The sequence below is a fragment of the Microbacterium sp. HM-570 genome, from assembly GCF_054165885.1.
The window spans coordinates 1,941,256-2,056,598 of record NZ_CM135111.1 but is presented as its reverse complement, the minus strand read 5'-3'; the positions used below and the strand labels follow the sequence as shown (position 1 = coordinate 2,056,598).

The 115,343-nt window shown below is 66.9% G+C and carries 94 protein-coding genes and 2 pseudogenes (1 of these 96 running past the window's edge); 40 read left to right on the top strand and 56 right to left on the bottom strand.

All coding sequences use genetic code 11. The features are described from left to right. Positions 1–94 precede the first annotated feature (94 nt). Genes ACT9TC_RS09705 through ACT9TC_RS09695 form a run of 3 tightly spaced genes read left to right on the top strand, consistent with a single transcriptional unit; the run spans position 95 to position 3,776 of the window. Positions 95–1,657 (top strand): lipopolysaccharide biosynthesis protein, encoded by a 1,563-nt coding sequence (locus ACT9TC_RS09705; RefSeq protein ID WP_458040320.1) that lies wholly within the window; start codon positions 95–97, stop codon positions 1,655–1,657. Positions 1,658–1,679: 22 nt separating this feature from the next. After that, complete coding sequence (locus tag ACT9TC_RS09700; protein ID WP_458040319.1) at positions 1,680–2,990, top strand: UDP-glucose dehydrogenase family protein; 1,311 nt, start codon at positions 1,680–1,682, stop codon at positions 2,988–2,990. Between the two features lie 39 nt (positions 2,991–3,029). After that, positions 3,030–3,776: a hypothetical protein gene (locus ACT9TC_RS09695; protein ID WP_458040318.1), complete on the top strand. Its 747-nt coding sequence runs from the start codon at positions 3,030–3,032 to the stop codon at positions 3,774–3,776. On the opposite strand, the gene ACT9TC_RS09690 is transcribed toward ACT9TC_RS09695, so the two are convergent. The 12 genes from ACT9TC_RS09690 to ACT9TC_RS09635 all read right to left on the bottom strand — a co-directional run bounded on the left by ACT9TC_RS09690 (position 3,739) and on the right by ACT9TC_RS09635 (position 21,845). Continuing rightward, on the bottom strand, positions 3,739–4,674 hold the full coding sequence (locus ACT9TC_RS09690; protein WP_458040317.1) for a glycosyltransferase: 936 nt from the start codon (positions 4,672–4,674) through the stop codon (positions 3,739–3,741). The genes ACT9TC_RS09695 and ACT9TC_RS09690 overlap by 38 nt on opposite strands. Next, complete coding sequence (locus tag ACT9TC_RS09685; protein WP_458040316.1) at positions 4,671–5,576, bottom strand: glycosyltransferase family 2 protein; 906 nt, start codon at positions 5,574–5,576, stop codon at positions 4,671–4,673. Before ACT9TC_RS09685 ends, ACT9TC_RS09690 begins: the two co-directional genes overlap by 4 nt. A 5-nt stretch (positions 5,577–5,581) precedes the next feature. Beyond that, positions 5,582–6,433 (bottom strand): hypothetical protein, encoded by an 852-nt coding sequence (locus tag ACT9TC_RS09680; protein WP_458040315.1) that lies wholly within the window; start codon positions 6,431–6,433, stop codon positions 5,582–5,584. A 92-nt stretch (positions 6,434–6,525) separates the two neighbouring features. Continuing rightward, positions 6,526–8,940 carry a hypothetical protein gene (locus ACT9TC_RS09675; protein ID WP_458040314.1) on the bottom strand — a complete coding sequence of 805 codons (2,415 nt, stop codon included), beginning with the start codon at positions 8,938–8,940 and terminating at the stop codon, positions 6,526–6,528. Positions 8,941–8,949: 9 nt separating this feature from the next. After that, positions 8,950–9,795 carry a sulfotransferase domain-containing protein gene (locus tag ACT9TC_RS09670; RefSeq protein ID WP_458040313.1) on the bottom strand — a complete coding sequence of 282 codons (846 nt, stop codon included), beginning with the start codon at positions 9,793–9,795 and terminating at the stop codon, positions 8,950–8,952. A 79-nt stretch (positions 9,796–9,874) separates the two neighbouring features. Beyond that, positions 9,875–10,726 (bottom strand): hypothetical protein, encoded by an 852-nt coding sequence (locus ACT9TC_RS09665; RefSeq protein ID WP_458040312.1) that lies wholly within the window; start codon positions 10,724–10,726, stop codon positions 9,875–9,877. Between the two features lie 280 nt (positions 10,727–11,006). After that, the gene (locus tag ACT9TC_RS09660) at positions 11,007–12,863 is read right to left on the bottom strand and encodes a Wzz/FepE/Etk N-terminal domain-containing protein (RefSeq protein ID WP_458040311.1); all 1,857 of its coding nucleotides are present in this window, start codon (positions 12,861–12,863) and stop codon (positions 11,007–11,009) included. A 101-nt stretch (positions 12,864–12,964) separates the two neighbouring features. Continuing rightward, positions 12,965–13,489 carry a hypothetical protein gene (locus tag ACT9TC_RS09655; protein WP_458040310.1) on the bottom strand — a complete coding sequence of 175 codons (525 nt, stop codon included), beginning with the start codon at positions 13,487–13,489 and terminating at the stop codon, positions 12,965–12,967. A gap of 32 nt (positions 13,490–13,521) precedes the next feature. After that, entirely contained in the window at positions 13,522–18,135 is a 4,614-nt protein-coding gene (locus tag ACT9TC_RS09650) for a PKD domain-containing protein (protein ID WP_458040309.1), read from the bottom strand. Between the two features lie 471 nt (positions 18,136–18,606). Next, on the bottom strand, positions 18,607–19,368 hold the full coding sequence (locus ACT9TC_RS09645; protein WP_458040308.1) for a hypothetical protein: 762 nt from the start codon (positions 19,366–19,368) through the stop codon (positions 18,607–18,609). 252 nt (positions 19,369–19,620) lie between these two features. After that, the gene (cysC, locus tag ACT9TC_RS09640) at positions 19,621–20,805 is read right to left on the bottom strand and encodes an adenylyl-sulfate kinase (protein ID WP_458040307.1); all 1,185 of its coding nucleotides are present in this window, start codon (positions 20,803–20,805) and stop codon (positions 19,621–19,623) included. Beyond that, the gene (locus ACT9TC_RS09635; protein WP_458040306.1) at positions 20,802–21,845 is read right to left on the bottom strand and encodes a sulfite exporter TauE/SafE family protein; all 1,044 of its coding nucleotides are present in this window, start codon (positions 21,843–21,845) and stop codon (positions 20,802–20,804) included. The genes cysC and ACT9TC_RS09635 overlap by 4 nt, the downstream gene beginning before the upstream one ends. A 131-nt stretch (positions 21,846–21,976) precedes the next feature. Between ACT9TC_RS09635 and ACT9TC_RS09630 the strand changes: the two genes are divergently transcribed. Genes ACT9TC_RS09630 through ACT9TC_RS09610 form a run of 5 tightly spaced genes read left to right on the top strand, consistent with a single transcriptional unit; the run spans position 21,977 to position 26,931 of the window. Further along, a complete protein-coding gene (locus tag ACT9TC_RS09630; RefSeq protein ID WP_458040305.1) occupies positions 21,977–22,732 on the top strand; it encodes a 3'(2'),5'-bisphosphate nucleotidase CysQ in 756 nt (251 codons plus the stop codon). After that, positions 22,729–23,649, top strand: coding sequence for a sulfate adenylyltransferase subunit CysD (cysD, locus tag ACT9TC_RS09625; RefSeq protein WP_458040304.1), 921 nt, complete (start codon positions 22,729–22,731; stop codon positions 23,647–23,649). Before ACT9TC_RS09630 ends, cysD begins: the two co-directional genes overlap by 4 nt. After that, positions 23,649–24,893, top strand: a complete 1,245-nt coding sequence (gene cysN / locus ACT9TC_RS09620; protein WP_458040303.1) for a sulfate adenylyltransferase subunit CysN — start codon at positions 23,649–23,651, stop codon at positions 24,891–24,893. Before cysD ends, cysN begins: the two co-directional genes overlap by 1 nt. 60 nt (positions 24,894–24,953) lie before the next feature. Beyond that, positions 24,954–25,220 (top strand): glutaredoxin domain-containing protein, encoded by a 267-nt coding sequence (locus ACT9TC_RS09615; protein WP_458040302.1) that lies wholly within the window; start codon positions 24,954–24,956, stop codon positions 25,218–25,220. After that, a complete protein-coding gene (locus ACT9TC_RS09610; protein ID WP_458040301.1) occupies positions 25,201–26,931 on the top strand; it encodes an aldehyde dehydrogenase family protein in 1,731 nt (576 codons plus the stop codon). The genes ACT9TC_RS09615 and ACT9TC_RS09610 overlap by 20 nt, the downstream gene beginning before the upstream one ends. 54 nt (positions 26,932–26,985) lie before the next feature. Here the strand turns inward: ACT9TC_RS09610 and ACT9TC_RS09605 are convergent, their stop codons facing one another. Together ACT9TC_RS09605 and pip are read right to left on the bottom strand one after the other, a co-directional pair. Continuing rightward, positions 26,986–28,356, bottom strand: coding sequence for a glutamate decarboxylase (locus tag ACT9TC_RS09605; protein WP_458040300.1), 1,371 nt, complete (start codon positions 28,354–28,356; stop codon positions 26,986–26,988). Positions 28,357–28,400: 44 nt separating this feature from the next. Then, positions 28,401–29,399, bottom strand: a complete 999-nt coding sequence (gene pip / locus ACT9TC_RS09600) for a prolyl aminopeptidase (RefSeq protein ID WP_458040299.1) — start codon at positions 29,397–29,399, stop codon at positions 28,401–28,403. Between the two features lie 148 nt (positions 29,400–29,547). Here pip and ACT9TC_RS09595 point away from each other — a divergent pair, with 148 nt between their 5' ends. Then, positions 29,548–31,305: a cation:proton antiporter gene (locus tag ACT9TC_RS09595; protein ID WP_458040298.1), complete on the top strand. Its 1,758-nt coding sequence runs from the start codon at positions 29,548–29,550 to the stop codon at positions 31,303–31,305. Positions 31,306–31,423: 118 nt separating this feature from the next. Then, entirely contained in the window at positions 31,424–31,873 is a 450-nt protein-coding gene (locus tag ACT9TC_RS09590) for a recombinase family protein (RefSeq protein WP_458042910.1), read from the top strand. A gap of 62 nt (positions 31,874–31,935) precedes the next feature. On the opposite strand, the pseudogene ACT9TC_RS09585 reads toward ACT9TC_RS09590, so the two are convergent. From ACT9TC_RS09585 to ACT9TC_RS09565, 5 genes and pseudogenes are all read right to left on the bottom strand, one after another. Beyond that, positions 31,936–32,729: pseudogene (locus ACT9TC_RS09585) on the bottom strand (ATP-binding cassette domain-containing protein); the annotation flags it as partial. A 296-nt stretch (positions 32,730–33,025) separates the two neighbouring features. After that, the gene (locus ACT9TC_RS09580; RefSeq protein WP_458040297.1) at positions 33,026–33,286 is read right to left on the bottom strand and encodes a DUF6458 family protein; all 261 of its coding nucleotides are present in this window, start codon (positions 33,284–33,286) and stop codon (positions 33,026–33,028) included. Positions 33,287–33,404: 118 nt separating this feature from the next. Further along, positions 33,405–35,519 carry an acyl-CoA dehydrogenase family protein gene (locus ACT9TC_RS09575; RefSeq protein ID WP_458040296.1) on the bottom strand — a complete coding sequence of 705 codons (2,115 nt, stop codon included), beginning with the start codon at positions 35,517–35,519 and terminating at the stop codon, positions 33,405–33,407. 167 nt (positions 35,520–35,686) lie between these two features. Next, the gene (recQ, locus tag ACT9TC_RS09570) at positions 35,687–37,729 is read right to left on the bottom strand and encodes a DNA helicase RecQ (protein WP_458040295.1); all 2,043 of its coding nucleotides are present in this window, start codon (positions 37,727–37,729) and stop codon (positions 35,687–35,689) included. Between the two features lie 181 nt (positions 37,730–37,910). Then, complete coding sequence (locus ACT9TC_RS09565; protein WP_458040294.1) at positions 37,911–40,439, bottom strand: DEAD/DEAH box helicase; 2,529 nt, start codon at positions 40,437–40,439, stop codon at positions 37,911–37,913. Between the two features lie 264 nt (positions 40,440–40,703). Between ACT9TC_RS09565 and ACT9TC_RS09560 the strand changes: the two genes are divergently transcribed. The 5 genes from ACT9TC_RS09560 (at position 40,704) to ACT9TC_RS09540 (ending at position 45,674) form a co-directional block, all read left to right on the top strand. Next, on the top strand, positions 40,704–41,075 hold the full coding sequence (locus ACT9TC_RS09560; RefSeq protein WP_458040293.1) for a GNAT family N-acetyltransferase: 372 nt from the start codon (positions 40,704–40,706) through the stop codon (positions 41,073–41,075). Beyond that, entirely contained in the window at positions 41,072–42,106 is a 1,035-nt protein-coding gene (locus tag ACT9TC_RS09555) for a pirin family protein (protein ID WP_458040292.1), read from the top strand. Before ACT9TC_RS09560 ends, ACT9TC_RS09555 begins: the two co-directional genes overlap by 4 nt. 68 nt (positions 42,107–42,174) lie before the next feature. After that, positions 42,175–42,741, top strand: coding sequence for an ECF transporter S component (locus ACT9TC_RS09550; protein ID WP_458040291.1), 567 nt, complete (start codon positions 42,175–42,177; stop codon positions 42,739–42,741). Between the two features lie 258 nt (positions 42,742–42,999). Further along, entirely contained in the window at positions 43,000–44,865 is a 1,866-nt protein-coding gene (locus ACT9TC_RS09545; RefSeq protein ID WP_458040290.1) for an ABC transporter ATP-binding protein, read from the top strand. Continuing rightward, entirely contained in the window at positions 44,862–45,674 is an 813-nt protein-coding gene (locus ACT9TC_RS09540; protein ID WP_458040289.1) for an energy-coupling factor transporter transmembrane component T, read from the top strand. Before ACT9TC_RS09545 ends, ACT9TC_RS09540 begins: the two co-directional genes overlap by 4 nt. Positions 45,675–45,708: 34 nt before the next feature. Here ACT9TC_RS09540 and ACT9TC_RS09535 read toward each other — a convergent pair whose 3' ends face one another. Together ACT9TC_RS09535 and ACT9TC_RS09530 are read right to left on the bottom strand one after the other, a co-directional pair. Beyond that, positions 45,709–46,128 (bottom strand): hypothetical protein, encoded by a 420-nt coding sequence (locus ACT9TC_RS09535; RefSeq protein WP_458040288.1) that lies wholly within the window; start codon positions 46,126–46,128, stop codon positions 45,709–45,711. 228 nt (positions 46,129–46,356) lie between these two features. Beyond that, positions 46,357–47,340: a M15 family metallopeptidase gene (locus ACT9TC_RS09530; protein WP_458040287.1), complete on the bottom strand. Its 984-nt coding sequence runs from the start codon at positions 47,338–47,340 to the stop codon at positions 46,357–46,359. Positions 47,341–47,425: 85 nt separating this feature from the next. On the opposite strand from ACT9TC_RS09530, the gene ACT9TC_RS09525 reads away from it, so the two are divergent. Beyond that, entirely contained in the window at positions 47,426–48,523 is a 1,098-nt protein-coding gene (locus ACT9TC_RS09525; protein WP_458042909.1) for an Rv2578c family radical SAM protein, read from the top strand. 84 nt (positions 48,524–48,607) lie between these two features. Here ACT9TC_RS09525 and ACT9TC_RS09520 read toward each other — a convergent pair whose 3' ends face one another. Then, on the bottom strand, positions 48,608–50,743 hold the full coding sequence (locus ACT9TC_RS09520; protein WP_458040286.1) for a DEAD/DEAH box helicase: 2,136 nt from the start codon (positions 50,741–50,743) through the stop codon (positions 48,608–48,610). 349 nt (positions 50,744–51,092) lie between these two features. On the opposite strand from ACT9TC_RS09520, the gene ACT9TC_RS09515 reads away from it, so the two are divergent. Continuing rightward, entirely contained in the window at positions 51,093–52,034 is a 942-nt protein-coding gene (locus tag ACT9TC_RS09515; RefSeq protein ID WP_458040285.1) for an aldose 1-epimerase family protein, read from the top strand. A 291-nt stretch (positions 52,035–52,325) separates the two neighbouring features. Further along, a pseudogene (locus ACT9TC_RS09510) lies at positions 52,326–53,126 on the top strand (DUF998 domain-containing protein); the annotation flags it as partial. A gap of 193 nt (positions 53,127–53,319) precedes the next feature. On the opposite strand, the gene ACT9TC_RS09505 reads toward ACT9TC_RS09510, so the two are convergent. Both ACT9TC_RS09505 and ACT9TC_RS09500 read right to left on the bottom strand, forming a co-directional pair. Further along, the gene (locus ACT9TC_RS09505) at positions 53,320–56,568 is read right to left on the bottom strand and encodes an efflux RND transporter permease subunit (protein WP_458040284.1); all 3,249 of its coding nucleotides are present in this window, start codon (positions 56,566–56,568) and stop codon (positions 53,320–53,322) included. A gap of 97 nt (positions 56,569–56,665) precedes the next feature. After that, on the bottom strand, positions 56,666–57,658 hold the full coding sequence (locus ACT9TC_RS09500; protein ID WP_458040283.1) for a DNA topoisomerase IB: 993 nt from the start codon (positions 57,656–57,658) through the stop codon (positions 56,666–56,668). A 302-nt stretch (positions 57,659–57,960) separates the two neighbouring features. Here ACT9TC_RS09500 and ACT9TC_RS09495 point away from each other — a divergent pair, with 302 nt between their 5' ends. The 3 genes from ACT9TC_RS09495 (at position 57,961) to ACT9TC_RS09485 (ending at position 59,821) form a co-directional block, all read left to right on the top strand. After that, positions 57,961–58,125, top strand: a complete 165-nt coding sequence (locus ACT9TC_RS09495; protein WP_181003470.1) for a hypothetical protein — start codon at positions 57,961–57,963, stop codon at positions 58,123–58,125. A 215-nt stretch (positions 58,126–58,340) separates the two neighbouring features. After that, positions 58,341–59,216 (top strand): DUF4097 family beta strand repeat-containing protein, encoded by an 876-nt coding sequence (locus ACT9TC_RS09490; RefSeq protein WP_458040282.1) that lies wholly within the window; start codon positions 58,341–58,343, stop codon positions 59,214–59,216. Further along, the gene (locus ACT9TC_RS09485; RefSeq protein WP_458040281.1) at positions 59,213–59,821 is read left to right on the top strand and encodes a PadR family transcriptional regulator; all 609 of its coding nucleotides are present in this window, start codon (positions 59,213–59,215) and stop codon (positions 59,819–59,821) included. Before ACT9TC_RS09490 ends, ACT9TC_RS09485 begins: the two co-directional genes overlap by 4 nt. A 71-nt stretch (positions 59,822–59,892) precedes the next feature. Here ACT9TC_RS09485 and ACT9TC_RS09480 read toward each other — a convergent pair whose 3' ends face one another. After that, on the bottom strand, positions 59,893–60,444 hold the full coding sequence (locus ACT9TC_RS09480) for a universal stress protein (RefSeq protein ID WP_458040280.1): 552 nt from the start codon (positions 60,442–60,444) through the stop codon (positions 59,893–59,895). A gap of 148 nt (positions 60,445–60,592) precedes the next feature. Between ACT9TC_RS09480 and ACT9TC_RS09475 the strand changes: the two genes are divergently transcribed. Next, positions 60,593–60,757, top strand: coding sequence for a DUF3073 domain-containing protein (locus ACT9TC_RS09475; protein WP_081766276.1), 165 nt, complete (start codon positions 60,593–60,595; stop codon positions 60,755–60,757). 117 nt (positions 60,758–60,874) lie between these two features. Here the strand turns inward: ACT9TC_RS09475 and ACT9TC_RS09470 are convergent, their stop codons facing one another. Genes ACT9TC_RS09470 through purM form a run of 4 tightly spaced genes read right to left on the bottom strand, consistent with a single transcriptional unit; the run spans position 60,875 to position 65,384 of the window. Beyond that, on the bottom strand, positions 60,875–61,741 hold the full coding sequence (locus tag ACT9TC_RS09470; RefSeq protein WP_458040279.1) for an ABC transporter permease: 867 nt from the start codon (positions 61,739–61,741) through the stop codon (positions 60,875–60,877). Further along, positions 61,738–62,715 carry an ATP-binding cassette domain-containing protein gene (locus tag ACT9TC_RS09465; protein WP_458040278.1) on the bottom strand — a complete coding sequence of 326 codons (978 nt, stop codon included), beginning with the start codon at positions 62,713–62,715 and terminating at the stop codon, positions 61,738–61,740. The genes ACT9TC_RS09470 and ACT9TC_RS09465 overlap by 4 nt, the downstream gene beginning before the upstream one ends. Positions 62,716–62,775: 60 nt before the next feature. Beyond that, positions 62,776–64,236: an amidophosphoribosyltransferase gene (gene purF / locus ACT9TC_RS09460; protein WP_458040277.1), complete on the bottom strand. Its 1,461-nt coding sequence runs from the start codon at positions 64,234–64,236 to the stop codon at positions 62,776–62,778. 5 nt (positions 64,237–64,241) lie between these two features. After that, a complete protein-coding gene (gene purM, locus ACT9TC_RS09455; protein WP_458040276.1) occupies positions 64,242–65,384 on the bottom strand; it encodes a phosphoribosylformylglycinamidine cyclo-ligase in 1,143 nt (380 codons plus the stop codon). A 98-nt stretch (positions 65,385–65,482) separates the two neighbouring features. Between purM and ACT9TC_RS09450 the strand changes: the two genes are divergently transcribed. Then, the gene (locus ACT9TC_RS09450) at positions 65,483–66,091 is read left to right on the top strand and encodes a zinc-binding alcohol dehydrogenase (RefSeq protein ID WP_458040275.1); all 609 of its coding nucleotides are present in this window, start codon (positions 65,483–65,485) and stop codon (positions 66,089–66,091) included. 8 nt (positions 66,092–66,099) lie between these two features. Here the strand turns inward: ACT9TC_RS09450 and ACT9TC_RS09445 are convergent, their stop codons facing one another. The 3 genes from ACT9TC_RS09445 to ACT9TC_RS09435 all read right to left on the bottom strand — a co-directional run bounded on the left by ACT9TC_RS09445 (position 66,100) and on the right by ACT9TC_RS09435 (position 71,361). Continuing rightward, positions 66,100–67,371, bottom strand: coding sequence for a DUF222 domain-containing protein (locus ACT9TC_RS09445; protein ID WP_458040274.1), 1,272 nt, complete (start codon positions 67,369–67,371; stop codon positions 66,100–66,102). Positions 67,372–67,508: 137 nt separating this feature from the next. Beyond that, positions 67,509–67,808 carry a potassium transporter Trk gene (locus ACT9TC_RS09440; protein ID WP_458040273.1) on the bottom strand — a complete coding sequence of 100 codons (300 nt, stop codon included), beginning with the start codon at positions 67,806–67,808 and terminating at the stop codon, positions 67,509–67,511. 16 nt (positions 67,809–67,824) lie between these two features. Next, a complete protein-coding gene (locus ACT9TC_RS09435; RefSeq protein WP_458040272.1) occupies positions 67,825–71,361 on the bottom strand; it encodes an HtaA domain-containing protein in 3,537 nt (1,178 codons plus the stop codon). A gap of 171 nt (positions 71,362–71,532) precedes the next feature. On the opposite strand from ACT9TC_RS09435, the gene ACT9TC_RS09430 reads away from it, so the two are divergent. The 3 genes from ACT9TC_RS09430 (at position 71,533) to ACT9TC_RS09420 (ending at position 74,590) form a co-directional block, all read left to right on the top strand. Next, a complete protein-coding gene (locus ACT9TC_RS09430; RefSeq protein ID WP_458040271.1) occupies positions 71,533–72,651 on the top strand; it encodes a heme/hemin ABC transporter substrate-binding protein in 1,119 nt (372 codons plus the stop codon). 116 nt (positions 72,652–72,767) lie between these two features. Next, positions 72,768–73,784 (top strand): FecCD family ABC transporter permease, encoded by a 1,017-nt coding sequence (locus ACT9TC_RS09425; protein WP_458042908.1) that lies wholly within the window; start codon positions 72,768–72,770, stop codon positions 73,782–73,784. Further along, the gene (locus ACT9TC_RS09420) at positions 73,781–74,590 is read left to right on the top strand and encodes a heme ABC transporter ATP-binding protein (protein ID WP_458040270.1); all 810 of its coding nucleotides are present in this window, start codon (positions 73,781–73,783) and stop codon (positions 74,588–74,590) included. The genes ACT9TC_RS09425 and ACT9TC_RS09420 overlap by 4 nt, the downstream gene beginning before the upstream one ends. 30 nt (positions 74,591–74,620) lie before the next feature. On the opposite strand, the gene ACT9TC_RS09415 is transcribed toward ACT9TC_RS09420, so the two are convergent. After that, entirely contained in the window at positions 74,621–74,977 is a 357-nt protein-coding gene (locus ACT9TC_RS09415) for a sterol carrier family protein (protein WP_458040269.1), read from the bottom strand. A gap of 188 nt (positions 74,978–75,165) precedes the next feature. Between ACT9TC_RS09415 and purD the strand changes: the two genes are divergently transcribed. Together purD and ACT9TC_RS09405 are read left to right on the top strand one after the other, a co-directional pair. After that, on the top strand, positions 75,166–76,452 hold the full coding sequence (gene purD / locus ACT9TC_RS09410) for a phosphoribosylamine--glycine ligase (protein WP_458040268.1): 1,287 nt from the start codon (positions 75,166–75,168) through the stop codon (positions 76,450–76,452). A gap of 37 nt (positions 76,453–76,489) precedes the next feature. Continuing rightward, the gene (locus tag ACT9TC_RS09405; protein WP_458040267.1) at positions 76,490–77,416 is read left to right on the top strand and encodes a phosphoribosylaminoimidazolesuccinocarboxamide synthase; all 927 of its coding nucleotides are present in this window, start codon (positions 76,490–76,492) and stop codon (positions 77,414–77,416) included. A 42-nt stretch (positions 77,417–77,458) separates the two neighbouring features. On the opposite strand, the gene ACT9TC_RS09400 is transcribed toward ACT9TC_RS09405, so the two are convergent. The 5 genes from ACT9TC_RS09400 to ACT9TC_RS09380 all read right to left on the bottom strand — a co-directional run bounded on the left by ACT9TC_RS09400 (position 77,459) and on the right by ACT9TC_RS09380 (position 83,347). Further along, complete coding sequence (locus ACT9TC_RS09400) at positions 77,459–78,502, bottom strand: LacI family DNA-binding transcriptional regulator (protein WP_458040266.1); 1,044 nt, start codon at positions 78,500–78,502, stop codon at positions 77,459–77,461. A 22-nt stretch (positions 78,503–78,524) separates the two neighbouring features. Continuing rightward, the gene (locus ACT9TC_RS09395) at positions 78,525–79,982 is read right to left on the bottom strand and encodes a GH1 family beta-glucosidase (RefSeq protein WP_458042907.1); all 1,458 of its coding nucleotides are present in this window, start codon (positions 79,980–79,982) and stop codon (positions 78,525–78,527) included. 34 nt (positions 79,983–80,016) lie between these two features. After that, positions 80,017–80,934: a carbohydrate ABC transporter permease gene (locus ACT9TC_RS09390; protein ID WP_458040265.1), complete on the bottom strand. Its 918-nt coding sequence runs from the start codon at positions 80,932–80,934 to the stop codon at positions 80,017–80,019. After that, positions 80,931–81,971 (bottom strand): carbohydrate ABC transporter permease, encoded by a 1,041-nt coding sequence (locus tag ACT9TC_RS09385; RefSeq protein ID WP_458040264.1) that lies wholly within the window; start codon positions 81,969–81,971, stop codon positions 80,931–80,933. Before ACT9TC_RS09385 ends, ACT9TC_RS09390 begins: the two co-directional genes overlap by 4 nt. Positions 81,972–82,072: 101 nt before the next feature. Continuing rightward, a complete protein-coding gene (locus ACT9TC_RS09380; protein WP_458040263.1) occupies positions 82,073–83,347 on the bottom strand; it encodes an ABC transporter substrate-binding protein in 1,275 nt (424 codons plus the stop codon). A 253-nt stretch (positions 83,348–83,600) separates the two neighbouring features. On the opposite strand from ACT9TC_RS09380, the gene purS reads away from it, so the two are divergent. Genes purS through ACT9TC_RS09365 form a run of 3 tightly spaced genes read left to right on the top strand, consistent with a single transcriptional unit; the run spans position 83,601 to position 85,574 of the window. Beyond that, a complete protein-coding gene (purS, locus tag ACT9TC_RS09375) occupies positions 83,601–83,909 on the top strand; it encodes a phosphoribosylformylglycinamidine synthase subunit PurS (RefSeq protein WP_458040262.1) in 309 nt (102 codons plus the stop codon). Next, positions 83,906–84,613 (top strand): phosphoribosylformylglycinamidine synthase subunit PurQ, encoded by a 708-nt coding sequence (gene purQ / locus ACT9TC_RS09370; protein ID WP_458040261.1) that lies wholly within the window; start codon positions 83,906–83,908, stop codon positions 84,611–84,613. The genes purS and purQ overlap by 4 nt, the downstream gene beginning before the upstream one ends. A 28-nt stretch (positions 84,614–84,641) precedes the next feature. After that, the gene (locus ACT9TC_RS09365) at positions 84,642–85,574 is read left to right on the top strand and encodes a 2-hydroxyacid dehydrogenase (RefSeq protein WP_458040260.1); all 933 of its coding nucleotides are present in this window, start codon (positions 84,642–84,644) and stop codon (positions 85,572–85,574) included. Between the two features lie 18 nt (positions 85,575–85,592). On the opposite strand, the gene ACT9TC_RS09360 is transcribed toward ACT9TC_RS09365, so the two are convergent. Continuing rightward, positions 85,593–86,207: a nucleotidyltransferase family protein gene (locus ACT9TC_RS09360; protein ID WP_458040259.1), complete on the bottom strand. Its 615-nt coding sequence runs from the start codon at positions 86,205–86,207 to the stop codon at positions 85,593–85,595. A 50-nt stretch (positions 86,208–86,257) separates the two neighbouring features. On the opposite strand from ACT9TC_RS09360, the gene ACT9TC_RS09355 reads away from it, so the two are divergent. From ACT9TC_RS09355 to ACT9TC_RS09340, 4 genes are all read left to right on the top strand, one after another. After that, positions 86,258–87,355, top strand: a complete 1,098-nt coding sequence (locus ACT9TC_RS09355; protein ID WP_458040258.1) for an XdhC family protein — start codon at positions 86,258–86,260, stop codon at positions 87,353–87,355. A gap of 280 nt (positions 87,356–87,635) precedes the next feature. After that, positions 87,636–88,427, top strand: coding sequence for a nucleoside phosphorylase (locus ACT9TC_RS09350; protein ID WP_458040257.1), 792 nt, complete (start codon positions 87,636–87,638; stop codon positions 88,425–88,427). Between the two features lie 175 nt (positions 88,428–88,602). Next, positions 88,603–89,454 (top strand): FAD binding domain-containing protein, encoded by an 852-nt coding sequence (locus tag ACT9TC_RS09345; RefSeq protein WP_458040256.1) that lies wholly within the window; start codon positions 88,603–88,605, stop codon positions 89,452–89,454. Beyond that, positions 89,451–92,315: a molybdopterin-dependent oxidoreductase gene (locus ACT9TC_RS09340; RefSeq protein WP_458040255.1), complete on the top strand. Its 2,865-nt coding sequence runs from the start codon at positions 89,451–89,453 to the stop codon at positions 92,313–92,315. The genes ACT9TC_RS09345 and ACT9TC_RS09340 overlap by 4 nt, the downstream gene beginning before the upstream one ends. A 1-nt stretch (position 92,316) precedes the next feature. On the opposite strand, the gene ACT9TC_RS09335 is transcribed toward ACT9TC_RS09340, so the two are convergent. Beyond that, the gene (locus ACT9TC_RS09335; RefSeq protein WP_458040254.1) at positions 92,317–93,693 is read right to left on the bottom strand and encodes a LuxR C-terminal-related transcriptional regulator; all 1,377 of its coding nucleotides are present in this window, start codon (positions 93,691–93,693) and stop codon (positions 92,317–92,319) included. Between the two features lie 161 nt (positions 93,694–93,854). Between ACT9TC_RS09335 and fdhA the strand changes: the two genes are divergently transcribed. After that, positions 93,855–95,075, top strand: a complete 1,221-nt coding sequence (gene fdhA / locus ACT9TC_RS09330; protein ID WP_458040253.1) for a formaldehyde dehydrogenase, glutathione-independent — start codon at positions 93,855–93,857, stop codon at positions 95,073–95,075. Between the two features lie 64 nt (positions 95,076–95,139). Next, positions 95,140–95,541, top strand: coding sequence for a GlcG/HbpS family heme-binding protein (locus tag ACT9TC_RS09325; protein ID WP_036297211.1), 402 nt, complete (start codon positions 95,140–95,142; stop codon positions 95,539–95,541). Between the two features lie 51 nt (positions 95,542–95,592). Here the strand turns inward: ACT9TC_RS09325 and ACT9TC_RS09320 are convergent, their stop codons facing one another. The 16 genes from ACT9TC_RS09320 to ACT9TC_RS09245 form a co-directional block, all read right to left on the bottom strand. Then, positions 95,593–96,216 carry a helix-turn-helix domain-containing protein gene (locus tag ACT9TC_RS09320; protein ID WP_458040252.1) on the bottom strand — a complete coding sequence of 208 codons (624 nt, stop codon included), beginning with the start codon at positions 96,214–96,216 and terminating at the stop codon, positions 95,593–95,595. Positions 96,217–96,229: 13 nt separating this feature from the next. Then, positions 96,230–97,270 carry an adenosine deaminase gene (gene add / locus ACT9TC_RS09315; protein ID WP_458040251.1) on the bottom strand — a complete coding sequence of 347 codons (1,041 nt, stop codon included), beginning with the start codon at positions 97,268–97,270 and terminating at the stop codon, positions 96,230–96,232. A gap of 92 nt (positions 97,271–97,362) precedes the next feature. Further along, complete coding sequence (locus ACT9TC_RS09310) at positions 97,363–98,241, bottom strand: ABC transporter permease (protein ID WP_458040250.1); 879 nt, start codon at positions 98,239–98,241, stop codon at positions 97,363–97,365. Further along, a complete protein-coding gene (locus tag ACT9TC_RS09305) occupies positions 98,238–99,104 on the bottom strand; it encodes an ABC transporter permease (RefSeq protein ID WP_458040249.1) in 867 nt (288 codons plus the stop codon). Before ACT9TC_RS09305 ends, ACT9TC_RS09310 begins: the two co-directional genes overlap by 4 nt. After that, entirely contained in the window at positions 99,094–99,918 is an 825-nt protein-coding gene (locus ACT9TC_RS09300; RefSeq protein WP_458040248.1) for an ABC transporter ATP-binding protein, read from the bottom strand. Before ACT9TC_RS09300 ends, ACT9TC_RS09305 begins: the two co-directional genes overlap by 11 nt. Before the next feature lie 30 nt (positions 99,919–99,948). Continuing rightward, complete coding sequence (locus ACT9TC_RS09295; protein ID WP_458040247.1) at positions 99,949–101,025, bottom strand: ABC transporter substrate-binding protein; 1,077 nt, start codon at positions 101,023–101,025, stop codon at positions 99,949–99,951. A gap of 336 nt (positions 101,026–101,361) precedes the next feature. Continuing rightward, positions 101,362–101,658: a GIY-YIG nuclease family protein gene (locus tag ACT9TC_RS09290; protein ID WP_458040246.1), complete on the bottom strand. Its 297-nt coding sequence runs from the start codon at positions 101,656–101,658 to the stop codon at positions 101,362–101,364. A gap of 250 nt (positions 101,659–101,908) precedes the next feature. Then, positions 101,909–103,282 carry an amidohydrolase family protein gene (locus ACT9TC_RS09285; protein WP_458040245.1) on the bottom strand — a complete coding sequence of 458 codons (1,374 nt, stop codon included), beginning with the start codon at positions 103,280–103,282 and terminating at the stop codon, positions 101,909–101,911. Between the two features lie 90 nt (positions 103,283–103,372). Continuing rightward, the gene (locus ACT9TC_RS09280) at positions 103,373–104,590 is read right to left on the bottom strand and encodes an ATP-binding protein (protein WP_458040244.1); all 1,218 of its coding nucleotides are present in this window, start codon (positions 104,588–104,590) and stop codon (positions 103,373–103,375) included. Positions 104,591–104,655: 65 nt separating this feature from the next. Continuing rightward, positions 104,656–105,963, bottom strand: coding sequence for an allantoate amidohydrolase (locus ACT9TC_RS09275; protein WP_458040243.1), 1,308 nt, complete (start codon positions 105,961–105,963; stop codon positions 104,656–104,658). Continuing rightward, positions 105,963–107,186, bottom strand: coding sequence for a pyridoxal-phosphate-dependent aminotransferase family protein (locus ACT9TC_RS09270; protein ID WP_458040242.1), 1,224 nt, complete (start codon positions 107,184–107,186; stop codon positions 105,963–105,965). Before ACT9TC_RS09270 ends, ACT9TC_RS09275 begins: the two co-directional genes overlap by 1 nt. Before the next feature lie 139 nt (positions 107,187–107,325). Continuing rightward, the gene (locus tag ACT9TC_RS09265) at positions 107,326–108,930 is read right to left on the bottom strand and encodes an AtzH-like domain-containing protein (protein ID WP_458040241.1); all 1,605 of its coding nucleotides are present in this window, start codon (positions 108,928–108,930) and stop codon (positions 107,326–107,328) included. After that, positions 108,927–110,159, bottom strand: coding sequence for an acetamidase/formamidase family protein (locus tag ACT9TC_RS09260; RefSeq protein ID WP_458040240.1), 1,233 nt, complete (start codon positions 110,157–110,159; stop codon positions 108,927–108,929). Before ACT9TC_RS09260 ends, ACT9TC_RS09265 begins: the two co-directional genes overlap by 4 nt. Next, on the bottom strand, positions 110,156–111,613 hold the full coding sequence (gene allB, locus ACT9TC_RS09255; protein ID WP_458040239.1) for an allantoinase AllB: 1,458 nt from the start codon (positions 111,611–111,613) through the stop codon (positions 110,156–110,158). Before allB ends, ACT9TC_RS09260 begins: the two co-directional genes overlap by 4 nt. An 81-nt stretch (positions 111,614–111,694) precedes the next feature. Next, the gene (locus ACT9TC_RS09250; protein WP_458040238.1) at positions 111,695–113,227 is read right to left on the bottom strand and encodes an NCS1 family nucleobase:cation symporter-1; all 1,533 of its coding nucleotides are present in this window, start codon (positions 113,225–113,227) and stop codon (positions 111,695–111,697) included. A gap of 159 nt (positions 113,228–113,386) precedes the next feature. Further along, positions 113,387–114,037, bottom strand: coding sequence for a helix-turn-helix domain-containing protein (locus ACT9TC_RS09245; protein ID WP_458040237.1), 651 nt, complete (start codon positions 114,035–114,037; stop codon positions 113,387–113,389). Positions 114,038–114,181: 144 nt separating this feature from the next. Between ACT9TC_RS09245 and uraD the strand changes: the two genes are divergently transcribed. The 3 genes in view from uraD to hpxO are tightly spaced (at most 23 nt apart) and all read left to right on the top strand, a layout consistent with a single transcriptional unit that may run on beyond the window. Then, the gene (gene uraD / locus ACT9TC_RS09240) at positions 114,182–114,694 is read left to right on the top strand and encodes a 2-oxo-4-hydroxy-4-carboxy-5-ureidoimidazoline decarboxylase (protein ID WP_458040236.1); all 513 of its coding nucleotides are present in this window, start codon (positions 114,182–114,184) and stop codon (positions 114,692–114,694) included. Beyond that, positions 114,691–115,041, top strand: a complete 351-nt coding sequence (gene uraH / locus ACT9TC_RS09235) for a hydroxyisourate hydrolase (RefSeq protein WP_458040235.1) — start codon at positions 114,691–114,693, stop codon at positions 115,039–115,041. Before uraD ends, uraH begins: the two co-directional genes overlap by 4 nt. A 23-nt stretch (positions 115,042–115,064) precedes the next feature. Next, a protein-coding gene (gene hpxO / locus ACT9TC_RS09230) for an FAD-dependent urate hydroxylase HpxO (protein ID WP_458040234.1) crosses the window boundary here: on the top strand, positions 115,065–115,343 show its beginning. Its footprint extends 915 nt past the window's final position; 279 of the gene's 1,194 nt are visible here — the first part of the coding sequence; its start codon is at positions 115,065–115,067; the stop codon falls past the right edge of the window.

Sequence of the window (115,343 nt, the reverse complement as noted above, 5' to 3'; positions counted from 1 at the left end):
GGGAAGCTACTGGGAGACCGCGGAGATGGGTAGGACGCATGGGTACGTTGAATACCGTCCAGGCGGTGGTCCCGACGAAGGGGAATCCCTGGCTGTGAACGCCGAGTCCGCCCGAGACGACGCCGCGGGCACGCGTCGCGTTGCACGGGGCGGCCTCGCAAACCTCGTCGGCGCGGGCTATGCGGGCCTCGCTTCCTTCGCCATCACGGTGCTCGTTACCCGCATCTCCTCCATCGCAGACGCCGGTGTCTACTTTTCCGCGGTGTCCGTTCTGCTCATAGCTGTCGCCCTCTGCCAACTGGGCACCCCTGTCGGCTACGTCTACTTCCTGGCCCGCTACCGCGCTTTGGGTGAAGTCGGCGGTCTTCGAAAGATTCTGATCGCGGGTGCCATACCTGTCGCCGCCCTCGGAATCGTGCTCAGCGTGGTCGCTCTCGTCTTCCATGCGCCGTTCGGAACGCTATTGTTCGGATCCAACATCGTTGGTCGCGGCACAATCGTCGCAGTTCTGGCCTCCTGCCTTCTCATCGCCATCGCCGCGGATAGTGTTCTCGGTGCAACGCGGGGCATGGGGGTCATGCGACCGACTGTCGTCGCCGACAAGTTCGTGAGTCCCACTATCCAATTGCTGGCGCTCGTGCTGCTCGCGCTGGCCGGATGGACCGGCGGAGACGAACTGATCTGGACGAGAATTGTCGGATTTGTGGCCGTCGTCGTCATTGGCGTGCCCTGGCTCGCGAAACTCCTCCGCAAATACCCCCGGGAGACGCGCTCGAAGCGCAAGGCTTGGATCCCGAATCGGGCGATCATGGCTGAGTTCTGGCGGTTCACCGCGCCGCGCGCCGTCGGCCAGATCGCGCAGACCGGGATTCAGCGGGTCGACATCATCTTGGTCGCGTTGTGGGCGGGCCCGGCAGAGGCCGCCGTTTATGCGGCAGCGACTCGTTTTCTTGTCTTCGGACAACTGGCGGGCCACGCCATCGGCATGGCGGTGCAACCCCGTTTCAGCACTCTTGCGGCGCGCAACGACTTCAGCGCACTTCAGCGCCTCTACCGAACGTCCACCGCGTGGATAATCCTCGCCACCTGGCCGTTCTACCTCACCTTTTTCATCCACGCCGATCTCCTGATGCTCGTTTTCGGCGACCAGTACGAGGGGGGAGCGGTAGTGCTGCAGATCCTGGCCGCAGCCATGCTCGTAGCCACCGGGTGCGGCGTCGTAGACGCAGTGCTGCTCATGGCAGGTCGCTCCGTCCTGACGATGATCAATTCTTGGGTAGCGCTGTCACTCAACATCGGGCTTAACATCTGGCTCATCCCCCAGATCGGAATCGTCGGCGCAGCGGTGGCATGGGTTGCCGCCATCCTCGCCACCAACGTCGTCCCGCTCGTCCAGGTTCGCGTGACTCTGGGCGTGCATCCGTTCGGACGCGTCACCCTCCTCGCGGCCGCCGTAGCCGCCTTCCTTTTCGGCGTTATTCCCGGTGTAGCTAAGCTCATCGACGGCAGCATCATCACTGGAGCCGTGTGCTTCGCGGCGGCTGCGCTGGTGTACGCGGCGTTGCTGTGGCGCTGGCGTCGCCGACTTGGCGTGACTGACCTGCTCGGCCGGGGAGCGCGCAAGAGCCTCCGCGACACGTCACGTTCCTCCCTCTAGTTTTCAGCACGCAAGGAGTGCCATGCGTCTCTCAGTAATCGGTTGTGGATACCTCGGGGCCGTCCATGCAGCAGCGATGGCGTCGACCGGCCACGATGTCATCGGGATTGATGTCGACACAGACAAGATCGCCGCACTCTCGAGGGGCGACGCGCCCTTCTTCGAACCCGGCCTCCAGCAGATCCTGGCCGAAGGGCTCGCGACGGGTCGCCTGCGATTCACAACGGACATCGCAAAGGTTCGCGGCGCCAAGGTCCACTTCATCGCGGTGGGCACACCACAACAGCGAGACAGCTACGCCGCAGACCTGACCTACGTGCACGCCGCTTTCGACGCACTTATCCCCAATCTCACCACTGGCGACATCGTCGCGGGCAAGTCGACCGTGCCGGTCGGCACCGCCGCTGACATGGGTAAGAAGGTCAAGGCCGCAGGCGCAACCCTCGTGTGGAACCCGGAGTTCCTTCGCGAAGGGTTCGCCGTTCGCGACACGGTGGACCCCGACCGCATCGTCGTCGGTGTTCCCCCGGAAGCCGAGGGAGAGTCCGCTGCCAACGTCCTGCGCGAGGTTTATCACCCGGCAGTCGAGAAGGGGACGCCGTTCCTCGTAACCGACCTGGCGACCGCCGAACTTGTCAAAGTCGCGGCGAACGCGTTCCTCGCGACAAAGATCAGCTTCATCAACGCGATGGCCGAGATAGCGGAAGTGGTCGGCGCTGACGTCACGCAACTGGCGGATGCGATCGGCCACGACGCGCGCATCGGCCGGCGATTCCTCGGAGCTGGAATCGGCTTCGGCGGCGGCTGCCTCCCTAAAGACATCCGTGCTTTCGCTGCACGCGCCGAGGAACTCGGACGCGGCGAGTCGGTGACATTCTTGCGGGCGGTCGACGAGATCAATCTGAGGCGTCGAGAACGGGCCGTGCAACTTGTGATCGAGTCGGTCGGTGGCTCCGTATTCAGAAAGAACGTGACAGTCCTCGGAGCCGCGTTTAAGCCCCATAGCGACGACATTCGCGACTCTCCCGCGCTGGATGTCGCGATTCGGTTGCACGGCCTTGGTGCGCACGTCACCGTCACCGATCCGGAGGCACTGGCCAACGCCCGAATCAAGCATCCGCAGCTCAACTACGTTGACGACCGCGACGACGCTCTGCGGGACGCGGACGTCGTCGTCGTCGTCACGGAATGGGATGAATATCGTCGCGAGCTGACGCCGGAACACGCGGCTTCTCTGACTGCCGGGACAATCATCGTCGATGGGCGCAATTGCCTCAACCCAGGCGAATGGCGCGCGGCGGGATGGACCTACTACGGTCTCGGACGTCCATAGCGCCCGACACCCAAAACCGACTCCAACGAAGGACAAGAATTGAGCAAGACGAGCAAACGGGTCGTTCTCTGGCTCTTCTACGGGGGACTCGCGCTATTGCTGCTGCTGGTTGTATCGGGCGCGCTCGACTTGCTAGCCCCATCGATCGCCCGTCGCGTGGCGTACAACAGCGAGGCCTACTTGTTCGCACTCATTCTCGGAGCGTGGATACAGTTTGGCCTTCCCCGCTTGCGACCGCAGCGTCTTCTTCGCTGGGCTCTGGCATTGGCTTCCGTGTGGGCATTGATCGGCGTGACTTTAGCTATCACCGACCTGCCCTCGCGCATCAAGACGCTCAACGAGCCGGCACTCGCCCTCGCCCTGTTGATCCCCTACGTCGCCCTCCACCGGTCGACACGTCGGTGGATGCTCGCAGCTGCGCCCGCACTGATCGCGCTGACGATCTGGGCGGTGATCTGGTCTCCGGATTCGTGGATCATCGATCAGGCAGAAACGATCGGCTTCGTGGTACTCGCCATGCTCACGTTCGATGTCTTTGACCGGCGTCTCTTGGACCCGGGAGCCCCGTCCCCTCGGGCCATCCGATGGGCATGGTACGTCTTCATGATTCTGGAACCCATCGTCGTCTCAGCCCTCGGCACAGACATCCGCTCCGAAGACGGCCCCTTTGGCCTGACGCTCACCTACCTCGGACGCATTCATGAGTCGTTCGTCGGTGTGCTCCTGGTCGCCTTGATACTGCACCTCGTCAACGACTACCGGCGTCGCCTGGCTCAGCCTTCGTAATTTGTCTCGCAGCGGCACGCCGCACACAGTCGAGAAGGTCATCCTCAGGGCGCGCGACAACCACCAGATCGCGGGACTCCAACACGGTTGCGAGTTCCATTTGGTGATTGTCGATGTGCTCGCCCAGCTCCTGCAGACGGGGGATCACCACCGGACATGATCCGGTGCGCAGCACCATAAGAATCGAACCGACGCCTGCATGAGTGATCACGATATCCGCGTCCCTCGCGCGCGACGCCAGCTCGTCGCCCGGCCACCATGCACGCGAATGCCCTGAGAGGTCCAGGGACTCAGCCGGTGTCGTCCCCGTTTGCCAGCTGACGGTAAGGCCCGCAGTGGCATCACGGGCCGACTCAAGCGCCCGGGAAAATGGGAACTGTTCGCTTCCGATGGTAACCAAAGCACTCTTCACGGGTGCCGGAGTCGACGGAAGCGCGCTGTAGCCGTCGAAGATGCTCCCGAAGTACGCCCAGCGCGGCCGTTCCCAGCGTCCCTGACAGAAGAGCTCGATGCCGGGCACTCTTTCGACGATTCGCCCGGTTACCGATGGCCCCAGCAAACGTGTGGCGCTCTCCACGTAGGTGACGGCGACCCCCGATGATCGTGCCGCGAGCATGTACGGGACGGCGAGAGCGCTTCCGGTCGAGACGACACGATCGGGACGATTCTCTCGCATGATCCGACGCGCCAGCCCAAACGTGCGGGCCGCTCGTAGACCCTGGCGGGAGCGCACCTGCGGAACCCACTCGACCCGCTCCCCCGCAAGAAGTGCCTCGGTCTGTGGGGTGCGCGCCGTAATCCAGAAGCGGTTGTCCCGCGAGGCAAACCGGTCTGCGATCTCGAAGGCCTGGTCGATGTGCCCGCCCGGCGAAGCGACCATCGCGACGAGCGCGCTCATACGCCCCGCCCCCACCTGTGCAGAGTTCCGAGTACAAGTTCGCTGGAGCGCGGCACCACCGCGACGCCGAGAGACACCCACGCTCGCCACTGCATTGGGTTGCCCCGGATAGATCGTCGCGCCCAACGCCATGCCTCGGGCCGATTGCCGGAACTGGCATAGGCGAAAGCTACTTGACCCCTGAGCCGTGAAGCTCCCGATCGGTGCCGTGCCATGTCGGGGTAGTTCTCAAACATCCAGATCGAACTGTCGATTTTGGTATCCCAACGCCGCGAAAAATACGATGCCTGTCCCCACTGAACTCTCACCAGAGGTTCGTCCAGGTGAACGACCGGATGAATAGCTGCACTTCTGAGCAGAATGTCCCAGTCCTCTTTCTGGCTTCCCGGTATCTCTTCGTTGATCAGCCCGAGGGATCCCTCCAGTGCCTCACGGCGGAAGAGGAAAGTGGATGAGTGGAGCATGGACATACGAGACCCCAGCAACATGTCACGGGTCACCTCGGTGGTGCCAGCCAATCGCACGGTCGAGCGATCCCCGTAGTCGACAACGATGGAAGTGGTGACAAGAGGCGTGGCGCCGTTCTGGTTCATCAGCTCGACCTGCCGGGAGAGCTTGTCGGGCAGCCACACGTCGTCGTCGTCACAGAATGCCACCAGCGCTCCGGAGCTCGCCATGATGCCCGTGTTTCGAGCACCCGAGAGCCCGGGCGTTCGTTCATTGCGCATCACCCGAACGGGGCGTTTGTCGTCGATGGCCAGAGATTCGTCCGGCTCTGCTCGGTCGTATACGACGACGATGTCGACAGGACCGGGGTAATCCTGGTCCCTGATCGCCGCGATAGCCCGCCGCAACTCGACCGGACGCTTGTGGGCTGGAATGACGACGCTGACTGTTGACATCATTTTCACTTTCCCTTTTTCAGATAGCCGTAGGCCAACAGCCCTGGGGCGGTGAGACCTGAGACCACTCGTCGGCTCGAGGCAGGCAACGCGCTACGCCACTTCTCGTCCGGGCGGATATCAACCCGGCCCTGCGTGAACCGCATCGGATTGCCGCTGCACGTGTGCGTCACAGGCAGATCCACCCACCGATCATCGAGGTGTCGGTTTTCTTCTCGTTCGAGTCCTGCGAACGCCAATGCAGACTGCACGGTTTCGACCGGCGCTGCCGCCCAATCTTCATAGCGCACCCGCTGGATGGGCACGTTTTTCATCCGCAGCATCTCGATGACCGCGTTGTGCTGCATCCACTTCAGAGCAAGCACCGGAGGACGATACTGGGTCATGAGACGGCCCTCGCTGTTCTGCGATTCGGGTCGCGCCACCTTCCGCGTCCACGAGTAGGCGACAGCACGGCTGTCCCGCACACAGTGCAACACGCGAAGGTCCAGCCCCTCAGCATGTGCCAGCACATACGGAAGCGATGCCTGCTTGCTCGAATCCACGATCACGCGACGGCCAGAGATCTGCGCCGCCGCCTTGTACAGCCGTGCGTAGTAGTCCGCATATTCCCGCACGTCGGCGTCCCAGGCCGCGCCACCCCAACCCAACGCCAGCTGGGGCGTACGCACCGTCCGATCGATCCGCCGCTTCAACCCGATGACCCGATCGGGATCGATCTGACTCCAGCCGCCGAACGCAAGCTCACCCACCGGACCCCAAAACGGACACTCGGTCAAGGGCACCCCACACCCGCAGGATTCGCGGTCCACGAGGCTCCGCTGCCAGAGATGAATCACCTCGCCGAGGGCGACCACGCGCGGGTCGGTTCCCAGGCTCAACTCGAACACCGTGGTTCCACTGCGTCCGATCCCGCCGAGGAACAGAACAGGAAGGTCTCCCCTTTGGCTCATCGCGCCCTCTCCTTGGAACTCTCCAGCCACCACGGCAGGGCGAGCGGCGGATTCCCGCACAGAACGAGACCAACAGGGTTCAGCCCCGCACTCTCGATCTCGTGAATCAGTCTCCGTAGGTCATCAGCACGCGAACGAGAGTCGACGACGACAATGGTTCGCGCCCCGGCATGGTCATCGAGCTCTAGCGAACGTTCCAGCCGTGCTGCAAGATCGCGTGCACGCGCACTTGCAGCGTCGGCGATCACGCCTGCGATCGGCGCATAAGCTTCGATGGTCTGGATCGTGGCCGTGCCATCGCCTGAGTATCCGGCGATGACGGGAACCCCGATCTCAGCGCGGCGGGAGGGGCGATCGCCGATCCTGAGAAATTTGCGGTCGTAGATCCAGATGAGTGCCAGTCCGACGAGTAAACCGAGGGCCATTCCGCTCGCCACTCGGACCGTCGTCGTGCTTTCCGCCTGAACAATGACGGCACCGGAGATCGCTCGCGCCTCCTCCGCTTCGTTCAGCTGCGCGAGGACGTCTGCGATTTCGTTCCGCTGCCTGGTGATCTCGCCGAGGGTGTCCCAGAGGTGACCGCGCTGGGCCTCTAGTGCAATGGGACGAGTCTCGCCATAGATGACGTCGAGTTGCTCCTGAAGGGATCTATAGCGCTCAGCGACATCCGCCGCCGCGTCCTCGAGAAGCGCCGCTCGCTCATCGAGAAACACACCCACTGCCGTCTCGGCGCCGAGCTGCGCTTGCGCCTGGGTGGTTGCCTCGTACGTTATGAGCAGAACGCGGGTGTTGGGTTCCGCGCTGATGCGTAGCCCGCGTTGCGCTTCATCGAACGGCACCCCGAGGGTGTCCGCGACCGCACCGACGACCCGAGATGACCCTGCCAGCACTGCTTCCGAATCGAGCGTAGATGTGCGTACGCCTGGCACCGGAACGAGCTCACTCGCGGGAACGAGCACCCGTTGCGTCGCGACGACCGGAACGCCCGCGACAAGGTTGTAGCCCATACCCGCCAAGCCGCCCAAGAGGACGCAGAGCAGCAGTACCGGACTCCGACGAATGAATGGCCGAATGCTCTCTTGCAGCGACGGCAACGGTCTGGGCGATTCCCTCGCCAGGATGCCGATCCCGATGAGCCCGATGTACAGAGGTATGCCGACGGCGTTGTAAAGCGGGAGCGTCACGAGCAGCAAAAGAAGCCCCGTGGCAGCTGCCATGGAGTAAGCCGACGTCGCTCGGACATGCCGCAGGAACTGGCTCGCAATGAAGCCCACGTAGAGTGCGGCTCCAATGAACCCGGCGCCGAATATGACGAGCCACAACTGGCCGTGGGTACCGAGTGGAGGCGGTTCGCAGGAGGGACAAGCGTCCGTGGCACCCCCCGCGATGGAGCTGAAGGTTCCCAAGACGTAGCGGGTGGTCCCGAACCCCAAGAGCGGTGACCCCTGGGCCGTAGTCTCGACCGCCGTACCCGCCAAATCGCCTCGAACATCGTCACTGCGGGGATTGGCGAGGCGTCCCAGCACCATATCTCCCAACGGAGAGAAGAGTATGAGGGCTGAAGCACCGACGGCAATGACACCCGCGACAGCAATAGCTTTCAGTCGGCCCTGGAGCGCGGCTTGCACGATTGCGAGCGCGACGCCCGCGAGGATGGCGATCCACACCCCGCGATTGAGGGACGCGATGATCGTGAAGGCCGCAACGGCGAGCACGAAAGACATCGCGATGCGCCACGCTCGTCCCCGCACCCACCATGCAGCGACGAAAAAGGGCATGCTGATTGCTGTGGCGAAACCCCATTCATTGGTGTAGATGAACGGGGCGCTCGGCCGGGCGGATGGCTCGCCGAGGAGATCCTGGATCTGCGCCGTCTGGACCCGCGTGAGTTCGTTGACGAATGGATTGCTGGCGATGCTGTCCGGAAGGACAGCCTGCAAAGCGGACGGAAAGTCGATGCCGGGGGCGACCAGCCCCAGCACCCCGCCGCCGACGAGCGCAACGAAAAACCAGGCCAGAGCCTGCATGATCTTGTCCGAGCTCAGGACACGACGCGTGTTCACCACATAGAGCACGGCGATCGTTGCCACAAGGTACCAACCGAACCGAAACCCGAAGCTGAGGTATCGGTTCGTATTCACTCCGGATACCGTTCCCGGCGCATCGACCTGCATAACGAGAAGACCAGTGAGAAGCCACAGAATCCATAGGAGCCAGATACCGAATCCGCGCGGCATCAGAATTCTGCGCTGCTTCAGGAGATACACGGCCATCGGAACGGCCATGGCGAAGAACATGAGCTGCCAGATACCGAGAAGCCACCAGATGGGCAAGCCAACGAGCGGCACCGTGAACGGCCACGCCGGGTTGAAAGCGGCACCGGTCCGCGGTGCCTTGAGCTGCGCGCGCATCCTGGCGCGCTAGCTCTCAGACTCGGAGGAAAGTGATCCCCAGGGAGGCCGGCGTCCAGTGAGCGATGTGAGCTGTTCGGCCTGCCCACGGTAAACCTCGGACAGCACCTCGCGAGTGGTTCCGGGCATGGGGCCGCTTGGCCGCGCATTGTGTTGATCGAACTGGATGTCCTTCGCGCGCGCAACCCCGAGGAAGTCCGTCAAACGCGCGAACTCCGCCTCGGGATCGCTGAAGAAGGTCTCGCTGTAGACAACATGGATGTTCTTCGCGGGGAAGAGTCGGTAGTACTCCTCGAGTTGGGAGGAGTAGTCCCCGCGGGCAGTGTAGGAGTGGTGCCGATAGTTGAAGCTCTGGTAGCGCGGGTCCGCGATCATGCGCTCCCGTTCACCCCGGGTGCGTTCCGCTTCTTCTGCGATCGCCCGCTCGAACGACCAGTCATCGAATCCCCGAGCCGACTCATGCTTCCAGGCCGAATATGCGCGTTCCACCGGGTCGCGCAGCATCGCGACGATCTTGATGCCGGGAAAGTCACGCGCGATCCTCTCCGGGGCGAGAGGATGGAACATGTAATAGCCGCTTGCTTCAAACGTTGCGACAGTGGTTCCTTCGGGGCGAGTCCGCCGAATTCCTCGCGCGAGGGGAAAGTGCCCCCGGTACCAACGGGTGCCCCGGTGATAGTTCATGTCGAAGTAGTTGACCCCTTTGTTCAGGGTCGGCCGCACGATATCCGGGTGCTGCTCAAACGCCCGGAAGATCGACGTCGTGCCGCATCGTTGACCTCCGATGACGAGGAAGTCCGGCGCCAGGCGCGAGTCTGCCGAGAGTGCCCCCCATCCGACGTAGGCGCTGCGCACAACGCTCCGGACAGGCGCCGGCAATGACGATTTCAGACCCAAGATCCACTCCCCCCGCGCACGATCGATCGTTCTGCGCTCATTGTTTCGTGTCCCTATCAACGACTTGCTCGAGCGCCGGTAGCAACCAGGCGCCGAGCGCGCCGGTGCGAGCACCTGCCTCGAACTGGCGATCCGATAGGTAGGCGGCACCGCGCTGCACTAGGTACGTCCCTAGCAGCACCCACGCGTAATCTCGCGGGACCTCGGGGAGGGCCTCGCGCAGCAGCAGATCCGGATCCGCGAGCGCCGCGGCCACGCCTTGAGGATGAGACCCGATCACGAAGTGCAACTCATCCCATCCTGCAGGCACGTCGGTCGCGAAGCGCTCCCAATCCCACACAACAAGCGCGGCATCATCGGCGCTCATGTTCCACCGCGACCAATCGCCGTGACCCGCGCCCAGTTCCATCTCGAGCGCGCCATAGCGGTCACGCAATCGATGTGCAGCGTGACTCAATCGCCGCGCCTCCGCCGAATCATCACTTTCCTCTAGTGCCGCATGGACACGCGTCCACCACGACGCATGTCCAAGCACGGTCGTGGTGGTCGGGAACGCGGACCGCAGTTCCCGGGTTCCCTGCAGGCGTTGGGTTCTCGCCGGCGTCCGCGTGGAGTCGTTCCCCACCGGCCTCATGATGAGATAGTCCAGCCCGTTCCACACCCCGACGTCGATGAGGGACGGGGTTACGAGCGGCGAAGGCTGGATCGACTCGAGCGCGCTCAGAGCAGCGGACTCATGGCGGATACGGGCGCAGGTGAGGTCGTTGATGCCCAGCTTGGCGAAAGCAATCGGCTGCCCGCGAACGTCCATCATCCGGAGCACGGGCTTACGGTTGGCGCGCGGCGGTCCCAGATGCACCGCTGCAACGATGTCGTCACGGTCAAGCACGCTGTGGAGGTGAGCGATAAACGTGCCCTCGCCTCCGAGCGTCACACCTCCGGGCGCAAACCGAACTACCCCCGCGCGCGCGAACGCGCCGACGACGGCAAGCGCCCACCTAGTGCGAGCCGAGTCGGGCACCGTGTACTCCCGCAGGCTCGCTGCCGCCGCTTTCCTTGATCTCCGAGGAACCAGCAGGCGCGGCTTCGACCGTGACGGAAATGACACGTGAGTGTGCTTCGTCCCCGCCTGCGAGACAAGCGCGAACGCTGAGCGCCCCAGCCCGAGGTCAACCGGCCGACTTGGCATGCACCCGACCGTCGTTCTGGTCGGCGTCAGCGTCGTCCGGTACCGCGTCCGCCTCGCCCGGTTCGAACTCGTCGTCGGGGTCGCTCTCAGCACCGACGAACTCGTCCGATTCGTCGTCGAAATCCTCTGAGTCCGACTCGAACTCGTCGGAATCCGAATCGGCAAGCTCGACGTCGTCCAACTCGGACTCGGCGACGCTGTCTAGCTCCTCATCGTCCAGTCCGGCATCGTCCAGTCCGATTTCATCCAACTCGGCGTCACGGTTCTCGCGCTCGAACTCGCCGTCGAGGGCCTCAACGCTATTGGTGCTAACAGCCACCTCGGACTGAGGCTGGGCCCCACTTACACCGACGGTAGCGGGCAGACCGGCACTCGCGCTCATTTCCGGGCGAGTGATATTGACGGCACCGATCGTTTTGACGCCCAAGCGTTCTAGTCGGTCGAGGGTCGCGCCCAGCAAAGTACGGGTGGTTGCGCCCGGGGCGAGTACCAGGAGCGCAGAGTCTGCCGCGAGCAGCGCTGCGTCGCCATCGGCGGATCCCGCCACGGCCGCGGCGATGATGACGTAGTCGAAATCTCGATGCAGTTCCTTGACCGTTGCCCGGAACGCTGTGGTCGCGGTGAGGTCATCGGAGCTGCCGACCCCATGTCCGGCCGTGAGGACGGAAATCCCTCTGTTGGTGACGAGAAGATCCTTCGCCGGTAGGCCGCTCAGAACCACCTCAGCCAGGCCTTCTCCCCCCCGTAGCCCGAGGAGCCCTTCGACAGATCGCTCCTGAGAATCCGTCGTGATGAGCAGCACACTGAATCGTGCCTCTGCAAGCACGAGCGCGAGATTGGTCGCGACCTGCGCGGAAAGATCGGTGTTGACTCCGGTGACGGCAAGGACATACGGGCGCGGTCCGTTCGCGATAAGCGCTGTCCGAAGTCGCCGATAGGACTCGTGAATTGCTGAGCCAGCGTCGACGGCAAGCTCTGTCCCACTCATGGGCCGGATTGCGGCCAACACAGGCACACCGAGTTCCGTCGCGTCATCCGACTCCCTCAGGAGGTCGCGACGCCACTCGCGCAAGAGCCCGATGCCCAGTCCTGCAATTGCGCCCAATACAAAGCCGACAGCCAGGTACAACCACGCTGGCAGTTGATTCGAGTCTTCGGGCAACGGAGCTGCGTTCACCACCGCGCCCGGATCGGTGCCGATCGACTCTTCCGTGCTTCGCGAGTTGCTCAACTGTGCGAGCCTGTCGGCCAGCAATTGCACCTGTTGCGATTCATACACTGACCCGCCGGATGCCGATTCTGCCCCGATCGCAGCTCTCAGGCTTGCGTCCGTCTCACCAATCTGCTCGTCTAGGCGCGCAATCCGTGATTCTTGGACGGCCCTTGAGCGCTCAGCGCGGAAACTCAGGTATCCGTCCGCAAACGCTTGGGCGCCCGCCATTGCCCGTTCTGGAGTCCCGGCAGTGAAGGAGATCTCAAGGATCTGAGTGTTCGACGGCACCGTGACCTCGAGGCTTTCGCCAGTGTCCGGAGTCAAACGTCCGAGCGCGTCGGACACGACGTCCGCCACGGCCGGAGTGCGAACAATTTGCGCTTCCGTCTCAAGCGCAACGGTCATCTGCACGACGCCCGCCGAGGAAGCTTCCGCTGTCAGGGGATTGCCGGGCCCGGGGCTAAGGAGCACGGCGGACGTCGACGTGTACGTCGACGGCATGGTGACGACATAAAGCGACGCAAGTCCGAGCGCGATCGCGATTGATGCCAGTATCACCTTGCGCTGATGCCGAACAAGACTGCCGATAGACGGAAGTCGCCGCGCGTTTTCCGATTGATCCACTGAACCCCCCCAGAGGTCATACGAAGCACGAGCCTACTGCATCCGCAGCGTAGCCACCGACCGAACCGATGGGCCCCTGGCCCGCAGCGATGCTGCCGGCGTTACGGCTCGCAGGTCACCGCGTCGCGCGACGGAAGCTCTTCCACGAGATCTTCTGCGTCCGCCATGGCTGCGCGAGCAGCGGATGCATCTCCGTTATCGAGACCCAAGATGGCAGCGTCCCACTTGTCGAAGATCGCCTGGGCGAGATCGATCGACGCACCCGAATCGGGATACTGCCGCTTGAGCGACTCGGTTTCGCCGAGCAGATCCGACAGGCCGACCAGGTTCGTCCTCAGGTTGTCGTCCGCGACAGCGACCCCGGCTTCGACGCTACGCAGTCCCTCGAAGTACTCCTGGTTCAGGTTGCACAGAATCCCGACGACGGTCGGAGGAGCCGCAGGCTCGTCCTCGTACTCGTACTCGGGCATGTTGTTGCCCGAGTCGACTGAATAGTCCGTGTCGTCGGCGGGAACATCATTCGGGTCCGTCGAGGTCGTCGGCGGAGGCTGCGTCGCGACAGCTTGCGGCGCCTCGGCGGCCGTGCAACCTGTGAGCGCGACCGCTGCAACCAGAGCGATGGCCACGGCCACCGCCTGCACTCGGCGTCGGATGATCATCAAGGCCCCACCACGGTGGGTGCGAGGAGGAGTGTCATCGACACGCCTCGTGCGCTGGCGGCATCGGTGGTAGCCACGAGACCGCCGTAGGGGCCCGCGCCGACGGTCTGAGAGGTGACGAGCGTGGTCACCCGACCACCACCCGTCCCGATCTGCGTCGACACGACGTCGACCCCACCCGGAGCGGTCCACCCCGTCGTGCTCGACGAACGGTCCGCCCAGAACGTCACGGCCACCCGCTCCGCACCGGCAGACGTAACCTGCGGAGAGGTATGCGTCGCCGTGTTCGCGGAAACCGCGGACTCCAACGCCTCGATCCCACCATCCAAGACACCCCGATACGCAACAAGCGTCACATCGGAACGCACCCCCGAAGGCACAGCGACCGCAACCTGCGAACCAGCCTCGGACCCATCAGCAACACGCGTGAACAGCGAGACCGCCAACGGACCAGACACCGTTTGCTCTTCCAAAACCCAACCAGCAGGAGCCGGGACTGAACCCGCCTGGTTCGCAGAGACGAACATCAGCAACAGATCACCGGCCTGAACCTCATCCGGAACATCCACCGCCGGGCTCGCAAGCGACCACACGGCAGACGTGCCCACCAACTCCGCAGCAGCCTCGACCGGTCCGGAACCATCCCCGACCTCCACCACATGCGTCACCGAACCCGTCAAACCGGACTCGTCAGTGACGGTCAACGTCACCGTGTACGAACCAGCGCCAGCGTACGTGTGCGAAGGCGCAACACCCGTTACCGCCCCCGATCCATCACCGAAGTCCCACGAATACGAGACAACCGAATCCCCACCATCCGGATCCGACGACCCCGACCCATCGAACGAGCACACCAACAACTCACACACCGGCGCCTCAATAACAGCAACAGGCGCCTGATTCGCCGGAGGCGCAACATCGCCCACGGTGGGTGCGAGGAGGAGTGTCATCGACACGCCTCGTGCGCTGGCGGCATCGGTGGTAGCCACGAGACCGCCGTAGGGGCCCGCGCCGACGGTCTGAGAGGTGACGAGCGTGGTCACCCGACCACCACCCGTCCCGATCTGCGTCGACACGACGTCGACCCCACCCGGAGCGGTCCACCCCGTCGTGCTCGACGAACGGTCCGCCCAGAACGTCACGGCCACCCGCTCCGCACCGGCAGACGTAACCTGCGGAGAGGTATGCGTCGCCGTGTTCGCGGAAACCGCGGACTCCAACGCCTCGATCCCACCATCCAAGACACCCCGATACGCAACAAGCGTCACATCGGAACGCACCCCCGAAGGCACAGCGACCGCAACCTGCGAACCAGCCTCGGACCCATCAGCAACACGCGTGAACAGCGAGACCGCCAACGGACCAGACACCGTTTGCTCTTCCAAAACCCAACCAGCAGGAGCCGGGACTGAACCCGCCTGGTTCGCAGAGACGAACATCAGCAACAGATCACCGGCCTGAACCTCATCCGGAACATCCACCGCCGGGCTCGCAAGCGACCACACGGCAGACGTGCCCACCAACTCCGCAGCAGCCTCGACCGGTCCGGAACCATCCCCGACCTCCACCACATGCGTCACCGAACCCGTCAAACCGGACTCGTCAGTGACGGTCAACGTCACCGTGTACGAACCAGCGCCAGCGTACGTGTGCGAAGGCGCAACACCCGTTACCGCCCCCGATCCATCACCGAAGTCCCACGAATACGAGACAACCGAATCCCCACCATCCGGATCCGACGACCCCGACCCATCGAACGAGCACACCAACAACTCACACACCGGCGCCTCAATAACAGCAACAGGCGCCTGATTCGCGAGGATCTCGACGTCGACACTTGTCGAGCCAGTAGTTCCGAACTCGTCGGTCACCGTCAAAGTGACTGTGTACGAGCCCTCCGCGAAAGTGTGCGAAGCGGTTGCGCCCGATACAGGGGCGGAGCCGTCTCCGAAGTCCCACGAGTAGGACTCGATTGCGTCATCGGGATCCGCAGACCCCGAGCCGTCGAACACGCATTCCAAACGGTCGCACACGGGATCAGCAATCAGTGCCACGGGCGCCATATTCTCGACCACGACGAGCTCGGAGGAGACGGATCCGGAAGCGCCGCGGTTGTCGATTACGGTAAGCGTGACGTCGTATGTTCCCTCCTCGAACGTGTGAGAGACATTCGCTCCCGAGACAGCCTCAGAACCGTCGCCAAAGTTCCAGGCGTATGACGTGACAGTGCCGTCGGGGTCCGAGGACCCGGATCCATTGAAGGAGCAATCAAGGCGGTCACAATCGACGTTGATGACAGCTTCCGGAGCCACATTCGCTACGGGCTCGGGACCGGCTCCGAGGAACAGGGCGCGACCGCGCCAGTCCACCCCGTCTATCGCCGGCCCACTCACGACGACAGGGGATCCGACTGTCGCTGCGCCATCCCAAGCAACACGCGAGAGCGAGCCGTTGGATGCGGTTACGAAATACAGATTCTCTGCGGTCTCGTCGAAGAACACGCCCGCCAACGCGCCGGAGCTGAACACTGGTGCCTCTCGAACAGCTTGAGAGAGCACGCCGCTGTCGGGCGAGAATGCCCGCGAGAAGAGCCGGTTCGACCCGGATCGCGTGTAGTAGAGCCGTCCACTCTCGTAGGCCATCCCCGAGACAGTAGCGATGTCGTTATAGAACGACGGTCTCGTGCCTCGGTATGTCTGGCCGGATCCCGTGGCCACCTCGCTCCAGTACGGGTCGTTGTATGGGTCGATCGCTGACGCCGGACCGTAAGTCTCGCCGTTGAAGGTGCGCTTGAGCAGCTGCCGGTCAGCCGTTCCGTAGAACAACTGGCCGTCGATGACAACCGCACCCCGAACACTCGCCCAGTCGATGTCGCCCGCGGGAGCAGCCGCGACCGGCTCGACGACAGGAGAACCCGTGAACCAGACCCTCGACAGACCCGTGATCTGTGCCTCCGGCCCGGTGGAGGGCACACTCTCGAGGATCTCGATTCCGTTGACCAGCGGGTTCTCAACCGCGTGGAGCCACTCGAGGTTGATCGTGCCATCCGAGGTGACAGTGAACGATCGCATCGTCCCCACCTGGTTGCCGACATCCCCGGCGATGTCGTAATTGTCCAGGACGGTCTGGCCTTCGAGTCGCACATCGAATGCTCGCTGTCCAGCAAGACTGGTGCAATCGCAGCGGTTCGCAAGGTAGAGGCGGACGACTACCTCTTTTCCGCTCACCACGGGGAAGGACCATGCCATCTCATTGGCGTCGTTGGGATCCCAACGCTCAGTGTTGAAAAGCTCAAGAGGCGTCGTCGTCGGAACGGTGGCATCAACTGTCAATGAGCCGGTCGCATACCCCGCGGAGTTACTGCCTGAATTGCGGTAGGGGCTGGTTCCCCCGTCGTCGCCTGTCCAGGCTGGGCCCGAGTCGCCCGATTGCAGCGTCGGGCCTCCGGCGTTGACGCGGTAGAGCGGTGCTCCGGCGCCGGCAACCGGCGGGGCCGCGATCTTGTAAACGTTAGAGGGAAGATCGCCGGTGTTGCCCGCGCCGAGCTGCACGCCGCCCGTAAGGGGGAAGTAGGCGATCCGCGGACGCTTGTACGTGTAGTGACCGATCTGCTCGGTGTCGCTACCGACCCACAGCCCGGTGTCGCTGACGAGGAACGATTCCGCGCCCGCGCCTCGAGGGCTTCGGCCCGGGTTCCACGCGATTGGCACGCCAGACTGAACGTCGACTGCGCCGAGGCCCGGCCGCGGGACCGCGCCCGGAGCGGGGTTGTCCCGCCCGCCTGCATTGTTCATCCAACGCTGGTGACCGCCCGCGTAGACAGCCGAGCCGCTCGACGCGACACTCAGGATTGTGTCGCCGCCCGTATCGTCAATCCACTCGGGTTGCACGGACTGGCCAGTATTCGCCACGTTCCAGCGGCTGACCGTATCGCAGAGCGATCCCGGCGTAGGCCCACCAGTCGAACCGACAAGGAAGTAGTTACCATCCGGCGACGTAGCGACATCTCGCACGTATGTATCGAATGCGTTGCTGAAACACGCCGGCGCAAACCTGTCCGTCTTCCAGTCCGCACGAACCTGCGCGGTCCCGCCGGTCAGGTCGATCAGGACCATCTGCCGACGCTCGAGCCCGTCCGCCTTGCGAAAGTTACCTATCACAGCCATCTGGTCACCTTGCGGGGTGACGGCGATCTTCTTCGCACCCACGCCTGCCTGCGCCTGACCGGGCTGTCCTGTGTAGTTCTGGTTCTCCGTCAGATTCACGGAGAGGAAGCTCTCGCGGGCGCCGGTCGTAGCGTTCAGCGCGACCAGACCTCCGTGAGGCTGATTGCCAACGGAGGTGAAAAGTCCGCCGACATACAGACGATTCTCGATCAGTTGGAGATCGTTCACTGCGCCATTCATCGAGGGAGCGGTGAACCCGGGAACTAGCTGTCCTGTGGTGAGATTGAGAAGCACGACCTTGCGCGTCACCCCGTTGACACCCTGGAAGGAACCGCCGAGAAATACCGTGTTGGCGGTGGGACCCTGCTCGACCGCTCGCACGTCGCCGTTGGCGACGCTGGGAGCGAAGTTCGTGTTGATTGCGCCGTTCGTGGCACTGAAGGCCACGACCCCGGCCCGGTTCAACACTGGCGTGCCGCTCGCCGGACTCACTTGCGAGAAGCTGCCACCGACAACGACAGTGTTGCCGATCTGGGCGATATCGAAAACTCGCCCGTCGCGAATCTGCGGCGTCCATGCGACAGGGACAGTGCTAACGACTCGATCGTGTGCAGCCCTTGGCGACACGATAGCGGCCTGCACGATCGATGACGCATCGGCGGTCAAAGCTGACGCGCTACCTGGCGCTGCAACAACACCTGTCGCCACCACGCCCAGAACGGCCACCACAGATATGGCCCACGCCAAGGGCGAACGGCTCCCAAAAAAAAGCTTCACTAGGTTCCCCAACCACCTCGAACGCCTCCCCCCAGCGGAGAGTCGAGTGAAGCTAAGTGTGCCCTATGAGCCGCATCTCAGGCAACCGTCAGTTTTCTGACGCATTGTTCGCGTGCGCGCTACGACGGTGAGAGGACCGTCTCAGCCCTTCACCAATGCCGCCCACGCCTCGATCGACGCCTCGTCCTCGAGGGTGAAGTCGCCGTTGATCCCGACCCCGTGAAAGTAGGTCACGAACAGCGCGCCGTTCCGCTCCGAGTACTCGCCGATGGCGCGCAGCCACGCGGCGCGCCCCGCGCCCGAGCTGTCTCCCTCCATCAGGCGACTTCCCATCTCTGCAATAGCCCAAGGCCTACCATCGACCGCCATCTTCGCCACGATGTGTGCTAACAGAGCTTCGGGGCCATCGTAGGTCGTGCGCTCCAGGTCGAACAGAGCATTGTAGGGATCGAACGCGAGGACATCCACGTAGTCCGGTCCCGGATCGTACGCGCGATAGTCCCGTTGCGAACCAGGATTCATCGTCCACTCCGTGAGAATCAGCGTGGAGTGCATATTCGGCTTGCACGACTCGTCCGCAATCGCCGCGAGGCGTTCCCACGCGGCGCGATACTGCTCGGTCGTGAAGTCCCCCGCGGCAATATCGTTCTCAGGCTCATGGAAATACGACCAGTAGATCGTCTGATCATCTGGCGCGGACGCGAACCACTCACGGAAGTACGCGTCATGATCACCAGCGACGATCTCGCTCGGTGGTGCTTTGAAGGACAGAACAAGGGTGCGATCCTTCAGGAGTTCAGCTTTCGCGCTTGACCAGCTGAAGGGAAGCCCGGGCGAAAAATGTCGTACGGCCCCGACCGAGCCGACGGGAACCCCCAGGGCGAAGCCGCGGACCACCGTCACGGAACCGAAAGTGCGATCGATGTCCCGGAGCGCCTGCTCCAACGTCTGCCCGACCGGATAGACCGTCGTCCCAAACTCGGTCCCGGTGGGTGGTGGTGCGTCGCATCCCGAGGAATCTCTGCGCGAGCTGTCCGCATCACTACCGGAGATGGGTGGCGAGCACCCCACGGCGCCCACCGCGACGAAGAACACAAGGAGCGTCGCAAGCGACTGCCGAAACCGCGAAGAGGTGAGACTCAATCGAGACCGCTCTCACTCCACATGGATGACTCCGCGCTGCGTGAGCAGAGACACGACCGCACCCACACACTGCTCGACAGAGAGCGCTGACGTGTCTATCGAGAGGTCGGCGTCCTCGGGAATCTCGTACGGTGAATCGATTCCGGTGAAGTCGGTGATCAAGCCCGCGCGGGCCTTCGCGTACAGACCCTTTCTATCCCGTCCTTCCGCCACCGCGAGCGGAGTCGAAACGTAGACGAGCAAGCAGGGTGATGCCGGTTCGATCTTCGCGCGCATCGCGGCGCGTGAAGAAGCGAATGGCGCGATCGGGGCGCATATCGCCAGGCCGCCCGCCTCTGCGACTCGCGCCCCCACCCAGGCTTGTCGCTGAAGGTTGCGGTCACGGTCCTCGGGGCTGAATCCCAGTTCGGATGCCAACTCGGCTCGCACGTGGTCGCCGTCAAGGAGCACGACTCGACGGGTTGTGCTCCTCGCGATCTCCTCGGCGACCGCGCGAGCGATGGTCGACTTTCCTGCGCCGGACAAGCCGGTGAAGAGCACAACCGCGCCGCGCACGTCCTCCTCGACCACGCGACGGAAATCGAGGATCTCCGTCGCACCTCGTGCGAGGATCACTTCTCGCGTGACGTCCTCGCTGACATCCCCCAACTCCACGCGGGGAACAAAGAAGACGCGGGTGTCCGGCCGCAACAGTGCACATTCCTCCAGCGCGCTGACGAGGCGCGCGGAAGCGCCGCTGTCCAGCGATCCCTCGGCGACCAGGTCTAGCTGCCCGGCCTCCGCCGCGGCGACGGCTCGCAGTACGTCGGCGGGATGAATCACCCCACCGAACAGCGCGACGGTGTGGCCGGAGAGGTCGGAGTCCGCGGACAGTCGGAGGGTTCGAGCGGGACCGTGCTCAGGGCGCTTCAGGGGATGGAGAGTCCCCGAGACCCACGTCCGCCCGGCGGCCTCCGTCGTTGTCTCCGAGATGGAGAGAATCGCTAGGGGCGTGTTCTCCTGATCGGAGAGGATGACCTCGGCGGCACTCTTCCGAAGCTGTTCGGTCAGGACTAAGTGCGGGACCACCGGCCAGCCTTCCGGGACGTCTCCGGGCAGGCGGTAGCCGTCCACCTGGGGAAGGAGCCTCGCTAGAAGGATCTCGAGGCCCTCGAGTCTCGAGCCATCGAGTGCCACTCTCACGGTCGTCTCACTCACTGTGCACCTCCCGACGGCGGTTTCGATGATGGGTCATCAGCGGGTCTGGGCACGCGGTCCACCCCGCCGCGAGGCGGTCCGGCGCCCCGGTCTTCCGCGGCGACCGCCTCACGCCCTTGTCGTTTCCTGCGCATCTCCACACTCGCGAGCGCCGGGAAGCCCAGGCGATGCCGGATGAGCATCCAGACGAGCGGCCCCCCGATAAATGCAATGAGCAAGATGATGCCGATCTCGATGTTTCCCACACCCAAGAGCGCCAGCCCGGACGCCAAGAGGACGAACGCCAGCGCCCGGCGCACGAGCCCGCCGGGGAGTCTTGCCGACAGCTGCGCTCCGATGAACGCACCCGGGACGCTCCCGATGATGAGGGGAATCGAGATGGCCAGGTCCAGGTCGCCGAACAGCGCATGGCCGAGCGCGGCTGACGCAACGAGCGGGACGGCTTGAACCAGGTCGGTGCCGACGAGCTGGCTCGCCTTCAGCCCGGGGTACAGCATCATCAGACCGATGATGATCAGCGACCCGGAGCCCACCGAGGTCATCCCGACGATCAATCCACCAACGATCCCGAGGATGACTGTCGGGAGGATCTTCACCTGGACTTCGGGACGCTCTTGCGGCAGCGGGGCTCCCCTGCCGTTCCGGCTTCGCGCGCGCTCAACCAGGCGCATATACGCGCGCACCATCAGCATCGCGGCGGTGAAGAGAATCGCACATCCCAATGCGATTTTGACGACGTTCTGCACATCCTCGCCGTCGCCGAGCGCCTTCAGGATGAGCACGCCCACAAACGCCGACGGCACAGAACCGAGGCAGAGCCAACCAACGAGTTTCAAATTCACGGTGCCTCGGCGCAGATGGACCGCCGACCCGACAGGTTTCATCACTGCGCTCGCGACGAGATCGCTGGACACCGCAGTCAGCGGCGAAACCCCGAAGAACAGCACGAGCATCGGGGTCATCAACGCTCCGCCGCCCATGCCCGTCAGGCCAACCACAATTCCGACGGCAAACGCGCCGATGAGAAGCCCCAGGTCCATGGTTGGCATTGTTACACAGGCCGACGCTGAGATCCGCGGCGTCGCGGGAACGCGGAATCCACTACAGTGTCAAATTCACGAGTGGTGCGTTTCCGGGGGAGCGCACCCTTCGATTCCAGCCTGGGGGGGCCATGGACGATCACGCACTTGCCGCGCACCTTGCGCGCGAGGCCGGATCTCTTCTGCGAGAGCTGCAGAAGGGCGCGCCGGCCGAACTCATCGGCACGGCCGAGCTGAAGGACCAGGGCGACGCTGAGAGTCAGGCATTTCTTGCCGCCGCGCTAGATGCCAACCGTCCCGACGACGCCGTTCTGTCGGAGGAGGCCGCCGAAGATTCACGTCGGGCTGCGGCTGATCGGGTGTGGATAATCGACCCACTCGACGGCACACGCGAATTCTCCGAAGGACGCGACGACTGGGCCGTACACGTCGCGCTCTGGCAGGAGGGCGCGCTCGTCGCCGGGGCAGTCGCCCTTCCCGGCATAGACACCGTCCTGACCACGGATGTCCCGGCGCGGACGTGGGAAGCCCCGCCACGCATCCGACTCGCCGTCTCGCGCAGCCGCGCCACCGCACTCGTGGCGGCACTCGCCGAAGACGTCGACGCCGAGCTGGTGCCGATGGGGTCCGCCGGCTTCAAGGTCGGGGCTGTCGTGCGCGGCGAGGTCGACGCCTACGTCCACACCGGCGGGCAGTACGAATGGGACTCGGCCGCGCCGGTCGCGGTGGCACGCGCCACCGGACTGCACACCTCGCGGGTCGATGGCTCGGAGTTGCGCTACAACGCCGAGAATCCGTACCTACCCGACTTGATAGTCTGCAATCCCCTGCTCGCAGAGGATTTGTTGCGCCGACTGAATGCACTCTTGGAGAGGGATGCCCAATGATCGAAACGGATGATGTCCCGCAGTACGGACTCACCCAGCTGGACTATCTGGAGGCGGAAGCGATCTTTATCATCCGCGAGATCGTCGCGGAGAACGAAAGTCCCGCCATGCTCTTCTCCGGCGGCAAGGACTCGATCGTCATGCTGCACCTCGCTGCCAAGGCGTTCGCACCAGGCCCCGTTCCCTTCCCCGTCGTTCATGTTGATACGGGACACAACTTCGATGAGGTCATCGAGTTCCGCGACCGGCGAGTCAGCGAACTGGGCGTACGCCTCATCATCGGGTCGGTACCGGAAGCAATCGCCGCTGGTCACGTCCGCGAGGAGCCGAACGGTTCACGCAACCGTATCCAGACCCCGGTTCTCCTGCAGACGGCAGAGCAACACCGTTTGTCTGCTCTGATGGGGGGCGCGCGACGCGATGAAGAGAAGGCACGCGCGAAAGAGCGTGTGTTCTCCTTCCGTGACGAGTTCGGCCAATGGGACCCGAAGAACCAGCGACCCGAACTCTGGTCTCTTTACAACGGACGAATCCACCCGGGAGAGAGCATCCGGTGCTTCCCGATCTCCAACTGGACCGAACTTGATATCTGGGACTACATCGCCCGCGAAAAGATTGAGGTTCCTTCCATCTACTACGCGCACCAACGTGACGTGTTCCTTCGCGACGGAATGTACTTCGCTGTCAACCAGCATTGCCAACCGAAGGCCGGCGAAGAGGTCTTCCAGGAGACGGTCCGCTACCGCACTGTTGGGGACGCGACGCTCACCGCAGCCGTGCTCTCCACCGCGGCAACCCCGGAGGAAGTCGCGGAAGAGGTCGCGGCGAGCAGAATCACCGAGCGCGGGGCGACCCGAGGCGACGACAAGGTAAGCGAAGCGGCGATGGAAGACCGCAAGAAGGAAGGCTATTTCTGATGGACATCCTTCGATTCGCAACGGCGGGATCCGTCGATGACGGCAAAAGCACGCTGATCGGTCGTCTGCTCTACGACTCCAAGGCTATCTTCAGCGATCAGCTCGAAGCAGTCGAACGCACGAGCGTGCAGCGCGGCGATGAATATACCGACCTCGCTCTCCTAACCGACGGCCTGCGCGCTGAACGTGAGCAGGGCATCACTATCGACGTCGCCTACCGCTACTTCGCCACGCCGAAGCGGAAGTTCATCATCGCGGACACCCCGGGGCACATCCAGTACACCCGGAACATGGTGACCGGTGCATCGACGGCCGACTTGGCGATCATCCTGGTCGACGCCCGCAAGGGACTTCTCGAGCAGAGCCGGCGCCATGCCACGATCGTCTCCCTGCTACGAGTGCCGCACGTCGTCCTCGCGATCAACAAGATGGATCTGGTCGGATGGTCTCAGGAAATTTTCGACCAGATCAGCGCCGACTTTGTGGACTTCGCCGCGAAGCTTGACTTCACTGACGTCACGACAATCCCCCTGTCCGCGCTGACAGGGGACAACGTCGTCAACCGCTCGGACAAGATGGACTGGTACGCGGGTACGTCCCTGCTTCACCACCTCGAGAACGTGTACATCGCGAGCGACCGCAACTTCGTCGACGTCCGCTACCCGGTTCAATACGTGATTCGTCCGCAGAACGGCCGCGGGGACTATCGGGGGCTCGCGGGGCAGGTCGCCGGTGGTGTGTTGCGCCCGGGCGATGATGTCATCGTTCTTCCCAGTGGTCTGCCCTCACGCATCAAGGCGATTGATACCGCCGACGGCGAGGTCACCGAAGCGTACCCACCGATGTCGGTGACGGTGCGGCTCGAGGACGAAGTCGATGTTTCGCGAGGTGACATGATCAGCCGGCCCAACAATCAGCCGCAGTCGACGCAAGATATCGACGCAATGATCTGTTGGATGGACACAACTCCCCTCGTACCGGGCGCGAAGTACGCCATCAAGCACACGACACGTACCGCGCGAGCACTCGTCAAGGAGTTGAAGTACGAGTTGGACATCAACTCGTTGCACCGCTCGATGACGCCAGGCTCTCTCGAACTCAACGCAATTGGTCGAGTCGTGCTCCGAACTACCCAACCGCTCCTCGTGGACCCGTATCGGCGCAACCGCCAGACGGGATCATTCATCCTGATCGACGAAAGCTCAAACCGAACTGTCGGAGCAGGGTTCATCACCGAGAACTGAGGGACTGGTCGGAGCGCCGTAAACGACGCTCCGACCTCCCAGCGGTTCTAGGCTGGACAGATGACGACCGAGACTCCCGCCGAAACCATCACGATGTTCGGAGCCGATTGGTGCCGTGACTGCATCCGCACCAAGAAGCAGCTTGACGAACTCGGTGTCGCGTACACGTATGTCGATCTCGTCGCGGACCCGTCCGCCGCGGATGTGGCGCGCGACATCTCGGGACGCACCAACATTCCGGTCGTTCTGTATCCGGATGCCTCGTTCCAGGTGGAGCCGTCGAACGCCGACGTCGAGTCGAAACTCCGTGAGCTCGATCTCGTCTGACCCGGTCGCTGTCGCCCTCGACGACGACATAGCAGCCCTGCAGACCGGGCTCCCCTCCTGGATTCACCTCACGCTCGCGCAGCGCGCTCGTCTTCTCGAGCGCGTGCGCGCGAGCGTTGTCGCCTGCGCGCAGGAGTGGGCCGAGCAGGCCGCGCTCATCAAGGGGCTCGATAACCGGCATCCGCTCCGTGGCGAGGAGTGGCTGAGTGGTCCGTACGCGGTGATCGTGGCGCTGGACGCATATGTTCGCACCCTCTCGGAGCTGAGCGCTGGACGGAGTCCGATCGACGCGCTCACACTCGGGTCCGCGCCGGGTGGACGCGTGACGGTGCCCGCGTTCCCGGCGACCCGAGCGGACGCCCTCTTGCTGTCCGGATTCACGGCAGAGGTCTGGCTGCAACCCGGCGTGACAGAGCAGGACGCACGGAAGAAGGCAGGGCTCGGCCAGCGGCATCCGTCCGACGCGGGTGGCGTCGGCCTGGTTCTCGGCGCCGGCAACGTGACGGCGATCCCGGTGCTCGATGTGCTGTACGAACTCGTCGCCGGCAACCGCGTCGCCATCCTCAAGCTCAACCCGACGATGGATTCTCTCGCGCCGATCTTCCGGCGAGCGCTCGCACCTCTGATCGCGGCGGGGTTCCTGCGCATCGTCACGGGCGACGGCTCGGTCGGCGCGGCCCTGACCAGTCACGCGGGCATCGACCATGTGCACATCACCGGATCCGAGGCGACGTTCGACGTCATCGTCTGGGGCACCGGTGAAGAAGCCCAACGTCGCCGACGCGACGATGACCCGGCGATGCCCAAACCGATCACCGCCGAGCTCGGCGGGGTCTCGCCCGTCATCGTCGTCCCCGGCGAGTGGACGACGGCAGACCTGCGCTTTCAGGCCGAGCACGTCGTGACGATGCGCCTGCAGAACGCTGGACACAACTGCATCGCGGGCCAGATCGTCGTCATCTCACGGGACTGGGCGCAGCGCGGGGCGTTCCTTTCGGAGCTTCGCGCCGCGTACCTGCGCGCACCGCACCGCCCGACCTGGTACCCGCACGCGCCCGAGCGCGTCGCGCAGGCTGCCACGGATTCCCCGGTCGCGGAAACGTACGACGGTGGCGGCGAGCGCGTCCTCATGGTGATCGACGCGGAAGAGGATGCCTCGGCGCTCGAAACCACGGAGTACTTCGCCCCGATCCTCGGCGTCATCGATCTGCCCGGCACGGGTCAGGCCTTCCTCGACGCGGCAGTCGCCTACGCGAACGACCGTCTGACGGGAACGCTCGGCGCAAACCTCCTCATCGACCCCGACACCCGAGTCTCGCTCGGCTCGGGCTTCGACGAGGCGATCGCCGAACTGCGCTACGGCGCGATCGCGATCAACGCCTGGACGGGCTTCAACTTCCTGCTCGCGAACGGGACGTGGGGCGCGTACCCGGGCGGAACGCTCGAGGACGTCGGCAGTGGGATCGGGATCGTCCACAACGCCCTGTTGCTCGAAGATGTCGAGCGAACGGTCGTCCAGGGTCCGTTCCGACCGTTCCCCCGCTCGGTCGGCACGATCACCGACCCCGCGGAGCGCACCGTGCTACCGAAACCACCCTGGTTCGTCACCGCGCGGACCGGCGCCGAGGTGAGCGAGGGGTTCACGCGCTACCAGATGACGGGCAACGCTGCGGGGCTCGCGCGTACCCTGGCGCTGGCGCTGCGCGCATAGCTCGTCGCTTCGACAGGCTCAGCGACCGCCGTGCTCCATTCGCGAGAGACGAGCTCAGTGGTGGAACCCCGCTCGGCGTCCCATGTCGGGCATCGGCGACTTCAGGGCCTCGAGGTACGCGACCTCGGTCGCGAGGTCGGCGAGAAACTTGTCGGCGAGGTCGAGGCTCAGGTCCTTGCGTACGACGACCCGCTGCACCGTGATGTGCGTCAGGTGCACCGGCATCGGGTACGCGGGCACGAGCCATCCGTGCATCCGCAGCCGATCGCTCAGGTCGTACAGCGACCACTTGTCGGTGTACCCCTCTTTCAGCATCCACGCGAAGACGGGGATGTCGGTGCCATCGCTCCAGAGTTCGAACGGCCCCATCGCGGCGATCGCGGATGAGAGGTGCACGGCGACATCCTGCGACGACTGCTGCATCTCGGTGTAGCCCGCGTAGCCGAGGCGCAGGAACAGGTAGTACTGCAGCAGCACCTGCGCGCCGGGGCGCGAGAAGTTGAGCGCGAAGGTCGGCATATGCCCACCGAGGTATGAGACGTCGAGCACGAGGTCGTCGGGCAGCCACTGCCGCTCGCGCCACACGATCCACCCCAGTCCCGGGTAGACGCCGCCGTACTTGTGGCCGGACGTATTGATCGAGTGCACGCGCTCGAGGCGGAAGTCCCACTCCAGATCCGGCTGCAGGAACGGCGCCACCATGGCACCGGATGCTCCGTCCACATGGATCGGGATGTCGAGCCCTGTCTTCTGCTGAATGGCGTCGAGCGCCGCGGCGATCTCGCGCACGGGCTCGTACATGCCCGTATAGGTCACGCCCATGATCGCGACGACACCGATCGTGTTCTCGTCGACGTACTTCTCGAGGTCATGGCCGTCGAAGATCTTGTGTGCCGCAGTCATGGGCACGAAGCGCGGCTCGACCTCGAAGTAGTTGCAGAACTTCTCCCAGCACACCTGCACGGCACTCGACATGACGAGGTTCGGCTTCTCGGTCGACTTACCCTCGGCACGACGGCGCTGCTGCCACCAACGCTTGAAGGCCAGACCCCCGAGCATGCAGGCCTCGGACGATCCGGTCGTGGACGTGCCGATCGCATCCGGTACCGAGGGTGCGTGCCACAGGTCGGCGAGGATGCGCCAGCAGTGGCTTTCGACGGCCGCCGTCGAGGGGTACTCGTCCTTATCGATGATGTTCTTGTCGACCGTCTCGGCATACAGGCGGTCGGCGTGCTCATCCATCCACGTCGTCACGAAGGTGGCGAGGTTCAGGCGCGCGTTGCCGTCGAGGAGGGCCTCGTCGTGCACGATCTGGTACGCCGTGTCGGGCAGCAGGGCTTCGGCGCCGAGTCGGTCGCGACCGACCGACGAACTGCGGGTCGTGCGTGAGAAGACAGGGATCAGTTCGGAATCGGTCACATGCACTCCTGGTTCGGGGACGGAGGAGAGGAGGATCGGATGCTACAGCGTCAGCGTGAGGCAAAGCGGTCTGTCGCCGCGACAAGCGCGGACTGGATGGCGGGTTCCGTCGCCGAATGTCCGGCATCGGCCACGAGCACGAAGTGCGCCTCGGGCCACGCACGACGCAGGTCCCAGGCCGTCATGGGCGGGGTGCAGATGTCGTAGCGGCCCTGCACGATAACGGCGGGGATATCGCGGAGGATCCCGACATCCTCGATCAACTGTCCCTCGCGGAACCAACCGCCGTGCACGAAGTAGTGGTTCTCGATGCGCGCGAATGCTGTCGCGGCCGCGGTTTCGGTCATCTGCTCGACGAGCGCCGCGTCAGGGCGAAGGGTCAGCGTCGAGGCCTCCCACCGGCTCCATGCGACGGCGGCCGGCACGTGCACGTTCGGGTCGGGGTCGGTCAGGCGCCGGTGGTACGCATCGATCATGCGCGAGCGCTCGAGCACGGGTATGGGGGCGATGAAGTCTTCCCACAGATCCGGGAAGATCGCCGAGGCCCCGCCCTCGTAGAACCACTCCAGCTCGTGTCGACGGAGGGTGAATACCCCGCGCAGGATGATCTCGGTCACGACATCCGGATGCGTCTGTGCGTACGCCAGCGCGAGGGCACTCCCCCACGATCCCCCGAAGACCTGCCAGTGCGCGATGCCGAGGTTCTTGCGCAGCAGCTCGATGTCGGCGACCAGGTGCCACGTCGTGTTGTAGCGCAGGTCTTCGCCGGGGTCACTCGCGTGGGGCGTGCTACGTCCACACCCGCGCTGGTCGAAAAGGACGATGCGGTACTTCTCGGGATCGAACAAGCGTCGGTGCCAGGGCGACGTGCCCGCGCCCGGTCCGCCGTGCAGGAACACGACCGGCTTGCCCTCGGGGTTGCCGCTGCACTCCCAATAGATCCGCTGGCCATCCCCCACGAACAACTCGCCGGACTCGTAGGGTTCGATCGGTGGATACAGGGGCGACGAGGTGCGCGCCGCGGAGCTCTCGTCGGGGGTGGACACCATCCGGCCACGTTATCGCGTCCCCCACCGATCATCGGGATGCCCTCCCGAGGTCGGCCGAGACCGACCCCTAGGCTCTACGCATGGCTCGAGTGACGATCGTCACGGTCACCAGCGCCGGTCGACAGCCTCGGGGTTCGGAAGGACGGACGTGGACCTGATTCTGCTGGTGGTGATGGGCGTCGTCGCGATCGCCCTCGTCACCGCCCTCGCGCCCCGCGTCGGAGTCGCCGGCCCCCTCGCGCTGGTCGCGCTCGGCGTCGCCGTGAGCTTCCTGCCGTTCGTCCCCGCCGTCGAGGTGAATCCGGAGTGGATCCTGGCGGGCATCCTTCCGCCGCTGCTGTATTCGGCGGCGGTGTCGCTGCCCGCCGTCGAGTTCCGTCGCGATTTCGGGCTGATCGGGGCGCTATCCGTCGGCCTGGTGCTGATCTCGTCCCTCGTCCTCGGGGGTGTTTTCGCCGTGCTGGTACCCGGTCTCGGCATCGCACTCGCGATCGGTCTGGGCGCGATTCTGAGCCCCACGGATGCCGTCGCGACATCCATCGTGCGAAAGCTCGGGATATCCCCCCGTATCGTGACGGTTCTCGAGGGCGAGAGTCTGCTCAACGATGCCACGGCGCTCGTGTTGCTGAGCTCGGCGCTCGCGGCCGTGACGGGTTCGTTCTCGGTCTTGGACAGCGTCTGGGACTTCGGCTGGGCGGTGCTGTTGGCGGTCGTCGTCGGCGCGGTCATCGGCTTCGTGAATCTGCGGGTGCGGGCCTGGGTCGCCAGTCCCACTGCCAATACCGCGCTCAGCTTCACGATCCCCTTCATCGCCTACGTTCCCACCGAGTACTTCGGCGGTTCGGGACTCGTTGCCGCGGTCGTCGCCGGGATCGTCACGGGACAGGGCTCGGCCCGCTGGTTCACGGCAGAACAGCGGATGTCGGACACCCTCAATTGGCGGACGATCGAACTGGTTCTCGAGGGCGGCGTCTTCCTCATCATGGGGCTCGAGCTGTACGGCCTCATCGTCGAGAGTGAAGAGAAGCACGAGGGCGTCTGGCATGCCGCGACCCTCGCCGCCGTGGCGATCCTGATCGTGCTCGCGGTGCGCATCCTGTACGTCGCCCCCCTCGTCTGGGCGCAGAGTCGCCGAGCACGAAGGATCACGTCGTTGCGTGACCGTTTCGACGATTGGGACAAGAGGATCACGGATGCCTCGGGCTCCGAGACCATGGCGAGCAGGCCACGCCGCGGGCCGGTCCGCGCGCCCGAGAAGGGGCCGGAGAATCCGCGACGCCTGTTCAATTTCCGTCTGCGGATGACTCGCGCACGTGCTGACCTGGACTACTACGAGGCGTCACCCCTGGGTTGGCGGCATGGCTCCCTGATCGTGTGGGCCGGCATGCGCGGAGCCGTGACCGTGGCGGCGGCACAGACCCTGCCGCGCGACACGGACAGTCGCGCGACGCTGCTGCTCGTGGCGTTCTTCGTCGCTGCGGGGACCCTCCTGATCCAGGGCGGAACTCTCGGCTGGGTCGCGCGCCGATTGGGACTGGCCGGATCGGGCGGCGGCGCATCCCCGGAGGAACGCGACACCCTGCGGGATGAGCTGCAGACCGCGGCCGCGACCGCCCTGGCCTCCCCGGATCTGCGTCGAAGCGACGGGACATCCTTCGACACGAACACCGTGGCGCGGGTGCGGGCACGCGTGCTGCAGCCCCCCGAAGACGACTCCAATGCGCGAGCACTGGAGATGAGCGAACTGCGCCTGGCGATGATCCACGCCATGCGCGACCGCCTGCTGGAACTGCGGCGCGACGGCACCTACAGCACGGCCGCACTCCGGCGCTCGCTCGACGAACTGGACGCCGACGAGCTCAGCATCCAGGTGCGTCTCAGTGGTTCCGACGACGAGGGCGAGTAAGTCACGAAGCGCGCGTGCACCGACTCATGCACAATGGTTCGTACGGGTCTGTGAGCAGGGAGCACCCATGAACGAGACGATCGACGCTGTCGCCGACGGTCACACCCATGCGCCCGCCATGAACGGACAGGATGGCGTCGCCACAGATGCCACGGCTCCCCTCCACCTGCCTCACCTGGCCGCGGAATGCCCGAAGTGTTTCACCGAGCTGCAGCGCGATCGTGATTGGTGGCTCGCGCGGCCCGCGGGTGCCCGACTCGTCGGTCTCGTGGTCGCGCGTGAGGGGATGCCCTCGGTCACCGAACAGCGAGACGAACTGACCCGTTTCGGTGTTCCCATCGCGGGATTCCGGCACCCCTCGCCCGAGATCCTCGAGGGATGGTCCGACCGACTCGGCCGGTTCTTCGCGACCCTCCAGCACGGCGACGTGCTCGTGGTTGCGAACGTGCACGCCCTCGGGCGGGACATCGACGAAGAGACACGCGCCGTCGCCGAGCTGCACGCACGCGGTGTCGTGGTGAAGGTGCTGAGCCACGGCGGCCGGCACCTGTTCGACACCGGACGCTGACGCGGGCAGCATCGCGGGCCGGTCATTGAGCGAGGCGCGCAGCGCCGAGTCGAAATGCCCGGTGTCGTCGGTTCGTCGAGCACGTACACCGCGCCCTTCTTGGCCATGCTGATGGCGAGCTTCAGACGCTGCCGCTCGCCGCCCGAGAGGGTGTTGAGTCGCTGTCCGAGCGTGATGTACGCGAGCCCCACATCGACCATCCGCGCAAGCGTCGTGTGCGCGGGACCCGTCGCGAAGAACTCCGCTGCCTCGGCCGCGGACATCGACATGACCTCGTGGATGTTCTTGCCGTTCAGGCGGTACTCGAGCACCTCGTCCGAGAATCCCTTGCCTTCGCATACCTCGCAGACGGTCTTGACCGTCGAGGCGAATCCGAGCTCGGTGATGATGATGCCGAGGCCCTTGCACACCGGGCATGCACCCGCCGAGTTGGCGCTGAAGAGGGCGGGTTTGACGCCGTTCGCCTTCGCGAAGACGGTCCGTATTCCATCCAGCACACCCGTGTACGTCGCCGGGTTGCTGCGCCGAGAGCCCCGGATCGGCGCCTGGTCCACGATCACCACGTCCTCGAACGAGGGAGGTTTCCGTGGATGAGCGAGGACTTGCCCGATCCCGCGACTCCGATCACAACGGTGAGGACGCCGAGCGGGATGTCTACGTCGACGTCCTGCAGGTTGTGCCGGCTCGCCCCGCGGATCCGCAGGGAGCCCTTCGACGCGCGAACGGACGACTTGAGGCGCGCTCGATGGTCGAGATGCCGGCCTGTCAGGGTGTCGGAAGCGCGCAGACCCGAGACATCCCCCGCGTAGGTGATGTCGCCGCCGCTACGCCCCGCTCCCGGGCCGAGATCGACGAGGATCGCGGGCGAGAGGTTCTCGAGGGCGTCGACATCCGGACGGTCCGGCGCCGCCCCGATCCGCTCACCCCGGTGAAGACCGTCAGGCGCCGCTTCGGAATCTCGAGCGAGATGTTCTTCAGATTGTTTTCGCGCGCACCGACGACTCGGATGACCTCGTGCGCGTCCGCGACGTGCCCTATGGACCCATCAACCATGAGTGGCCCCTCTTCGGGGACCAGTGTGCCCCACACCGCGGACGTTCGGTGTCCGCAGTGCGGGGCAGCCTCCGGCTCGGCTGTCGCAGATCGGCCGCTTTAGACGCGCGGGTCCTCGGGGGCACTGGTCTCGCTGCGCGTGACACGCTCACCCGAGACGGGATCGACGCCACTGCGGGTCGTGGAGGCGACGCTGCGGCGGCGCGCCAGTAGGGCAATCCCGATGATCGTGATGACGACGCCGGCGCCCATCAGGATGTAGCCGACGGTCTTGATGTCGATCCAACCCAGGTCGACGTTGAGCGCGAAGGCGCAGATCGCGCCGACCGCGAAAAGAAAAATGCCGAATCCGATGCTCATGAGGGTGCCTGCTTTCGATGTGTGCGGCGTCACCGGGTCGGCGCGCCGCGGAAGACCCTACGCATGCCGAAGGCCGGGCGCGATGGGTTGCGTCCGGCCTTCGACATGCGGTAAAGACTCAGGGTCGAGTCGGCGTCTTCGCCTTTTTCTCGGGAACGGGGGCCGAGCCGGATGCCTCGAGGTCGGCGTAATACGCCCGCGCCTCGTCCTGGCGCACCCTCTCCGCACCCGAAGCGATGGGCGCGCGCACGTGCTCGGGGGCGAAGCCGAAGGCCTCGACGAGGTCGAGCGAATGCGGCCGCAGCCGCACGCATAGACGGTCGATGTAGCGCGACACAGCCCCGGCGCGCTGAGCGGAAAGGCGCCCGTTGACCAGGTACCAGGCCAGGTGCCTCTCGATCATGCTGAGGCCGAACAGGTCGCGCAGCCACGTCAGCACCTGACGGCTGCCGTCATCGTTCACCCGGGCGAGGGCATCGGTGAACGCCTCCCACTGCAGCAGCTCGCCGTGCGCACGGGCCGCCTCGATCAGCTCGGACTGATTGGCGTTGAACAGTGCTGCGGCCTCCTTCGGGGAGAGCTTCGCGGCGGGGCGCAGACGCCCCGCGATATCGGCGACCATCTGCTGCACGCGTCCGGCGAGCAGATCGTGCTGCTGGTCGGCGCGCAGCCCTCGTTCAACCGAACGCGCGGTCGAACCGAGGTCGCCGACCGCCTGGCCGAGCTGGCGGAGCCCAGCGCCATGGAAGAGCTTGCCCGCCGTCTGCCCGACAGCGAAAGCCGCGAGTGCCTTCGCGTCTTTGCCCGTGAACTGGCGCCCGTAGTCGGTGAGCAGGCGCTTGCCCACCAGCTGCAGCAGCACGTTGTTGTCGCCCTCGAAGGTGGCGAAGATGTCGAGGTCGGCGCGCAGCCCCACGAGCCGGTTCTCGAACAGGAACCCCTGCCCACCGCACGCCTCGCGCGCCTCCTGCAGCGCGTCGAGAGCGTGCCAGGTCGAAAGCGGCTTGAGAGCGGCGGCGAGGGTTTCGAGGTCTTCACGGTCGGCGTCGGTATCGGCCGCGCCGCTGAACACCGCGTCGAACTTCTGCAGGAACTCATCGTGCGCGAAGAGGCCCGCATAGGTCGTCGCAAGCCGCGGAAGCAGGCGGCGCTGGTGCCGACCGTAATCCATCAGCACGACCTCGTCGGTGCCGGCACCGGAATCGAACTGGCGGCGCTGCGTACCGTACGTGATCGCGATGTTCAGGCCGAGTGCCGACGCCCACATCGCGGCGCCGTCGAGCGAAACGCGTCCCTGGACGAGGGTGCCGAGCATCGTGAAGAAGCGGCGACCGGGGCTTCCGATCGGGCTCGAGTAGGTGCCGTCGGGGGCGACATCGCCGTACTTGTTGAGCAGGTTCGTCCGCGGAATCCGAACGTGGTCGAAGTGCAGTCGCCCGTTGTCGATGCCGTTCAGGCCACCCTTGAGCCCATCGTCCTCGCCACCGATACCGGGCAGGAAGTCGCCGTTCTCGTCGCGGAGAGGCACGTAGAAGCAGTGCACCCCGTGGTTGACGCCGTTCGTGATCAGCTGCGCAAAGACCGTGGCAGCGATGCCGTGCAGGGCTGCGTTACCGAGGTAGTCCTTCCACGCGGCGCGGAAGGGCGTGTGAATGACGAACTCTTCCGTTGCCGGATCGTAGGTCGCCGTGGTGCCAGCAGCCGCGACATCCGAACCGTGACCTGTCTCCGTCATCGCGAAAGCGCCGGGGATTTCGAGGCTCATGATGCCCGGCAACCACTTGTCGTGGTGCTCTTTCGTGCCGAGCTGAAGCACCGCAGAACCGAACAGGCCCCACTGCACGCCGGCCTTGATCTGGAGGCTCGGGTCGGCGGTGACGAGCTCTTCGAAACCGGTGATGTTCGACCCGTTGTTGTTCTCGCCGCCGTACTCGACCGGGAAAGCGCGGTGTACGCCGCCCTGCTCGACGAGCAGGTGCATCTGGCGCAGCACGCGCTCGCGGTGCTCGTCCTTGCCGAGGGAGTCATCGCGCCACAGGTCGGGGTTCTTCGTCATCTCACGGGCGACACGGCGAGTGTCGGCCCAGGTGCCGAGCAGCAGATCCGTGACGTGCTCGATGTCGATACGCGGATCGGATGCCTCGGCGGCACTGTTCGGTTCGGGGGTCGCACCCCCCGCGGGGGTGCGCTTGTCACTCGAGGGTTTGCGGGAGCGAACGACGGTGTCGACCATGACTGTCCTTTCGACAGAGAAAACGGAAGTCTGCCGTCATCGTAGGACTGCGACAACGATGATCGAAGTCACCTGTTTGGTTGCTCCAAACGCGATGCACCACGTGCCCCGGCCGTATTGTCGCCTCCCCACACACCGCCGATGCGCCATTCAGGCGCGCGCCCGTACTACGCCGCGGCGATCACCGCGAGCACGGCCTCGCCGTACGCCTCGCGCTTCTTCGCGCCGATGCCCGTGATGCCGTCCAGCTCGGCCGCCGACGAGGGGCGGTGCTCGGCCAACGCGCGCAGGGTCGCATCGCCGAACACGATGTACGCCGGCATACCCAGCTCGCGCGCCGTTTCGGCCCGCCAGGCGCGGAGTGCTTCGAACAGCGGCTGGTCGGCCGCATCCACGTCCGCTGATGCGGCCGTTCGCCGCGAACGGGAGCCGCCGCCCCCGCCGGTGCGCCCAAGCACATCGCGCCGCAAGGGCACGGGCGCCTCTCCGCGCAGTACGGAGCCGGCCGGTTCGCCGAGCGCCAGGGTGCCGTATTCACCCTGCGCCACAAGGATGCCGCGAGCGAGCAGCTGACGGATGACGCTCCGCCAGTCCTGGTCGCTCAACTCGGCGCCCAGGCCATAGGTCGAGAGCTTGTCGTGGCCCTGTTGCCGGATGCGGTCGGTGGACGCCCCGCGCAGGATGTCGACGAGATGGCCCGCACCGAACGCCTGGCCGCGCTCGCGTTGCAGACGCACGATGGTCGAGAGGAGCTTCTGCGCCGGGACGAGGCCGTCCCAGGTCTCGGGCGGGGTGAGGCAGGTATCGCAGTTGCCGCACGGACCGGACGCCTCGCCGAAGTAACCGAGCAGGTTCTGCCGCCGACATCCGACCGTCTCGCAGAGCGCGAGCATCGCATCGAGGTGCTGACCGAGTCGCGTCTTGTACGACCGGTCGCCCGGGCTCTGATCGATCATGCGGCGCTGCTGCACCACGTCGCCGAGCCCGTAGACCATCCAGGCGACGGATGGCTCGCCGTCACGGCCCGCACGGCCCGTCTCCTGGTAGTAGCCCTCGACCGACTTCGGCAGGTCGACGTGCGCGACGAAACGGACATCCGGCTTGTCGATCCCCATACCGAAGGCGATGGTGGCGACCATCACCACGCCGTCCTCGCGCAGGAACCGGGACTGGTGTGTCGAGCGCGTCGAGGCATCGAGGCCCGCGTGATACGGCAGCGCGTCGATCCCCTGCGTGCGCAGGTAGGCGGCGGTCTGGTCGACGCTCTTGCGGCTGAGTGCGTAGACGATCCCGGCCGATCCCTCGGGCTGGGTGCGGATGAAGGACAGCAACTGCTTACGCGGCTCGACCTTCGGTTCGACGCGGTACTGGATGTTCGGGCGATCAAAGCTCGCGACGAAGTGCCGGGCCTCGGGAAGCCGAAGCCGCTCGCCGATCTCGGCGTGCGTCGCGGGCGTCGCGGTCGCGGTTAAGGCGAGGCGCGGCACCCCCGGAAACCGCTCGGCCAGGTCGCCGAGCCCGAGATAATCGGGCCGGAAGTCGTGACCCCATTGCGACACGCAGTGCGCTTCGTCGATCGCGATGACGCTGAGCTTGCCGCCCTCGAGCAGGCGCGCGGTGGACGACGTGTTGAGACGCTCCGGCGCGACGTAGAGCAGGTCGAGTTCACCCGCCAGGTAGGCGCGCTCCACCTGGGCTCGTTCATCGGGCGCCTGCGTCGAGTTGAGGTAGGCCGCGCGCACGCCGTTCGCGCGCAGCGCATCGACCTGGTCGTGCATCAGGGCGATGAGGGGCGAGACGACCAGGCCCGTGCCCTCCCGGACGAGAGCCGGGACTTGGTAGCAGACGCTCTTGCCCGCGCCCGTGGGCATCAGGACGATGGCATCGCCGCCCGCGACGACGTGTTCGATGACATCGGCCTGATCGCCGCGGAACGCGTCGTACCCGTAGACGGTGCGCAGAGCATCAAGCGGGGTGGCGTATCCGGATGACGCGGCGCGGCGTTCGCGCGGAGTTGCGGCCGGGCGCCCGGGGCCCGGGGCGAGTGGCGCCGCGGCAGCCCAGTCGGGCGGGGGCGCGCCGGTGTCGGGCGGTGGGACCCAGTCGTCGGGCTCGGGCGCCCAGTCGTCCGGCGGCGGTTCGTCCCATGCCCCGGTCCACTGCTCGGCCGCGGCGGATGCGGCGGACGGGTCGGAGGGGGCTGGAGGCACCTGTCGAGTGTAACGACCGCCCCCGACGCTCGGCCCGGGCCGCGGTTGAGCCCGACACGCGGCGGACATCTCAGAGGTTCCGCGGGACGGGAGTGAACCCAGGACAGACTTCGAGCGGCCCGAGGACCGATCGCACCTCTCGGATGTTCACGTAGCTCGCGCCGCCGCAGGTCGGGATGGACTAGAGCCGCAGAACCTCGCCGATGTGCAAAACCGCGGCGCCCTCCTCGTCGGAGGCTTCGAGGTCGACCGTCCCGCGGATGCGCCAGTCGTGATTGCCATCGGGGTCGTCGACCGTCTGCTCTACCCGCCATATGCCGTTGGTGGCATCGGATTCGTCGATCGTGACGAGCGCGGGTGATCGCGCCGGTCCGCCGGTCATGATCTCGTCGTGTTCGTCGAAGTAGGCGTCGAGCGCGTCGGGCCATCCGGCATCCGGATCGAGTTCAACGAGCTCGTCGTCCCGCTGAAGAGCTGCGAGACGGATACGCCGGAACAGCTCGTTGCGCACCAGCACCAGGAACGCCCGACGGTTACGCACGAGCGACGGCGGCGGTGGAGGGACGACCGGAGCCGACGGGTCGACAACGGGATTGATCAGGCTCTCCCACTCGTCGACGAGGCTCGAATCGACCTGCCGGACGAGCTCACCCAGCCACGCGATCAGGTCGAGCAGATCGTCGGTCTGCGCCTCGATCGGCACCGTCTGGCGAATTGCGCGGTACGCATCGCTGAGGTAGCGCAACACGAGGCCCTCGCTGCGCGCGAGCTGGTAATGCTGGATGAGCTCGGCGAAAGAGAAGGCGCGCTCGAACATGTCACGCACGACCGACTTCGGCGACAGCTCGAAGTCACGGATCCACGGCTGGCTCGAGGCGAACACCTCGAAGGACTGCGCGAGGAGTTCCTCGAGAGGCTTCGGGTAGGTCACCTCGTCGAGCAGTTCCATCCGCTCGTCGTACTCGATCCCGTCGCGTTTCATCGCCGCCACCGCCTCGCCGCGGGCCATGAACTGCTGCTGCGAGAGCACCGGGCGGGGATCATCGAGCGTCGCCTCGATGACGCTGACGACATCGAGCGCGTAGTGGCCGCTTCCGGCGGTGTCCGAGGCATCAGTAGCGCGGTGCCCTGAGCCTGTCGAAGGGTCGAGCAGGCCGATCGCGGCGAGCGCGAACGGCGAGAGCGGCTGGTTGAGCGCGAAGTTCGGCTGAAGGTCGACGGTGAGACGGATGCCGGCTCCGCCAGTCGTGACCACGCCCGCCGCGACCAGGGTGCGAAAGATCCCGAGCGCCCGCCGCGCGAGCTCGTACTGGCGGGAGCGCGGTTCGTGATTGTCGAAGACGAGCGAGCGAACGTTCGTAAAGACGTCACCGCCTCGGGCGATCACGTTGATCAGCATCGCCGCCGTCAGCTGCAGGTGCGGTTCGAGGGGCTCGGGCTCGGCATCCACGAGCCGCTCGAACGAGGCCTCACCCCAGTTCACGAATCCCTGCGGCGCCTTCTTGCGCACGATCTTCTTCTGCTTCTTGGGGTCATCCCCCGCCTTGGCGACGGAGGTGGCGTTCTCGATCTCGTGCTCCGGAGCCATCACGACGACGGTGCCGGCGGTGTCGTATCCCGCTCGTCCCGCACGCCCGGCGATCTGGTGGAACTCGCGGGCGCTGAGCTGCCGCATCCGCTGACCGTCGTACTTCGCGAGCGCCGTGATCAGCACGGTGCGGATCGGCACGTTGATACCGACGCCGAGGGTGTCGGTGCCGCAGATGACCCGCAGCAGCCCGCGCTGGGCCAGCGTCTCCACCAGGCGTCGATAGCGGGGCAACATGCCCGCGTGGTGCACCCCGATGCCCGCCCGCACGTAGCGCGAAAGAGTCTTGCCGAACGCGGTCGTGAAGCGGAAGCCGCCGATGGCCTCGGCGATCTCGTCGCGCTGCTCGCGCGAAACGATCTTCACGCTCGAGAGAGCCTGCGCCCGCTCCATCGCCGCCGCCTGCGAGAAGTGCACGACGTAGATCGGCGCCTGCTTCGTCTTGAGCAGCTGCTCGACGGTCTCGTGAATCTGGTCCTTCGAGTACGAGAAGTGGAGCGGAACAGGACGCTCGACACCCGTCACGAGCGCGACGGGTCGGCCCGTCCGACGCTCGAGATCGTTCGCAATCGGGGTGACGTCGCCGAGCGTGGCCGACATCAGCAGGAACTGCGCGCGCGGGAGCAGCAGCAGCGGTACCTGCCAGGCCCACCCGCGGTCGGGATCGCCGTAGTAGTGGAACTCGTCCATCACGACCTGGTCGACGGATGCGTCGGCGCCCTGTCGCAGCGCCAGGTTCGCGAGAATCTCGGCCGTGCAGCAGATGATCGGGGCATCCGGGTTGACCGACGAGTCGCCCGTCACCATGCCGATGTTCGAGGCGCCGAAGATCTCGGCGAGCGCGAAGAACTTCTCGCTCACGAGCGCCTTGATCGGCGCTGTGTAATACGTGCGGCCGCCGCGGGCGAGGCACGCCGCGTGCGCCGCGACGGCGACGAGCGACTTGCCCGTGCCCGTCGGGGTCGACAGGATCACGTGCGCGCCCGAGACGAGTTCGATGATCGCCTCGTCCTGCGCCGGGTAAAGACTCAGGCCCCGGTCCGACGCCCAGTCGACGAAGGTTTCGTAGATCTCGTCCGGGCTCGCCTCACCCTCGGGGGGCAGCCGAGCGAGAAGGTCCATCCTCCGAGTCTTCCCCATGCGGCGACGCGGAGCGACGGGCTGGGCGAACGTCACGGGCGGGTCGGCGGACAAAACTCCGGAGAAGTTGCTCGGGAGGGGGCTCATCGGGGCCGATCGGGGCCCCGATGCTCAGAGTCTCCGGGATGTTGTGCGCCATCGCCCGAACGGAGCCCGGGTGTCGTAGCCGAAACGAAGCCGGTCTACCCCGTGGCGGAACACCGCGGCCCGCGCATACGTTGGAGCAACCGAGGAAAGGAGAACCCGATGAGCCACGACGGGAGCGCAATGAATGAGGCCCCGGCCGCCCCGACGGTCATCCGCAACGACGAAAGCAGCCGCTATGAGTTGACGGACGGTGACGAGCTCGCCGGGTTCGCGGTGTTCGACCTCAGCGAGGGCGGGCGGATCGCGTTCACCCACACGGAGATCGACAAGGCCTTCCGCGGTCGCGGCTTCGGCGACATCATCGCCTCCGAGTCGCTCGCGGATGCCGCTCGCCGCGGCGAGACGATCGTGCCACTCTGCCCGTTCATCGCCAGGTACCTGAAGGATCACGAAGTTCCCGGCGGCATCATCGACTGGCCCGAGGAATACGACGCGCAGGACTCCGCGACGACGGGCGAGTCGACGGGATGACACGGCTGGACGCGGCCGGCGACGAGGATGTGCAGCAGGCATCCGATTGTGATGGGCCGCGTTCGCTGCGCCTCGAGGCGCGAGATGTACCACTCGGCGGCGTCCGCGCCATGGAGGTGCGCCGCATACTTCCGCATCGCGAACTGCCGATGGTGGGCGCGTGGTGCTTTCTCGATCGGTTCGGTCCGCAAGAGGCACTGATGCGGGTCGAACCGCACCCTCATATCGGGCTCCAGACGGTGACGTGGCCGTTCGTCGGCGAGGTGCATCATCGCGACAGCGTGGCGAGCGACGTCGTCGTGACGCGCGGCGAGCTGAATCTGATGACGAGCGGGGCGGGCATCTCGCACTCGGAGTACTCGGTCGGTGAGCATCCGATTCCCCTCGATGCCCTGCAGCTGTGGATCGCGCTGCCCGAGTCCCGCCGCCATGGCGCGCCGTCCTTCGAACGCCACACCGCACTGCCGACACTCGACGTGCAGACGCCGGACGGCGAACACGCCGGAACCGCAACGGTCGTCATGGGTCAGCTCGGCGGCACGACATCGCCCGCGAGCGCCTTCACCCCGCTCGTGGGTGCTGAGATCGTCGTGCTGGCGGGATCGACCGCACGGATCCCGCTGCGGCGCGAGTGGGAGTACGCGCTGGTCGGCGCGTTCGGCGCGGCCGACGTCTCGGCAGGGATCGGGACGGATGCCGGGACGGATGCCGAGGGCCCGGGCGATGCCGCTCCCACGGCCGCTCCGCTCGGGCCCCATGAGCTGTTGTACCTCGGTGTCGACCGCGACCACATCGACGTGACCGCCGTCGGGCCCGCGACGCTCTTCCTCATCGGCGGCGAACCGTTCGAGTCCGACCTGGTGATGTGGTGGAACTTCGTCGGGCGGACCCACGACGAGATCGTCGAGGCGCGGGATGCGTGGGAGACGGGCTCCGCACGCTTCGGCCATGTCGTGGAACACGGCGACGAGCGCGTGCCGGCGCCTCCCCTGCCGGGCGTCCGTCTCACCCCACGGCGCCGGCGCCCCTGAGCGCGGGCACGGGTTTTGTCCGGCGCATGAGTCGCCGCGGTGGCCCGGCGGGGCGATAACCTGACGAGGTGCGCACCCGAAGCCCTTTGACGACGCGCCCCCTGACGACGCGCGTGCTGCTCATATGTGCGGCGATCGGCGTTGCAACAGGGTTCGTCGGCGCCGTGGCCGGATGGCTCACGCCCGTCGTGATCATCGGCACCGCTGGTGTGGCCTACGGCCTGGTGCTCGGCTCGCACGTGCTCGCCGGGATCATCGCGCAGGAGCTTCTGCGCATGCCCTTCGTAGCCCTGCTCGCCCACCTGATCGCGGCCCTCGTCGCGAGTGCATTCAACCCGGCATGGGCTCTGCGTTTTCTCGGCACGGCCCTCCTTTTCGGACTGATCCAGGAGGGCGTGGCGGCCCTCACTCGCTATCGGGCTTGGGGAGCGTGGCGCTTCTTCGTCTCGGCGGCGATCATCGGCATCATGATCGCCGCCGTGGTCGGGTTCGTCGTGCCCCTCGAGGAGCTCGCCCCGTGGGCCCGGGTCCTCTACATCGTGCTCTCGATCCTCGGCCCCATCGCCTGGACGGCCGTCGGTCTGGCTATCGGCGCGGCGCTTCGTCGCGCCGGCGTCGCGCGCGTTCCCCGCTGACCGAGCCAGCCCGGGCCTGTCTCAGTCGGATCCACGGTGCGTCGGCGACCCGATGCGTACATCTGAGAGGAATTTCGCATCGTTCTACGCTGCAAACCGCCGCCCCGGGCGTACGCGCGGTGATATTCCTTTCAGATTTACCCGGAGTCCCGCTGCACCGCCGCGGTGGCCGTCCGTTGCCGAGGAAGGTAAGCCTCAGCTAAATTGGATGAGACCCGGGTTTCCCCCGGCCCGATGGGTTTCTCACCCGAGGCTTCTGTGACCGCATCCCACGACATCTCGTCCGCACGTCGCCGCGCGGGCGTCTCGGCGACCGTGACGGCCCTCGCGATCCGGTATCCCGACGCGGCGAGCGCGGCACCGGACGGTGTCTCGTTCTCGATCGAACCGGGCGAGGTTGTGCTGGTCCTCGGGCCGAGCGGATCGGGCAAGTCGACCCTCGCGCTCAGCATGAACGGGCTCATCCCCCACGCGATCCCCGCCGACATCGACGGCAGCGTGCTGATCGACGGCCGTGACACCGCACAGGCCACGGTCGCCGAATTGAGCCCCAGCGTGGCGATGGTGTTCCAAGACCCGGACGCACAGATCGTCACGTCGACCGTCTTCGACGAGGTGGCGTTCGGCCCGGAGAATCTCGCGCTCCCCGTGCCCGAGGTCCTGTCCCGGGCCGAGGCATCCCTCCGTCGCGTCGGCCTGTGGGAGAGACGCGACGATAACCCCGACCGGCTGTCGGGTGGTGGTCGCCAGCGCCTCGCGATCGCGACCGCCCTCGCCATGGGATCGGGCCTGCTGGTGCTGGATGAACCCACCGCCAACCTCGACCCGCAGGGCGTCGACGACGTCGCGGCGGCTCTCGCCGACGTCATCGCGGCGGGTGACCGCTCGATCGTGTTGGTCGAGCACAACCTCGACGCGATGGTGGAGCTCGTCACGCGCGTGCTCGTCCTCGACGCGAACGGGCACCTCGTGGCCGATGGCACCACGGATTCCGTGCTCCGCGGGCGCGCCGCCGAACTGAGTGCGCTCGGGGTGTGGCTGCCGGCGTCGGCGCTCGCGGCGCTGCGGCTCCGTGCCGCGGGGTATGCGCTCGACCCCCTCCCCCTCACCGCTACCGAGCTGCGGGCCGCGCTCGAGGCAGCGACTCGGCCGGCAGGGGACGCTACGGACGCGGCGGGAACGGGTGCATCGGTCGCTGCGCCAGGCACATCCAGCCCCGCAGCCGTGACCGCACCAACAACCGCGCCCGCCGAGCCGATCATCCGCGTCCGTGACCTGACCGTCCGGCGCGGCCGCACCCCGGTGCTGCACGGCATCGACCTCGACGTCCGCGCGGGCGAGTTCCTCGCCGTCGTGGGCCCGAACGGCGCGGGCAAGACGACACTCGTTCAAGCGATCGCCGGAGTCGTGCCGCCGCCTCGCGGACGGATTGTCGTCGACGGGATCGACCCGGGTCGCGCGGATGTCGCGGCACTGACGTCGCGGATCGGCTTCGTCTTCCAGAATCCCGAGCATCAGTTCGTCACGAACACCGTCTTCGATGAGTTGGCGCAGGGGCTCCGGCTGCGCCGCGCGAGCGAGGCCGAGATTCAGACCCGGGTCGCCGACATGCTGGAGCGCTTCGGCCTGACCGGGCGCGAAGCATCCCATCCCTTCCTTCTCTCGGGCGGACAGAAGCGGCGCCTGTCTGTGGGCACGGCGTTGATTGCCGGCGCACCGGTGCTGGCGCTCGACGAACCGACGTTCGGCCAGGATCACGCACGCGCCGACGAGCTGCTCGGGATCCTCGCCGAGCTCAATGCGCGGGGCACGACCGTGATCGTGGTGACGCACGACATGCAGCTGGTGACCGAGTACGCCACACACACGGCTGTCATCGCCGAGGGGCGTCTGCTCGCGCACGCTCCGACCGCGGACGTCTTCGCGGATGCCGAGCTGCTTCGCGCAGCGGGGCTCCGCCGGCCGCCGTTGGCTTCGGCGCTCGCGGACTTGTCGACGCATCCGGAGCTTTCGGGAATCGTCCGGCTGGCGGATCTTCCGGGGACTCTCTCTGCGGATTCGGGCCGGTTCAGCGGAACGGGCCCGCGGACGACGCCCGAATCGACCGAGGGGGCTACGCGATGACCGCGCCGACGCCGACCCTCGAACGCCCGCCGTACCGCGAAAACGAACCGCACGGGCGCTTCCTCTCTGCCCTGAATCCTCTCGCCAAGATCGCCGCACCCGTGCCAGCCATGCTCGCGCTGCTCGTCGTGCGGGACGTGCAGACCCCGGCCGCCTTCCTCGTACTCGCCTACGTCGTCATCCTTGTGGGCGCGCGCCTCTCCACCGGGACGCTTGCCATCCTGCTGCTCGCCGTGCCCGCGTTCTTGCTGCTGATCGGCATCGGCTTCTCATTGTGGACGGATGCCTCCCGCATTTCCCACGGCGTCGTGATCCTGCAGCTCGGCTCCTGGTCGCTCTACGGCGAGGCGCTCGAGGTCGGTTTCGCCACCGCGCTGAGGCTCGGCGCGATCCTCACGCTCGCCCTCATCGGGGGGCTGACGACGACAGGACCCGACCTGACCCGCTCGATGATCCAGCAGCTGCGCGTGCCGTATCGCGTCGGCTACACGGCGCTCGCGGCGTTCCGATTCGTACCGCGCTTCGGGCACGAGCTCGAGGTGATCCGTGCCGCGCACCGGGTTCGCGGCGCCTCGCACGGTCGTGGGCCCATCGCGGCGGTGAGGCGACGGATCGGGTACGTCGTGCCGCTGCTCGCCGGGGCCATCCGGCACGCCGAGCGCGTCGCCCTCTCGATGGACTCACGCGCGTTCGGCGCCCTTCCGCACCGGACCGAGCGGTACCGGATCCCGTTCCGGGCGCGCGATGTCGCCTTCATCGCCCTGTTCTGGATCGCCACCGCGGCGATCTTCCTCGCCCTCCCAGACTGAGCCCCAAAGCGAAGAGAAGGGCGCCCGCTGAGGATCAGTCGACGAGCCGCACGCGGGAGGCGATGACCCCGCCGACGAGAGCGCCCAGCCCGCCCGCTGCCATATCGCCGATCGTGTCGGTGTACGTGACGAAGATCTCGTCCGTGATGAAGGCGAATCCGACCCACTCCACCATTTCCCACAGTGCGCTCAGGGCGAGCCCCACGCTCGTGATGAACACGATCGGGACGCGGGCCCGCGGGCGTGCACCGAGAACGCCGGGCACGACGTCCAGCCGAGCGGCGAGCACGTAGAGCATCACGGCGAGAACTCCCGTGCACACGACGTGGACGGCGAGATCCCACCCGGGCACCGTGCGGTACAGGTCGATCACGTTGCTCCAGGCCGCCACGAGAACGGTCACGCAGAAGACGATGTCGAACCCGGCACGGGCGCCGACGAATCGGGGCAGCACCAGAGGCGCCCAACGCGTCCCGCACGACTCGCGCCTGATGCGGGAGGGCTTCCTGTGCCGCGACGATCGTCGGCTGTTCGCGGTGCATGATCAGCCGCACGCGACCGCTGCGCTTCGACCAACTCCGCGACGACGCGCACGCACGCTGCAGGTTGAACGTCATGATCGACAGATCCGACGCCGAGACGACACCGACCAGGGGACGCGCATCAGGCACGAAGCATCCGGTCAGTCCAGGTACCCGGGCGCTGCGGGCAGGCCGAAGAACTCCTCGAGCGTGCGGAACCCGCCCGCGTGATACGCGGCAGCCAGCTCGGGGCCGATGTAGCGCAGATGCCAAGCCTCGGGATCGTATCCCGTGATGGGAGTCTGGCCGTCTTCGTACCGGATGATCCAGCCGTACTCCCAGCTGTGCTCCACGACCCACTGGTAGGTCGATGTTGTGCCGAACTGCTCCGACGACGAGCATCCGGGCGTACATCCGAAAACGTCCATCGCGATGCCCGACTGGTGCTCGCTGTATCCGGGACGTGCGGCCAGACGCTCGCCGGCTTCTTTGCCGAGAGAAGCAACACGGTCGTTGTGGATGCGCTGCTGCACGGAGTACCCGCGATAGCCGTTCTGCATGCCGAGCTGCCCCGTGCCGGCGGCGATGGATGCCTCGGACATCGCGGTGACGGTGGGCGCGATATCTGTCCGCACAGCCGCGAGGTTGCCGAGCGGCACACCCCCGGGCGCAACCCAATCGGACGGCGCGAAATCGATCGGTTCCATCGGCATCGTCTTGTTCACGACGAACCAGACATGCGACGGGTCACGCAGATTGATGCACGGCGCAATGCCCCGAATGACGGCCTGTCGAAGCCCCTCACCCCCGCCCGCCGCGGCGATCACGGCCGGATCGTCGCCGGCCGCGAGCCCGGCCTGAACCTCGGGCCGATCGCAGAACGCCGCCTCGGCCACGGGGGCCCCGGAGCGGGTGGGCGCGGGGATCCCGGTCGCGCTCGGCGGGGGTGCGGTCGGCGCTGCCACGGCTCTCACGGGGTTCTGAGCGGCGCGCGGCACGGCGAGCGCTCCGCCGATTCCGGCCAGTGCCGCGACCGCGAGAGCGACCCCGATCGACGCCGCGGCAAGCTTGCGTGCGCCACGGGGCGGCGGTGCCGCGTTCCGTGCCGCACGCCGGGAGTCGGGTGACCCGGTCGCGGAGGTCATCCATTCATTCTCTCCGATGTCGCTGGGGCGCTCGGGCTCCCGCCCGGCGGTTGACGAAAAGGTAGTTTGTATGTTCGAATATGGGATGCGTTGGCGAGGACAACAGCTCGGAGTTGTGGACGAATCGGCACTCCCGGGATTGGAACGAATGGACGGGCTCGTGCGTTCGATTACGACACCGGAGTTCGCGGGCATCACCTTTCATGAGGTGCTCGCGAAGTCTGCCCTCAACCACGTTCCCGGCGCTTCGTCGATGCCGTTCAACTGGACGATCAATCCGTACCGGGGATGCAGCCATGCGTGCTCCTATTGCTTCGCTCGCGGCACGCACGAGTACCTCGACCTCGACGCCGGCGCGGACTTCGATTCGCAGATCGTCGTGAAGACCAACGTCGCCGAGGTGCTGCGCCGCGAGCTGCGCGCGGGGTCATGGCAGCACGAGCACGTCGCCCTGGGCACCAACACCGACCCGTACCAGCGCGCCGAAGGACGGTACGCACTCATGCCATCGATCATCGCGGCTCTCGCCGAGTCGGGCACTCCCCTGTCGATCCTGACGAAGGGCACGCTGATCCGACGCGATCTCGGCGTGCTCGCAGCGGCCCGCGAACACGTGCCCATCGATCTCGCGTTCTCGATCGCGGTGTTCGACGATGCCCTGCAGCACTCGATCGAACCCGCAACCCCCACGGCGACCGCTCGCCTCGAAGCCGTGCGCGCGGCCACAACCGCGGGGTTCGGGGTGACGGTATTCATGATGCCTGTCATGCCGCACCTCACCGACTCCATCCCCGCGCTCGATGACGCACTCGCGCGAATCAAGGAAGCCGGTGCGGTGCGGGTCGTCTATGGTGCGCTACACCTGCGCCCAGGCGTGAAGCCCTGGTTCATGCAGTGGCTCGAGCGGGAGCATCCGGAACTCGTGTCCTCGTACCGGGGGCTGTATCCGGGCGCTACGTCCAACGCACCGAAGGGCTATCGGCAGTGGCTGTCGAAACGCATGCGGCCGCTGATCCGGGCGCACAGACTCGACGGGCGCGCCGAAGAGGAGCAGACGATGCGAGCGCGCGGTCCCGGTCCGGTGATCGCCACGCGGTCTGGGGGAGCACCCGCATGGGTTCCGCGGGGCAGCGTCGCACCCGCCGGGCCGCGCTTCGACGTCGGCCCGCCCACGCTCTTCTGAGGCCCCGGGCCCCCGGACAACAGACCCGAAACACGCGAAAGGGCGCCCCGGATGTGCCGAGGCGCCCTTTCGACTACGTGCTGGTTACGCGGTCAGCTCGGCGGCGGTCAGACCACCCGCGAGCTCATCGATCACGTCGTCGCCGGGCGCCGCATCCTGGAAGGGAGCAACGATCTCGGCGCGCTCGAGCATCTCGGTCATCTTGCGACGACGCTGGCGCGTGATCAACGTGACGACGCGACCCTGCTTGCCGGCGCGGCCGGTACGACCCGAACGGTGCAGGTACGTCTTGTACTCGTCGGGCGGGTCGGCCTGGACGATCAGGTCGATGTCGTCGACGTGAATGCCGCGAGCCGCGACATCCGTCGCCACGAGCACGTTGACCCGACCCGACGTCAGACGCTCGAGGTTGCGCGTGCGCTTCTGCTGGTTGAGGTCACCGTGCAGGGCGACCGCGGGGATGCCCTCGTCGGCGAACTGTTCGGCGAGCATCTCGGCGAACGCGCGGGTACGGGCGAAGACGAGCGTCTTGCCGTCGCGGTCGACCAGGCGGCTGAGGATCTCGGCCTTGTTGCGGTGGTCGATCACGAGCACGCGGTGCTCGATCGTGCTCGAAGCCTGGTCTTCACCGGCGACCTCGTGCACGGCCGGCTCGACGAGGAACTCGTCGACGAGCGCCGAGACCTCACGGTCGAGCGTTGCCGAGAACAGCAGCTTCTGCGATCCGTCACCGGTCTCGCGCAGGATCCGCTGCACGGGCTCGAGGAATCCGAGCTCGCACATGTGGTCGGCCTCGTCGATGATCGCGACCTGAACATCGCTCAGGTCGAGACGACCCTGGTTGATGAGGTCTTCGATGCGTCCGGGGGTGCCGATGATGATGTCGACGCCCTTCTTGAGCGCACCGACCTGGCGCGCCTGGGGCACACCACCGTAGATCTGGGTCGTGAACAGGCCCACGCTGCGGGCGATCGGCTGGATCGTCCGGTCGATCTGCAGGGCGAGCTCGCGCGTCGGGGCGAGAATGAGCGCCTTCGGCTTGCGGCCGAACTCACGACGCTGGCCGGCCTGCGAGCGCAGGACGTTCTCGACCATGGGAGCGCCGAAGGCAATGGTCTTGCCGGAGCCGGTGCGCCCACGGGCGAGCATGTCGCGTCCCGCGAGGATCTCGGGGATTGTCGAGGCCTGGATGGCAAAGGGCGCCGCGGCACCGAGATCGGCCAGGGCGCGAACGATGTTGTCGCCGAGGCCCAACTCGCCGAACGTCACGCCATCGACATCCGTCGCCTGAATGGCTTCGGCCTGCAAGCGCTCGTGAACGACGTCGACGTGCTGCTCGTGAGACGCGGTGCGCTCGGGCTTCTTCGACCAGTCGGAGCGACCGGCGGGTGCGCCACTGCGGTCATCGCGACGGGGACGGTCGCTGTTGTATTCGCGCTTCGGGCGGTCGTCGAAGGAGCGAGCGGGACGCTCACCGTACGTGCGGGCCGGGCGGTCGTTGTTGTACTCACGACGGGCCGGACGCTCCGCACCGTCACGCGAAGGGCGATTGTCGAACGAGCGCTTCGGGCGGTCGTCGAAGGAGCGAGCGGGACGCTCATCGCGGCCACGCTCATCACGACCACGCGCGGGACGTTCGTCGAACGAACGCTTCGGGCGGTCGTCGAACGAGCGCGCCGGGCGCTCACCGTACGTACGCGCCGGGCGGTCGTTGTTGTACTCACGACGGGCCGGACGGTTATCGAACGAACGCGTGGGACGCTCACCGTACGTGCGGGCCGGACGGTCGTTGTTGTACTCACGACGGGCAGGACGCTCCGCGCCCTCGCGGGGCGGGCGGTTGTCGAAGGATCGAGCGGGACGCTCGTCGAACGAACGCGCGGGACGCTCGTCGCGGCCGCGCTCATCACGACCACGCGCGGGACGGCCGTCGAACGAACGCGCGGGACGATCGCCGTGTGCGTGGGTCCGGATGCCGCGGGCCTCTTCGCGGCCGGCACGCTGCGCCGAGGTCCAACGGGCCTTCGGAGCGCCGGACTCTTCGGTCGAGGCTCCGGCGCGGAATCCGCGGTGGCCAGCACTGCGGCTACCCGGCTTCTGCGAACGAGCCTCGGTCGCCACACCCTGACGCTTGCGGTCCTGGTAGGGGGTCTTCTCGCCGCGGCGCGGTTCGAAGTTCTTCGCGGGTCGGCCGCCGGCCGGCTTCTTGTTCTTGGGCATAGTGGTGTCCTTCTGGGTTGTCTCATGTGAGAACAGCACTCCACAGAACGCACCGAAGTGCGCCGATCAAATCTGCGTCTGATCGCGGTAGGAAGTTACCCGGACTCTCGTCGGCCGGGGGCCATTCAACGTGATGGTCGCCGGGGCGGATTCGCCCCCACCATCGGCCCCTTGGACTCACAAACCCATCCACGCACACGCGCAGTGTCCAGAGCCGACCGCCCAACACTACAGCACTACGGCGGTCAGGCCTGGGAGAACACCGGATCCATGCGCACGAGACGCACGCCGACGTTGACTACCATGGTGAGTCCGGCCAGTGGCGGCCGACCGGAGGAGGGCCCCACCTGTGACATTCGCATCGGAGCAAGACGGCATGCGAAGTGGACCCACGGGTACACAGTTCGTCCTCGATAATGCGCAGACCGGCGTAGGCGCGCAGATAACTCAGGTCGGTGCAGCGTTGCGTCGCCTCACCGTCGGTGGCGTCGAAATCGTTCCGCCCTACCCGGCGGATGCACCCTCGCCCGCAGCATCCGGAGTAGTCCTCGTACCGTGGCCGAATCGGGTCCGCGACGGCGCGTGGACGCAGGATGGCAAGACCCGTCGACTCGCGATAACCGAACCCGCACTCAACAACGCCTCTCACGGACTGCTGCGCTTCGCCGCGTATAGCGCGACCGACGTCGCGTCGGATCGGGTCATCCTGGCAGCAGACGTTTTCCCGCAGACCGGCTACCCCTTTCATCTGTCGACCCGCGTGACATATGCCCTGACCGAGACGGGAGTAGCAGTCACTCACGAGATCGAGAACAGCGGAACGGATGCAGCGCCCGTCGCCGTCGGGACACACCCATACCTCATGATCGGCGGGGTCCCCACGCGGGATCTGGTTGTGCGGTCGTCCGGCACGCACCGCTTCGTCGTCGACCAGCAACTCATTCCGACCGACGAGGTGCCGGTCGACCCCGGAAACGACCTGCGGGATGGACGGCGACTGGGCGACATCACGCTCGACACCGCGTACTCGGGGCTCAGTCGTGACGCTGACGGGCTCATCCGCCATTCGCTCACGGCCCCCGACGGACGTTCGCTCGTGCTCTGGCAGGGCGCCGGCTTTGATTTCGCGCAGATCTTCACAACCGACCGCTACCCCAGCCAATCGCTCGCGGTCGCCATCGAGCCGATGACCGCACCGGCGAACGCTTTCAACTCGGGTCGTGGCCTGCGATGGCTCGCGCCGAACGAGAAGTGGACACTTGGTTGGGGAATTGAACTGACAAGTTCATGAGATCTCTCTCATATTCAGATGCTCGGGGCAGAATATGGGCCATAACGGCCCAAGACGGAAACGATAGCGAGCTATAATCCTCGCAATAGCCACGCTTCCCGACACCCCCCGAAAGGTCTGGACGTGACACCCCCCGGTCTCGTCACACCCTCCGTCAACTTCGCCCCGTCTAGCTTGCGCCCCTGGCGCGCCCTCCGCGCAACGATACTTGCGGTCGGCGCCACGGTCCTTGCTCTCGGTGCGACTCCTGGCGACCCCACCGTACCCCTCTGGGGCCAATGGTCAGTGGGGATGTTGGCCGCGTTGGCTGCGGCAGCCACGGGTGGAATCCTCGCATACCGGGCGTACACGCGACGCACAGAGATGTCGGTGGCGCATGGCCACGACGAACGACACTGGAGCCACCGGATCGACGCCGTCTCGGCCGGTTTTGCTCAGGCTCTCATCTCGGGACTCTTGGTCGCGCTCACGTTCATCATCCTGAACGGTCTGAGCGGAGACGCCCACGTCACGGCGCTGCAGGCGACGGTCGCGTCGGGCATCAGCATCGCGGTCGTGTCGCTGATCGCCACGCACGCGGCGTCGCGCAATGAGACGATCCACGCGGTCGGGATGCTGATGTCGCTGACGGTCCTCGGATCACTCACGTCGATCCTCACAACGCCCGACCCGAACTGGTGGCAGCTGCACTTCAGCCAGTTGGGCACGTTCCACGTGTTCTCGGGATACATGTTCAACGGCACGCTGATCGCAACGGGCACGCTGATCGTCGCGTTCTCGTTCCGCGTCCGCCGCGTCCTGATCAACGCCCGAAAGCAGGGACGACTGCGAAGCGTCCGCGCTCCCCGCATCTTCGCGATCCTCGTGGCCTGCGTCGGCGCCAACATGGCGATGGTCGGAATGATCCCGGTGAATCATCAGCAGTTTCTGCACGACCGGGCCGCGACAGGCATGACGTTGTCGTTCGCCGCACTCCTCATCCTCACCCCGTGGCTGCTCCGCGGGCTCCCCCCGCGCATTTCCCGGGCAACGGGCGCGATCGCGATCATCCTCGTGATCGGCGCCACCGTTTTCATCTTCGGCATCATCAACCTCGCCGCCTTCGAGATCGTCGCATTCGGCCTGATGTTCAGCTGGATCGGCGTCTTCGCGACCTGCGTTGAGACCCGCCACGCGCCGGGTTCAGCGCCCAGCAAGGCGGAATCTGTCCCCGAGCCCGTGCGTACTTCAACACCGGTGCCACGCCGCGATGTGGCCTCCGGTCGCCCGCGGCGCCCCGTGCTCGTCAGCCGTCGTGCTCGCCGCGGCGCACCCGACGGGTCTGCTGCACGGGCGCTGCCGCCGGATACCCGCCGAGCAGCGGTGAGCTCGCTTCGGCCTTCTCGTGTGTCGAGCGTCCGTCGTCCGGCTCGCGGGGGTCCGTCTCGCGGGGCTCTGACGCCGACGATGCGGGTCCGCCCCGTCGCGCGACGCGCCGTTCTTTAGCCCCTTCGACCAGGTTGTAGAGGGTCGGCAGGACGAGCAGCGTCAGCACGGTCGACGAGACGAGTCCGCCGATCACTACGATCGCGAGCGGCTGCGAGATGAACCCGCCATTTCCCGTGATGCCCAGAGCGAGGGGCAGCAGCGCGAAAATGGTCGCAAGCGCGGTCATCAGGATCGGACGAAGGCGACGCGCGGATCCCGCGACGGTCGCCTCGTAGGCGCTCAGCCCCTTTTCGCGGTACTGGTTGACGAGGTCGACGAGCACGATGGCGTTGGTCACCACGATCCCGATCAGCATCAGCACACCGATGAGGGATGCCACCCCGAGCGGAACCCCGGTCAGGATCTGCAACAGGATCGCGCCCGTGGCCGCGAACGGCACGGACACCAGCAAGAGCAGGGGCTGGCGCAGGGACTTGAACGTCGCAACCATGATGATGTAGACGATCAGGATCGCGGCGAGCAGGGCCAGACCGAGCTGCGAGAACGAATCCTGTTGCTGCGAGATGACTCCTCCCACCTCGGCGTCGGCGCCCACGGGCAGCTCGATGTCGGCGAGGGCTTCATTGACCGACGCCGATGCGGCATTCAGGTCATCGGTCGAGGGAGTGACGGTGACCGTCGCGGTGCGCTGCCCCCGCTGCGTCGTGATCGAGGTGGGTCCATCCGTCTCGTCGACCGCGGCGATTTCGTCGAGACGCACCGGTCCGGCCGCGGTCGGCACCTCGAGCGCACGCAGCGCATCGAGCGTGGCGGGCGAAGCGGATGCCGCGAGATACACCGTCAACGCGGTGTCGTCGATCTCGATCGATCCGATCGACTGGGGCTGCATCGCGCCCGACACGAGTGCTCCCACGGCAACCTCCGACAGCCCACGGGCCGCAGCCGCATCGCGGTCGACAACTACCGCGATGTAGGGCAGAGACGCCGACAGGTTGCTCGTCACCTGGCCGATACCGTCCCGGCCGTCGAGGGCGGTGACGACGTCGGCCGTCGCCTCCTCGAGCGTCCCCCGGTCGGGAGCGCTGACGTCGATGTCCACGTCGCTTGACCCGAAGCCTCCGCCCGACCCCGCGACCGCGATATCTCCTGCACCCTCGAGGTCGGACAGCGTCGACTGGACCTGCTCACGCAGCTCGACCTGATCGACATCCGAATCGGTCGTGATCGAGTACGTGATCCCGGCGCCGCCACCCGAGAAGGCATCGCGAAGCGCCGATCCGCTCGATCCGATCGAGACCTGGACGGTCTCGATGCCATCGATCTTCAGGAGCGCCTCTTCCACCCGAACTGCCGCGGCGTCTTCGCTGTCGAGGCTCGCCGCCGGGCCCAGATTCTGGGTGACGGTGAAGGTGTTCTGCCCGGAGTCACCGAGGAAGTTGGTCTTCATGAATGGAGCGGCGGCGGCCGTGCCACCGAGCACCACGAGCGCAAGAATCAGGGTGACTGCGGAGTGCTTCAGCGTCCACGAGAGGACCGGCAGGTAAGACCTCTGCAGACGCGTGTGCGGCGCGGTCGGCGACTCGGGATCGACCGCAACCCCTTCCGCGTCGAGGAGCGCCTTACCCGGGCGCAGGAACCAGTACGCCAGGACGGGCACGATCGTCAGGGCAACGAACAACGAAGCGAGCATCGCGATCGTCACCGTGAGAGCGAACGGACGGAAGAGCTCACCGGTGACATCGCCGACGAACACGATCGGCAGGAACACCGCGACGCTCGTCAGTGTCGAAGCCGTGATGGCCGCCGCGACCTCGCGCACCGCCAGCAGGATCGACGCGGTCTTGTCGGCGTCGCCCACATAGTGCCGTTTGATGTTCTCGATGACGACGATCGAGTCGTCGACCACACGCCCGATGGCTATCGTCAGAGCACCCAGTGTGAGGATGTTCAGCGAGTATCCGAAGGCCTGGATGCCGATGAACGTGATGAGGACGCTTGTCGGGATCGAAATCGCGGTGACAAGAGTCGAGCGCACCGACAGCAGGAACACCAGGATCACGAGAACCGCGAACACAAGCCCGAGCAGGCCTTCTTGCGCGAGCGCCTCGATCGATTGCTGAATGTACGGGGCCTGATCGAACACGACCGTGAAGCTCGGCCCACCCAGACTCCGCTCGATCTCCGGGAGCAGCGTGAGCACACCGCGCGAGACGTCGACGGTGTTCGCCGCGGGCAGCTTCGTGATCGCGATGGTCAGCGCCGGCTCACCGTCGACCCGCGATATCGACGTGACCGGATCGGTGGCTTCCACCACGGTGGCGACATCGCCGATCGTGAGGGTTTCGGCACCGAACTGATCGGCGCTCGTCGGCACCAGTGGCAGGGCGGCGAGTTCGTCGACCGTGGTGATCTTGACCCCGGTCTGCACCGTGAGCGTCTGATCCGCCTCCGTGATCTGACCGCCCGGGAACAGTACGCCGTTCTGATCGAGGGCGTCACGGATGGCCTGCTGGGTGAACCCGGCGGCGGCCAGCGATGCCGTGTCCGGCGTGATGGTGATCCTCTGGCCGATCCCGCCGACGATCTGAGCGGCGTTCACCCCGTCGACATCCTCGAGGTCGGGAATCACACTCTGATCGAGCTGAGCCTGGATCGAAAGCGAGTCATCGAAGCCGGTCACGGCCAGTTGAATGACGGGGAAGTCGTCGAAGCTGGCGGCGATGACGTTCGGTTCGACCGACTCGGGCAGCTGCGCGTCGATGCGGTTGATCGCCTGGGTGATCTTCTGTTCGGCCGTGGCCAGGTTCGTGCCGTAGGTGAACGATGCCGAGATGATCGAGGCGTTGGTAGTGCTCGTCGCGACCGTCGACTCGAGCCCCTCGATGCCCTGGATGGCGGTTTCGATCGGCGTCGAGACATCCGTGTTCACGACCTCGGGCGAGGCGCCCGGATATGCCGTGACGATGGCTAGCTGGGGGAACTCGATCGACGGAATGAGCTCCTGCTTGAGGCTGGTCAGCGCCAGGCCGCCGAACACCGCCGCCACGATCGTGATCAGGGCGATGAGCGCGCGGTTCTTCAGGCTCAGGATGGCGAGGTTCGACACGGTCGGCCTTCGATGAGAGATGGCACGGACACCGAGCCGGAGTCCGGAGATCGATACGCGAACGTATCGGTTTCAGTATCTCATCCGATGGGCGCCGTTAGCCCGTGAGCAGCTCGCGGATCGCCGTCTCGGCGGCCACGTCAAGATCGAGCACTCGACCCTTCTCGTAGGCCCGGAACACCCGCGGATCGATATAGCTGCTGCGAGCAACGGCGGGGGTGTTGCCGAGGCCGTCGGCGGTGGCGCGGATGGCAAGCAGTTCCGCCCGTTTGCGGTCGGTCTTCGTCTCGACCAGACCGATGCGGGCCAGCGCCTCGGCGGCGAGGATGGTGCCGCGCAGCGTCCGGAAGTCCTTGGCCGTGAAGGATCCGCCGGTCAACGCGCGCACGTGTGCATTGACGTCTCGGGGGGTGAGGGCGACGCGACGCCGACCCTGCGCGTACGCGAGCAGGGGGGACCGCGGTCGTCCCGCGACGAGCTCGCTGATCACGGCGGCGAGATCCGAATCATCGACGTCGATGAGGGCCTGTTTACCGCTCTTGGCGGGAAAGGACAGCGTGACGACCGTGCCATCGACCGACGCATCCTTGCGGATGAGCGTGGTGAGGCCACGGCTGCCATTGGCCTTGAGATATCGTGCGGATCCCACACGGGGCGCCGCTTGGTCGAGCAGCCGGAACGCCGTCGCGAGCACCCGTTCGCGATCGAGCGCCTCACGGCGCAACGCCGTCGTCACGCGCGCTCGGGCGCGCGGGATCACCTCGGCGAGTTGCAGAGCTCGCGCGAACTTTCCGCGGTCGCGAGTAGAGCTCCACGCCGCGTGGTAAAGATACTGACGCCGACCCGCATCATCCGTGCCGACCGCCTGAATGTGACCGCGGGCGTCACGGGCGATCCACACATCCCGCCACGCCGGAGGGATGACAAGTGCCTCGACGCGCTCGACATCGCTCGCCCCGGCGGGCCTCCCACGATGGTCCGCGTACCGGAATCCGGAGCCGGAACGGATGCGTTGCAGTCCCGCATCCTCGAGCGGTCGCACACGAACGAGTCGGCGCGCGCCCGCGGTTGAGCCCCGTCCGTTCGCCATCGATCCGCACTCCCCGTCGCTGATCGCGACGTGCGATCCAGACGAAACATAGTCTCTCCGGTGACACCACCTCGAGGACTTGACACGCGGCACTCGAAGCGCCAGCGATGCAATCGCGCCCCCGGTCCGGCTCCGCACGACGTGATATCACCGTCCGAGAGGCCTCGTCAACCCCCTCGCACGCCCCGTGGCTCACCCTTAGCGTTTTTTCCACAGTGCCACCCGCACGTCGTTCGCATGCGTCCGCCGATTCAGACATCTGGCGCACGCACGTTCGGACAACACACATAAGGAGCCTCACCATGAACCTCGCAGCCCTCATCATCATCATCATCGCGGTCGTCCTCGCCATCACGGGCGGCATCTGGTCTGCAGCCAACTGGCTGATCTGGGTTGCCATCGTGCTTGCCGTGATTGCGCTGATCATGTTCCTGCTCCGACTCATCACGGGTCGCAGCAAGGTCTAGGAATGTCCGGCCGCGCGCGTTTCGGGTGCGTGCGTCGGCCCTCCCCCGCGGATGCCGCGGTCCAGCTTTCGCGCTGGACCGCGGCATCCGTTCTTTGGTGACCGGATGCTCTCCGTGAACATCGTGTCCATCTCTTCGTCCCTGCGCAAACACGATATATCGTGTTATTCTCGTGACTCACGATATATCGTGTATTCGAGCGCAAGGAGCGTGCCATGACATTGGAAAAGTGGATCGTCCACCCCGGCGAATCGCGCGTGATCGACGTCGAGTCGGTCAACAAACTCAAGGTCGGTCTCGTCGGTGGCCAGATCGACGTGATCGCGCACGACGAGCCCGGCATTCGCATCGAGGTTCACGCAGTCACCATCAAAGACCTGCGCATCGAGGCGACCGGCGACACGATCGAGATCGATCACCCGCAGCTGCGCTGGGACAACTTCCTCCAGGTCTTCCGCAATTTCGGCGCGGGCGGGCCGAAGGCCGACATCAGCGTCGCCGTGCCGCGCAACATCGCGCTCAACCTGGGCGTCGTTTCGGCCAGCGCGCTCGTCGCCGGACTCGCGAGCGACGTGCGGCTGAACACGGTTTCGGGTGACATCATCGTCGACGGACTCACGGGCGACCTGCAGGTGAACGCCGTCTCGGGTGACGTGCAGGCCCACGAACTGGTGGGCGCACTGACCGCCAACAGTGTGTCGGGCGACGTGGCGGCGACCGGCACGATCCGGAAGGCCACCGTCGACACCGTCTCGGGCAGCGTCATGCTGGACACCACCGGTCCCGTCCATCAGATCGGTCTCAACACCGTCAACGGCAACGCCACGGTGCGCCTCGATCGATCCCTCGCGGCCAACTACGTCGCGCGCAGCGTGAGCGGTCGCGTGCAGGTCGACGGCGTGGTGCGGTCCGGCTCGGGTCCGACTAGCTACACCGGTTCGACGGGTGAACTGAGCGGGTCGTTCGCAGACATCCGCACCAACACGGTGTCAGGCGACGTGACCGTGCTTCGCCGGTCGGTCAGCGAAAACACTCCGGCCGTCGATGACACCGCTGCTCACCACGATGTGGATGTCGAGGACGCACGATGAGTCCCGTCTTCTCGCATGGCGATCTCCGCCTGTACCTGCTCAACCTGCTGAACGAGGCACCGCGCCACGGTTACGACATCATCCAGGCACTCTCAGACCGCACCGGCGGCACATACACCCCGAGCGCCGGCACGGTCTATCCGCGCCTCGCCAAGCTCGAAGAAGAAGGCCTCGTCACCAAGAGCGTCGACGGCCGCAAGACCGTCTACGAGATCACAGCGGCTGGACGCGCCGAGGTGGCATGGCGTGCGGGCGATCTCGAGGGCATCGAGGCGGGGCTGGCCGACTCGGTCCGCCTGATCGCCGACGAGGTGCGCGGAAGCGTCCGTGAGGCGATGAAGAGTCTGCGAGCAGATCTGGCCGCTTCGGCCCGGGACGAGCGCGACGCGGATGCACCGTCCTCCCCCTCGGATGATCCGCGCGGGCGCAGCCGCGAACAACTCCACCGAGCCGATGCGATCGTGAACGACTTCCGTGGGCGCCTCCGCGCAGAGCTGCGGACGCACGTGGCTCGCGGTCGTCTGCTCGAATCGGGTGTGATCGACGACCTCGCGGCATCCCTCGAGGGTGCTCTGAAGGATCTGCGATCGGCGCTCGGTCGCTGACCTGTTCGAAGCTGGCTAGTCGGTTCGCCCGGCCCGGCAAATGAGTGGGGCGGTTCTCGGAGCCGCCCCACTCATTCCTGGGGCCAGAGGTCCTCGTCGTCCGCGGCCGCCGTGCCGAGCGGCACGACGAGAACCGGGCGGTGCTGGCGGTGGGCCAAGCGCGCGGCCACCGACCCGGTGAAGAACTCCCGGATCGATTCACCGATACCGCGGTCGCGTGTGCCGACCACGAGCAGTTTGGCGTCGAGACGCTCGGCGAAGTTCTTCAGGGCGATGGCGGGATCGCCGACGAGCTGACGCAACTCCCATGCGACACCCTTGGCGTCGAGAGCGTCGTGGGCAGCCTGCCGCACCGAATCGAGCTCGGCCGCGCCCGGCGTGATGTCGATGTCGAGCGGGGCCGAGTGCACGTAGCCATCCGGGTCTTCATACGTCACGAAGCGCGTCATGTCGACGTGCACGATCACGAGCGGCGCGTTCATGAGACGGGCGAAGTGTGCACCCTCGCGCATCACCCGAGCAGATTGGCCGGGCACCGCGGCGACAATGACCGCGCCGCGTAGCGCAGCATCGCGCTCGCCGTCGCTGGCACCATTCGAGGAATCTGGGTTGATGGTGGTCATCGCTGCTCCCTCACGGTAGCGGAGCACCCGGCTTGCCCGTGTGCGCCCGTGCTATTCTGAATGCTACTCTTACCGGCCTCGAGCCGGTCTCGTGAATGCATCGGGCACCTCAGACATGCCCGCAGCTCTAGTCGTGAGGGGGTCTCGCATGGGTCGTGGCCGTCAGAAGGCGAAACACACCAAGATCGCTCGCGAGCTCAAGTCTTACAGCCCGTCGGTCAACTACACCGCGCTCGAACGTGAGCTCGGGCACACGAACGACGATCTTTACGTCGACAAGTGGGCGGACGAGTACGAGGACGAAAAGGCCTGACGGCCTCTCCGCGCACGACGTCGCCTAACCGCGACTCGCGCCGTCCATCAGCCCCGCAACTCCGGGTCCTGACGCTGAATCATCGACGGATTCCGACGTTGTGCTCGGCGAGCCCGGTCAGCGGTTGAGCGACGCGAACTTGCGGACCGACAGCGGCACGAAGACGACGAGCATCACGACCGTGAAGATCAGCACGTAAAGCACCGGGTTCTGCAGCGGCCACGCATCCGCCGTCGGCGATCCCTCCGCGACATTGCCGAACAGAACGCGTGCCGCCTGCACGAGGGCCGACACGGGGTTCCACTCCGCGAAGACACGGAGCGGCCCCGGCAGGTTCTCGCTCGGGACGAACGCGTTCGAGATGAACGTGAGCGGAAAGAGAATGAGGAACGAGGCGTTGTTGATGATCTCGGGGCTGCGCACCGAGAGCCCCAGAAAACTCATCACCCATGAGAAGGCGTACGAGAACAGGATGAGCAGGCCGACCCCCGCGAGGAAGCTGACGACCGACGACTCCACACGCCAGCCGACCAGCAGACCGGTCAGCATCATCACGATCAGCGACAGCACGTTGATCACGAGGTCGCCGACCGTGCGTCCGATGAGCACCGCCGCTCCGTTCATCGGAAGCGTGCGGAACCGGTCGATGATCCCGTCCTTCAGATCCTGCGCCATCGCGGAACCTGAGTAGGTCGACCCGAAGACGATCGTCTGCGCGAAGATGCCCGCCATGAGGAACGACGTGTAGCTCTCACCGGGAATGTCGATCGACGAACCGAAAACGAACGTGAACAGCAGCACGAACATGATCGGCTGGATCAGGGTGAACACCAGGATGTCGGGGACGCGCACGATCTTCTTGATGTTGCGCCATGTCGCGACGTAGCCATCGGAGAGGAAGCGGCTGACCGTCGTGCCGGGGATGGGCTGAAGTGACCCGGCCGGGGACGGCGTCGTACCGCGAGCGGTGTCGGACGTCGTCATGCTGCAGTCTCCTCGGTTTGCGTGTCTTCGGCGGCATGCCCCGTGAGCTGCAGGAACACGTCGTCGAGGGTCGGGCGGCGCATGCCCGCGTCGTGGAGTTCGATGCCGGCCGTGGCTACATCGGCCATGATCCTGCCGAGGGCGTCGGCCCCGTCCGCAACGGGGACAACGAGGGTGCGCCCTCCGTCGGAGACCACCGGCCCCGTGCCGTATCGCTGCAGAACCTGCTCGACCGCGGGCGCATCAGCTTCTTGCGCGAAGCTGATCGCCACCCGCTGTCCCCCGACCGATGACTTGAGCTCGTCGGCCGTACCCTCGGCGATGACCCGACCGGTATCGATGATGGAGATCGAATCGGCGAGACGATCTGCCTCTTCTAGGTACTGGGTCGTCAGCAACACCGTCGTGCCGCCCGCGACGAGCGACTCAATCACATCCCAGAGCGCGAGCCGACTACGCGGATCGAGGCCGGTCGTCGGTTCGTCGAGGAACAGCACCGGCGGGTTGATCACGAGAGCGCCGGCCAGGTCGATCCTTCGGCGCATGCCGCCCGAGAAACCCTTGACGGGTCGATTCTGAGCATCGACCAGGTCGAACAGTTCGATGAGCTCTCGCGCCCGCTGCGCCGCTCGCTTGCGACCCAGGTGGTAGAGCAGCCCGACCATGAGCAGGTTCTCGAATCCGGTGAGATTTTCGTCCACTGCCGCGTACTGTCCGCTCGCGCCGCTCATTCGACGGACGGCCTGGGGGTCGGCGAGAACGTCGATGCCGTTGATGCGCGCGGCACCCGAGTCCGGTCGGATCAGGGTCGTCAGCACCTTGACGGTCGTCGTCTTGCCCGCACCGTTGGGCCCAAGCAGCGCGGTGACGGTGCCCTCGGGCACGGTCAGATTCAAGCCGTCGAGCGCCCGCACCTCGGGGGCGCCCTTCGGCTGGTATGTCTTGACGAGATCACTCGCCTCGATAAATGGCATGAGCGCGAGCGTACTCCGCGCCTGCGACATCCAGGCATTCCCGCTGGGCGAACCCAGGAGTCAGGAGGTCTGCGAGCCCTCGACCCAGGCCAGGTACTCGTCCGAGACCGTGCCCGTGATGTAGCGGCCATCAAAGCAGCTCATGTCGAGGTCGGTGACATCCGACCCCTCGAGGATCGCGGCCTTGAGGTCGTCGACCTCCTGGTAGACGAGGAAGTCACAGCCGAGTTCTTCCGCGATCTCGGGGATCGTGCGGTCGTGGGCGACGAGCTCCTGACGCGAGGGCATGTTGATGCCGTAGACGTGCGGGTAGCGGACGGGCGGGGCCGCGGAGGCGAACGTGACCGTCTTGGCCCCGGCATCCCGAGCCATCTGGATGATCTGCTGGCTGGTCGTGCCCCGGACGATCGAGTCGTCGATCAGCAGCACGTTCTTGCCCTTGAACTCGCTCGACATCGCGTTGAGCTTCTGCCGCACACTCTTTCGGCGCACCGCCTGACCGGGCATGATGAACGTCCGGCCGACGTAACGGTTCTTGTAGAACCCCTCGCGGTATTCGATGCCGAGCTTGCGCGCCACCTGCATCGCTGCCGGACGCGACGAATCCGGGATCGGCATGACCACGTCGATTGTCTCGGTGGGGGTGTACTTGGCGATCGTGTCGGCGAGACGGTCGCCCATACGCAGACGGGCCTCGTAGACCGAGATGCCGTTCATGATCGAGTCGGGACGCGCCAGGTAGACGTACTCGAACGAACACGGCACGAGCTTCGCGTCAGCGGCGCACTGCTTCATGTGCAGGTGCCCCGCGAGGTCGATGAACACGGCCTCGCCGGGCATCACCTCGCGCACAACGTCGTAGTCGCCGTTCTCGAGCACGAGGGATTCGGATGCGACCATCCACTCGTAGCTCCCCGCCGCGGTCTTGCGTGTGCCCAGAATGAGCGGACGGATGCCGAAGGGATCGCGGAACGCGAGCAGCCCGTGACCGGCGATCAGCGCAATCGTGGCGTACGACCCCTCGACACGCTCGTGCACGCGCGACACGGCCTGGAAGATCTGCTCGGGATCGAGATCGAGGCCTGAGATCGACGCCTGCAGTTCGTTCGCGAGGACGTTAACCAACAGCTCGGTGTCGGAGGTGGTGTTGAGGTGTCGACGATCCTTGCTGAACAGCTCCTGCGTCAGCTCACGCGTGTTCGTCAGATTGCCGTTGTGCACCAGGACGATGCCGTACGGAGCGTTGACGTAGAAAGGCTGCGCCTCTTCTTCATTGCCCGCCGTGCCCTTCGTCGCGTAGCGCACGTGACCGAGCCCGATCGTGCCCATCAGGGCACGCATGTCACGTGTACGGAAAGCCTCGCGCACCTGACCGCGCGCCTTCGCGATGTGGAAGATGCCGCTCGGCTCGGCCGTGGCGATGCCCGTCGAGTCCTGCCCGCGGTGCTGCAACAGCAGCAGGGAGTCATAGATGTCCTGATTGACCGACCCTTGGCCGACCATCCCAACGATGCCGCACATGGGGTTTAGTTCGCTCCATCCGCGTAGGAACCGACGAGGCGTACGGCGCCGCCGTCGACCCCCTTGGCTCCCTGTTCGAAATCGCCCTCGGGTAGCGGGTCGTCGCGCACGGTGCCCACAGGCCAGGCGGCGATGCCGTCCCGACCGAGCGCCGCGATCGCCGCGTCGGACCGATCGGCGGCAATGACCGCGAGGAACCCGATGCCGAGGTTCCAGGTGCCCTCGGTCTGCTCGAGCGTGATGCGTCCCGCATCGGCGAGCACACGGAAGACCGGCGGTGGTGACCACGTCGTGCGGTCGACATCGACCCAGGTTCCCTGCGGCAGCACGCGCGCGAGGTTGGCCGCGATACCGCCGCCGGTGACGTGGCTGAGCGCGTGGACGCCCGCGCCGGGACGCAGCTCGTCGACGAGGCGCAGAAGCGGAGTCGTGTAGAGGCGGGTCGGTTCGAGGAGCGCTTCACCCCAAGATGTCGCGGCACTGGATGTCGCGGTGGTGAGTTCGGCGGCGCGGTCGGTGTAGGCGATCCCGCGGTCCGTGATGATGCGGCGGACGAGCGAGAATCCATTCGAGTGCAGGCCGCTTGAGGCGAGTGCCAGCACGACGTCGCCCGCGACGATGCGCTCGTGGCCGAGTACGTCCGCCGCCTCAACGACGCCCGTCGCTGCTCCCGCGATGTCGTAGTCGTCGTCGGCCAAGAGGCCCGGGTGCTCGGCGGTCTCACCGCCGACCAGGGCCGTGCCCGTCTCGGCGCAACCGCGCGCGATGCCCGCGACGATGTCCGCGATGCGCGCGGGAACTACCTTGCCGCACGCGATGTAGTCCGTCATGAAGAGCGGCCGGGCGCCGACCACGACGATGTCGTCGACGACCATGCCGACGAGGTCGATCCCGACAGTGTCGTGCTTGTCGATGGCCCGGGCGATCGCGATCTTGGTGCCCACGCCATCCGTGCTCGTCGCGAGGAGCGGGTGATCGAAGTCGCGAAGAGCCCGCGCGTCGAACAGACCCGCGAAGCCGCCGACGCCCCCGAGGACTTCGGGACCATGCGTTGCGCGCACCGCTGACTTCATGAGTTCTACGGCGAGGTCGCCTGCCGCGGTGTCTACTCCGGCGGCGGCGTAAGGATTGAGCGAGGCTGAGGCCACCCGCACAGCCTACCGGCCCGTCCGGGGCGTCGGATTCGGTCGCCCCGCTCCGGTACCCGCTGTCGAGGGCCGAGGGGCCCGCGACCTACAATGACGGCATGCCCAGCGCCGCAGGTCCGGAGTGGGTGATCCGCGAGGATGCGAATGTCGCGGTCATCCTGGCCCTTGCGCTGCGCCAGCTCGTGGGGGTGCGCTGGCCCGACGAGCTGCCGCCCCTGCGCGGGCTGTCGTCGAACGACATCGAACGCGACGAGGCGGAGCAGTCTCGGCTCGAGCGACAGTGGCGCGAATACTGGGCGATGACCGTCGAGCCGCAAGCTCATCCCGCTTCGGGGCCTCTCGACCTGGTCGACGGGTTCGAAACCTACGTCGCGCTGCCCGTCGAAGGGTTCGACGACCTGCGGGCGGCGATCGCCCCGCACACCAGCGCCGTCGCCTTCGCTCGCGCGGCTCACGATCGCCACGCCGGAGACTCGCTCGGAAGGTCCGGCGTTTCGTACCGGGCCTATGCGGGCGCTATCGCCCAGCACGAACGCGAGGTCGGGCGACGTGCCCACGCTTTCGAGCTCAACGTGCAGGTTCTTCCGCTCACGCAACGCGGGGTCTGGTGGATCGGGTCACTCACGATCGCCGTGACGGACGGACTGCGCAGCGATGTCGTCGCGTTCGACGCCGCGATCCACCCGATCATCGCCGAACTCGCGTAAACGCTGCCTCAGAACGGTGGTGGATCCGTGTTCGGGGTGAAAATGACCAGCGCGGGCGGTGGTTTGTCGATGTAGACGCGGCCACCGGGTGAGGTCCATTCCAGGATTCCGCCGCCGAGTTGTCGGACGGTCCACGCGGTCTCGCCCTTCAGGGTGTGGTGTCGTTTACAGAGACACGCGAGGTTGCAGGTGCTGGTTTCACCTCCCAACGCGTAGTCGAGGGTGTGGTCCCGGTCGCACCGGTGGGCGGGTTGCCGGCATCCGGGGAATCGGCAGTGCTGATCCCTCGCCCGCAGGAACCGTTTCATGTCGGCGGACGGTGTGTACCGGTCCACGGCGAGCACACACCCGGTGATCGGGTCAGCCAGAACGCGATCCCATCCGGTCGCGTGTCCCGCGAGTTGCCGGGCCGTGGCCGGGTCGATCGGGCATCGGCCCACCAGTTCGGCGGGCTCGTCGGTCACGCCGGCCAGCGCCAGCGCGGGCACCGTGACGTTCACGATCCCGCGGATCGCCCCGAGACCCCCGAACCCGTCCGAGAACCCGGAACCCGTTTCAACGTTGGGGGTCGTTGTCAGCATCATGTCCGCGACGAGGTCCGCACGAATCTGATCGATCGTCCGCACATCCGTGGGGTCGGCGTTCTTGATCGCCTGGGCCTGCTGCGTGATCCGGTCGTGCATCGCATGCGCGAGCACAGCGGGCTGGATGGTGCTGAACTCCGCCATCCCATCCCCGATGTCCCGCACACACGCACCCCGCGACGCACGCGCCTCTTCGTGCCGTTCCGCGAGCGGTCGCGGCTGCAGCGACTCCGCAAGCCGCGCGAGGGATGACCCCAGCCGTCCCGGTGTGGTTTCTTCGGCACGCATCAGCGCTTCAGTCTCGAACAGGGCGCGTGCGTCCGAGTCGGTGATCGGGAGGCCGTGTTCCATGATCACCGCAACGTGCCCGGTACTCACCCGTCCCTCATCCCACGCCGCGAACGTGGCTGGGAACGACTCCTCCAGCACCGCGGCATCGTTCATACGGCGCTGCACGGTCCGGTCGGACATGTTCGTTGCGGCACCGAGTTCCGCCGCCAATGAACGAAAAGGCAGTTCCGCCTCGCGGGAAGAAGGGGAGGCGAGTTCCGCGACCCGGTGCATCCCCTCCGCGGCTGCCTCCGCGAAAATGCGGGCCAGCGCGGCCTGCCCCTGCTCGGCCACACGCATCGCCTCAGCGCACCGGTCTGCGAAGTCCCGAGCTTTGACATCGACCCCACGAGTGTTCGAATGCATGTTCGAAACTCTACGGATGACCACCGACATTCACGCCCCGAAAAGCCCCAAATCGCGCCGAAAACACGGCGAAAAGATGAGAGTTCTCCCATCTGGAAACCAGAGGTCGAACCGACGCAGAGCGCCGTGTTCAGATGTCAGTCGACGATGGTCTCGTGGTCGAAGCTGACGGTGCGCGCGCGGCGCTGCGAAGCGCGATCAAACACGAGTGCCACGACTCCCCCGACGGCCAGACCGACAGCGATACCGATGAGGGCGAGGAACCCGAAGACCTGGGTCGACGAGTACGTGACATCCGTCAGCGGGCTGATCGCCTCTTCGCCTGTGGCGAAGGCCAGAATCAGGGTGACGAGGACTCCGAGGAGCGCGCCCACCGTCAGGAAGACCCCGTACTTGGGGGCCCGGCGCACGCGCCCCTCGACGATTTCGTTGCTCACCCCTCCATTGTCGCACCTACACGGACGGTCCGGCCTGGTCGTGGGCGACCGCATCGGCTGAGGCTGCGTCCACCGCGCGACGGCGACGAACGACGATCGTGACGGCGAGGGCGACGATCAGCGCCAGCCCGATTCCCCCGGCGACCCAGGGCCAGACCGGGAGCGGATCCGTGGTCGCCGAGGCATCCGTCTCGGGCGCCGCGAGCGGCTCGTCGTCATCGATCGGTGCGGCAACGGCTGCCACACCACAGTCTGCCGCCAGGGGAATCTCAAGGGTCAACGGGTCGAGCTGTTCACCCTCGGGGTAGCTGCCGAAAGCCGTCGCACCGGCGGCGGTCAGCGTCACCGCGACCCCGTCGAGCACGATCGAGTCGGTGCCCACGGCATCCGCTGGCACGTCGAACTCGGCGAACCGAACGCCGGTCATCGCGATCGGCTCGCCCGACTGGGTCGTACCCGTGATGTCGAAGACGACGTAGCCGACATCACCCGCGAACTCGATGCGCGCGGCGGTGAGCGACGTGTCGAGCGCGCCGTCGTGGCCCGTGAATCGGATCGTGCCCCCGAAGTCGACGACTCCCGTGACGGCACTCGCGCCGGATTCGGTGTCGAGCGATCCCGCGCCAGCCGCCCAGACGAAGTCGGGGTAGTCGTAGGCGACGCCGTCGAGCTCCCACCCGCCCGCCGCGATGCCCTCGATGTAGGTGCGGAACGACTCCTTGAATCCCCATCGCATCGAGGCGTCCTCGACCACACACGCGCCGAGGGCCTCGGCCCGCGCCAGGGTGAAGGCGACGCCGCGGGAGACCGAACCCTGGAAGGTCAGGGTGTGCTCGCCATCGGGGAGGGTTGCGGGGAGCGAACCGGTCCAGGTCGCGACACCGGATGCATCCGCCACGAGATTCGTCGCCAACACGGTCGGCGTCGAATAGACCACCACGGCAATGCCGGTCTCGCCCGCGGCGAAGCCGTCCGCCTGGACCGTGACCGCTGCGCCCGACGAGAGGGCGGCGAGCGTGTCGGCGTCGAGCACGATGCCGGTGGTCGCCGGGGGCGTGGTCGGAATGGTGCGTGCCACCGACTGTGTGGCAGCGCCCGCCGTGGCGACTGTGCCGGTCGAACCCGAGGGCGCCGCCGCCGCTGATCCGATCCTGAAGGTGACCGGGTCAAGGCTCGTGTACGCGCCCTGGAACAGGGCGCTCCCCGCCGAGGTCAGCGAGACGGCCGCGTTCGTGAACGTCACCGCCGAGCCCGAGACGCTGCGGGCAGCCGTGCCGACCCCGACGTTTCCGAGGTGCAGGCGGGTGCCGCCGTTCGTGACCCACAGCTGCGCCGAAGCGGGCGACGTGAAGCGGAACTCGGGGTTCGCGAGCGAGACGTCGAGGATGCCCCCGTGGCCCGTGAACCGCACAGCGCCGGCGTAAGACACGTTTCCGAGTCCGGTCACCGGATCGTAGGTCGAACCAGCCGCCTGGCCGAACTGGAAGAGACCGCCCGAGCGGGTCGCGCCTCCCGAAACGGTGACGCTGCCGTTCGCGGTGCCCGTGATGTAGGTCATGAACCGCGCCGAAATGCCCCAGCTGAGCTGGCCGCCCTCGACGAGCTGGGCGGGGGCGGCCGGATCGACCGGAGTCGACGGGACCTCGGGCTCTTCGGGCACCGTGCCGGGGAACAGGATGTCCCACTGCGACGGGCTGATCGAGACATCCGCTCGTGCGTAGATCGTCTCGTCGGTCGGAGTGGTGTGCCCCTGCCAGACGATGACCTCGTACTGCTTCGTGCGGTCGAGCTTCTCTGTCGGAGCGACGATCGTCTTGTCGAACGCCCCGCCGGTGATCGCACCCGGCGTCATCCAATAACCGAACGCGACGTACCCGCCGCTGCCGGTGACGGAGGACTCCGCGCCCTTCTCGATGACCGCCGCGTAGGCGCCGGCGATATCGGCGAAGTCCGAACCGAGCACACGGATCGAGGCGCCATCGGCCTGAGACACCTCGGGCACGGTCACGTCGATCGAGGGCGGCGGCGTCAGCGTCACGGGAACGCTGAGCTCCTGCTCGGCGTTCGTTACGCCGCCTGCCGCGTAGGTGTAGACCCCGTACCGACCGCCCTCGGGCGGTGTCGCGGGCTCGGTCACCGTGACGGTCGTGCGGAACGAGCCATCCGATGCGATCGGCGCCCACTGCGCACGGATCACCGACTGGTACTGCGACGGCACCTGGTCGAGCACGCTCTCGGCGAGCGCCCACTTCTGCGAGGTCGCCTTGCGTGTTGCACTCGAGGCGCCCTCGGACGGCTGCCACTCTTCGGCGAAGCTGCCGAACACGACGTAGGTGCCCTGCGGCAGGGTGTTCGGGATCGGCACTCCACGGCCGCCGACGTTCGCGGACGGGTCGTATCCGGAGCCCTCGACGACGAGTGTGTCACCGAACTCCACGGTGTTCTCACCCAGGGGCGTCACGCCGTCTTCGAGATAGACGGACAGCGACGGCGCCGACATGACATCGACGAGAACCTCGCGCTCCTGGGCCGCGTTGTTCACACCGCCCGCACCGTAGGTGTAGACGCCGTAGCGACCTCCTTCAACGAGGGCGCTCGGTTCGGTGACGGTGAGGGTCGTCTCGAAAGAACCATCCGATTCGATCGACGCCCACTGTGCGCGAACCGCGGCCTGGTAGTTACTCGGAACCTGGTTCAGCACCACTTCGGCGAGCGCCCACTTCTGCGATCCGACCTTGCGGGTACTGCTCGCGGCGCCCTGCGAGGGCTGCCAAGACTCGGCGAAGTGTCCGAAGACGACGTAGGTGCCTTGCGGCAGCGTGTTCGGGATCGGCGCGCCGCGGCCGCCGACGTTCGCGGTCGGGTCGTATCCCGTGCCGCGCACCACGAGGGTGTCGCCCGCGCGAACCACCGTGTCAGCGACGGGCGTCACGCCATCGGCGAGAAACACCGAGAGTTCGGGAGCGGATGCCGGAGGTTCCGTGGGCTCGGCGGTGGGTTCTGCGGTCGGCTCCGTCGTCGGCTCGGTCGTGGGCTCGGCGGTCGGCTCCGTGGTGGGCTCCGTCGTCGGCTCCGGCTCGGGCTCAGCGGGCGGGAAGACCGCATCCCACTGCGTAGAGGTGATCGCGACGTCGCTGCGCGCGTAGATCGTCGCCGAGTCGGCGGCCGAATGGACCTGCCAGATGAGCACCTCGTAGGTCTGGGTGCGATCGAGCGAGCCCGGTGCCGCGGTCAGGGCGAAGGATGTCGCTCCGTCGACGATCGAGGGGAACGGCATCGCGAACGCGGCGTAGCCGCCCGAGCCGCTGATCTGCGACTCGGTGCCCTTCACGATCAGCGCCGCGTAGGCCTGCGTAGCTGTGCCGAGGCCGGATGCCTCGACGGACACCGTCAGCCCGGATCCCTCGGAGGCCGACGTCACGGTCCCCGAAATCACCGCGCCGTCGAGAGCGCGTGCGGGCACGGCTCCCACCACGCCGGCGGCGACCAATATGAGGGCCAGGACGGCGGCGAGGATGCTGCGAATGGGGGTGATCGAGGGTGCTGCGGTCACGATGATGGGTCTCCGAAAGACACGCATAGCGGCGCTCGGTCGCACGCGAACGAGATCGCCGGAGATGCCGGATGGTCGGGATGCATGAGGTTAGGCTTAGCTAACTTGTTTGCCTTTTCGACGGTAGGGCATGACCTCTGGATTCGTCAACATTTAGGTTAGCCTGTCCTAATGCAACGCACTCTCGCCCTCTTCCTCGTCGCCGCGATGTGCACCCTCTCGGGCTGCGCCGTGGCGGGAGCCGAGGCATCCGCCACCTGCGTGCATGCCGACGCCCCCCTCGCATCACTCGACCTCGTCGACGACGTTCGCGCGACGACGGGGGGTGACACCGCGTGCCTATCGACTCGCGGTGTCACCCCGGTCGACGACGACGCCGCACCCGACCTCCCGGTCACCGTCATGGACGCCGAGGGCCGCGAGGTCGAGATCACCGACGTCAGCCGCATCCTCCCGATCGATATTTCGGGCACGATCGCGGCCACCGTGTTCGGCCTCGGGCTGGGCGGGAACGTGGTCGGACGCGACCTCTCGACAGCGTTCGCCGGAACCGAGGATCTGCCCGTCGTCACGAAGAGCGGGCACACCCTGAATGCCGAGGCGATCCTCGAAATTGCTCCCACCATCGTGCTCACCGACACCTCGATCGGCCCCAAAGAGGTGCGACAGCAACTGCGTGAGGCCGGCATACCCGTGGTCGTCGTCTCGTCGGAGCGCCGCGTCGACACCGTTGACGACCTGGTGAACGAGATCGCCGTAGCGCTCGGCGTGCCGTCCCGCGGCGCGAACCTGATCGACCGCCTCGACACCGAGGTTGAGGATGCGCGTGCCGAGATCGCAGCGATCACCCCGACAGACCCGGCCGACCGGGCACGCATGCTGTTCCTCTACGTCCGCGGCAACGCGAACGTCTACTACATCTTCGGTCGAGACTCGGGAGCCGACTCCCTGATCGAGGCGGTCGGTGGCGTCGACGTCGCCTCCGAAATCGGCTGGGAGGGCATGAAGCCCATGACCGCCGAAGCCCTGGTCGCGGCACAACCCGACGTGCTCGTGATGATGACGGACGGCCTCGCCTCGGTCGGCGGGATCGATGGCCTCATCGAGCGGATCCCGGCACTCGCACAGACCCCCGCCGGCCAGCACCGCCGTGTCGTGGATATGGCCGACACCGAGATCCTGAGCTTCGGCCCACGCAGTGCCCAGATCATCCGCGCCCTCGCCCGCGCCGTCTACGCGCCAGCCGACTCCCCCGCACCCGCCGAGACAACCCCGAGCGCTGCCCCGTGAGAAATCGTGCCGCGAGCGCAGAATCTCTGCGCTCGGTTCCTTCGAGCGCGGAGGTGGTTTCGAGCGCGGAGGTGGTGCTGCCGACGCTCGCCCGCAACCGCCGCCCGCGGTTCGTGATGATGACGTTGTGCCTCGCCGTCGCGCTGATCGTGACCGTCGTCTTTTCGCTGGGCGCGGGTCAGTTCGCTGTGTCGCCGACCGAGGTCGTGGGCATCCTGCTGCGTGCGGTCGGGATCGACAACGCCTGGGCGCCGGATGCTCCGACCGCGACCGGCGTGCTGCTCGACATCCGGCTGCCCCGTATCGTCATGGGCTTGCTCGTCGGCGCCGCGCTCGCGGTCTCGGGAGTCTTGATGCAGGCGATCTTCGGCAATCCCCTGGCCGACGCGGCGGTGGTCGGGGTTTCGTCCGGGGCCGCCCTCGGAGCCGCCGCGAGCCTGACCTTCGGCCTCACCATGTTCGGGCTGTGGACGACACCCGCGTGGGCGTTCGCGGGCGGACTGGTCGCGGTGTTCTCGGTCTACCTGATCAGCCGGTCCGGCGGCCGAACGGAGGTCGTCACGCTGTTGCTGACCGGGATCGCGATCAACGCGATCGCCGGTGCGGGCCTGGCGTTCCTGACGTTCATCGGCACGACCTCGACCGGCGAGCAGATCGTGTTCTGGCAGCTCGGCAGCCTGAACGGGGCGCTGTGGCAGAACATCGCGCTCATCGTTCCCCTCATCGTGGTCGGCATCGCGATCGGCATCGGTGTCGCGCGCCGTCTCGACCTCTTCGCCCTCGGCGAGCGCACCGCCCGCCACCTCGGCGTTCATGTCGAGCTGCTCCGCATCGGGGTCATCATCACCGTCGCCCTGCTGGTCTGCGCCGCGGTCGCCTTCGCGGGCATCATCGGCTTCGTGGGACTGGTCGTCCCGCACCTCATGCGCATGGCGATCGGGCCCGCTCACCTGCCGCTCGTGATCACGAGTGCGCTCGGCGGCGCGCTCCTCCTCGCCCTCGCAGACCTCGTCGCGCGGACCGCTGTGCCCCTCGCGGATCTGCCCATCGGCATGATCACCTCCCTCGTCGGCGGGCCCTTCTTCCTGTGGTTGCTGGTGCGAACGCGCAAGCGCGCCGGAGGTTGGGGATGACGGGGCTCGCGGGCCCGCAGCGGATCGTCGCATCCGGAATCCGCGTGATGCCGGATGCCTCGGCCCGGCCCATTCTCGACGAGGTGCCGATTCTCGACGACGCGGCGATCGACGTGCGGGCAGGCGAGGTACATGCCCTGGTCGGCCCGAACGGGGCGGGCAAGTCGACGTTGTTCGGCGTGCTCGCGGGCGATGTGTCGCCGGTCGCGGGCACCGTGCACCTCGACGGGGTGGAGCTGCGGGGGCACCGACCGCGCGACCTCGCCCGCCTTCGAGCCGTGCTGTTGCAACAGAACGCGGTGAGCTTTCCGTTCTCGGTCATCGAGGTCGTGCGGATGGGCCGGGCGCCCTGGGCGCGGACCCCCCAGGAAGACGACGACGACGCGCGCGTGGCGGAGGCCATGCGTGTGACCGAGATCGCGGTGCTCGCCGACCGCACCGTCACCTCGCTCTCGGGCGGCGAACGTGCCCGCGTCGCGCTGGCACGTGTGCTCGCGCAGAGCACGGGCATCCTGTTGCTCGACGAGCCGACTGCGGCACTCGACCTCAAACACCAGGAAGACGTGCTGCGGGTCGTGCGCGACCGCGCTCGCGCGGGGGACGCCGTCGCGATCGTGCTGCACGACCTGAACGCCGCGCTGGCGCTTGCCGACCGCGTGACGCTCCTCGACGCGGGGCGCGTGGTGGCCACGGGATCGGCGGCAGAGGTACTCACGGCGGATCGGATCGCCGCTGTCTATCGACAGGCGGTGGATGTGTTTCCACATCCGGTCACCGGGGTGCCGCTGGTCGTTCCGCGGCGCTGATCCACCTGCGGCGGGCCTCGGGCTCTGCGGTCAGGGGTTGAGGGGCAACAGGTTCGCGAGGTCCGCCCGGCTGCCGGAGGCGTGCACCCGGCCGGACGCCACCGCGGCGGACCACGTCTCGGCTCCGGTTGCGAGGGCGATCCAGGTCGCGGCATCCGTCTCCACCACATTGGGGGGAGTGCCGCGCGTGTGCCGCGGGCCCTGCACGACCTGCACGGCGCCGAACGGCGGGATCCGGACCTCGACCGTGTTGCCGGGCGCCTTCTCGGTGAGCAACTGCAGCAGGTAGCGGACCGCGGTGGCGAGGTCGGTGCGGGCGGGAGTTTCGGCGGCGCGCACCGCGGCGAGCGCGGCTCGGCCGGCCTCGGTGGTGATGGCGCGCGGCATGTCTCCACGGTAGCCCGTTCGCAATTCAGTCTCGCGGGATGGCTAGGCCCGGCCGGGTCCCGAATTTTCGCGGCGCGCTACCGACGCCACCACGCGGAGACTGAATTCCGAACGCGGGATCCTCGAGAAGCCCGACGTCACAGTCCCGCCCACAACAGTGCCAGGCGGCACGTCGGTAGGCTGGAGGCGTGCGTATCCTCGTCCTCGGTTCCGGTGCCCGCGAGCACGCCATCATCCTGTCCCTGCAGTCCGAGGGGGCCGGGCATGAGATCTTCGCCGCCCCGGGCAACGCCGGTATCGCCCGCGACGCCACGATCGTCGCCCTCGATTCCGTCGACCCGGGCGCCGTCACCGACTTCGCCAACGACGAGGCCATCGACCTGGTTGTGATCGGCCCCGAGGCTCCCCTCGTCGCGGGCGTCGCCGACGCCTTGCGCGAGCGGGGGATCCCCGTGTTCGGCCCCGGCAAGGCTGCAGCGCAGCTCGAGAGCTCGAAGGCTTTCGCCAAGCGCGTCATGGAGGCGGCGGGTGTTCCCACGGGGCGGGCACTGCACGCGCGGACGCCGGACGAGGTCGGCGACGCCCTCGACGCCTTCGGCGCACCGTATGTCGTGAAGGCCGACGGCCTCGCGGCGGGCAAGGGTGTGCTGGTCACCGAGGACCGGGCGGCCGCCCTCGCGCACGCCGAGTCATACCTCTCGCAGGGCGCCGTGCTGGTCGAAGAGCACCTGTCCGGCCCCGAGGTCTCACTCTTCTTCATCTCGGACGGCGACACCGTGCGTGCGCTCAGCCCCGCGCAGGACTACAAGCGCGCGCTCGACGGAGACGCGGGCCCCAACACGGGCGGTATGGGCGCGTACTCCCCTCTCCCCTGGCTGACCGAGCGATTCGGGGGCGAAGCGGAGTTCGTCGAGCTCATCACGCGCGAAGTCGCTCTCCCGGTCGTCAAGCATCTGGATGCCGAGGGCACTCCGTTCATCGGACTGCTCTACGCCGGGCTCATCGTGACCGACGGCGGTGTGCGCGTGATCGAGTTCAACGCGCGCTTCGGCGACCCCGAGACCCAGGTCGTGCTGCCCCGACTCGTGAGCCCGCTCTCCGAGCTGCTGATGTCCGCGGCCTCGGGCACCCTCGAGGACGTCGCCCAGCCGGCCTTCGCCGAGGCGGTCGCCGTCACCGTGGTGGTTGCGAGCGAGGGCTACCCGGCAGCGCCCGTGACCGGTCGGCCCATCGGTGGGCTGGATGCAGCGGCATCCGTCGAGGGCGTGCACCTCGCCCACGCAGCCACAGCCTTGTCAGAAGCGGGAAACGACGGAGGCGGACTGATCGCATCCGGGGGCCGTGTCGTCGATGTCGTCGCTCTCGGGACGACATTCGCCGAGGCCCGCAAGCGCGCCTACGAGGCCGTCGACCTGATCGCGCTCGAAGGTTCGCAGCACCGCACCGACATCGCCGCCGGGGTCATCGAGCGCTGAGCCCGCGCCGCCACCGCGTCTTCGGGATAATGGTCGCGTGACCCCCTCCTCTGATCTTCCCGGCTGGCGCCACGTCTACTCCGGAAAGGTTCGGGACCTGTATGTTCCGGCCGACACCCCGGATGGTGTCAGCGCAGAACGGATGCTGGTCGTTGCATCCGATCGTGTGAGTGCCTTCGACCACGTGTTGTCGCCGGGGATTCCCGACAAGGGTGAGCTGCTCACGACACTGAGCATGTGGTGGTTCGATCTGCTGGAGGGCGGCGACGGCGGTCCGGCGGTCCCGAACCACCTCGCCCCCGACTCGGCCCTGTCGGACGACGACGAACCCGTGCGGCTCATCCCGGCCGAGGTTGCGGGGCGGGCCATGCTGGTGCGCCGCCTCGACATGCTGCCGATCGAGTGCGTCGTACGCGGGTACCTGACGGGCTCCGGGTGGGTCGAGTACCAAGCCGCGGGGACGATCTGCGGCATCCCGCTGCCCGCGGGGCTCGAGAACGGCGACCGCCTCCCCGAACCGATTTTCACGCCCGCGTTCAAGGCCGAGCTCGGCGAGCACGACGAGAACATCAGCTTCGAGCGCACCGTCGAGCTGGTCGGCGAGCAGGCCGCCCACGCCCTGCGGGACGCATCCCTCGAGATCTACGAGCGCGCCGCCCGCCGCGCGGCCGCACACGGCCTGATCCTCGCCGATACCAAGTTCGAGTTCGGCACCGACGAGCAGGGGGTTCTGCGCCTGGCCGATGAGGTACTGACGAGCGACTCGTCCCGCTACTGGGATGCCGAGGCGTGGGCGCGTGGGGGTACACCCGACGAGCGGATGGCGAGCTTCGACAAGCAGATCGTGCGCGACTGGCTGGCGGCACACTGGGACCGCACCGGCGAACCGCCGGAGCTGCCCGACGAGATCGTGGTGCGCACCGCGGGTCGATATCGCGAGCTGCTCTCGCGACTGACCACGTGACCGCTTCCCGCTAAAGCCCCGCGCCGGGCGGCAGCCCCAGCCTCACCGACCGGGACCCGCCGGAAGAACCGAGTCGCGGATGATGAGCTCCGTGTTCAACATCGTGACCCGGGGCGGATCCCGATCGGCGAGCAGGTCGAGGAGTACATCCGCCATGCGCTCTCCCTGTGTGAACGACGGCTGACGCATCGTCGTCAGATGCGGCGAAACAGTCGTGGCCACCGGGGAGTCATCGAACCCGACGATCGCGATGTCTTCCGGAACCCGGATGCCTGCACGTCCCAGCACGGCGAGCGCACCACGCGCCATCAGGTCACTCGCGATGAACAGCGCGTCGGGGCGCTCGGGTGCCTCGAGGATGCGCTCCATCGCGCGGGCACCGCCGTCCGCCGTGAAATTTCCATCCTCGACGGGCCCCGGCTCCAGACCGGCGGCATCGAGCGCCTGACGGAACCCCTCGAGCCGGTCCACACCGGCAGGCATGGTCAGGGGTCCCGAGATCATACTGATCCGGCGGTACCCGCGACCGATGAGGAACTCGGTAACCTCCTGGCCACCGCGCACGTTATCGACGTCGACGTAATAATCCCGTTCGCGGGCACGCACGGGACGACCGCCGAAGACGACGGGAACGGCCGTCGCGATGCGGTCGATGAACGTGTCACTCGTGTGGTGCGACACGATGATCGCGCCGTCGACGCTGCCGCTGCGCAGGTAGCTGGTGGTCTTATCGCCGGGGTCGTCGCTGGCGATGAACAGGTTGAGCACGTAGTCGGACTTATTGACGCGATTGTTGATGCCCAAGACGATGGCGGCGAAGAACGGGTCCCCGAAGAAGCGTGTTGTCTCTTCCGGTACGACCAGCGCGATCGCGTGGGTCTGCCGGGTCGCCAAAGAACGTGCGGCGCGATTGGGCACGTAATTCAGTTTCGAGATCGCGCGGTTGACGGCCTCGAGCGCGGCCGGGCTGACCGAGGTCGACCCGTTCACGACCCGGGAGACCGTGGACCGCGAGACGCCTGCCGCCGCCGCGACCTCTTCGATCGTGGCAGTTCCCTGCGAAGAGCGAGTCCCGATGTCGGCCATGTCATGCCTTCCTGCGCGGGACCTAATCGACCGCGTCGACCTGCTTCGCAGCGTCATCGAGCGTGCGCTCCGCGATGATCCGAGAGTACTCCCGGCCGCTGTCCTTGATCGACCGCACCTGAGTCTCATAGTCGACGCGCACGATACCGAAACGCTTCTCATAGCCCCACGCCCACTCGAAATTGTCGAGCAACGACCAGTAGAAGTATCCGCGCACGTCGACGCCCGCCTCGATCGCGTCGAGCGTCGCGCCCAGATGAGCGCGCACGAACGAGACGCGTTCATCGTCGTGCACGCGCACCACGCCGTCCTCGTTCACTGCTTCGTCGTTATAGGCGGCGCCGTTCTCCGTCACGAAGAGCGAGGTGCCGGCCGGTTCTGCGTAGTCCTCCCAGACGCGCACGAGCAGTCGCGTCAAACCCTCGGGCTGCACCTCCCAGTTCATCGGAGTGCGCGGCAACCCGCGCTCGTGCCAGTAGATGTTCTCGGATGACGGGAAGGGCGAAGCGCTCCGGCGGTCGGTCGGCGCATCCCCCGGTGTCGGTGGGATGACGGGACGGCGACCCCCGACGAGCTCGCCGTGGTAGTAGTTCACACCCAGCGTGTCGATGTGCGTGGAGATCGTCTCGAGATCGCCGGGCAAGATGGCCGCCCGCAGAGCATCGTCGGCGATCTCGTCGAAGATGTCCTGCGGATAGGTGCCGCGGAAGATCGGATCGAGGAACCACCGGTTGAACTGACCGTCGATGCGCCGCGCGGCGTCAAGGTCTGCCGGGTCGGTGGGGTCGACGGGATCGGCCACCGTGAGGTTCAGCGTGACACCGAGGTTCAGGGAGGCATCCCGCGCCCGCAACTCACGCACGGTCTGTCCGTGACCGAGCAGCAGGTGATGCGCCGCCAGCATGCCCTCGGTCTTGCTGTAGTGACCGGGCGCGTGAATTCCCGCCGTGTAGCTGAGGAACGACGAGCACCACGGCTCGTTCAGCGTGGTCCAGACATTCACGCGATCACCGAGGGCGTCGTGCATGTCGAGCGCGTACTCGGTGAACCGGTCGGCCGTGTCGCGGTTGGTCCATCCGCCACGCTCCTCGAGCGCCTGCGGCAGGTCCCAGTGGTAGAGGGTCAGCCACGGCAGGATGTCGGCGCCCAACAGCTCGTCGACCAGGCGCTTGTAGAAGTCCACTCCCTCGGGATTCAACGCCCCGCCGTCGGGACGAACGCGCGACCACGATGTCGAGAAGCGGTACGTCTGCAGCCCCATCGACTTCATCAGCGCGACGTCGTCGCGGTACAGGTGATAGTGATCGCACGCGACGTCGCCGTTATCGGCATTGATGACGGCCCCGGGGACCCGCGAGAAGGCATCCCAGATCGAGTCCCGGCGGCCACCCTCGTGTGCAGCGCCTTCGATCTGATAAGCCGCGGTCGCAGCCCCGAAGAGGAACTCGGGGGGAAACGAACGCTCGGTGCTCTCAGTCATGCTCATGGGGGCCCTCCTGATATCGGTGCTCATGCTAGCCCTTCACTGCTCCGGCCATGATGCCGCTGACGAGCTGCTTGCCGGCGAAAGCGAAGAGCAACAGGAGCGGAATGGTCGCGAGGAGCACACCGGCGAGGACGATCGAATAGTCGACGAAATAGTTGCCCTGTAGCAGCGATAGCGCGACGGGCAACGTCGGGCTCTGCCGGTCGAGGACGATGAACGGCCAGAAAAACTGATTCCAGGCGCCGACGAACGTGAAGAGGAAGAGCATGGCGGCGGCCGGTCGAGCAGCCACGACACCGACTGTCCAGAACGTGCGCAGCATCGATGCGCCGTCCACGCGAGCGGCCTCGATGAGCTCGTCGGGCACGGTCTGGCTGAGATACTGCGTCATCCAGAAGACGCCGAACGCGCTTGTCAGCGCTGGGACGATGACCGCACCGATGTTGCCGGTCCAGCCGAGATCGGCGAACAGGATGTAGAGCGGAACGACCCCGAGCTGCATCGGCACCGCCATCGTCGCAACCACGAACGCCAGCAACCACTTTCCGCCGCGGAAGCGGAGTTTCGCGAACGCCCAGCCGGCGAGGGTCGAGAACACCACGACGGACGACGCGATGAGTGTCGAACTGAAGATCGAGTTCCAGAGCGCGACCCAGAAGTTGACGGCGGGATCGCCGACGACCGACAGTGCGTTACTGATGAAGTTGCCGCCCGGGATCCACGACATGTTCGGGTCGTTGATCGTCGAGGCGGTGCCCGACCCGATGAGGAACGACCAGTAATACGGGAAGATCGCCGAGGCCACGACGACGCCCAGACCGATGTAGACCCACACTCCCGCGCGGATGCCGCGGATCTTGGTCGTCTTCTCGCCCCGACGACGCTGGCGCGCGTTGGGGAGGTTCTCTTCGACGACTGCCAGGGGCGGGGTGCTGATAGCGCTCACGATGCGTCTCCCTTGCGGCCACGGCGGCTCCTGCGGTTGCGTACGACGCCGCGACCACCCCCGTCGTCACGCACGAGCCGTCGCGTGATGAGCAGATTCAGAAGGCCGATGGCCAGGATGATGACGAACAGGATCCACGCGAGCGCCGCCGCACGGCCGAAGTTGAACTCGCCCCAACCGATGTTGTAGAGGTACAGCGTGATCGTGAGCCATTGCTGCGCCGGACCGCCCTCGCCCGTGTTGTCGAACATGCGCGGCTCGTCGAAGATCTGGAGCCCGCCGATGGTCGACGTGATGACGACGAAGATGAGCGTCGGGCGCAGCGACGGCAGCGTGATGCTGACGAACTGGCGGAAGGCGTTCGCACCGTCGACGGTCGCGGCCTCGTAGTACTCGCGCGGCACCGCCTGCATGGCGGCCAGCAGGATGAGGGCGTTGTAACCGGTCCAGCGGAAGTTGACCATGGTCGCGATCGCGATGTGGCTCCAGAACGGATCCTTGTGCCAGGGGACGGGCGCAAGACCGATGTCGGTCAGGAAGCCGTTCACGAGCCCGTAGTTGTCGCCGAACATGTTGCTGAAGATCAGGGCCACCGCGACCGGCGCCATGACATACGGGAGCAGAACGCTCATGCGCCAGAAGGTTTTGCCGCGGATGTTGCGGTCGAGCATCGCCGCGATGAAGATCGCCAGGGCCAACTGCGGGATCGTCGAGAGCAAGAAGATGCTGAAGGTGTTGCGCAGCGCGGTCCAGAACTTCGGATCGTTCAGGATCCACGCGTACTGCTCGAACCCGATGAACGTTCCAGAGTTACGGACCAGGTCCCATTCCTGAAACGAGATCACCGCCGTGAAGATGATCGGAAACAGTCCGATGATCGCGAAGAGGATGAAGAACGGCGCGATATAGACGTAGGGCGAGTACTTGTGGTCCCACCGCGTCAGCTTGCTCCGGAACGGAAGTTTCGTCTTCGGGGGATCCTGCCGCTCGGGGCGGGGATGGGGCGTCGCCCGGGGCCGGGTCTCGGTCGCGGTCACGTGGGACTCCGTATCTTCGGTCTCGGTGGCAGGGGGTAGCGGTCACGGAAAACGAGTGATGCGGGCCGCACCGCTGGGCGCGGCCCGCATCACTCAGACCATCAGAACGCTTCGACCTCTGTGACCCACGTGTTCCACGAGCTGGTCGCGTCCTCGGTTCCGTCGAAGACGCGGTTGACCGCGTTCTGCAGACCGTCGTGGTACTTGAAGTAGTTCGCGCTCTTGTACGGACGGACCGTCACGGCCTCGGCGCGGTCGGCACCGATCTCGCCGGTCTTCGCTCCGTTGAAGTACGCGTTCGTGTGGTCCGTCAGCTTGGTGTCGCTGTATGCCTCTGTCTGGCTCGGGAACGCGCTGACGTTCAGGAACGCGTCGACCTGCTGCTCGGGAGCGGAAAGCCAGGCGGCCAGCTCCTGGGCCGCCTCGACGTTCTTACCGTTCGCCGGGACAGTCAGGTACGAACCCCCCCAGTTACCGCCACCGTTCGGGAAGACATTGGCGATGTTCCAGGTCGTGACATCGGGTGCGTAACCCTCGATGATGCCCTGCATCCAGCCGGGGCAGAGGACCGTGGCGAACTCGTCGTTCTGGAACGACGCGATCCAGTCATCGCCCCACTGGGACGAGTAGGCGGCGTTCGGGATGGCTCGCTCGACGACGGAGGTGTAAGCGTCCTCGATTTCGGGGTTCGTCGTCGCGATGACGGTGCCGTCGGGCTTGTCGTACGTGTACTCCATCTGGTTCACGATGCCCTGAAGCACCGAATTGGCCGAGTCGATCATCGTCTTGCCCGTGGCCGCCTTGTACTGGTCGGCGACGTCGAAATAGGTGTCCCAACCGCCGTCGAACAGCGCGGCGACCTCGGTCGGGTCGCTCGGCAGGCCGGCAGCCTCGAACAGGTCAGCCCGGTAGCAGATCGCCTGCGGGCCGATGTCGGTGCCGTAGCCGATCAGGTTGCCGTCGGGATCGGTCGCGGCGGCTTCCTTCCAATCGATCCAGCGACCCTTGAGGTCGTCGGGAACCGGGGCGAGCAGGTCGGAGTACTGCATGGCCTCGGACAGCCAGTCGACCTCGACGGCCTCGATGTCGGCGAGGCCATCCTTGCCGAGCTTCTGGAAGAAGTTCTTGCGGGCGTCGCCGGACTCAGCGGCCTTGTTGTGGACGATCGTGATGCCCGGGTTCTCGTCCTCGTACTTCTGGAGGAACTCGTCCGTGTAGCCAAAGTTGTTGAACGTGGCGATCGTGAGGGTGATCTCCTCGTCGGATCCCCCCGAAGGCGAATCGCTCCCTCCGCCGGAACAGCCGGCAAGGACGATAGCGGAAGCGGATACGGCGGCGACGATCGTTGCAGCCCTGCGCACGGCGCGTGAATTCACGGTCACTCCTTCGTGATGTGGTCGATGTGTATTGCTGTGACGCCGGGCTCGTTCCCGTCGACATGCCTTCCGTGGGATCGCTCCCATCGGGGTGAGCCAAAACTATGGGAGCGGTCCCATGAATATCAAGAGAGCGCTCCCATATCGTTTATCACGATTGGATCACGGGCAATCGAATGCTTCAATCGGACCGCGGATGCGACCGCCCCTAGACTGGTCGGGCACCCCCGCCCCCCACAGTCGGAGCCGTCACATGCCCACCATCGTCGTCGACGTCATGCCCAAGGCAGAGCTGCTCGACCCGCAGGGAAAAGCCGTCACGGGCGCGCTTTCGCGTCTCGGGGTCGAAGATTTCAGCGCTGTCCGCATGGGTAAGCGTTTCGAACTCACCGTCGACGGCGAGGTCACCGAGGACGTTCTCGCGACCGCACGCCGCATCGCCGACGAGATCCTCTCGAACTCGGTCATCGAGGACGTCGTCGAGATCTCGGTCGTCGAAAGCACGCGCGCAGAAAGCACGCGCGCAGAAGGCACGGTCGTAGAAGGCACGGTCGGCGAGTGAGCCTCCCCCGCATCGGGGTCGTCACCTTCCCGGGATCCCTCGACGACTCCGACGCCCGCCGCGCGGTGCGCCTCGCGGGCGGCGAGCCGGTCGCGCTCTGGCACGGCGATCACGACCTCCACGGCGTCGACGCGATCATTCTGCCGGGCGGGTTCAGCTACGGCGACTACCTGCGCGCCGGTGCAATCGCCGCGCGCGCGCCGATCATGACCGACATCCGCGACGCGGCCGACAAGGGGATGCCGGTGCTCGGTATCTGCAACGGCTTCCAGATGCTCGTCGAGGCACACCTGCTGCCGGGCGGACTCATCCGCAATGCCCACCAGCAGTTCATCCGTCGCGACCAGCGGCTGCGCGTGGAGAACACCGACACCGCGTGGACCAACGGGTTCCAGCCGGCTCAAGAGATCGTCATCCCGCTGAAGAACGCGGACGGCGGCTACATCGCCGACGACGAGACGCTCGACCGCATCGAAGGCGAAGGGCAGGTCGCATTCCGCTACGTCGGAGTGAACCCGAACGGCTCGCTGCGCGACATCGCCGGCGTGACGAACGCCCGCGGCAACGTCGTCGGCCTGATGCCGCACCCCGAGCACGCCGTCGAACCGGGCTTCGGGCCGGACACGTCGGTCGCGATGCGCTCGGGCGAAGACGGACGCATCTTCTTCGCCAGTGCCATAGAGGCCGTTCTGCAAAACGCCTGACCCCGACGGAGCCCGCTAGCGTCGAAGGATGAACCGCGCACTCCGCACGCTCACCGTTACCGTTCCCTCCCCCCAAGTTCTCGAGGACCTCGGTCCCGTGCCGAATGGCGTGGACGTTCTGGTGTGGCCGATGGACGGGCCCGCGCCACGAAAACACCTCGACCTCGTGGTCGTGCCATACATGTCGGGCGGAAGCGGCTTCCACTGGCTCGAAGGCGTCGAGACCGGCGTGCTGCAGGGACAATCCATCGGCTACGACGGAGTCGCGGATCACCTACCGCCCGGGCGACAGTTCGCCAATGCCGCGTCGGTGCACGAGACGGCCACCTCCGAGTTGGCGCTGACACTCGCTCTCGCGGCGCAGCGGCGCATCCCCGAGCTCGTACACGCGCAGGCCACTCAGACCTGGATGCAGGAAGCGAGCACCGGCCTCGCCGACCAGCGTGTGTTGCTGCTCGGTTACGGCGGTGTCGGAAAGGCGACGGCCGCACGCCTCGCGCCCTTCGAGGTCGATCTCGTGCCGGTGGCGACGCACGCCCGCGACGAGGACGGGGTGCACGTGCACGGTGTCGACGAACTGCCGGAGTTGCTCCCCCATGCCGACATCGTCATCCTGACTCTGCCCGGTGGAGATGCGACGCGGCACATCGTCGACGACGCCGTGCTGTCTGCGTTGCCGGATGGTGCGCTGGTGATCAACGTGGGCCGTGGCTCTTTGATCGACACCGCCGCGCTGGTCGATCACGCGGGCCGTGGCCGCATCCGCGCCGCGCTCGACGTCACCGATCCGGAGCCGCTGCCCGCGGGGCATCCCCTCTGGACGACTCCCGGGGTATTGATCGCGCCGCATGTCGGCGGATTGACATCGGCGATGCGGCCGCGTGCGGCTCGCCTGATCCGTCGGCAGATCGAGCGGATGCTGCGGGGCGCGCCGCCGCTCAACATCGTGATCGGCGGCTGATCGCGCCCCACCCGTGGCTCAGCGGTCGGTGAAGGACGGAGTGTCGATGTCGTCGCCCGACCAGAGGTCTTCGCACGAGACCGCGAGCGCGTGGTGGCGCGCAAGGTAGGCTCTCGCGCCGCGATCCCCCGACAGTGCGTGTGAGAGCGGAACGAAATGCTCGGCACCGATGAGGACCGGATGACCGGGGTCGCCGCCGTACGTCGCCTGCACGAGTGCCCGCCTCGGCGCGACGGCCGCGGCGGCGATGACCCGGCGGACGACGGCGGGCGGAGCATCCGGGGTGTCCACCGGCATGATCACGAGGGCTGACGCGGATCGCTCGCCCGCCGCGGCGAGCCCTTTCGAGATCGTGGCCGACAGGCCGAGCCGCCAGTCGGGCACGACAACGATCTCGGCATTCGGCGGAACGAGGTCGCGGGCTTCCGTCGCCGAGGCCCCGAGCGCCACGAGCACCTGACCGCAGCCCCCGGCGCGGAGGGTACGCACGGCACGAACGACCCACGGCATGCCGTTGCCGTCTCGGGCCAGGGCCTTCGGACCGCCGAACCGTGTACCAGCGCCGGCAGCGAGCACGAGGCCGAGCACGGCACCGGACGCCTGATCGGTGAGCTCGAAGTCCGGCGGGCGCATGGTGCCGTCAGCGTATCGCGCAGGAAACATCGCGCGGCTAGCGTTGCAGGATGCTCGAACTCGCCGCAGACCTGCTGCCGCACCTCAGCGTTGGCGAGTCGGTCGCTGTGGTCACGGTGACACGTGTCGCGCGCAGCGCTCCGCGGGGTGTCGGTGCGTCGATGGCCGTCACGGCGGATGGCTCGGTGATCGGCTCGATCTCCGGGGGCTGCGTCGAGGGCGACGCGATCGTGCTCGCCCATGCCGTGCTGGCCGACGGAGTCGCCCGCGCGGCCCGTTTCGGGTTCAGCGACGAGCGCGCGCACGCCGCGGGCCTCGCGTGTGGCGGCGAAGTGGATGTGCTCGCGTATGTCCTGCGACCCGACGATGAGGTGGCGCGGCACGCACTGGAGATGGCGGCCCGCGATGAGCGCGTGACCATCGCCCTCGGCATCGGCACGCCTCACGTGGGCACCGTGGCCGACGCATCCGTCCTCTCACGAGTCGCTGCCGAGGCGCTCGCCGAATTGGATGCGGCGGCGCTGTTGGCCGAGACGGTCCCGATCGCTGACCGCACCTGGCTCGCGGTGTCTCGGGCTCCCCGCGCCCGCCTGATCATCGTGGGTGCGGGGGAACACGCGGCAGCGCTGTGCCGGGTGGCCAGCGCGGCGGGATACGCGGTCACCGTGTGCGACCCCTGGCCCTTGCTGGCGACCTCGGAGCGCTTCCCCGACGCGACCGACATCGTGATCGCCGATCCCGGCGAGTATCTGACGTCGCTTGCCGCGGAAGTCAGTTCTGTCGATGCTCGAACGGCCGTCTGCGTGCTCTCCCACGACGAACGCATCGACATCCCCGCGCTTCATGCCGCGCTCGGCATGAACGTCGGTTTCGTCGGCGCGATGGGTGCTCGGAGCACGGTCGCGCAGCGTGCGATCGCGCTGCGCGAGCGCGGGGTGACGGACGCCGACCTGGCCCGCCTGCACTCTCCGCTCGGACTGGACCTCGGCGGTTCGTCACCCGAAGAAGCCGCCGTCGCCGCCATTGCCGAGATCATCGCAGCGCGACACGGGACATCGGGTGGCCCGTTGCGGGATGCACGCGGCCCGATCCACGCCCGCACCCCCGGCGGCGCCGGCATCCCAGCTCCGACCTGCTCGCCCTTCTAGTCGCGGGCTCGAGCTCGCGGTCGGGCTCGGGCTCGGTTGCCACCGAAACACCCCGCGCGCGGCCAGACACCCCTGCCACGGGGTGTCTGGCCGCACGTCCGGTGTTTCGCCGACAGGTCGTCCCGCGAGAGCGACGATCCGCCCGCCTCGGGGCCGGTGCTACGCTCTCCGCACTGCGTGTCCTAACAACCATGACCTCCCGGCGATCGTCGGTGAACCGAGCCGGTGGCTCAGGGCGGGGACTGCTGACTTCACCCGTCACAGCACCCCGGAGGCCCCCGTGTCCACATCTGCATCCACGCCCACATCCATGCCCGTCGATAAGTCCCAAGCGGGCCTGAACGCGCGGCAGTACCACATCGGTATCGCGCCCGGCGAGGTCTCGTCCGTGGCCCTGCTGCCCGGCGATCCGTTTCGGGTTCCGTTCGTCGCGGAGTTCTTGACGGAGGTACGCGAGGTCGCGCACAACCGCGAGCACCGCACCATGACGGGCTGGTACAAGGGCCGGCACATCACCGCGACCTCGACCGGAATGGGGTGCCCGTCTACCGCGATCGCCGTCGAGGAATTGGCCCGTGTCGGTGTCACCTCGTTCATCCGCGTCGGCAGCTCGGCGGGGCTGCAGCCGGGCATAGCGCCCGGAGACCTGCTCGTCAGCGAGGGCAGCTTCCGCAACGACGGCACGACGGATGCGTATCTCCCGAAGGGTTTCCCGGCGGTCCCCGACCTCGAGCTCACGCTGGCGCTGGCGCGTCATTCGGAGCGGATCGCCGCGGCGTCGGGAACACATTCCTTCCGGGGAATCAGCGTGAGCGACGACGCGTTCTACGCGGAAACACCGGAATGGATCGCCGAGCTGAACCGTATGGGCATTCTCAACGTCGAGATGGAGGCATCCGCTCTGTACATCGTCGCGCGGCTGCGTGGCCTGCGTGCCGGCATGGTGTGCGCCGCGTCCAGCAACCTGGTCGACGGCGCATCACTCTACGACGAGAAGAACTCCGCGCTCAAGGACGGCTGGATGCGGAGCATCGAGGCCGCCCTCGAAACGGCTGTCGAACTCGAGCTGTAGGCATCGCGCGCTGCATTCTGGGTGCGCCGATCAACCTGGGGCGTCGGAATCCCCGACGCCCCAGCGCGCAGTTGCACGTCAACGGCCCGAGTGCACGGTTGCACGTGAAACACTCACGAAATCGGGCGCTGGTTGGATGGACGGATGCGGCGACGCATCCGCGGAAGGAGGGCTGGTGGACCTGAACACCATCACGAGCTTCCGGCGCGCGACCAGCCGCGCCGACCTCGCCCTCGCCCCAGGCGAGATCATCCTCGGCGGCGGGACCTGGCTCTTCGGCGAACCACAGTCCCACGCCACCGGCCTGGTCGACCTGACGACGATGGGCTGGCGTGATCTCGAGGTAACGGCGGCCGGGCTGACGATCGGCGCGACCTGCACGATCGCCACGCTCGTCGCCTTCGCCGAGGGACGGACGACGGATGCCGTGGCCCCGGCCGACTGGTCCGCCGTCGCTCTCTTCCCCGTCGCTGCGAACGCCCTGCTGGCCTCGTTCAAGATCTGGAACACCGCGACGGTCGGGGGAAACGTCTGCCGCTCATTCTCCGCGGGCGCGATCGTGTCTCTCGCGTCGGCGCTCGATGGCGAGGCCGTGATCTGGACGCCGAACGGCGGCGAGCGCCGCACCCCCGTCGCCGAGCTCATGACGGGCAACGGCACGAATGATCTCGCCCGCGGCGAGGTTGTCCGCGCCGTCAATCTCCCCGCGCATGCTCTCCGATCCCGCGCCGTCATGCGCAAGATCGCCCTCGCCGAGCTGGGCCGTTCGGGAGCGGTCGTGACCGGACGGATCGACCGCGATGGGTGCGCCGTTTTCAGCGTCACCGCCGCGACCCTCACGCCGACCGTTCTGCGCTATCCGGCGCTTCCCGCGGCGGCGCAGCTCGCGACCGATGTCGCGGGGGCACCGGACTTCTACACCGATCCCCTCGGGTCAGCCGACTGGCGTCGCGGTGTCAGCATCGAGCTCGCGGAGCGGATCCGCGTCGAACTCGCCGCGCCCGCCGACTCTGGGAACACCGCATGAAGATCGAGATCAACGGCGCACCCGTCGAGGTAGAGCCACGCCCGGGTCAGTGCCTGCGCACGCTGCTGCGCGAGCACGGCCACACCGAGGTCAAGAAAGGGTGCGACGCGGGAGATTGCGGCGCGTGCGCCGTCATCCTCGACGGCCAGCCGGTGCACTCGTGCATCATCCCCGCGATGCGGGTCGACGGCAGCACGGTGACGACGGCCGCGGGCCTGGCCCCCGGCGATGACCTCCATCCCGTGCAAGAGGCGATCATCGAGAACTTCGGCTTCCAGTGCGGTTTCTGCACCCCGGGAATGAGCGTCACGGCCTCCACCCTCACCGAGGCCGATCTGCCGGACCTCGACCGCCGCATGAAGGGCAGCCTCTGCCGTTGCACCGGGTACCGCCCGCTCCGCGAGGCGATCATCGGTGCCGTGCACGAGACAGGGCGGAGAGCGGCCATCGCGGAACAAGTTGCCGGTCAAGCCGCCGAACAAGATATGTCGCAGACGGATGCCAGAGCCCCGACATCCGTCTGCGGTGATTCATGCGAGGGTTCCTGCGGCGCTGCCGCCACGGCGACACCGTCGGGTGTCGGCACCTCGGTCTCGCCCGAGCCCGCCCGGCGAGTGGTGCAGGGTCGCGAGCCCTACACCTTCGATGAACCCGTCACGGGTGCCCTCGTGCTGCGGGTCGTGACCTCGCGACATGCGCACGCACGCATCCTGTCCATCGATACTTCGGCCGCACGCGCCGTTCCGGGGGTCGTCGCGGTTTTCACGCATGAGGATGCTCCCGCCACCCGGTACTCTTCTGCCCGGCACGAACATCGCACCGACGACCCGGACGACACCCGCGTGCTCGACGACATCGTTCGCCACGTCGGGCAACGGGTCGCGGCGGTCGTCGCCGAGACCTCGCAGGCCGCCGAGCAAGCGTGTCGGCTGGTCGAGGTCGAGTACGAGGTGTTGCCCGCGGTCTTCGATGCGGCAGCCGCCCGCATGCCGGGTGCCCCGTTGCTGCACGCCGATCGGACACCCGACGACCGTGTCGCGGATGCGTCGCGCAACGTCGTCGCCGCGCTCCACGATGGATACGGGGGCGATATCGAAGCGGCCCTCGCCGCCAGCGCGATCCGCGTCGGTGGAACCTGGCAGACGTCCCGGGTCAGTCACGCACAGCTCGAAACGCACGGATCCGTGGGCTGGATGGACGAAGACGACCGTCTGGTCATCCGCTCCAGCACCCAGGTACCATTCCTCACGCGTGACGAACTGGCCCACGTCTTCGATCTGCCGCGCGAGCGCCTGCGCGTCTACGCACCCCGCGTGGGCGGCGGCTTCGGCGGCAAGCAGGAGATCTTCACGGAGGACCTGGTGGCCCTTGCCGTGCTGCGCACCGGACGTCCCGTCGCGTACGAGTTCTCTCGCACCGATCAGTTCCAGCGGGCGTCGCTGCGCCACCCCATGCGGGTTTCGGTCGAGCTCGGCGCCAATGAGGACGGAACCCTGACCGCGATCAAGCTCGATGTGCTGAGTGACACCGGCGCGTACGGCAACCACGCGATCGGCGTGCTGTTCCATGGCTGTTCCGAGTCGATCAGCCTCTACAACGCCCCGGCGAAACGTGTTGATGCCGAGGCCGTGTACACAAACAATGTTCCGTCGGGCGCGTTCCGCGGGTACGGCCTGGGGCAGGTGCAGCTCGGCGTCGAATCCGCATTGGACCTGCTCGCCCAACGCCTCGACATCGACCCGTTCGAGCTGCGCCGCATCAACGCCGTCCGCGACGGCGACCCCCTGCTCGCGTGGCACGCCGAACACGAACCCGAGGTGCGCTGGGGCAGCTACGGCCTGGACCAGTGCCTCGACCTCGCGCAGGGCGCCCTGGCTCGGGGCAATGGCGTGACGGCACCGGATGGCTGGCTCGTCGGCGAGGGCATGGCCTCGACGCTGATCGCGACGATGGCCCCGCGCGGACATATCGCGCACGCCACCGCGACGCTCTGGCCCGACGGAACGTATGAGCTCCACACCGGCACGGCCGAATTCGGCAACGGCACCACCACCGTGCAGCGCCAGATCGCGGCATCCGTCTTCGGCGTCGACGGCGGGCGCGTGACGCTGAAGCATGCCGATACGGACGGGGTCGCACATGACACCGGTGCGTTCGCATCGGCGGGCACGACCGTCGCGGGCAAGGCTGTGTACGCCGCGTGCGTCGCGCTGCGCGACCGGATGCTCGGGATCGCCGCCGCCCTGAACGGCTCCGAACCCGGCGCGTGCACGCTCACGCCCGAGGGGGTGCGTACGCCGTCGGGGGTCGTGTCGCTCGGCGAGATCGTCGCTGCTGCTGCGGCGGCGGCTCCGAACCCGAGCACGGGCGTTCGGCCCGAGGGCCTGACCGCTGACGGCGCCGAATACGGCGAGGAGCGCTCGCTCGCCTTCAACGTTCACGCCGTACGGGTCGCGGTCGAGCCATCCACCGGATCCGTGCGCATCCTGCAGTCGGTGCACGCCGCAGACGCGGGCTTCGTCATGAATCCGGCGCAGTGCCGCGGGCAGATCGAAGGCGGAGTGGCGCAGGGCGTCGGCAGCGCGCTCTACGAAGAGGTCTATGTCGACGACCGCGGCGGCGTGGTGAACCCGATGTTCCGCACCTACCGCGTGCCGCAGTTCGCCGACATTCCCGACACCGAGGTCTACTTCGCTGATACGAGCGACGACCTCGGTCCGTTCGGTGCGAAGTCGATGAGCGAGTCGCCGTACAACCCCGTCGCGCCCGCGATCGGCAACGCAATCGCCCGCGCACTCGGACGACGCCCGTACGAGCAGCCGTTCTCGCGCGACCGCGTCTGGCGACTCGCGCGGGCCTGACTCAACGGTGGGCGCGGCCCGCGGCGATGAGTGCGGTCGCCTCGGAGCGCGAGGTGACCCCGAGCTTGCGGAAGACCTTCGAGACGTGGAACTTGACCGTGTTCTCGCTGATCCCCAGCCGGGCCGCGATCGCCCGGTTGCGTAGGCCCTGCGTCATCAGCTCGAGGATCTCGAGCTCTCGCGGACCGAGCCGCGCGATGAGCGGGTCATCGCCGTGGGTATGGGGAGGGTCGAGCGGCATCACGACCGATAGCTCGGAGCCCCATCCCTCGGTCGCCGCGAGGGTCATCTCGCCGTTGACGGCCGAGACCCGCTGTCGGAGTTCATAGAGGGCGTCGTCGCCGAGCGATTCGTCGCCGGGGCCGTCGTCACGAACGCTGATCAGAAGGTTGCGGCCGTCGCAGTCCCACTTGACCCGCACCCGGGACGTGCCCGGTTGTTCGACGGATGCCAGAATCGCACGGCGCACGATCGCGCGGGCACCGTGGGCGATCTCGCTCGGCAGCGCCCGCCCGTCCACGGGCGGTTCGACGAACTGCACGTCCACGTCGCGATAGCGCACGAGTGGCACGAGATCATCACGCAGCCGCTCGAACGCGGAGGTGACCGGCTCTTCCGTGAAGGTGCGGACGAGATCGGTCGAGGTGCGCAGCTGCACCATTGCGTGCGCCGCGACACCGACGGCGGCCTGGCGGGCGGCGTGGTCGTCGGTCGAGGGCGATCGCAGCACCGCGAGCAGTGCCTCCAGGGTGCGCGAGTGGCTGTCGCTGAGCTCGGCGACGACCTCGGCGCGCACTCCGGCCGCGGCTCGCGACTCGAGCAGATAACTCGGCGATGCGTCCCGTGCCGGCTGTCGGATCCGCACCGCGACGATCCGCCAGAGTTGCAGCAGCTCGTCCTCGCTGCGCGGATCGGCCGCGATGGCTTGGCCGATGCCAATGTCGATGCCGGGGCCGGGGCCGGGGCCGGGGCCGGGATCGACCAGCACGAGCAACGGCCCGGTCTCGGACAGCGCCAGCACCGCGTCCCGCAGCTCCCCGCCGAGAACGACCCGCTCGCGACCGACACCCGGTCCGGCGAGAGACGCCCGTGCCTCCACCATCTCGGAGAGCACGACTCGCGACGCGAGATCGGGATCACCGTGGTGTTTGAGCGGATGACTCACGTCATCCTCGGCCAGGATGATCAGCGCGGAATGCGGGATCTTCGGGGCGAGGTACTCCGAAAGCGCGCGGGCGAGCTCGGGCAGCGGCGCCGAGACGATCTCGGCCAGAGCGGCGATCACGGTCGTGCCGGCGGCATCCGATCCGCGCATCTCGCTCCCGCCGCGCAGGGTCCCCTCGCCGGGCTGAGGCTTCTTCGCGCGTTTCAGCGGCATCGGTCGATGGTAACTGCCGCTGGCGCGATTCGCGCTACCCGAACGGGTAGTGGGAACTACCCCGAACGCCGATGGTGCTACCGAAACGGGTGGCGCAGTCTGGAAGAGCCGCCGACGTCGACCCGACGCGCGCGCGGCTCGAAGGTTCGGAGAGGAGCCACATGTCGCACAACCGCGCCGTCGCCTACAAGGGACCGGGCAAGGTCGAGGTCATCGACACCGAATACCCCACCTTCGAGCTGAAGGATGGTCCGGGCGTCAATCCCGCGAACGTCGGACGCAAGCTCCCGCACGCCGTCATCCTGAAGACCGTCGCCACCAACATCTGCGGATCGGACCAGCACATGGTCCGTGGCCGGACGACGGCGCCCGCGGGACTGGTCCTGGGACACGAGATCACCGGCGAGGTCGTCGAGGTCGGTCCCGATGTCGAATTCGTGAAGGTCGGCGACATCGTCTCGGTGCCCTTCAACATCTCGTGCGGCCGCTGCCGCAACTGCAAGGAGGGCAAGACGGGCATCTGCCTGAACGTCAACCCCGACCGGCCCGGCAGCGCCTACGGCTACGTCGACATGGGCGGATGGGTCGGCGGGCAGGCCGAGTACGTTCTCGTGCCGTACGCCGACTGGAACGCCCTCGTCTTCCCGGATCGCGAGCAGGCCCTCGAGAAGATCCTCGACCTGACGATGCTCTCCGATATCTTCCCCACCGGCTTCCACGGCGCGGTCACCGCCGGGGTCGGCGTGGGATCGACCGTCTACATTGCGGGCGCGGGCCCCGTCGGCCTCGCCGCGGCAGCCGGCGCGCAGCTTCTCGGTGCGGCCGTCGTCATCGTCGGCGACCTGAACGAAGAGCGGCTCGCGCAGGCGCGGAGCTTCGGATGCGAGACCCTCAACGTCGGCGACGGGGATGTGCCGGATCAGCTGGCCCAGCTGCTCGGTGTGCCCGAGGTCGACGCCGCCGTGGACGCGGTCGGGTTCGAGGCACGCGGCCAGGGCCACGGCGCCGATGCGGCCGAAGCCCCCGCCACGGTCTTGAACTCGCTCATGGATGTGACTTCAGCGGGCGGCGCGATCGGCATCCCCGGCCTCTACGTCACGGGAGACCCGGGCGCGGCCGACGAGGCGGCGCAGAAGGGCTCGCTGTCGCTGAGCTTCGGCACCGGTTGGGCGAAGTCGCTCTCGTTCACGACCGGCCAGTGCCCCGTCATGCGGTACAACCGACAGCTCATGATGGCGATCCTGCACGACAAGGTGCAGATCGCGAAGGCCGTCAACGCCACCTCGATCCCGCTCGAGGATGCCCCGCGCGGCTACGCGGAATTCGATGCGGGCGCCGCCACCAAGTACGTGCTCAACCCCAACGGGTACATCGCGGCGTGACTGCGCCCCCGACATCCGTCTCGACTGCACTTCCCACCACCCCTCACGATCGAAGGAGAACACCATGTCAGCTCTCACCCTCGCGGACGCCCGCACCCTGATCGCCGCCGCCGAAGCGCGTGCCGACGAGATCGGCCAGCCGATGAACATCGCCGTCGTCGACGCTGGCGGCAACCTGATCGCCCACGTTCGCCAGGATGGCGCCTGGATGGGCAGTATCGACATCTCGATCAGCAAGGCGTGGACGTCGCGCGCGTTCGACATCCAGACCAAGGACCTCGGCGATAACTCGCAGCCGACCCAGCAGTTCTTCGGCATCCACACCACCAACGGCGGCAAGGTCGCGATCTTCGCGGGCGGCGTGCCCCTGCTGCGCGACGGCGTCGTCGTCGGTGGCCTGGGTGTGAGCGGCGGCTCGGGCGAGCAAGACCAGACGGTCGCCGAGGCCGGTGCCGCCGCTCTCTGACGCTGCGGGTTTCGGCGGAAGGGCGGGGAGGTGCGGGAGGGCGGGGACGGACTACCAGCGCCCGGCGCCGGTGCCGGCGCCGCGGAGCCCCTGCTTGACCACGACGAGACGGTACGTGCTGCCCTCCGCAGACCACCAGCGGTGGTGAACACCGCCCGCATAGTAGGCCGAATCCCCCGCTCCGAGCGTGGAGTGCTCGCCCTCGATTTCGATGTGGATCGCGCCCTCGACCACGTAGAGGAACTCGTCCTCGGCATGCACGAAGATCTCGCCGGGTTCAGTGGCCCCGCCCGACACTTCCATCGGATGCAGCGGCCGGCCGCCGCGCGCCAGCATCCGGGCCGACCCCGCGGCGAATCCCTCGGGCACAGATTCGCCCGCGGCGCCCTGTCGATGCACCTCGACGGCGGGATGAGCGGATGCCGCGGCATCCGCTTCTGCGATCAACTCGATCGGGCTCGTCTCGAGCGCCGAGGCGATACGCCGCAGCGACGACAGGCTCGGCTGGGCGAGCCCACGCTCCAGCTGGCTGAGGAACGGATGCGAGAGGTCCGTCGTCTCTGCGAGCCGGACGAGGGTCATGCCGCGTGCGTGTCGCACCCGTCGAATGGCCGCCCCGAGCCGCGCGTCCGCGTCATCCGCACCGGACGGTCTCGCCGCAAGGGTCGACGTCATGATCAGAACCCCGCTAGGCCGGCAACGCGACGCCGCGGGAGCCCGCGTACTCCCCCACGCGTTCGACGTAGGCGGCCTTCTGTTCGGGCGTGAGCCAGGATGCCTCGAACGAGTTGATCGCGAGCTGCACGAGGTCCGTCTCGGACAGCCCCGCGTGCTCCGCGAGCGCGACGTAGTTGTCGCCGACGTACGCGCCGAAGTACGCGGGATCGTCCGAGTTGATCATGACCCGCAGGCCCGCCCGCATCAGGCTGACGATCTCGTCGGCCTTCATCTGCTCGGTGACGAACGAGTTCGAGACGGGGCAGCACGTGAATCCCAGCCCGCGCTCCTTCGCCAGGGCGATGAGTTCGGGATCTTCGACGATGTTGGTGCCGTGGTCGATCCGCTCGACGTCGATGTCGGTGAGCACCGCACGGATGTTGTCGATCGAGCCGACCTGGTCGATGTCGCAGTGCATGGTCAACCGGAAGCCTTCCGTGCGCGCACGGGCGAAAACCTCCGAAAACTTGCTGGGCGGGTTGTCCCGCTCATCCGAGTCGAGCCCCACGCCGATGATCCAGTCCTTGTAGGGCAGGGCCGACTCGAGCGTCGCCGCCGCATCCTCCGCAGAGAAGTCACGCAAGAAGCAGAGGATGAGTTCTGCCGAGATGCCGAGCTCGTCGCCCGCGCGAACGGCGGCGCGGTGGTATCCCGTGATGACGTTCTCGAAGGGCACGCCGCGGCTCGTGTGGGCCTGCGGGTCGAAGAACATCTCGGCGTGCACGACACCCTGCTCCTTCGCGCGCAACAGGTAGGCCCAGGCGAGGTCGTGGAAGTCGTCGGCCGTCTGCAACACCTGCATGGCCGGGTAGTAGACCGCGAGGAAGCTCGTCAGGTCGGTGAAGTTGTAGGTCGCCTTGACCGCTTCGACGGTCTTCTCGGCGAGCTCGATGCCATTGCGGGCGGCGAGCTCGAACTTGAGTTCGGGTTCGAGTGTGCCCTCGAGGTGCAGATGCAGTTCGGCCTTGGGCAGGCCGTAGGCGAACTCGGTGAGCGCGGTGGTGTCAGTCATGGTGTCCTTTCGGGCGGGCGGTGGAGGCTGCCTGTTCGTCGGGCGATCTGTCGGATCGAGCGTCGGACGCGGGGCTCGCGCGGTGGGCGGCGCTAGGCGCGATTACCCATACCCATGCGGGCGAGGGCGACCGATTCGAGGATCTGGACGATGTTGTAGAGGACGAGCGCGGCTCCCGTTACCAGCACGACGGCCGTCCAGACGGCGGAGAACTGGGCGGCTGCGACATAGCCACCCACCGCGCCGCCGATTCCGCCTCCGACGGCGAGCCACTCGGCGAGCAGCGCGCCGGTGATGGCACCCGGCACCGAGATGCGCACGGCCGCGAAAAACTCCGGCAGCGAGCTGGGCAGGGCGACCTTCCGCAGACGCGTCCACGACGTGCCGCCGTAGACGGTGACGAGGTCATTCATCTGGGGCGAGGCCGACTTCAGCCCGAACACGATGTTGACGAGGGCGGGGAAGAGCACGACGATACCGCCGATGACCGCGACCGAGGCGAACTCGCGCCCGAAAATCAGGATGATGACGGGCGCCATAGCGACGAGCGGTACGGAACGCAGCAACATGGCCATCGGCATCAGGGCATGCTCGACACCCTTGCTGAGCTGGAAGATCATTGCCACCACCAGGGCGACGAACAGGCCCGCGGCGAACCCGACAACCGAGTGGCCGAGGGTGACCCAGAGCTGTCCGAAGAGCTGCTCACGATTCGCCTCGGCGTTGGGAACGGTGACGAGGAAGTTCCAGACATCCACCGGTCCCTTGCCGACGTAGGGCGAGATCTGGAATACCCACAGCGAGCCGACCCAGAGAACCAGCACGGCGACGATCGTAAAGACGAAAGTGAGCACGCTTCGACCGAGCGCGGCGAGCGTCGACATCCGGACCTCGCGGCGCATCTCGCGCTCCAGCTTGGCAAGCTGCTCCGGCGCGCCAGGAACGGTGAGGGCGGTTCCCATCTCACTCATGATGACACCCCCTTCGACCAGGGCGCGATGGCCCGCGCGATAAGCCCGACCAGGCCATACCCGATCAGGGCAACGGCACCCGAGGCGAGCGCGATGTCCCAGACCCGAGCGGAGTTGAGCGCCTGCTGCGCGGCGATCATCGCGGGACCGACGCCGAGAGTGACCTTGCCGAAGAACTCCCCGAGCACCGCACCGAGGAATGCCGCGGGAACCGCGATCTTCAGCGCGTTGAGGATGGCGGGGAGGGACGCGATCAGCCGCACCTTGCGCAGCTGGGTGAAACGCGAGCCGCCGTAAACGGTCACCAGGTCGAGGCTGGATTTGTCGGCGGCCTTGAGCCCGAGGAGCGCCCCCACCACGGTCGTGAAGAAGCAGCTGAGGGCCGCGAGGAAGACGGCGGTGATGGAGGGCTGCCCGGAGGTCGGGATCGGCACGATCACGATCAGCAACAGGCCGAGCGCCACGATGGGGATGCAGTAGGTGATGATGGCGATCTGCATGATGACGCCCTCGAGCCGCGGCACGATCAGGACGAGCGCCGCGAGCACGAGCGCGAGCCCATTGCCCCAGAGATAGCCGATGCCTGCCTCGCTGAGCGTCACGCCGAAGTTGCGGGCGTAGAACTCCCATCCCGTGTTGAAGTACTCGGCGACAACTTGCGGGGGCGTGGGAATGGCCTGCACACCACCGGGACCGACGTTCGAGAACACCGTTGCGGCGAGAATCCACCAGATCGCGATGATCCCGACGACGCCGATCAGCCCGGTGACCCACGCCGGAAGCTTGACGTCTTCCCACTGGATCGCGCGCGGCTTGGCCGCCGTCGCAGGAGACCCCGCCGTGTTCGAGAGATCAGTGGTCATCCGCCGCGGCGCCTCCGACGCCGAAGAGCAGTTCGGATGCCTGGTCGACGTAGGCATGGAACTCGGGCGTGCGCATCATCTCGGGAGTGCGGGGACGCGGCAGGTCGATCGTCATGACCTCTTTGATGCGTCCCGGCCGCGGGCTCATGACCGCGACCTGGTCGGAGAGGAAGATCGCCTCCGAGATGCCGTGCGTGACGAGCAGCGTGGTGGCCGGCTTCTCGGTCCAGATGCGCAGCAGCTCGAGGTTGAGCTTCTGGCGCGTCATGTCATCCAGGGCACCGAAGGGCTCGTCGAACAGTAGGACCGAGGGCTTCATGATGAGCGAACGCGCGATGGACACGCGCTGACGCATGCCTCCGGAAAGCTGTGCGGGCTTCGCCTTCTCGAACCCGGTGAGCCCGACAAGCGCGATCATCTCTTTGACGTAGTCCTTGTCGACGGATTTACCCGCGACTTCGAACGGCAACTGGATGTTGGACTGGACGCTCCGCCACGGGAGCAGGGCCGAGTCCTGGAACGCGATGCCCAGCTCGTTGCCGCGACGCAGTTCTTTGGGGCTCTTGCCGTCGACACGAGTGGTACCGCTGGTGGGCTCCTCGAGTCCGGCGAGAATGCGCAGGATGGTCGACTTACCGCATCCGGACGGCCCGAGCAGGGCAAGGAACGTGCCTTGCTCGGTGTGCAGGTTGGCGTCCTGGAGGGCCACGACGCTCTTGCGGCCCACGGTGAAAGCCTTATTCAGACCCGTAATCTGCAGGCCGGTGCCCAAGCTTGTCGCCTGGGCACCGGTCTGGGTAACCGCTTCGGTCACAGTTGATTTCTCTCGGTTGAGGTGAAGAACTCAGCCCGCGTAGGCGATGAGATCCGGGTTCTCTTCGTAGACCTCGTCCAGCAGGCTCATGTCGAAGAGGTCGGATGCATCGAGCATGATGCCCGCTCCGGCGAGGCTGTCGATCGTGAGCTTCTGCAGCTCCTCAGAGATCGTGAACAGACCGTTCTCTTCGGTCTCGGTCGAGACGACGAGCTTGTTCTGTGCTTCGGAACCCGCGAGGGTCTTGGCCGGGTCGAGGTCGAGGTCGACACCGTACTTCTCGATGGCGAGGTCGGCACCGGCCTGCGGGTCGGCGAGCGCGTCGGTCCAACCCTTGATCTCGGCGACGAGGAACGCCTTCAGCATGTCGCGCTTGTTCTTGATGGTGTCCTCCGTGACCGTGATGGTCTCGGCAACGAACGGCAGACCGTTGTCGGCGAAGGGCAGGTTCGTCGTCGGGGCGCCCGACATCTCGACCGAGATCGACTCGTTCGTGAGGTACGCGACGTATCCGTCGACCTCACCGTTGACGAGCGGCGCCGGGTCGTACTGAACCGGAACGATGGTCAGCTCGGAGGCGTCGATGTCGTTGGCCGCGAGCAACGCGTTGAAGAGGGTCAGGTTGCTGTCCTGCACACCGATCTTCTTGCCCTTGAGGTCGTCGGGGGTGGCGATGTCGCCCCCGTCCTTGAGCGAGAGGATCGTGAACGGGTTGGCCTGGAACGTCGCACCGATGATCTTGAGGGGTGCACCCTCGTTGGCGATCGCGGAACCGATCTGGACCGAGTCGCTCAGCGCGATGTCAGCCGTGCCCCCGAGGAGCTCGGGAATGCCGCCCGACGGGCCGGGGACCAGCTTGACGGAAGAGAATCCGGCTTCCTCGTAGTAGCCGTTCGTGTCGGCGAGGTACTCACCCGCGAACTCTTCGTTGAAGATCCAGCTGAGCTGGAGCGTGATGTCGCCGAAGCCCTCTTCGCCCATGGGGGCTTCCGAGGTGGCGGCGTCGCCGCTGCCGCCCGCGCAGGCGGTCAGGGCGAGGGCTGCGATCGCGATGCCCGCGCCGGCCGCGGCGAGGCGACGGCGTGAGGTGTTGAAGCGAAATGTCATGTGCTGTGTCTCCAGATCGGACGGGGTGGCACTCGGGTGTATCGGCACGGCCACAGGCCTCGACCCTGCGCGATAGTGCTGACGCTATGGGATGTAGATTTCACGAACACTGGCGCAGTGTTTCGGCGCCGTTACACCTGGGTCGCGACGACCCCGCTTGCCCCGTGACCGCAGCGCCTCGGTCGTTGAGTCAGCGCAGCGCCTCGGTTGCCCCGCGAGCGCAGCGCCTCGGTCGCCCCGCGAGCGCAGCGCCTCGGTTGCCCCGCGAGCGCAGCGCCTCGGTTGCCCCGCGAGCGCAGCGCCTCGGTCGTTGAGCGAGCGCAGCGAGACGAAACGTCAACAGCCGGACTGCGCGCGCCGCTGCCGCGCGCTCCACCCGCGCACGGCGTCGAGGCCGCCCTCGATCAACGCCGCGCGCTTGTCATGGCTCCACCCCTGGATGCGCTTCTCCCACGCGAACGCTTCGTCGATGCGAGCAAACTCCGCGCTCCACATCAGCTGGACGGGCCGCCGCGTGCGCGTGTAGGCAGCTCCCTCGCCGACCGCATGCTGTTGTACACGGCGGTCGAGCTCGGTGGTGCTCCCGACGTAGAACGTACCGTCGGCGCAGCGAAGGATGTAGACGAAGCCCATCGATTGACGCTAGCGAGGTCGAGCCGCGGCCGTGCCGGTTGTCCACAGCATCCGCGTCTGGTCTCGTCGCCGCGCTCCTCACGGGATACCCGACGGGTGTCCCGCGAGCGCAGCACCTCGGTCGCCCCGCGAGCGCAGCCAGACGAAACGATCGCCGTGCATTTCGTCTCGTCGCTGCGCTCCTCGCTCAATGACCGTAGGTACCTCGCTCGAAGCGCACCGCCCGTCGCACCGCGGGCGCACCGCAAGGTCAGTGGGGGTGGCGCCCCAGGCGATCCGCGAGCGCGGGCAGGTCGGCGTGGAGCCGGGCCGACGCCTCACCGGCGAGCGGATTCGTCGACTCCCCTGCGCGCGACACCAACACACCGCCGACGTAGACGCGGTCGAGGTTTCGCAATCCCATGGACAGCACGTAGCTGCGCACGGGATGCCAGAGCGGGCCGACATCCGGGCGGCGCGGGTCGACCACGACGAAGTCGGCGAACTTGCCGATCTCCAGGCTGCCGACGCGGTCAGCGACGCCCATGATCTCGGCGGCGCCCAGCGTGTGCAGGCGCAGCACCAGCTCGGGCATCATCGACAGCGGGTCCTGGGTGCGGGCCCGCTGCATCGCAATGCCCATGCGCATGTTCTGCCAGGGGTCCGAGACATCCGTGCAGGCCTGATCATCGAGCCCCATGCCCACCTTCATGCCCATCGCGAGCATCTCGGGCACGAGTGCGGTGCCCGATGCCAGGCGGCCGTTGGATGCCGGCTGCCACGACATCGAGGCGCCGGCCGCAGCTGCCTGCTCGATGATCTCGGGCGTGGTCTGGATGAAGTGTCCGAACATCATGTCCGGACCGAGGGCCCCCGCGTCCCGGTACAGCGCGAACTTCGACTGTTGCAGCGGCACCGCCTCGGGCGACTCGAGGAAGTGGGCCTGGTTGGTCACCCCGAACCGGCGCATGGCCTCGACCTCGAGCTCGGCCGCCTCGGGCCGGGGCGACCACTGCACCTGCCCCATGATCGAGGCGCCGAGCGCGAAGTCCGGGTCCATCGAACGGGTGTGGGCGACGGATGCCTCGAAGCGCGCGAAGATCTCGGCGTCGGTGCCGGCGGTGACATCCATACCGATCGAGTCGACGAATCGGATGCCGGAGTCCAGACATCCGTCCGCCTGCTGCGTGTGGTACTCGGTGCCACGCAGAGGCGCGTTGCCGACACGCTTGCCGTCGACCATCGACTCCCACGCCTGCTGCGGATCGGTGAAGTTGTAGGCGGTGGTGACACCGTTGCCGAGAAAGTCGAGGGCGCCGTGCAGCGTCGACCAGTAGATGTCGGCGGGCGTCGCGTGTGCGGTCATGCCCAGCATCGAGTCGCACCAGCCGTAGAGGGTGTCGGCGACGCCGAGCCCACGCAGGCCGCTCGTGAAGAGGTGGCTGTGGCTGGAGACGAAGCCGGGCGCGACGAACGCTCCGTCAACGTCGAGCACCTCGTCGGCCGTGGCGTCACTGGGGTCGCCGGCGCCGATGGCCACGATACGGCCGTCTTCGACGCGCATCCACCCGCGTTCGATGTACCCCGGATCGTCGGATCCAGCGGGAATCGTGATGAGGCGGGCATTGATAACGAGGAGCGACATGGTGTCGACCGTACGAGATGTTGATTACACGAAGATTGCACCGGGGTCACGGCCGAGGCGGCGACGGGCGTCGTTTCGCGCCGATATGACTCAGGGCTTGGGCTTGCGGACCTTCAGCGGGGGAACGTCAAGGTTCGGAATCGCTCGAATCAGGAACTTGTCGAAGTGCGGAACCGTGAACGCGGCATAGCCGTGCTCCGGGGTATAGAGGAGCCCCATGTTGATGAGTTCAGCGCGGGTCGGACCGAGGTTCGTGGACGTCCTGCCCATCATGTCGGCCACGTCCGACGCTTTCTGCGGATCCGGTCCGAGTTGAGCCATCGCACGCAGGTAGGCGCGCTGCAGCTCGGTCGCTCGGTCCAGCCGAACACGAAAGAACGACTCGTCCAGCTTCGCCTCATACCCCGGCACCGCCGCGACGATGTCGTCGCGGGATATGACGGGCCCGTCTGCAACAGTCCACACGGCGTATCCGAGCTCTTGCAGGAAATATGGGTAGCCGCCGGTTATCGCGACGGCAAGAGACAGCGCATCGCTGGAGAAGGAGATCTGCTCCTCCGCAGCAGGTTGCAACAACGCTTCTTTCGCATCCGCATCGGTGAGATTGCCGATGGAGGGAAACTTGAACAGACGCTCGGCGTATGATTTCGCATCCCCCGCAAGCTCCGCGATCTGTGGCAACCCCGCACCTACGAGCGTGACGGGAAGTTTCCGTTGGACCATCTTGTGGATCGCCTCGATCGTTGCCTCTAGCTGCTGCTTGCTGAGGAACTGGACTTCATCGAATAGCACCACAACACCGCGGCCCTGCTCCTGCGCCGCCTCACCCAGGGCGACGAATACATCGGTCAGATCGAGAGCAAGATTCGCGTGGTCCGCAAAACCCTCAGCCGCGTCAACATCGAGGCCGGCAGACCACACGCCTGCGGCGTCCACGCTGACAGTGAAGGACCGCAAGACGGATGCCGCGTGCTTGAGACGAGTGTTCCATTTCGCCTTTGGCGAGATCTGGAAAAGGGCCGCCCGAAGCTTCGCAGCTATCGCACTACGGAAGTGGTTCTCGTCGTTCTTGCTGACCTCGAGCTCGACAACAACCCAGTCGCGCGCGAGTGCTTTTGTCCGAAACTGCCCTAACAGGACTGTTTTTCCTACCCCGCGAAGTCCGGTAACAATGAGCGACTGCTCTGTTCGACCGCGCTCGATTCGGGCGAGCAGCAAGTCGAAGGAACCGAGTTGATCCTCGCGTCCGACAACCGCTTGCGGCTCAGCACCCGCATTGGGCGTGTACGGATTCGTCAGAGCCTGCATGCGAGAATCTTAGCGAGTTTTGTGCGCTTTATTTGTTGCACATAAAGCGTGCATAGTGTCCTAATCTATTGGCGGGGCTCGGCGGCGAGGTGGAGAACGGACTCGGCGAGCGCGCGGATGCCGAGCGCGACATCCGCTGCGCTGACCGCCTCGTCGGGGTGATGGCTGATGCCATCCGGATTCCGCAGGAACAACATCCCGACGTTCGTGATCGCGCCGATCGACATCCCGTCGTGGCCGGCGGGGCTGAAGAGGGTGGCCGGGTCATCCGGCATCTCCGGCAGGGCCCCGCGGATCCCGGCGCGGATGACGTCCTGCAGCAGCGGCGCGCACATGACCGCGGGCGCGTTGTGCACCTCGCGGGCCCGCCAGCGCAGGCCGCGGCGGCCCATGATCACGTCGAGGTCGCGCGACAGAGAGTCCCAGACGCGGTCACGCTCGCCGTCGAACTCGCCCCGCAGGTCGAGGCTGAAGTGCGCCTCGCCCGGCACGATGTTGACGGCGCCGGGGAACGCCTCGAGCTGACCGACCGTGCCGATGACGTGATGCTCCGCGCTGCAGATGCGCTCGACCGTCAGGGCGGCCTCGCTCGCCCCGAGCAGCGCGTCGTGGCGCATGTCGTACGGGGTGCCGCCCGCGTGCCGGGCCTCACCCTCGACCACGAGCTGGAATCGGCGGGCGCTCGCGATCGACGACACGACGGCGAGCGACTCCCCACGGCGGTCGAGCTCGGGACCTTGCTCGATGTGTGCCTCGAGATACCCCACGAGCTCATCGGGGCGACGCGCAGCCTCGCCGATTCGCCCCGGGTCGAGGCCGAACTCGAGCGCGGCCTGGCGCAGCGTGGTGCCGTCGGCATCCGTCAGCTGCCACCAGTCGTCGTCCCAGGTGCCGGCAACAGCGGATGACCCGAGCAGAGCTTTGCCGAAGCGGGTGCCCTCTTCGTCCGAGAACGCCACGACCTCGATCGCGAACGGCAGGGGCGAAATGCTGCCCTCGCCGTTCGGTGCGGGCGCCCGGAGCAACCGCACGACCTCGAGCGCCATCAGCACACCGACGATGCCGTCGAAGCGTCCGGCGTCGGGCACGGTGTCGAGATGCGAGCCGATCATCAGTGCGGGGGCATCGGGATCCGATGGGTCGAGCCGTCCGATCTGGTTGCCCGCGGCATCCTGTCGCGTCCGCATGCCGACCTCGCGCATCCACTCCGCCGCGAGGCGGTTGACGCGGGCGTGCTCGGTCGAGAGGTACACGCGTTCGATCTCGCCCGGGGTTGCGGTGACGCGCGCGAGCTCGTCGCAGCGCGCCATGACGCGCCGAGCCGCGGCGGCGACGCGGTCGGGCGTGAGGTCGGGCAGGAGGGTCCGCGTCATCAGGCCTCGCCCGCGTACACGTCGAGGGCGGCATCGACGCCGCCGCCCACGGGAACCTTCGCGCCGAAGCGACGGAGCACCTGCTCGAGCGCGGCGAGCGTCGTCAGCACGGCGTCCTTGCGGGCGTTGTAGCCCATGGTTCCGATGCGCCAGACGCGCCCGTGCAGGGGTCCGAACGAGGTGCCGATCTCGATGCCGAAGTCGTCGAGCATCGCCTGGCGTGCGGCATCCCCCGCCACGCCCTCGGGAATCTCGACGGCGACGACGTTCGACATCTTGTGCGCGACGTCGCCGAACACGACCAGCCCCAGCCCACGCACCCCCGCGAGCATCGCGGCGCCGTGCAGTTCGTGCCGCGCGATCACGGCATCGCGACCCTCACCGAGCAACACCCGCGCGCATTCGCGTGCGCCGTAGAGCATCGAGGTCGCCTCGGTGTGGTGGTTCAGGCGGCGGGGTCCCCAGTAGTCCAGGATCATGCCGAGGTCGAAGTAGTTGGAGCGGACGAAGTCGGGTGCGTCCTCGTCGCCGGGCTCGCGGATCCCGGCCTCGATCTTCTTGCGCGACCGGATGATCTCCACCGCCCGCTCAGACAGCGTGATCGGCGCCGAGCCCGAAGGCCCACCGAGGCATTTCTGGAGCCCTGCGGTCGCGGCATCCAGGCCCCAGGCATCCGCTTCGAACGGATTGCCGCCGAGCGAAGCGGTGGCGTCGGAGTAGAACAGCACGCCATGCTTGGCGCAGATCGCGCCGATCTCGTCGAGCGGCTGCAGCATCGTGGTCGACGTGTCGCCCTGCACGAGCCCGAGCAGGTGCGGCTTGACTCGCACGATCGCCTCTTCGATCGCGGCGGAAGTGAAGACCTGACCCCACGGCACCTCGATCGTGTGCACCTCGGCCATCGCGCGCTCCGCGATCTCGGCGAGCAGGTGCCCGAAACGTCCGAAAACCGGCACGAGCACCCGGTCGCCCGGCCGGATGAGCGAGATCATCGCGGCCTCGATGCCGCCGCGAGACGTCGAATCGACGAGGAAGGTCGCGTCGTTCTCGGTCGCCCAGACCTGCCGGTACAGCGCCTGCGTCTCGGTCATCGTGCTCGTCATGAACGGGTCGTACTGCCCGACGAGCTGCGCCGACATCGCCGTGAGCACGCTCGGGTACGCCGAGATCGGCCCCGGCCCCATCAGCAAACGGGCGGGCGGATCGATCGGCACGGCGTTCATGCAGGTTCCTGTCTGTTCATCCCGGTGCGGGTCGCGGCGCGGTACACGGGGCCGAGTGCGCCGGTTTTTGTCGAGCGCGCCCGATACTGGCGCGAAATAGTGGGCGCAGTCGGCAACAACAGGCGCGCTCGGCGGACTGTCATGACGTCACCACCGCCCGGGTGAGGCGACGGGCGAGGCGCACCAGCGCGATGTCGGTGCCGGGGCGCGAGATCAGAGACACACCCACGGGGGCTGCGCCGAGGCTCGACGGCACCGTCAGCAGCGGGATCGAGATCGAGGGCATCCCGCCGATCGCGGCCGGCGTTGTCATACGCAGGGTCGCGGCACGCACGGCCTCGACCCGTTCGCCCCGATGCGTGCGCATGGGCGCGGGGCCGGGCACCGTCGGCATGATCAGCACCGTGTCGTTCGTCGCCTCGTGCAGGCGTGCGCGCAAGTCGTCGACCGCCGCGCGCGCCTCGGACTCGGCCTCGGCGGTCACCTCGGAGGCCACGCGGAATCGCTCGGCCACGGCCGGGGCGACGGCACCGGGGTGCTCGCGCAGCCACGCGCCGTTGTTGCGCCAGGCCTCGGCACCCTGAACGGCGCGGAACGCCGCGAGGTACTCATCGAGATCGCCGACGGATGTCTCGGCCACCTCGGACCGGGCATCCCCCGCCCCGAGGGCCGCGAGCAGGGCCTCGAACGCCTCCCGCGTCCCGGGTTCGACGGACTCGAGCATCTCGGTCGGCACCGCGAAGCTCCACGGCAGGTCGCTCCCCGACTCCCCGAACACGCTCTCGGTCGACTCCGACCCGTCGTAGCTGAGGCACCAGTCGACGACCTTTTGCATCGTGTCGCCGTCGCGCGTCAGCCATCCGATCGTGTCGAACGTCTGCGCGAGCGGCAGCAACCCCTGTCGCGGCACGAGCCCATGGGTCGTGCGCAGACCCCAGAGCCCCTGATACGACGCGGGCACCCGGATGGACCCGGCTGTGTCGGTCGCCAGACCGATCTGCGCCTGCCCGGTCGCGACGGCCGAAGCGGGGCCGCTCGACGAGCCGCCGGGCAGCGCCCCCGGCAGCGCCCCATTGGGCGGGGTTCCGTAGTGCGCGTTGTCGCCGGCGACGCTGTACGCGAACTCGTCGGTGCGCGCAATTCCGCGGAGGGATGCCCCGGCCCGGAGCAGATCCGAGACCGCGGCAGCCGTCGTGGGTTCGACACGCGCGGAGTCGAGGTACGTCGGGTTGCCCGCGCCGATGCGGTAGCCCTTGATCGCGAACAGGTCCTTGACGGCGACGCTCAGCCCCTCGAGTGGGCCCTCCCACGCGCCCTGCCAGAGCGGGTCACCGACCGTCCGCCACACCGACCGGTCGAGCGCCTGTGCGCGCGGCGTGACGTGGGCCGCGGTGATGAGCCAGCGGTCGTCGAACCGCTGCCACACCTGGGTTTGGAGCCCTGTGCCTCCACCGATGTAGCGCGAGATCGATACGAGCAGTGCGACATCCGGTGCCAACTCGCGGTACTCGATGCGTTCGATCGAACGCGCAGGCACTCCTCCGCGAACGCCCCGGAACACGCTGATCGTGTCGTGACCGACGAGCAACCCGGCTGGGTCCCCGCGCATCGTGGCATCGCCGGGCGCGAAGGCCGCATCGAGGGCATCGAGGTCGTTCGCGATGATCGCGCGCTCGTAGGCCTCGAAAGCTTCGAGCAGGTCTGCGGGAACCGTGTTGGCACCGTCGGTCGAGGCATCCGTCATGCCGTGTGTCCTTCGTTCAGAACAGGAGATTCTCCCGAAACAGGAGAATCCGCCGAAAACTCTCCTGTCCTCGCCGATTCGCCTGTTGTCGGCGAGTCGGCGAGCGGATGCCCGGGGCGCTGAACTGCGGCGAAGTCCGACTCGCGGATGCGTGCGTGTACGCCGCAGACGATGTCGACCACCTGCGAGATGTCGAAGTCGGTCGCGGCGCTGAGGTACGCGTAGGCGAGGTGCTCGTCGAGGCCCCAGCGTGCCCGGATGAGCGAGATCGCCGAGCGGACGCAGCGGCGCATCGCCTCGCCGAGGTCGGGATCGAGGCCGGTCGGTACGAGGTATTCGTCGGTGCGGACCAGCGGCCCGGTGAACTCCCCGAACTCAGCGAGCGCCTCAGCCTGCGGCACGATCTCGAAGCGCAGGGTCGCGCGCAGCGACGCCTCGAGCGCCGTCAGCGCGACCTCGCCGTCGCCCTGCGCGAAGTGCGGGTCGCCGACGTACGCCAAGGCCCCCGCGACCTGCACCGGAAGGTACAGGACCGTGCCCTCGACCAGCAGGTTGATGTCGATGTTGCCGCCGTGCTCGCCGGGCGGCACCGAGTGGGGCCGCTGATCACCGGCGACCGCGACGCCCATGGTGCCGAGGAACGGCGCGAGCGGAAACTCGACGAGCCCGGGGCCTCCCTCGACGACGGGCAGCACCCCGACCATCCGTCCCGCCCGCTCCTCAACCGGGGTGAAGACGCTCACGTTGTGCTCGCCGCGGGGCAGCTCGCCGACGAGCGCGCCCTTGCCGTGCCGATTCGAGATCACCCCGTACGGCACGCGCGGCTGCAGGCGCACGACCGTGATCTTGAGCAGATCGCCAGGCAGCGCGCCCTCGACAGCGATCGGCCCCGTCACGACGTGCGGTCCATCGGCCATCGTGTCGCGGCTGAGCGAGCGCGCGATCTCGATCGCATCGTCGAGAACGGATGCCTCGGGCACACCCTTGCCGGTGAAGTACCCCAGCGGATCCTTGCCCTGGTCTTCGAGGATTCCCTCGTGGCTCACCGTGTCGATCGTCACGGTCTGCCCGGGCTGGATGGTGAGTACCGCGGCATCGCGCGCGCACGGCAGGCGTCCCCACATTACGGTCGCGGGCGACGCGGCCAGATAAAGGTCGCCGGGGATCTCGCCCCTGCCGGGCTGCAGGATGGTTGATTCCTGCGCGGTCGTTTCGAGGGCTGTGGTCACGGATGCATCTCCTCAACGCGGGACGCGGCGCCGACAGGGTCCGCCGCATCCGCGGAGTCTGCGGGATGCGCGACGGCGCGCACGGTCAGGATCTCACGTCCTGCTCTGGCAGTTACGCCCGCCTCGGGGGTGTAGACGAGTGCACCGGCGAGGTAGGTGCCCTCGACGACACCGAAAAGCTCACGCCCATCCCATGGCGACATCTTGTTGCGGTACTGCAGCTCGGCCGCCCGCACCGTGTACGTCGCATCGAGATCGACGACCGAGAAGTGTGCCGGAGCGCCGACCACGATCTGCCCCGCGGACCCGAGACCCGCAATCCGCGCCGGCCCCGTCGTCATGAGCGGCAGGATCTTCTCGATCGGGATGCCTCGGGTCCGCGCCGCGGTCAAGATCGCCGAGAATCCGGTCTGAAGTCCGGAGATTCCGCCCCACGCGAGGGCGAAGTCTCCGCCGCCCTGCTGCTTCAGCTCGAGCGTGGACGGCGAGTGGTCGCTGACGATCGCGTCGATCGTGCCGTCGACGACGCCCTGCCAGAGGAGGTCCTGGTTCGCCTCGTCCCGGATCGGGGGGCAGCACTTGAACTGCCCCGCGGCATCCGGCACATCCTCGGCCCGAAGGGTGAGGTAGTGCGGGCAGGTCTCGATCGTGAGTCGCACGCCGTCGGCTTTCGCGGCACGGATGTCGTCCAGCGCACCGCCGTCCGACACGTGGACGATATGCGCGCGGGCACCGGTGCGGCGGGCCGCCTCGATCACGAGCCGGATCGCCGCACGCTCACTCTCAGGCGGGCGGGAGGCGAGGAACGCGTCGTACCGGGGCCCGAGGGTCTCGGCGTCGTGCACGTGCGCGGGGTCTTCGGCGTGGACGATCAGCAGCCCATCGAACGCGGCGATCTCGGCGAGCGCGACCTCGAGCTGTTCGGCGTTCAGGTGCCCGAACTCGTCGATGCCCGAGGGCATCAGGAAGCACTTGAACCCCACCACTCCCGCCGCGGCGAGTTCGGCGAGCGACCCGAGATTCTCAGGAACCGCACCGCCCCAATAGGCGATGTCGACGGCCAGTTTGCCGACCGTGGCGGCGCGCTTCTCGGCGAGCGCCTCGGGGGTCGTCGTCACGGGCACGCTGTTGAGCGGCATATCGACGATCGTGGTGACGCCGCCCGCGGCCGCGGCGGCGGTCCCTGTCTCGAAGCCTTCCCAGTCCGTGCGGCCCGGCTCGTCGAGGTGGACATGCGAATCCACCAGACCGGGCAAGAGGGTGAGGCGGTCGGGCAAGACGGTGACATCGGATGCCGGGACGTCGCCGGATGCAGCGGCCCCAGCATCCGGGTCGTAATCCGCGATCGCAGCGATACGGCCGCCCTCGATGCGGACCACAGCGGGACGGATCGCCCCATCGACGAAGACGCGACGCGCGGCGATCGCACGCGGGGCGTCGGGAAGAGCGGTCATGTGCCCCAACCTAGGGGCCCGGCGTTTCCCGGATGTTACTCAGAGCAACATCCGGGAAACGCGGCCGGGATGGCGTGGAGGTCAGACGGGGGCGGGCTCTGTCTCGACCGTTTCTGCCACCGGCTCGGCCGGAGCGGCGCGGTGGTTCCACATCACGGCGATGTAGAGGATCGCGCCGATCAGCGCACCGATCACCCACGCGAAGCCGCTCAGCGCGCCCAGGGCCGGAACCCAGACAGCAGAGATGGAGAAAACCGCCGCGATCGCGATTACCAGGATCGCTCGCACGTTCCAACCCTTGGTGTAGAAGTAGCGACCGGTTGCACCGGTCGAGTACAGGTCGTGCACCTTCAAGGCGCGGCGCTGGATGATGTAGAAGTCCGCCACCAGCACCCCGTAGAGCGGCGCCAGGACGGCACCGAGAGTATCTACGAAGATCGGGAATCCGTTCTCGTTGATGACGGACACCCAGAGGGCTCCAACGATGAACCCGAGCGCCGCGGTCATGTAGCCACCCGCCTTGAAGCTGATTCGCTGCGGAGCAAGGTTCGACAGGTCGTAGGCGGGCGGGATGAAGTTGGCGACGAGGTTGATGCCGATCGTCGCCACCAAGAACGTCACCGCCGCGAGGATGGTCAAGAAGACGTTGCCGACCTGGCCAACGATCTCGGCCGGGTTCGTGAGCGGTTCTCCTTCGCCTCCCTGCAGCACGATGTAGGCGCCTGCCGTGATGAACAGGCTCAGGAACGTGAAGAAGGTCAAGCTGACGGGCAGTCCGAGGAAGTTCCCCCGGCGCATCTTCTTCTCCGACTTCGAGAAGCGAGCGAAGTCACCGAAGTTGATGATCACCGCTGAGAAGTACGCGATCATCGTTCCGATCACGCCGACGAATGCCCCGACCGCGGCCCAGCCCTCGACCTCGGAGTTGTTGAAGATCGAGCCGACCGCGGGAATGAGCCGATCGCCTGCCTGGATCCAGATCGCGATCAGCAGCACCACCATCACGACGTAGACGGCGGGCCCCGCGAAGTTCAGGAACTTCTCGATCCACGAGATCCCGCCGACGAAGAGCAGTACCTGCAAGGCAGCCACGATGATGTACGACACCCAATCAACCCATGTCATGCCGAGGAAGGTCGCCTCGGGAGGAGTGACGATGATGGCGTTGATCGCGAGCCCGACGGCCGTCGACGCGAAGTACGTCTGTGCGCCGTACCAGAAGATCGCGACGATGCCACGAATGAGCGCGGGGAACTGGGCTCCATGAACGCCCATGCTCGAGCGCGCCATGACCGCATAGGGAATGCCGTACTTGACGCTCGGCTTGCCCGTGAGGTTGACGAGGAAGTTGACGAAGAAGCCGGCGAGGATGATGGCCGCGAAAACCCACCACCCGTTGATGCCGGCGCCCACGAACAGGCTCGCCGCGAGGATGTACCCACCCAGGCTCTGCACGTCGTTGGTCCAGACGTTGAAGAACTCGAAGGCGCCCCACCGCCGCTTCTCTTTCGGAAGCGGTGCGAGGTCGTCGTTATACAACGAGGGGTGCCTGTCATCCCCCAGGTGCGTGTCGAATTCAGCGATATTTTCGGCGGCGGGAAGCGTGACGGTCATGCGATTCTCCAGTCAGACGGAGGTGCTGGATGATAGTTCCGACGCCCCGGTGGCGTCGCGATCAAGCTATTGCTTAAGCTCCGTCGGTGGATTTCGCGCGCGTAACGGCTCCGTGACAGTAAGTGACCACTTAAGCCTCGTAAGGGGCCCTGCCCTACATCACAGCTCCGGCGTGGGAGACGCGACCGGCTCGGGCAGACCGCCGGGAAGCGTCAACCACGCGGCGACGGCGACTTCGTCGGTTTCGTTCACGACGCGGTGCGGACGCGTCGCCGCGAACGACAGCGAGGCCCCGGCGGCGAGACGCAGCTCACCCTCCGTGAACTCGAATGTCAGCACGCCCGAAACGACGCTGCCGCACTCGTATCCCGCGTGCACGAGCATCGCACCATCCACGCTCGATGATGTTCCGGGCGGATAAGACGACTCGAAGAGCTCGATTCCCGGCAGCGCCGTCGGAGTCAGCCGTCGATACGTGACGCCCTGCCCGAGGTGTGCGACGGCAATGTCGCCCGCGGTCGACACGAACACGCCCGGGAGGGGCTCGGCGACGTCCGGCGCATCCGATCCCACCGGCCGCTCGTACACCTCGAGCTCGTCGAAGATCGCCGAGACGGGAGCACCCAGAACGCCGACGAGCTCGACCAGGCGGTTGACCGAGGGTTGCATGACACCGGTCTCGATCTGGGACAGTGCGCTGGACGAGATCCCCAGCTGCTGGGCGACCGAGGCGAGCGAGCGACCGGACGACTTGCGCAGCTGGCGCAGACGACTTCCGATCCGGGCAGAGAGCGGCACATCGTCGTTCATCGGGTCCTCCGCGCCCATCGTAGGGCCACGCGGCGGACCACCCCCGCCGCCCGCCTCGCCCATGAGCATTCTCCAGGGGCCCGGCGTTTCCCGGATGTTACTCAGAGCAACATCCGGGAAACGCGGGCCGACTACGGTGGCCGGGTGCTCCTCTCCGAATTCAATGACGCGGATGCCGCGACGGCGGCGTCCGTCGTGCGCGTCTGGGCCGACATCCCGGCATGGACGAATGCGCTCGTTGCCGAGCGGCCCTACGCATCCGTCGCCGAGATAGAGGCCCTCGCTGCGGCGCTCGCCGAGCGGTGGAGCGGCGAGCACCTCGAGGCCGCGCTCGCGCATCACCCTCGCATCGGCGAACGGCCGACCGCTCCGGGAGCCGAAGGCGATGCCTCGCGCCGCGAGCAGGCGGCGATGGCGACCGCAGCGGACGACGTGACAGCCCGCATCGCCGCAGGAAACGCGGCGTACGAGGAACGATTCGGGCGCGTTTTCCTGATCCGCGCCGCGGGGCGCACTCCCGACGAGATCCTGGCGAACCTCGAGCGCCGGCTCATGAACGACGCCGAGGCCGAAACGGTCGAAGCCACGAAGCAGCTCGTTGAGATCGCCTTGCTGCGCCTGCGGGGCGCGCTCACCGACGACAGGATGGGTGCATGACCCCGCACCCGACACCACACCTCACGACCCACGTTCTCGACGCCGCGACGGGAACGCCCGCACCGGGCGTCGAGGTTGCGCTGGCCACCGCATCCGGCGTCCCCGTCGCCACGGGAACGACGGATGCCGACGGCCGGGCCGGTCTCGGACCAGAACTTCTCGAGGCCGGGGACTACGCCCTGACGTTCTCGACCGGCGCGTACTTCGCGGCACGTGACGTCGAGACTTTCTACCCGTCGGTAACCGTGACGTTCCGGGTCGATGTCGACGATCAGGGCGGCTCAAGGCACTACCACGTGCCCTTGCTGCTCAGCCCGTTCGCCTATTCCACCTACCGCGGCAGCTGAGCCGCATCGCTTCGGAGGATCACGTGAAGGTCATCGTCATCGGCGCCGGCATCGGCGGCACGAGCGCCGCGATCGCGCTGCAGCGCCTCGGGCACGACGTCGTCGTGTACGACCAGATGCGTGAGAACAAGCCGGTCGGGGCTGCGCTGTCGCTGTGGTCCAACGGCGTGAAGGTTCTGAACTGGCTCGGGTTGACCGACGAGGTTGCAGCGCTCGGTGGGCTGATGGACGACATGGCCTACTACGACGGCAAGACGGGCGAGACGCTCTGCCGCTTCAGCCTCGAGCCCGTGACGACACAG

Bases quoted from the DNA above. Each gene is read 5' to 3' on its own strand.
- ACT9TC_RS09495 (WP_181003470.1), top strand. From the start codon at position 57,961: ATGAACCTCGCAGCCCTCATCATCATCATCATCGCGGTCGTCCTCGCC.
- ACT9TC_RS09265 (WP_458040241.1), bottom strand. From the start codon at position 108,930: ATGACGGATGCCTCGACCGACGGTGCCAACACGGTTCCCGCAGACCTG.
- ACT9TC_RS09675 (WP_458040314.1), bottom strand. From the start codon at position 8,940: ATGCGCGCGCAGCTCAAGGCACCGCGGACCGGTGCCGCTTTCAACCCG.
- ACT9TC_RS09560 (WP_458040293.1), top strand. From the start codon at position 40,704: ATGAGCCACGACGGGAGCGCAATGAATGAGGCCCCGGCCGCCCCGACG.
- ACT9TC_RS09630 (WP_458040305.1), top strand. From the start codon at position 21,977: ATGGACGATCACGCACTTGCCGCGCACCTTGCGCGCGAGGCCGGATCT.
- ACT9TC_RS09285 (WP_458040245.1), bottom strand. From the start codon at position 103,282: ATGTCGCTCCTCGTTATCAATGCCCGCCTCATCACGATTCCCGCTGGA.
- ACT9TC_RS09270 (WP_458040242.1), bottom strand. From the start codon at position 107,186: ATGAACGCCGTGCCGATCGATCCGCCCGCCCGTTTGCTGATGGGGCCG.
- ACT9TC_RS09565 (WP_458040294.1), bottom strand. From the start codon at position 40,439: ATGGACCTTCTCGCTCGGCTGCCCCCCGAGGGTGAGGCGAGCCCGGAC.
- ACT9TC_RS09335 (WP_458040254.1), bottom strand. From the start codon at position 93,693: ATGCCGCTGAAACGCGCGAAGAAGCCTCAGCCCGGCGAGGGGACCCTG.
- ACT9TC_RS09400 (WP_458040266.1), bottom strand. From the start codon at position 78,502: ATGGCCGACATCGGGACTCGCTCTTCGCAGGGAACTGCCACGATCGAA.
- ACT9TC_RS09500 (WP_458040283.1), bottom strand. From the start codon at position 57,658: ATGGCGAACGGACGGGGCTCAACCGCGGGCGCGCGCCGACTCGTTCGT.
- ACT9TC_RS09395 (WP_458042907.1), bottom strand. From the start codon at position 79,982: ATGACTGAGAGCACCGAGCGTTCGTTTCCCCCCGAGTTCCTCTTCGGG.
- ACT9TC_RS09305 (WP_458040249.1), bottom strand. From the start codon at position 99,104: ATGACCACTGATCTCTCGAACACGGCGGGGTCTCCTGCGACGGCGGCC.
- purS (WP_458040262.1), top strand. From the start codon at position 83,601: ATGCCCACCATCGTCGTCGACGTCATGCCCAAGGCAGAGCTGCTCGAC.
- ACT9TC_RS09555 (WP_458040292.1), top strand. From the start codon at position 41,072: ATGACACGGCTGGACGCGGCCGGCGACGAGGATGTGCAGCAGGCATCC.
- cysD (WP_458040304.1), top strand. From the start codon at position 22,729: ATGATCGAAACGGATGATGTCCCGCAGTACGGACTCACCCAGCTGGAC.
- ACT9TC_RS09540 (WP_458040289.1), top strand. From the start codon at position 44,862: ATGACCGCGCCGACGCCGACCCTCGAACGCCCGCCGTACCGCGAAAAC.
- ACT9TC_RS09295 (WP_458040247.1), bottom strand. From the start codon at position 101,025: ATGACATTTCGCTTCAACACCTCACGCCGTCGCCTCGCCGCGGCCGGC.
- ACT9TC_RS09415 (WP_458040269.1), bottom strand. From the start codon at position 74,977: ATGCCGCGCGCCATCACCACCGAGGCCGGCCGAGCCGCGCTCGCCGCG.
- ACT9TC_RS09365 (WP_458040260.1), top strand. From the start codon at position 84,642: ATGAACCGCGCACTCCGCACGCTCACCGTTACCGTTCCCTCCCCCCAA.
- ACT9TC_RS09275 (WP_458040243.1), bottom strand. From the start codon at position 105,963: ATGACGCGGACCCTCCTGCCCGACCTCACGCCCGACCGCGTCGCCGCC.
- ACT9TC_RS09485 (WP_458040281.1), top strand. From the start codon at position 59,213: ATGAGTCCCGTCTTCTCGCATGGCGATCTCCGCCTGTACCTGCTCAAC.
- ACT9TC_RS09245 (WP_458040237.1), bottom strand. From the start codon at position 114,037: ATGAACGACGATGTGCCGCTCTCTGCCCGGATCGGAAGTCGTCTGCGC.
- ACT9TC_RS09280 (WP_458040244.1), bottom strand. From the start codon at position 104,590: ATGCAGGCTCTGACGAATCCGTACACGCCCAATGCGGGTGCTGAGCCG.
- ACT9TC_RS09480 (WP_458040280.1), bottom strand. From the start codon at position 60,444: ATGACCACCATCAACCCAGATTCCTCGAATGGTGCCAGCGACGGCGAG.
- ACT9TC_RS09700 (WP_458040319.1), top strand. From the start codon at position 1,680: ATGCGTCTCTCAGTAATCGGTTGTGGATACCTCGGGGCCGTCCATGCA.
- ACT9TC_RS09615 (WP_458040302.1), top strand. From the start codon at position 24,954: ATGACGACCGAGACTCCCGCCGAAACCATCACGATGTTCGGAGCCGAT.
- ACT9TC_RS09360 (WP_458040259.1), bottom strand. From the start codon at position 86,207: ATGCGCCCGCCGGACTTCGAGCTCACCGATCAGGCGTCCGGTGCCGTG.
- ACT9TC_RS09450 (WP_458040275.1), top strand. From the start codon at position 65,483: ATGCCCAGCGCCGCAGGTCCGGAGTGGGTGATCCGCGAGGATGCGAAT.
- ACT9TC_RS09320 (WP_458040252.1), bottom strand. From the start codon at position 96,216: ATGACGTCGACCCTTGCGGCGAGACCGTCCGGTGCGGATGACGCGGAC.
- ACT9TC_RS09420 (WP_458040270.1), top strand. From the start codon at position 73,781: ATGACGGGGCTCGCGGGCCCGCAGCGGATCGTCGCATCCGGAATCCGC.
- ACT9TC_RS09355 (WP_458040258.1), top strand. From the start codon at position 86,258: ATGCTCGAACTCGCCGCAGACCTGCTGCCGCACCTCAGCGTTGGCGAG.
- ACT9TC_RS09490 (WP_458040282.1), top strand. From the start codon at position 58,341: ATGACATTGGAAAAGTGGATCGTCCACCCCGGCGAATCGCGCGTGATC.
- ACT9TC_RS09520 (WP_458040286.1), bottom strand. From the start codon at position 50,743: ATGCCCAAGAACAAGAAGCCGGCCGGCGGCCGACCCGCGAAGAACTTC.
- ACT9TC_RS09445 (WP_458040274.1), bottom strand. From the start codon at position 67,371: ATGCATTCGAACACTCGTGGGGTCGATGTCAAAGCTCGGGACTTCGCA.
- ACT9TC_RS09310 (WP_458040250.1), bottom strand. From the start codon at position 98,241: ATGAGTGAGATGGGAACCGCCCTCACCGTTCCTGGCGCGCCGGAGCAG.
- uraH (WP_458040235.1), top strand. From the start codon at position 114,691: ATGACCCCGCACCCGACACCACACCTCACGACCCACGTTCTCGACGCC.
- ACT9TC_RS09425 (WP_458042908.1), top strand. From the start codon at position 72,768: ATGATGACGTTGTGCCTCGCCGTCGCGCTGATCGTGACCGTCGTCTTT.
- ACT9TC_RS09430 (WP_458040271.1), top strand. From the start codon at position 71,533: ATGCAACGCACTCTCGCCCTCTTCCTCGTCGCCGCGATGTGCACCCTC.
- ACT9TC_RS09530 (WP_458040287.1), bottom strand. From the start codon at position 47,340: ATGACCTCCGCGACCGGGTCACCCGACTCCCGGCGTGCGGCACGGAAC.
- ACT9TC_RS09575 (WP_458040296.1), bottom strand. From the start codon at position 35,519: ATGGTCGACACCGTCGTTCGCTCCCGCAAACCCTCGAGTGACAAGCGC.
- allB (WP_458040239.1), bottom strand. From the start codon at position 111,613: ATGACCGCTCTTCCCGACGCCCCGCGTGCGATCGCCGCGCGTCGCGTC.
- ACT9TC_RS09580 (WP_458040297.1), bottom strand. From the start codon at position 33,286: ATGAGCATCGGATTCGGCATTTTTCTTTTCGCGGTCGGCGCGATCTGC.
- ACT9TC_RS09340 (WP_458040255.1), top strand. From the start codon at position 89,451: ATGAAGATCGAGATCAACGGCGCACCCGTCGAGGTAGAGCCACGCCCG.
- ACT9TC_RS09290 (WP_458040246.1), bottom strand. From the start codon at position 101,658: ATGGGCTTCGTCTACATCCTTCGCTGCGCCGACGGTACGTTCTACGTC.
- ACT9TC_RS09470 (WP_458040279.1), bottom strand. From the start codon at position 61,741: ATGACGACGTCCGACACCGCTCGCGGTACGACGCCGTCCCCGGCCGGG.
- ACT9TC_RS09250 (WP_458040238.1), bottom strand. From the start codon at position 113,227: ATGACCGTCACGCTTCCCGCCGCCGAAAATATCGCTGAATTCGACACG.
- ACT9TC_RS09685 (WP_458040316.1), bottom strand. From the start codon at position 5,576: ATGTCAACAGTCAGCGTCGTCATTCCAGCCCACAAGCGTCCGGTCGAG.
- ACT9TC_RS09590 (WP_458042910.1), top strand. From the start codon at position 31,424: ATGAACGGACAGGATGGCGTCGCCACAGATGCCACGGCTCCCCTCCAC.
- ACT9TC_RS09465 (WP_458040278.1), bottom strand. From the start codon at position 62,715: ATGCCATTTATCGAGGCGAGTGATCTCGTCAAGACATACCAGCCGAAG.
- ACT9TC_RS09690 (WP_458040317.1), bottom strand. From the start codon at position 4,674: ATGAGCGCGCTCGTCGCGATGGTCGCTTCGCCGGGCGGGCACATCGAC.
- pip (WP_458040299.1), bottom strand. From the start codon at position 29,399: ATGGTGTCCACCCCCGACGAGAGCTCCGCGGCGCGCACCTCGTCGCCC.
- ACT9TC_RS09325 (WP_036297211.1), top strand. From the start codon at position 95,140: ATGTCAGCTCTCACCCTCGCGGACGCCCGCACCCTGATCGCCGCCGCC.
- ACT9TC_RS09475 (WP_081766276.1), top strand. From the start codon at position 60,593: ATGGGTCGTGGCCGTCAGAAGGCGAAACACACCAAGATCGCTCGCGAG.
- ACT9TC_RS09635 (WP_458040306.1), bottom strand. From the start codon at position 21,845: ATGGACCTGGGGCTTCTCATCGGCGCGTTTGCCGTCGGAATTGTGGTT.
- cysN (WP_458040303.1), top strand. From the start codon at position 23,649: ATGGACATCCTTCGATTCGCAACGGCGGGATCCGTCGATGACGGCAAA.
- ACT9TC_RS09525 (WP_458042909.1), top strand. From the start codon at position 47,426: ATGCGTTGGCGAGGACAACAGCTCGGAGTTGTGGACGAATCGGCACTC.
- purF (WP_458040277.1), bottom strand. From the start codon at position 64,236: ATGTGCGGCATCGTTGGGATGGTCGGCCAAGGGTCGGTCAATCAGGAC.
- add (WP_458040251.1), bottom strand. From the start codon at position 97,270: ATGACTGACACCACCGCGCTCACCGAGTTCGCCTACGGCCTGCCCAAG.
- fdhA (WP_458040253.1), top strand. From the start codon at position 93,855: ATGTCGCACAACCGCGCCGTCGCCTACAAGGGACCGGGCAAGGTCGAG.